Raw genomic sequence first — 86,129 nt, 5'->3', positions numbered from 1 at the left:
TAACGCCATTGCCGGTCAGATCAGCAATGACGACAGCGGCATCAGCCCCGGCATTCCAGTCTTCGTTGGCGATCAGGTTGTACGTGTTGACACTGGTGGAGCTGGTGCCATTCTTGTTCATGATGAGGTTGGCACCCAACCTGTCTGCAGCACTGAGAGTCAGTGTGAACGATGTGGCGGAGGTGATCTCGACATTGCTGGTGGTGGTGAGGTTATAGCTGGCACCACCTTCGCCTTGCAGGCTGAACTTGTTGGCGACGATGTCGTTGGTAGCGCCAGTCAAGCCTGTGAGGCCAGTTCCTGTCACGGTCAGCACGCCGGTGCTGGCGTTGTAGGTCGAGGAGGTGATGGTCGGGACCGGCACATTGGAGACAAGAAATACACCGGAAGTATCCGCAATATTTCCTCCGGTAACTACGCTATTCCAATCATCAGATGCTACCAGACTATATGTAGTTCCTGCAGTTGAACTAAAGCCATTCTTATTCAATAGTTGCGCGACGCCAAGCTGGTCGGCACCATTCAAATTGATATCAAAATGCTGGTCATCAATTAAATCTACATTTGAACTTGTGAGTGCATAAGCACCACCACCCTCGCCCAAAACCGTTAATCTCGAGACCGTAATATCATTATTTACACCTGGAGTCGCTACCAAATACATTCCACTCACACGGAGAATATGACTAGCCGCATTATACGTAACGCCAATAAGCCTTGGAGCAGTCACAGCAGAAACCGTCACCGCATTCCCAATTAAATCAGCGCCGGAAATCAAAGTCTGATCCCAGCCAGCAGTGGCAGAAAGATTAAATGCGGTGGCGTCAGCAGCAGTAGTACCGTTTTTATTAAGCAAACCATTGACTGCCAATTTGTCAGCCGCATTCAATGTAACAGCAAAACTTGTTGCGCTCGCAGCAGTAACGTTTGATGTTGTTAATGAATAAGACGCACCGCCCTGACCTATTAGCGATAACTTGGAGACATCAATAGTGTCACCACTGACCATATTCAAAGCAGACACGGTCAGAATGCCAGAGCTAGCGCTGTAAGTCGCATTGCGAATGCTCGTAATTGCGTTGGAAACAGTAATCTGGTTGGCAGTATCGGCAATGTCCCCGCCAGTAATTACGCTGTTCCAGTCGTCAGCAGCAGCAAGATTGTAGAAAGTAAAATCGGCTGATCCACTGCCATTCTTATTCAATAGTGCATCAACGGCAGCAATGTCTGCTCCTGCCAAAGTAAAACTGAAGCTGGTGTCGCTGATTATTTCTACATTATTGGTTGTCGACAAAGTTCTTGTTGCGCCGCCTTCACCCTTGATGGTCAGTTTGGATATGGTGATGTCATTCGTCGCGCCTATGGTTTTAACTAGTTCAGAACCTGTGACAGTAAATACATGTGTTGCGCCGTCGTATGTTGCTGAATTGATTCTAGGCGCGAGAATACTTGATACGGTGATGGCATTGCCGGTCAAATCAGCACTGGATGCGGTGGTCTGATTCCAGTTAGCTGCAGCAGCCAGATTAAAAACTGTCGCATCTACCGCAGATGTGCCGTTGTTGTTGAGAATGCCAGCGACGTTTATTTTATCGGCAGCGTTAAGAGTTACAAAAAATCCTGATGAAGTGACTGCGGTGGCACTAGTGGTGGTCAAATTGTACGAACCGCCCTGACCAGTGACAGTAATTTTGGTGACATCAATGCTGTCACCAAAATTGACATTGGCAGTTGACACAAAAAGGGAGGCAGCGCCAGCAGTGTAAGTTGCACTGAGAATACTAGGTGCAGCATTAGAAACGGTGACGCCGTTGCCGGTCAAATCCTGGATGTTGCCACCAGCGATGACGCTGTTCCAGTCATCGGCTGCGGCGATATTGTAGATGGTGCTACTGACAGCAGAAGTGCCATTTTTATTCAATAAGGCGTCGACTGCAGCAATGTCGGCACCAGCCAAAGTGAACGTGAAGCTGGTCGCGGAAGTGACTTCGACGTCGCCAGTAGTAAACAAAGTACGCGTCGCGCCGCCTTCGCCTGTGATGGTCAATGCCGAGATGGTCACATCGTTTGTTGCACCGATGGTCTTGACGAGGTTGGTGCCAGTAACGGTAAAGACGTGGGTCGTGCCGTCGTAGGTCGCAGAAGTGATCGTTGGTGCCGTGACGTTGGAGACGGTCACTGCGTTGCCTGTCAGGTCGGCCGGTGCACTCGTCATCCAGTTAGCCGCTGCTGCCACATTGAAAGTCGTGGTATCAACGGCGGTTGTACCGTTGTTGTTCAGGATGCCATTGACCTCCAGTTTATCTGCCGCATTGAGCCCAAAACTGATCGTCGTCGCGTTACTGGCGGTCACGCCAGGTGTAGCGGTCAGTGTATAAGAGCCAGCCTGACCGGTGAGCGACAGTTTGGTGACATCAACTGCACCACCATTAATGATATCCAAACCGGCAATTGTCAGCGTACCTGTGCTGGCATCATAAGCAGCGCTAGTGATAGATGCTGGTGGTACCGCTGAGGTAAATGACCAGGTCGCAGTGGAAGAAATACCGTTGAAGGTCTTGTTTGCGCCATCTTTAAAAGCACCGCTGTCAATCAGGACATAATATCCCGTGGTACCAGCAAAATTGGCGGCAGGATTGATCGTCACCTTGCTGTTGGCACCACCGGAGCCACTACTGAACGTCACCTTGCTGCTGTCTGTTGCTGAAATGGTTTCCAGTATCGCATTATCAGACTGACGATAGATGACGATATTTTTGGCTGCAACAGCAGTAACAGCCTGACCAAATTCTATGACCAGATCGTAATTGACAGGAACATCAACGACACCATTGGCGGGCGACACAATACCGCTGAAATTGAAGCTGCCGTTGTCGCTGGACTCATAAGCACCGATGTCGGTTGAGCCACCGCGGCCAAAACCACGGGCATCTATTACCGGTGCACCAGTCGATGTACCGGCGTTGATGGCGTTGCTCCCCGCCAGAATGGCAATGGTTTGTACCGCACCACCATTATTGGCCAGCGCACCCAGGGCAGTGCCCAGCGTTGTAATGGTGCCCGTCGTGGTATTGCTACCGCTGCCAGTAGTTCCTACCGTGCTGATGACTAAGTTATTGCTGCCCGCGAGAGTGCTCGCGTTGCCGATAAAAACATCGTCATCATCAGAAAGATTATTGGTACTGCTATTGTTGGCAATGATGGTATTTTTCAGCGTGACGGCACCACTATTTTGCGTTACATACACCCCCCCGCCACCAATTGCCGCGCCATTGCCACCGACAAAAGAGTTACCGACGATGGTTGAGTTCGTCAGTGTTTTCGCGCCGGCACCTGAGAGACTGATACCACCACCACCGCCGGCATTGTCACCAGTTTTACCTGCAGAGTTGCCTGCTATCGTCAGATTGGTGAGTGTCGCACTGGTACCGGCAGAAACGGAAATGCCGCCCCCATAACGACCATTGCTGGCAGCATTGCCACTGATGGTGGAATTCGAGATTGTGACATTCGCTGCATTGACATAGGCACCTCCACCATTACCAGATGAGTAGGTGGCAGTAGCCGTATTATTGGCAATGGTGGTATTGCTGATGCTGACAGACGCGCCCGCATCATAGAATACCAATCCAGCACCCTTGGTTGTTGAATTGTTATTCTTGATGGCAATGTGATCTATCGTCAATGAGCCTGAGTACATCATCGCGATCGCGCCAAACGCGCCACTGGCATTCGACAAGGTCATGCCAGAAATACTGAGTGCCGAAGTGTTGGACGCATTAGAACTGGCCACAGAGGTAAAAATTGGTGAGCTGTTGTTGCCACTGATGGTCAGCAGGGTTTCACCAGCGCCAACGATGGTCAGCGCATCACCGTTATTTGCGGAATCTACATTGATTGCACCAGAAGTCAGGGTCAGCGTCGCCGCACCACCGGCGAACAGGGCTGGATCAAAAACAATAGTATCAGCCGCCCCATCGCCAATAGTAGCAGCCACAGCAGCCCGTAAAGATCCCGCGCCAGTATCATTCAAGTTCGTGACCTTGATGGTGGCGAGGTCATACTGATAATGCTGGGCCGAGATTGCCGTGGTTTCTACTGCACCGCTATTGTATTCCAGTACCCAATCACCATGCGCCCCGGTGTCATTGGTCGATGCGGCGACATCTGTGCCAGTCACTTCGGCCAACTGATTCACAAAGTGGACACCGATATCACCTTTGGCGACATCGCAGCCATACAGCAAAATATCGGCCCCAGGTGCCATTGCCTTTTGTATGGTCGCCAGGCTGGACTGATAGTCCGCAAGGTTATACGAAGACAGCATGGTATTGCCGACTACCAGATAACCTTCGCCGCCATGCGAGACAATATGAACGGCAGTGATATCCGCCTTGCCTTGCAGCGCATCAGCCATTTGCTGGACGCCATTCTTGAGCGGATCAAGCGTAATGACTTCCGTGCCTGGTTTGAGCTTACCAATCAGGCTTTGCCAGTTTTGCAGCGTAGTGTCTACAAACACTACTTCATGTGCAGCGGTCAGGAGCGGAGCAGGAGCAATATTTGTTGCACTGGCGCTAGCTATTGCTGGCGTAGACTGTATATGCAGTATTGTGTCCGGTGTCAGGCTGTATGAAAAACTGGAAGATGAATTTGTATCGGAATTGGCAGTGTTGAGGGGATTGATTGGTGTCATCTTCAGTTTTCAATAGTATTCGGAACAAATTTGGCGGTAATTACATTGGCGCGGCTACCTGTCGTGTCTTTCCAGAACGATAGCTGGCTGTATTGCTGAAACAAATCGGGAGGCAGTATGGTGTCGCGGGTCTCGAAGCTGACTGCCGGCCTGACTTTGTGCAGACCCCGCATACCTAAGGGAGCATCAAACTCAGGCGCGTCATATTGGATATTCTGGAAATCATGCTCGAATGCTTCTGCTCCGATAAAGTCATAAATCAGAGGCAGCACTTTTTGCGGCGCTTGCGCCAGCAAGTCATAATCGATGAGCAGCATGGAGGCAGCGTGCTCGCTATAGAAGGCGCTCTTTAATGCAGCCCACGGGTAGCCCACCATGCGATTGCGCTGTGCCAGTGTCTCTACCCGGCTATACACAGTAGCGCGTTCGTTGTCGTCATTAAACAGGCGTGTTATTTCGTAAGGGTCTGCCGCATATTTGCGTTCTATGCTGTCCATTATCCAGGCGACATTGCGCACACAGGCAATTACTTTGGAGCCAGGAAACTGGTCCATTAGCATAGGCAAATGGGCAGTCCACATGCGATTGGTATCGAATACCACACTCTTTTCAGTATGCTCTGCATAGTAAGAATCAAACAAACCACGCACCAAACGCTTGCGTTCAGCCTTGGTAATGACGGGGCCAAATTCCGTACCGGCACCAAACTGATGCAGGATGCTGGTATACAAAGTACCGACAGGACTAGTCATTCCAGCATGAAAGCGTGGATTCTGCAGCAATAAGGCTGCCAGCAGGGTAGAGCCTGAACGCGGCAAACCAGAGATAAAATGATAAGTTGGTGTTGTCATTATTTAAAGCAAGTAAGACATAAAGTGGTGAGAATGAAGCTTCCCCAAAAACGGAGCAAGCTATTGAATAGTTGCTACACGACAGCGACGCACTAAGAACATTGAACTCTCTTGTTTTCTTACTCACCATTTGCTATGGTTTTAGAAAGTTCTTTGATGAAAAAAATAAACAAAGAGCAAGACACTACTCGAAAAATGCTAATTACTCACTAGTGCAGGCATGCAAAGAGTTAACTATGGTTAAACTTTTCTGTGATTTCCGTGGAGTAGTAGCCCTTTTGTTTCGCCCTTGCATATCGCATGATGGGTAAGTCGCCACTCAGAAAATAAACTTCAAGCTGAATTAAGCTTTCAAACTCAAGAATGAAATGCCACTTTGCTGGTGAAAAAAATCAGGGCCAGACACAGACAAATGAATCAGCAGTTTTGCGAATGCTGTTGCTCCACTCACCTTAATTAACTAAAAATTTTTAACATTTCATTACATAACTGCTTATATACAGACTCTCCATCAACCCAATCTAGAACTATCGATCATTGTTGCCACTTCCAATCCATGCATTAAATAATTAATTGTAATCAATCATCGTAAGAGCTTCGTAAGCAGTGTCTGCGGTCAGGAATTGGTTTGAGTTGGAATGACTTAAGTGAACTGGCAAAAAAAAACCCGCCAGTAAGGCGGGTATGTTGAAAATTATATTTTCTATTCCAGATCCAGCTTTATTGATTGGCTGCTACCTGCTTCTGATCAGACTCTCGGTTTGATCGTCTCCAGCCATTTTTTCATGCGATCAGCATCGGCCAGACGTGAATACTTGCCTTTGGAGTCAAGGAAGACCATGACAATATTGCGGCCTTCAATCATGGCTTGCATGACCAGGCACCTGCCCGCTTCCGCGATATAACCTGTCTTTTGCAAGCCAATTTCCCAGGCTGGATTAATGACCAGTTTGTTTGACGTGCCGTACTCCAATGGCTTGCCCCCAGGCGCAACAATGTATTTGGAGTCAGTCGAATACTGCCTTATCACCGGATGCTGATAGGCGGCGTTGACCAGCTTAACCAAATCACGCGCACTGGCGCGGTTTTGGCTGGAAAGGCCACTGGAATCAACATAATAAGTATCTGACATTCCTAATTGCTTGGCCTTGGTGTTCATGGCGGCGACAAATGCAGGCAAGCCACCAGGATAATTGCGGCCCAATGCCGAAGCGGCGCGGTTTTCCGAGCTCATCAGCGCGATGTGCAACATGTCCGAGCGCGATAGCTTCGCTCCTATTTTCAAGCGTGAACTGGTATTTTTTTCCTTGTCGATATCATCATTGGTGACTTCAATCTGCTCGTCCATATCTTGATGAGCCTCGACGACAACCAGGCTGGTCATCAGTTTGGTAATCGAAGCAATCGGCAGAGAAACGTCGGAATTTTTTTCAAACAAGACTTTGGAGCTGTCCTGATCGACCACGTAGGCAACATTTGACTTCAACTCGAGCGGGTCTTGTGTATTCTTCAGACCTACAGTGTCACCGATGCTGGGCCTGTCCGGCACTTCGCGGACCTGAGCCACACGCTCGGCAATCACTTTACGTTTGCCATTTACCAAGACAGTACGCTTGGCCAGCTTGCCAGATGCCGTTTTGATGACAATTTTCTTGGGGGATGCCACATGCGACTTACCATGGACAGTTTGCTTTTTCGGGCTATGCTTATTTGCGTGATTGGCAGCCAACACACTAGCCATGGGCAAGAGCGCGATGAATGAAAAAACCACTGCATGTCGGGCAAATTTCACCATTAAGGACTCCAGATTAAATATGCCAAAAAGATAGTGCAGTGTAGCAAAATTCGGAAATTCCGCAAGGAAAATAAGGAGTTACGGATGCTTATTCATTCAGCGCCTTAAATAAATTTGCAAATATTTGTTAAATTATCGACCAAATTTACGCATCTCACGCCTGCACATAGCAAGTAAATTATTTACTCATCCAAAAAATTGACGAAGTCTGCCAGAGCAGCACGCTCTGTAACGAGAGTATTTTCAACTTTGCTGTGATCAGCGTACCCAAGCGACATGCCGCAAACCAGCATTTCGTTTGCTGGAAGTTGCAAGTGATCTGCGATGATTTTGTGAAACTGGGTAAACGCTGCTTGTGGGCAAGTATCGAGACCGCGACCACGTGCAGCCACCATAATGCTTTGTAAAAACATGCCATAGTCCAGCCAGGAGCCTTGTTCCATTACCCTGTCTATGGTGAATATCAGACCAACTGGTGCATTAAAGAAAGCGTAATTGCGGCCATGCTGGGCATGCATGCCAGCCTTGTTTTCACGTCCCAAACCCAGTAAGGCATACAAGTCCCAGCCCACCTTCCGACGGCGTTCAAGATAAGGTGTCACCCATTTGACAGGATAATAGTTATATTCTTGCTCATACCCACCCTGCCCCTCGCTATTATGGGCTGCCAGGATGGCATGTGACAGCGCATGCAACTTCGCTCCGGTCAGCACGTAAACTTTCCATGGCTGGGTGTTACTGCCCGATGGGGAGCGAGCCGCTACTTCGAGTATTTTCTGGATATCTTCACGGGCAACCAGCTTTGGCAAAAATGCACGGATAGAGCGGCGAGAAGTGATGGCATCATCCACCATCTGTTGAGTTGTCGATGTCGTCATGTGCTTAAACCTCTATGGTTTGCAATAACTGGCGCATGGCCACAGGAATGGCTGTCGGGCGACGATTCTCTCTATCCACATAGACGTGAACGAAATGACCTTGCGCGGCTGCCTTGTCTTCTCCATTTTTAAAGATTCCAACTTCATAGCGCACGCTGGAATTACCCAGCTTGCTGACACTGACCCCCGCTTCGATCACATCGGGGAATGCAACCGATGCGAGGTAATTACACTGTGTTTCAATCACCAGGCCAATGACAGGGCTATTTTCTATATCCAGCACGCCATTGATAATCAGGAACTGATTCACAACGGTGTCAAACCAACTGTAATACACAACATTATTGACATGCCCGTAAGCATCGTTATCCATCCAGCGTGTGGTAATTGCATGAAAATGCTTAAAGTCTTTTCTTTGCTTTGCCGCTATTGCCATCTTTTACTAGCCCTATGCTTTATTAAGAAAATGAACTGCCCAAGAGCAAACCTCAACATGAAAGTCTAACATAGACGGCTCACTTCATTTTCTGGTCATAATTGCCATACATAATTGCCCAAGGAAAAGTGTTTTTATTCATTTCTATTTTCCTGTTTGCGTATTTGTAACAATTATTTTTGAAACGCAAAATTATTATATTGCGACGCACAAGTTTGTCTTGACATCACTTGACGATCTAATAGAATATGACTTATTGCACCGCACAAATTCATGGTTCATTAATTAAGTTTAGCGCTGCAACTTCTCACTTAGCATTCGCCAGGTTTCTTGTATTTCACTTTCCTTTCTAGGAGATTTCCATGTTTACTGCACCTGAACAACTTTCCGCCGCAACCAAAGCCAATTTCGATGCACAACTCGCCTTGTTCACAAGCTTGACAGGCAAGGCATTTGAAGGCGTCGAAAAATTCATCGAATTGAATTTGAATGCCGCCAAGTCTTCACTGGAAGAAAGCTCTGCCGCGACCAAGCAATTGCTGGCAGCTAAAGATCCGCAAGAATTTTTCAACTTGTCTGCAGCACAGGCACAGCCTACTGCTGAGAAGGTATTGGCTTACAGCCGTCACTTGTCCAATATTGCCTCTAGTACACAAGCTGAGTTTACTCATGCAGCAGAAGCGCAAATTGCCGAAACCAATCGCAAGATTTTGTCTTTGATCGATGAAGTGTCCAAAAATGCCCCCGCTGGTTCCGAGCAATTTGTGTCTTTCTTCAAAACATCGATAGACAATGCGAATGCCAGCTATGATCACATCAGCAAATCCACCAAGCAAGCTGTAGAGGCACTGGAAGCCAATCTGAACAATGCCGTTTCAACTGCGACCAAAGCTGCCACACCAAAAATCGCCAAGAAGTAAGTAGCCGCTGGTGCTTCAATAGCGCCTTTCATGCTTACATCAAAGTCAAATAAACAAGGCCCCTGTTTAAAAAACCGGGGCCTTGTTCCTAATTGATGTGCTGACCAGCGTCATCCTCATCGCAACGTGCGCCTTCCTAGTACAGTAGACAAAAAAATACCTGCAATTACTTGCAGGTATTTGAAATGCCCTGGCACACGGATGCCGTGCAAAGGGCTTACCTTACTTCGTAAATCAGATTAGCCTTCGCCCAGGTAAGCAGCCTGGACTTTAGGATCATTCAACATGTCTTTCGCATTGCCGCTCATGGTGATGGCACCAGAATCCATGACATAGCCACGATGAGCTGCTTGCAAAGCCAGTTTGGCGTTTTGCTCAACCAGCAGGACGGTGATGCCCTGGGCTGAAACATTACGCACTACTTCAAAAATCTTTTCTACCATGATAGGAGACAAGCCCATGGATGGTTCATCCAGCAACAGCAGATTGGGATGACTCATCAGTGCGCGTGCCATGGCCAGCATCTGTTGCTCACCACCAGACAATGTACCGGCCAATTGAGAAGCACGTTCTTTCAGTCGAGGGAAAACCGTAAACCATTTTTCAATATCGGCATTGATACCTGCTTTATCATTGCGGATATAGGCACCCATCATCAGGTTTTCCAAAATCGTCATGCGGGTAAAAACACCACGACCTTCGGGCACCATAGCCAGATGGTTTTTCACCATCTCAAAGGAATTGACATTACTGATGGAAGCCCCAAGATAAACGATCTCGCCTTCCACTTTGCAAGCTGGCAGCGTGCCAGTGATGGCTTTGAGTGTCGTCGTCTTGCCAGCACCATTGGCACCAATCAGGGTGATCAGTTCACCCTTGTTGACTTCCAGGTCTATACCCTTAACGGCCTTGATGCCGCCGTAAGCAACTTTCAGATTGCTTATCTTTAATACGTTCTCAGCCATTAGTGACCACCTCCCAAATACGCTTCGATAACTGCCGGATTTTTTTGTATGTCTGCAGGCAAGCCTTCTGCAATTGGTTTGCCATAGTCCAGAACAGTCATCCTGTCACATAAGCCCATCATCAACTTGACGTCATGCTCAATGAGCAAAATTGTCTTGCCTTCAGCCTTGATCTTGACCAGCAACTCACGCAAGGCAAGTTTCTCGGTCGCGTTCATACCGGCAGCAGGCTCATCAAGTGCCAGCAATTTTGGATCAGTTGCCAGTGCGCGGGCAATTTCCAGGCGGCGTTGATCACCGTAGGACAGGAACTTGGACGTGCGGCTGGCAAACTGGCCTATGCCGACGAAATCCAGCAGTTCTTGTGCACGCTTGCGGATATCCGCTTCTTCTTTCCGAGCAGCCGGATGACGGAAGACCGCACCAAACACGCCTTGATGAGTACGGATATGGCGGCCGACCATGACATTTTCCAGTGCAGTCATTTCACCAAATAAACGGATGTTCTGGAAAGTCCTGGCTATCCCAGCTTTGGCCACTTCATGCGGTGCTGATGGCGAGTATGGCTTGCCATCGAGTTCAAAAGTACCCGTATCAGGCTGGTACAAACCAGTAATGACATTGAAAAAAGTTGTTTTACCTGCGCCGTTCGGGCCTATCAGGCCATAAATCTGGCCTTTCTTGATATTGATACCGACATTTGACAGCGCCTGCAAGCCACCAAAACGCTTATTCGCACCTTCGATTTTTAAGATAGTCTGTTCAGTCATCTTGATCTTCCTTAAGCTGCCGCTTCGTTATTCTTGGCCATACGATCTTCATGCTTCGGTGCGGGCCACAAGCCAGCAGGGCGATTAAGCATGATGGCAACCATGGCGAAGCCGTACAACAACTGACGCAAAACTTCAGCTTCAATCCAGACTTTACCAAAAACCAGGTTTTGCACTGGTTCAACCACATGACGCAATACTTCCGGCAATGCAGCCAGCAATACGGCACCAAGAATAACGCCAGGAATATGGCCAATCCCCCCCAGAACCACCATCGCCAGAATAACGATCGACTCCATCAGGGAGAAAGATTCTGGAGAAACAAAGCCCTGGAAGCTGGCAAACATGGCTCCGGAAACACCACCAAAAGAAGCACCCATGGAGAACGCAAGCAGTTTGACGTTACGGGTATTGATGCCCATGGCCTTTGCTGCAATTTCATCTTCACGTATTGCCACCCAGGCACGGCCCAGACGGGAATCCTGCAAGCGCAGGGAGACGATCACAATCGCGATACACAGGAACAGGAACAGGAAGTAATAGGCGTTTACCGAAGGCATGCTCATGCCGAGGAAATGCACGGTCGCATTCGACCCTTCTTCACCACCCAGCGATACACCAAAGATGCGGATATGGTCAATCATGTTGATCCCTTGAGGACCATTTGTAAAATTGATCGGCGCATTCATGTTGTTCATGAAAATACGGATAATTTCACCAAAACCCAGGGTCACGATCGCCAGATAATCACCACGCAGTTTCAATGTTGGTGCACCCAGCAAGGCGCCAAACAACCCTGCCACCGCTGCGGCAAGTGGCACGATCACCCAAACGGACAAGTGAATGCCGTTCTTAGTAATTTCAGGGCCGCAAACAGCAACCAGGAATTCACCAATAACCGGGTAATTATTGACAAAGGATTCCAGAATCACCGCAAACTGTTGCGAGCCAAAAATCGCTGCCAGATAAGCACCAACTGCATAGAAAGCGATATACCCCAGATCCAGCAGACCGGCGAAACCGACTACAATATTCAAACCAAGCGCCAGCATGATATACAAGAGCGCGAAGTCGATAATCCTGACCCAGGAATTACCAAAGTTTGCCGCCACGAACGGGAACAAGACCATGACTACACCCAGCACAGCAAAACTGGCATAGGCTTTAGTCGGATTAGCTTTTACATCAAATATGGTTGACATTGATTTTCTCCTTACGCACGGTCAGCAACACGCTCACCCATGATGCCGGATGGACGCAAGGTCAGTACGATAATCAAAACGACGAAAGCAAAGATATCCTGGTAGTGACTACCTAACACACCACCAGTCAGGTCACCGATATAACCGGCACCCAGACTTTCAATCAGACCCAGCACGATACCACCTACCATCGCGCCATAAATATTACCGATACCACCCAGCACCGCCGCCGAGAATGCTTTCAGGCCAGGTACGAAGCCCATGGCAAACTGTGCAGATGAATAGTTGGCTGCCCACATCACACCAGCGATGGCAGCCAGTGCAGCGCCAATCGCAAAGGTAGCGACAATCACCTTGTTGGAATCCACCCCCATCAAACCGGCGACACGTGGATTTTCAGCGGTAGCACGCATAGCACGACCCATCTTGGTTTTTTCCACCAGCAAGACCAGGCCAACCATCGCCAGCGTCGCCAGTACCAGCAAAACAATCTGGGTTTGGGAAATCACGGCTCCACCGATTTGCACAGGGACGAAGGACATCACGGAAGGGAAAGAGATAGGACTACGGCCCCAGATCATCATGGCAAAAGTCTGTACCAGAATGGACACACCAATCGCCGTAATCAGGGGAGCCAGACGCGGTGCATTCCGTAATCGTCGGTAAGCGACGCGTTCTATCAATAGGTTCACTGCAATACAGACCGGGATGGCCCCCATAATTGCAATGATGAGTTTGATGATGCCTGGCAAATCAGGCGCTACGACTTGCAATACTTTGATGATACTCAGGCCCGCCATCGCACCAACCATCAGTACGTCGCCATGCGCAAAGTTAATCAGATTGAGTACACCATAGACCATGGTGTAACCAAGTGCGACCAGCGCATACATGCTGCCCAGCACCAGACCATTAATTATTTGTTGGATAAAGGTATCCATATTTTGCTTCTCACTTTAAGAACGAAACGAATTTCTGAAAAAACCAGGAGATGGACTGTTTGCCATCTTGCCACCAGGTAGTACCAGGTAACAACAGGCATGTTCCAGCAAAAATCATTCCTGATAAGGAAAGCGGCACCCAGACTGGGTGCCGCCGGAATTCGAACGCGCGCTAGCCAAACAGGCGCGTCATCAAAGTAGAAGCAGTAATGGCGTAATTGATACACATAGTAGAACTCTCCTCAGCAACTTTTGGTAAAAGTTTTTGTAATATATTTTGACTTAAAGGTTATCCCAGTAAAGTCGGCGGGATTATACATAGTTTGTCTCTTCTTCCAGTGGTAAAAAAGCCACCGCAAGCTACGTACTTTCCACAAGTGCCGAATACCAGAATACACGTTTTGCCAAATCCGGCAAATACCGAACTTGATTGTGCCGCAATCTTAAACACGTATTTGCAAAATAAAATATCGAAAACAACAGCCAAAACAAATTTTTAATCAAATTCACTTACTTAAGAGAGCAACAAACGTCAAATCTTCGCTGCAGCAAGCCCCTTGGGCATGGGAAAAGTCACTGCCTCCTCCACACCGTCCAGCACCCTGATACTGCGCGCGCCCAGTTGACGCAAACAGCTGATGACCTCCTGCACCAGCACTTCCGGCGCGGAGGCACCGGCGGTAACGCCGATACGCAGACTGTTTTCCAACCATTCAGGTTTGATCTGACTGGCATTGTCGACCATATAGGCGGTCACACCTTTTTTTTCTGCCACTTCGCGCAAGCGATTGGAATTCGAACTATTCGGACTACCAACCACCAAGACCAGATCCACTTGTGGCGCCATGAACTTCACGGCCTCCTGACGATTGGTGGTAGCGTAACAAATATCTCCCTTTTTTGGTTCACTAATTGAAGGAAAGCGCGCTTTTAAAGCATCTATAATTTCTGCAGTGTCGTCAACCGACAATGTCGTCTGCGATACATAGGCCAGCATGTCAGCGTTTTTCACTTGCAGGCTGGCGACATCAGCGACTGTTTCAACGAGGTACATGCCCTCTTCTGCCTGCCCCATCGTGCCCTCTACCTCAGGATGACCATGGTGGCCTATCATAATGATTTCCCGCCCTTCCTTGCGCATCTTCGCCACCTCGATATGTACCTTGGTGACTAGCGGACAGGTCGCATCAAAAATTGTCAGGCCGCGTGCTTCGGCATCCTGACGTACGCCTTGTGAAACGCCATGTGCAGAAAATATCAAGGTATTGCCAGGCGGGACATCTTCCAGTTCTTCAATAAAGATCGCCCCCTTGGTTTTCAAGTCATTGACGACATAGGCATTGTGCACAATTTCATGTCTGACATAAATCGGTGCGCCAAACTGTTGCAGGGCGCGCTCGACTATTTCAATGGCACGGTCAACACCGGCGCAAAATCCGCGCGGTTGGGCTAGTAAGATTTCTTTGTCCATAAGCTCTGATTAAAGAATTCCGATAATTTTTGTTTCAAACAGCACGGTTTGTCCGGCCAAAGGATGATTAAAATCAAACAAGGCTGCCTCCTCATCCAGTGCACGCAAGATGCCGGCAAACTTGCCACCAGCAGGGGCAGCAAATTCGACCAGGTCGCCAATCACATATTGCTCGCCAAAAGCTGAGTTTTCTTTTAGTGTAGCCAGCGACACTCTTTGTATCAAATCGGGGTTGCGCGGACCAAAGGCTTTTTCAGGTATCAGTTCCTGAGTGGTATGCGAACCCTCTTCCAAGCCTAGCAAAGAAGCCTCCAGTTCGGGAGCCAGTTGCCCGGTACCCAGTTGCAAAGTTGCAGGGCGCTCTTTAAAGGTACTGAGTATATCTTCACCATCCAGTGTTGCAAGGCGATAATGCAGGGTCAGGTAAGCGTTTGGTGTCACAGTTGGGATAGCATTGGCAGACATAATATGATGCAGAGAGAAGAAGGCTGAGAATTTGATATTGTAAGCCAGCTTTAACTTATTAAGAGGCAAGGACAGCATTCTATGGAGAAAACTTAGATGGCAATCAACGAATGGCCGGAAGACCAGCGCCCGCGAGAGCGACTAATTAAATACGGGGCAAGTGCGCTCTCGGATGCAGAATTGCTGGCAGTCTTCTTACGCACTGGTGTCACAGGTAAAAGCGCCGTCGATCTGGGACGCGACATGATCAGTCGCTTTGGCTCTCTTTCTGGCCTGTTTGCTGCCAGCCTTAAGGATTTTTCTTCCTTGCATGGCTTAGGATCAGCCAAATATGCACAATTACACGCAGTGCTGGAGCTGGCCAAACGGGCGATTTCAGAAGAATTACAGGAAAACGCTTCATTGTCCTCACCTCAGGCTGTCAAAAACTACCTGCAACTGATGATAGGAAATAAACCGCATGAATCTTTTGCTATTTTGTACCTGGATATCAAGAACCGCCTGATCAAGTCAGAGGAATTGTTCCGTGGCACTCTGAATCACGCCAGCGTTTACCCTCGTGAGGTCGTCAAGTCTGCCTTGCATCAAAATGCTGCTGCCATCGTCCTGGCCCACAACCACCCGTCTGGCTCATGCGAGCCTAGTCAGGCTGATATCAGTCTCACACAGACTCTTAAGCAGGCTCTGGCATTGGTCGATGTGCGCGTGCTGGACCATTTTATTGTCGCCAATCCGAATGTGTATTCCTTCGCCGAGCATGGACTGATTTGAGTATTTTTCATCTCCATCATGACATTTTTTCAGCACAGTCCACATTCATTGTGCAGACCTGGCTTTGTTTGAACCAGCGGTATTTACCAGTGTTTACCGCTGTAGAAAGCATTAAAATTGAATTGTTAAATTAATTTTTTATAAAAGACACACTTGTTTTTCGCAAGTCGTTGATATTTCATGAGATTTTGTTTATACTTGCGTTTTTCCAATTTCGGAATCGTCTAAGGAGTTAAACATGGCACGTGTCTGCCAAGTGACTGGGAAGGGGCCAATGGTTGGCAACAACGTTTCCCACGCTAACAACAAAACAAAACGCCGCTTTTTGCCTAATCTGCAAAATCGTCGCTTTTTCGTAGAATCAGAAAACCGTTGGGTTTCTCTGCGCTTGTCCAATGCTGGTCTGCGCGTCATCGACAAAATTGGCATCGATGCCGTTTTGACTGACATGCGTGCTCGCGGCGAAAAAGTTTAAGCTAAACTATTGTTAGGAAAATATCATGGCTAAATCTGGTCGCGACAAAATCAAGCTGGAATCGACTGCTGGTACAGGTCACTTCTATACAACCTCCAAAAACAAGCGCACTATGCCTGAAAAAATGGAGATCATGAAGTTCGATCCTAAAGCACGTAAGCACGTCATCTACAAAGAAACCAAAATCAAGTAATTCAGATTTAAGTTTTGTAGAAATAAAAAACCCTGCCTTGCAGGGTTTTTTTGTTTCCACTGACCTCTCATGCAAGCCCTTGAATTCTATACCCTGGTATGCGAATCAATTGCACACATTTAGCCTGATCAAGTTCGCGCAGTAAAGCATACGTCAAACTGCGTAGGATCCGGCACCCACTTGACGCACCAGGTGACTATGGCTACAAAGCGCAATCGAAAACTATGCGCCGCAAAAAAAAACGGCGCATCAGCGCCGTTTTTGAGGAAGCGAATAAGCTTTAAGCGTAAGTACGCAGCCTGAGCGAAAACTCTCGCAGAGTTTGGATGCCTGATGCTTCAGCGCGCACACACCAGTCCTGCAATTGCTGAACCAGTTGTTCACGGCTGACGGTAGAACGCTCCCAGATCAGGCCCAGTTCCACACGCATGTCATGCATGGTCTTCAGGGCGCGGCTATGGGCCAGGACTTCTGATAACTGCTGCTGTTGCGGCGCTTCCAGCTTGTTCGGCTCACGTTGCAACAGCTTCTTGGTGGTCTTCAGCATGTGTGCTTCAAACATGGCTTTTTCACGCAGATTGGCAACCTCGTCGCGCCATGTGCGGCGCAGGGACTTGGCATATTTGGCCATAACGTCATAACGATTGGTGATGACAGCCTGCAGGGTTTCCAGATCGACGGCAGCCTTGATTTCCTTGAATTTGGGTTCTGGTGCCACTTTCTTGACCTTGGCCAAACCGACAATTTCCATACTGCGTATGTACAGCCAGCCTATATCAAACTCATACCATTTGGAGGAAAGCTTGGCCGAAGTACCGAAGGTATGGTGGTTGTTATGCAGCTCTTCGCCACCAATCAAGATACCAATCGGCAAAATATTGCGTGAAGCATCGGTACAGTCATAATTGCGATAACCCCAGTAGTGACCTATGCCATTGATAATGCCAGCAGCAGTAATAGGTATCCACGCCATTTGCACTGCCCAGACGGTAGCGCCAATCACGCCGAACAACATCAGGTCGATTATCAGCATCAGCGCCACGCCCTGCCAGCTAAAGCGGGTATAGACATTGCGCTCCATCCAGTCGTCAGGGGTACCATGGCCATATTTTTCCATGGTTTCCATGTTTTTGCATTCTGCACGGTACAGCTCGGCGCCTTCGAACAAGACTTTTTTGATACCGCGTGTCACCGGGCTATGCGGATCTTCTTCAGTTTCACATTTAGCATGGTGTTTGCGATGTATCGCCGCCCATTCCTTAGTCACCTGGCCTGTCGTCAGCCACAGCCAGAAACGGAAAAAATGACTGGGGATTGCATGCAACTCCAGGGCGCGATGTGCCTGACAGCGATGCAGGAAGATGGTCACACTGGCAATCGTGATATGTGTCACGACCATAGTGAAGATGAAGACCTGCCAGCCAGTGGCGCGGGTCAGGCCATTGGACAGAAAATCAACTACGGTATCGATAAAAGTGCTCAAAATGACATGTACTCCATTGTTATTGACGACATCTCGGTTGATTTCGCAAAACCGATATCAACTATAATCAGTATAGACATGGGACGGCATTGTACGCCGTTTTAGAATGTTTCCACCAATTTTAAAACTAAAATTATTGCCTGGCTTCAAGTTTCTTTGACTGGACTGTTAATTAAGGTCACAACCCTGTGCGCATAGGGTAAATTCACCTGTTGCTCCTGCAAAACCTGCCACAGAGCAAGATTAACGGCAGACATCACACTGGAGCGCCCGTTTTCCGGGTCGGCAATCCAGAAGCCTACCCGCAGATCAAATCCATCAGTTCCAAATTTCATCAAGTAAGCTGCGGGTGCCGGGTCTGCACAAACGCGATCTACCGTAGCTGCAGCTTCTCCCAGCAGAGGCAATATCATACTCAAATCAGCTTCATAGCCCACAGTCAAATCTGTCCACATTGCGACAGTTCGGTCGCTCAGTGAGTAATTCTGCACAGGGGTGGACACCAGCATTTCATTCGGGATGACCGCTTCGCCACCGTCCTGTCCCTGCAAAACCGTGTAGCGGGTATTGATTTGCGTTACCCGTCCACTGAATTTATCGACCGTAATCATGTCACCTATGGACATGCTGCGATCCAGCAGGATGATAAAACCCGACACATAGCTGCTGGTGATTTTTTGCAGACCAAAACCCAGGCCTACACCAAGAGCACCACCAAACACAGACAACACAGTCAAGTCCAGGCCTACCAGGGTCAGGCTGATAAGGATAGCCAGCAAAATCAGCACAGCCCTGCCGACACGAGACAATACCACTTTCAAAGAAGTATGTGCATTTGGCAAAAGCATCAGGCGGCTTTCCAGTGCCGCACTGGCCCACATAGCCACCACCAGAGTGATGACAACAGAAGCCACGGCCTGGAGTATGGTCAGTATGGATACTTTGTTTTTACCTATCGGCAAAACAACCTCATCCAGCGCAGTAAGCAATTCTTGCCCCAGACCTGTGAAATGCAAGACCACACCCATCCACACCAGACCGGCGAACAGTTTTTCAAATACAGCGAGGAAACTACCTATGGAGCCGTCGCGGGCGAAGGTCTGGCGAACGACATAAAAACCAAAGCGGATTAACGCCAGTGAACCGATAATCGGAAATAGCAAGGACAGCAAATGCGTATGCTGCCATTTACCTAAAATCATTTTTGCAATCAGAATAAAAATCAGGGACAGCGCGGGCGAGAGCACGCGGGTAAAACTTTCCACACCCAGCCTGACGACACCGGAATCAGTATCACTGGTGCTGACACTGCGCCTGAGCGCACGCGACAAGACCCATGCCAGGCTGAAACACAAGGCAACAGCCCCTATTTGCCAGTAAAAATCCGGCTGGCCTAAATCCTTCGATAAGTCAGACAATAAACTGGCAAGTAAGGGCGTACTCATAGGGGGTACTTATAGTGCGTACTCGAGGATAATGAAATGGAAGAACGTATTCAGCTTGGATCAGCGCCTGAATTAATCTTCTTCTGCTTCTGCAGCAACTTCTTCTGGAACAACTTTGGCTGGTGCTTTTTTGCGTTCCAATATCGCTGCAAAGAAACCATCAGTCTGATGCAGATGTGGATAAAGCTTCAGATAGTCACCCATTTCCAGATCCACTTTTTGCTCAGCCAACACCTGTGAAGCAGGCAACAGTATGTAGTCTGCATGTTCAGCCAGGAATGCCTGGACTATGCCTTCATTTTCTTCATCGAGAATACTGCAGGTCGCATACACCAGACGGCCACCTGGCTTCACCATACGTGCGGCACTGGCCAGGATGGATGCCTGCTTGACGTTTAACTCTGCCACGCCAGCCGGTGTCTGGCGCCATTTGACATCAGGATTACGGCGCAAGGTGCCCAGGCCGCTACAAGGTGCATCCACCAGCACGCGGTCAAGCTTGCCCGCCAGGCGTTTGATCTTGGCATCTTTTTCATGCGCAATAACAACCGGATGCACATTCGACAAACCACTGCGCGCCATGCGCGGCTTGAGTTTTGCCAGGCGTTTTTCAGAAATATCAAAAGCGTACAAACGGCCAGTGTTGCGCATCAACGCACCCAGTGCCAAAGTCTTGCCACCTGCACCGGCGCAGAAATCCGCTACCATTTCACCGCGCTTGGCACCCACCAGTTGCGCCAGCAACTGGCTGCCCTCATCCTGCACTTCTATCGTGCCATCCTTGAACAAAGGCAGATTCTGGATGGATGGTTTTTTGCGTACGCGCAAACCAGTGCTTGAATATGGCGTAGGCTCGGCAATAATCGGTGCCTGCGCCAGTGTCGTGATGACCGTATCGCGATCACCTTTGATGGTGTTGACGCGCAAATCCAGTGGTGCCGGCGTGTTCAGTGACATGGCCAGCGCCAGTGCATCGTCTTCACCAAAACGTTCCACCAACTTGGTCCACAACCATTCTGGCAGATTGGCCTTCATCATCAAAGGCAAGTGGGTGCGGTCAATTTCCATGACGCGTTGCAGCCAGGCGGTTTCATCTTCTGTCAAACCGCCGAGAGAATCCACGCCAACAGCATCCGCCAGACCCAACAAACTCAGGCGGCGCATAGGCGAACCTATGCCGGACTCAGAAAAATTGGTATACACCGATTTATTGCGCAGCAAGCCATAGACAGCCTCCGCAACTACACCACGTTCACGTGAACCCAGACGTGGGTGATCACGAAAATAACGCGACAAAGTGCCATCTGCCGGGCCGGTAAAACGCAAAATCTCACGTAATACTTCTTCGGTATTGACGAGTATGGCTGGAGGTAATCTCATGCTGCTTCCTTCTAATATGCTGATGTGGCCCGGACGGGCCTTGTTACTCTGTTTTACTATGTAGTACTGACACAAAACCGCCCAAGCGAGTTCGCTAATGCTGACTAAATAACTCTATTAATTACTGATATGGACACGGTTGCCATCTATACGCAATTTGCCTTCGACGAATTGCAATACGGCACGTGGATAAATCTGATGCTCTTGCTCAAGTACGCGGTGAGACAAAGTGTCTTCGGTATCATCATCCAATACTGGCACAACTGCCTGCGCGACGATGGGGCCATGATCCAGCTCTGCAGTGACAAAATGCACTGTCACGCCATGGACTTTGACGCCCGCATCAATTGCCTGCTGATGCGTTGCCAAACCGACAAAGCTGGGTAACAGGGATGGATGAATATTCAGCATCCTGCCCGCATAGTGTTCGACAAAACCTGCTGTCAGTATGCGCATGAAACCAGCTAAAACGACCAGATCAGGGGTAAATTCATCAATCTTTGCCTGCAAGGCAGCATCAAATGCCTCACGCGTGACAAATTGCTTGCTGACTACGATGGCCGTTGGAATACCACGACTGGCGGCATATTCCAGGCCGCCTGCATCGGCCCGGTTACTGATGACAGCCGCGATTTGCGCAGGCCATTGCTGCTTTGCAGCAGCTTCAACGATGGCTTGCATATTGCTGCCACGACCAGAAATGAGGATAACAATCTTTTTCATGGCGGCATTGTACCGCTGACAGGGGTCTAGCCCCAAATAAAAATGCCGGTAATTACTTACCGGCACGTATTATACAGGCTATTAAAATACTATTCGAAAGAGTAAAACACACGAAAAGCGACTTTTCTCTCTGCCCAGAAATCTGCGGCATCCCTAAAAACGTCCAGCAAATTTTCGCGCGCTTCCTTGTCAAATTTTTGCGTATTTGGCAATTGCTCAATCACAATAAGAAAGCCAGGCTGCGGGCCTGCTTTATAAATCATATCAGTCAGGCAATCTGACAATGCATCCAGATTACGGCACATAGGCCTGGGAAAACCGAAAGACAAGGCAATTTTGCCCAGCACTTGCTGTTTGGTGGCCGCTTCCAGGCAATAGGCATACAAAAAATGCTGACCCAGCCGGGACGCTTCTGCTTGCAGATCCGGCACACGGAAAGCACGGATGGATTGCACCACGTTAGGCGCTACCGTTGCCAACAATTCCATTTCTCCCTCAATTGCTGAGATCATATTTACTCTTTAATTCTGCGAAAACTCTCGTAATGGTCTTCGGTGTAATAGTATTCACCCGATGTCTGCGGGTCTGCTCCGGCAATGATGCGGCGCATGCCCCGATTACGGGCGCGCGGTGTTTTTACGGTGTATTCATGATAGTAACCGCGCTTTTTCTTTGGCAACCTGGACTCATAATTGCCGAACACCACACCATCCTTTTCATAAGGAAATGGCCCGCCTTGCTTAATCAACTTCAAGGTGGTTTGTGCTTCTTTAGGCAATTCGGCAACAGCAATCTGGCCCAGACCTTTAGTGTCTTTAGCAAAACTGCTTACAGCCAGAAAAGCAAGCGCCAGGAATACCAGCCATTTCTTGAAAAATGTTGGATTTATCATTATTTTGTCTATCAGCCCACGCTAAAACACGGCATAGATTAACGGTTTGTCGATGATGAATCAACCATTGTTGCAGATGTTACAATGTATATACACATGCTCGTTTCACGTTTCAGGCAAGGACTCCTGCAGCCGCTATTGCCTGGCAATCAGGCAGTTCGTATTGAGCAATCAACACCGAAGAAACGCAAGACATCGTCCATTCTGGCACGGGTATCGCGCCGCCCGAGAGCAATCAACTCCTTGGTATAGGTGGATTCAAACAAAAGATAGGAGGCCAGTGCTGAACCGCGTGCTTCGGTAGCTCCAATACCACCCAGCATTGTACGTACAGGCAGAGGCAGACTATTTGTATGACGGCTGGCGATTTCATCCAGCCTTTCAGAAGGCGCGATGACCAACAAATCCACTGGCCGCAAAGGAGTTTTTTCCAGCAGTTCTGGTGGCAACATGGACAGGGTCTTGTTGATGCGCATCAGTCTCTCAATATCCACTGCAAGACTATCGAGGAAGATACTGGACAAGGCATGGCCGGCAATTTGCGCCAGGCTGGGATAACGTGCAGTTTCAGTATTAATACTCGGCGGCTCAGTCAGACGACCCGCACCAACAATCAATACCTTTTGCGCCCCCAAGTGGATGGCCGGTGATATGGGCGCAAGCTGCCGCATGGACCCATCGCCGCAATATTCCATACGCCCGCCCCAGTTCAGCGGCACGGCGGGGAAGATAAAGGGAATGGCAGAGGACGCCAGCAAATGCTGGACACCGATAAAATCGCGCTGCGCCAGGCGCTGACTCCTGACCCAGGGCTCGACATCAGCCAGAGTCTGGTAAAAGGTCAGATGCTGACCAGCAGTGTAGGAAGATGCAGTGACCGCCAGTGCATGCAGGCTGCCATTGCTGAATGCAGCATCCAGGCTACCCAAGTCCAGCATACGGGTCAACAGCGCTTCGAGCGGGGAGTTATCGAGTAGTGAATTCGGCGGTGCTTTGCGCCACTTGTTCAACAGCCAGCCAAATGACCACAGTGTCAGCCAGCGCGCCCCGGTACGCATGACACCGAGCGAATCTGCCCGGTACACTTGCGCCGCCTCAAAGTTTTCCCATATGTGCAGCATGCGCCCGACTGCGTCAGCAAAATGATCAGCCCCACAGGCCAGCGAAGTGGCATTGATGGCCCCCGCCGAAGTACCGCAGATAATACCAAAAGGATTGCTGGCAGGATGCCAGCCAGACTCAACAAGGATAGCCGAGATTTCGTGAAGCACCCCAACCTGATAGGCCGCACGCGCCCCACCACCCGTCAAGATCAATCCTGTTCCAGCGTTATTACTCGTTTGTGTAGGCATAAAAAAAGGGCAAATCCAGATTTGCCCTAGTGTAGTAGCCCCCTAGCAATTTGTCATGCTGCACGGCACAGTGAAAAGTCCAGACTCGACAAATACAACAGCCATACTTAAACATACTGAATCGTAGTAGCTTTGTCTTCTCTACACACGACTGTCGCATGAAGCGTTGAGAAAGCGTAGCGAGCGACGCAAGTTTGAGTTAAGAAGCGCAACCGTACTTTAGTACGGTGAGCATCGCAGGCTCAAAATTGCGTCGCGCAGTAGCTTTATCAACGTTTCACTTGGGTTGCATGCGTATGGCTCCATCTAAACGGATGGTTTCACCATTCAACATCACATTTTCAATAATCGCCTTGGCCAGATTCGCATACTCACCCGGTTTACCGAGACGCGGAGGAAACGGAACCATTTTGCCCAAAGCATCCTGTACTTCTTGCGGCATGCCCAGCAACATCGGGGTTTCAAAGATGCCTGGAGCAATCGTCATGACGCGAATGCCGCTACGTGACAAATCACGTGCCATAGGCAGGGTCAAACCAACTACCGCTGCTTTGGAAGAAGCATAGGCAGCCTGGCCAATCTGGCCGTCATAGGCAGCAACAGATGCTGTGTTGATGATGACACCGCGCTCACCATGTTCAGCAGCTTCGGTCTTGCCCATCGCATCTGCTGCCAGACGGCACATATTGAAAGTGCCAATCAGGTTGATGTTGACCACGCGCTGGAATACGTCCAATGGATGCGGGCCGTCCTTGCCTACCGTCTTGATCGCCGGTGCAACACCGGCGCAATTCACCAGACCACGCAACGTACCCAGAGTAGCAGCGGCTTCAACGACAGCCTTGCCATCGGCCTCGGAAGTCACATCGCATTTGACAAACTTGCCACCCAACTCAGCCGCCAGTGCCTCACCGGCGTCTACCTGTACATCGGCCAGCACCACCTTGCCGCCGTTGGCAACGATCATTCTTGCAGTCGCCGCACCCAGGCCGGAAGCACCACCAGTAATAATAAATACATGATTTTGAATTTGCATGTTTGTCTCTCCAAGTTTAAAGATGAATCGGTCGTCAACACTAAATGCAGTTAGCGAATCACCGCTCAATGTCGGTTACGTTTACGTTAACGTCACATAACCCTATTGTAGCGAACAATTGTACAAAGCCAAAAGTAAAAAAAGTGGCAGCAATAATTGCCACCACTTTTCAAACCAGAGACCAAACCCTGCAAAAGCTATTACTTGCTGGCAGGTGTGGCTTCTTGCATTCCCGGTAACCCAGGCACTACCACAGGAGCAGATACTGAAGCGGACGCCGGTGCAGGTACCAACACCGGTACTGACGCTGATGCAGATGCCGCTGGTGTTGCCGATTGCACTACCGGCATCGTTGGCGTGACATGCTTGGCTGCTTCATTCGTGCCAACCGCAGGCAAGATAGGCACCAGCAGCAAGGCGACAATATTGATGATCTTAATCAGGGGATTAATAGCTGGGCCAGCCGTATCCTTGTAAGGATCACCAACAGTATCCCCGGTCACGGCAGCTTTGTGCGCTTCTGACCCCTTGCCACCGAAATGACCATCTTCTATATATTTCTTGGCATTGTCCCAGGCACCACCACCGGTAGTCATGGAGATAGCGACAAACAAACCAGTCACGATAGTGCCCATCAACAAGCCACCCAACGCAGCTGGCCCCAGCAACATGCCCACCAGAATAGGCACGATGACAGGCAACAGCGACGGAATGATCATTTCCTTGATGGCAGATGTCGTCAGCATGTCAACAGCCTTGTCATACTCAGGCTTGCCTGTGCCATCCATGATGCCCTTGATTTCCTTGAACTGGCGACGTACTTCCACCACCACGGCACCGGCAGCACGACCCACGGCCTCCATAGCCATGGCACCAAACAAGTAAGGAATCAGGCCACCGATAAACAGGCCGACGATAACTTGTGGATTCGACAAATCAAACGAAGTGCTCTTGCCGACAGAATCCAGCGCATGGGTGTAATCAGCAAACAACACCAGCGCAGCCAGACCGGCAGAGCCTATCGCATAGCCCTTGGTCACAGCCTTGGTTGTATTACCGACTGCATCCAGTGGATCAGTAATCGCACGCACTGAAGCAGGCATTTCTGACATTTCAGCAATCCCACCAGCATTGTCAGTGATAGGGCCATAGGCATCGAGCGCCACAATGATGCCCGCCATCGACAACATGGAAGTTGCAGCAATCGCGATGCCGTACAAACCGGCGAGTTGATAAGAAACGAGGATGGATGCACACACCGCAAGCACTGGCCAGGCAGTCGACTTCATCGACACGCCCAAACCGGCAATGATATTGGTACCGTGACCTGTGGTCGATGCCTGGGCCACGTGCTGTACCGGCTTGAAGTCTGTGCCTGTGTAATATTCAGTGATATACACCATCAGGCCGGTGAGGACGATACCCACCAGTGATGAGCCCATCATCTTCATGCGCATGGCTTCATCAGGCCAGACTTGCCAAGTGACGATGGCAAAACCGACCAGCGACAAGCCGGCTGCCCACCACAAACCTGTGTACAGGGCTGACATGATTTTCTTGCCCGGCTTGGCTTTCACCATGGAACAGCCGACGATGGAAGCCAGGATGGAAACAGCTCCCAGCAATAGGGGATAGACAATCGCGGCAGTGACATCACTGGTAATCACCAGCGCCCCCAGCAACATGGTAGCAATCAGGGTCACTACATAGGTTTCAAACAAATCCGCAGCCATACCGGCGCAGTCACCGACATTGTCACCAACATTGTCGGCAATCACGGCGGGGTTACGCGGATCATCTTCAGGAATACCGGCTTCCACCTTGCCAACCAGATCGGCACCAACGTCAGCGCCCTTGGTAAAGATGCCACCACCAAGACGGGCGAAGATGGAAATCAGCGAAGCGCCAAAGGCCAGGCCGATGAGGGGCTTGATCACGTCATGCTGTGTCAGCGTACCTCCAGCAGCATTGCATACCAATACCCAATAGAAGATAGTTACGCCCAGCAAACCAAGTCCGACCACCAGCATACCTGTGATGGCACCGCCACGGAAAGCCACGTCCAGCGCTTCATTCATGCCCTTGGTTGCAGCTTGCGCAGTTCTGACATTTGCTCTGACTGACACATTCATGCCGATGAAACCGCAGGCACCCGAGAGAACTGCACCGATCAGAAAACCGATGGCAGTGATCAAACCCAGGCCAGGGATTATAGCTACGACGATGAACAGCACCGCGCCAACGATGGCGATGGTGCGGTACTGTCGCGCCAGATAAGCGGCAGCGCCTTGCTGAATGGCGGTGGCAATTTCCTGCATACGCGCGTTACCGGCATCCTGTCTTAAGATCCAGCTACGCGAAATCAAACCATATAGTACGGCGATGACGCCACATGCGATGACAAACCAAAGACTTGCTGTCATGTTGACTCCTCCAATGTTATAGGCATGTCGGCCTTGTGGGCACATGCATTTTTTTAACGACAAAGTGAAACAACGACAATTCTTCATTTTCCAGACTCTGATGCCAGACCGCCTTGCATCAAATGACAAAAATGAATCCTGCACACTGCGAAACTTTTACGTAGCCCACATTTCTGGAGAAATCTGGCTGGGGCTAGCCATAAAAAAAAGCGGACAATGCAGTCCGCTTTTTACTTACTTATTCAGACAGCGCCGCAAATGCGCTATCGCGGATGGACTCTACCGGTCCGACACCAGCGATCTTGCGATATTTAGGTGCCCCTGGTTTGCCAGACTTGGCCCAGTCACCATAATAAGTCAACAGGATTTCAGTCTGTTCGTGATACACAGACAAACGCTTCTTGACGGTTTCTTCCTTGTCGTCAGGGCGTTGTACCAGCTCTTCGCCAGTCACATCATCCTTGCCTTCGACTTTTGGCGGATTGAATTTGACATGATAAGTACGGCCAGAACCAGGATGGACGCGGCGACCACTCATACGATCGACAATCGCTTCATCCGGCACATTGATTTCCAGTACATAGTCTATTGTGACGCCAGCATCCTTCATCGCATCTGCTTGTGGCGTTGTACGTGGGAAACCGTCGAACAAATAACCATTGGCACAATCTGGCTGTGTCAGCCGGTCTTTGACCAGACCGATGATGATGTCATCAGATACCAAACCACCGGTGTCCATGACTTTTTTTGCTTCCAGACCCAAAGCTGTGCCAGCGGCAATTGCAGCACGCAACATATCACCAGTAGAGATTTGCGGGATATTGTATTTTTCTTTGATGTAATTGGCTTGTGTACCTTTGCCGGCTCCCGGCGCTCCCAACAAAATAAGACGCATGTTAAATTTCCTAAGACGAGTTTGAATTTTTTGTGCCTGTATTATCAAAACATGACAGCCAGTGGTTTCATGGCAGGCACGGCTCTTTTTTTGCTTTTCTTATTTAGCTTGATAACACAGTTTCTTTTCACGAAACTTACCACAATTTTCGCATATCTTGATGCTTTGCCACGAAAACTTGGGGATTTGCCCGTTTTTTTATTTCTTATCCATAAAAAACTGCCGGACACGTTCCAGATCTTCTGCCGTATCAACTCCTGGCGCAGGGCTGGAGCCAGTAACATGAACTGCGATTGCATAGCCGTGCCACAAAACCCTTAATTGCTCCAGAGCCTCAATTTGTTCCAATGGAGAAACAGCGAGTTGCGGATATTTTTTTAAGAAATCGTTGCGGTAGGCATACAAACCGATATGACGCAAAGGCGCATAAGCGGGCGGAAACTGTTCGCGGCTGACGGTAAATCCATCCCTGTGCCAAGGTATGGTGGCGCGTGAAAAATACAGGGCGCGGCCATGTTTGTCCAATACCACCTTGACGACATTCGGATTAAAACCGTCTTCTACAGCATGGATAGGATGAGCAGCGGTCGCCATAGGCACATCTGCATTCACCAGTGCCGCTGTCGCAGCGATCAGGGTTGGATCTATCAGCGGCTCGTCACCTTGCACATTGACGACAACGGCATCGTCAGTCAGGTTCATGCTGGCGGCGACTTCGGCAATGCGGTCGGTACCGGATGGGTGATCGGCCCTCGTCATACATACTGGCACTCCGTGGGCCTTACAGGCTGCGACGATGTCGGTATGGTCAGTGGCTACCATGATGGCACTGGCACCAGACAATAAGGCCTGTTCCGCCGTGCGCACCACCATGGGCTTGCCGCCTATATCTGCCAGGGGTTTATTCGGTAAACGGCTGGAAGCCAGCCGGGCCGGGATAATGGCGATAAAACTCATAAAACGCTAAGCCTTAGGTCTGGCGTCGATTTCTTCATTGCTCAGCGCGCGAGCCTGATCTGCCCACATGATGGGGATATCATCGCGTATCTGGTAAGCCAGTTTATCGCCATAGCAAATCAATTCCTGACTGGCTTTTTGGTAGACCAATTGTCCTTTGCACAAAGGGCAAACCAACACATCAAGCAGACGTGCGTCCATGCTTTTTCTCCGAAATCATTTGTATCAGGGATGCGGCAAAAGCTGCATCGAGTTGAGCTTCGACTGGCACCACCCAGATGCGGGCATCGTCCAGTAAAGCCGGGATTTGCCTACATTTTACTGCATCCTTTTCGGTAATCAGAATGCAATCGACATCTACCCCCTTAAAACTCTGCACATCAAAGGCATGGTGATCAGGAAAAGCCAGGGTCTGACATTGCAAACCTTGTGTTGCCAACATAGTGAAAAACCGTTGTGGATTGCCTATGCCAGCCGCTGCCAGCAAACTTTGCCCCTGGAATTCAAGCAATGAACGCTGCTGCCTATCGTCATTCAGGCGATATGCCTGGCCTGCCTGCAAATGCATGCGCACAGTATCCGCAGGCAGCGAAGCTGGGAATGCCACTTCTTGCCCCGCCAGATTGCAGATAGTAAAGTCACGCCTTCTTCCTACAGGCTCACGCAAAGGCCCCGCTGGCAACAGCCAGCCATTACCAGCGCCGCGCTGATCAAACAGCACCAGTTCCACATCACGTCCCAAAGCGTAATGCTGCAAACCATCATCAGCAATGATGACATCCACTTCCGGGTTAGCCGCAAGCACACAGCGGGCCACTGCCACCCGGTCACGCCCGACAGCTACCGGGCATTGCGCCCTGGCTGCAATCAACACAGGCTCATCACCCACCTGCTGCGGCAGCGATGCGGCGTCGAGCAGGATCACACTATCAGCCTGCACGCCATAACCGCGGGAAATGACAGCAGGATGCCAGCCTGCATGCTGTAATTGCTGCACCAGCCAGATCACCAGCGGTGTCTTGCCAGTGCCGCCTATAAAGATATTACCAACGACTACAACTGGCACAGGCATTTGTGTCTGCGCTTTATAGCCCATCACAAACAATCCGAAACGGAAAGTGATGATAAGCTGGAATAGTTTGGACACTGGCCACAGCAGGCAAGCCAGCAACCCACGCTTTTGCCAGGCATTTAACAAGATTTTTTCTAATACTGCCCGCATGTCACTCTCTTGTCGCTCTCTTTTCGTTCTAAAAAAAGGAAACGGGGAGTTACACACTCCCCGCTTTTTGTCTGTCACTGTAACAGTACTCAGTTCACATTCCAGGCTGTCACTTTGCAGTAGCCTGCGCAGCAAATGTGACTTTGGCCATACCAGCAATACGCGCCGCTTCCAGCACATCAATCACGGATTGGTGACTGGTCGCACGGTCAGCGTTGATGATGATCACAGGATCCGGCTGCGCACCAGTCTTGCCAGCTTCCAGCGCGGCTGCCGCTTTTTTCAGGTCTTCTGCCAGTGTCAGGGTATCAAGGAAAGACACCGCTTGACTGTTGATCTTGTAGCGACCCTGGGCATCGATACCGATATCTATCTGATTCGGCTTGTCCTGGGCTTTTTCTGCATCTGCAGTTGGCAAGGTAATTTGCAATTCGGTGAAACGGCTATATGTCGTCGTCACCATCAGGAAAATCAGGATCACCAGCAAGACGTCGATAAACGGGATCAGGTTGATCTCTGGCTCTTCCCTGCCCCTTCCTTTACGAAAATTCATGACTACTTCCTGGCGCTGTGGACGACATCAACAAACTTGATAGCTTGCTGCTCCATATCGACAACGATGCTATCCACCAGAGCGCGGAAATGACGCCAGAACACCATCGCAGGCATGGCGATCATCAAACCAAAGCCCGTGTTATACAAGGCCACAGAAATACCATGCGCCAGTTGTGCCGGGTTGGCACCGGTCGCATTTTGCGAACCGAAAATTTCTATCATACCGACAACAGTACCAAACAAACCCATCAAAGGTGCCAGGGACGCAATCGTACCCAGGGTAGTCAGGAAACGTTCAAGTTCATGCGCCACTGCGCTACCAGCTTCTTCTATGGATTCTTTCATGACTTCACGCGGCGCATTCACATTGCGCAAACCAGCAGCCAATACTTTACCCAGTGGCGAATTGCCTGCCAGTTGCTCTATGACTTCTGGCTTGACTTTGCCAGCCTGATAAACACGGATGACTTCGTCAACCAGAGTGGGTGGCAAGATGCGGTTACGGCGCAAAGAAAGACTGCGTTCTATGATTAGTGTCAGCGCAATAACTGAGGCAATCAATAAAAAATAAATTGGCCAGCCTGCGGCTTGAATGATGGCGAACAAAATAACTCCTTGAAGGTTCCTAAATCCAAGCCCGCAATGTAGCGCGTTGTCTGCCTGTGGGCAAGAGCGCAACGCAAAAAACTAGGTACAAAATGTTTCAAGGCCCGATTTTCGGCGAAAGCACGCAGCGATTCACAAACAAAGTAATTCAGGATATTCACTGTTTTGCACAAAATCTGTGCGCAAGCTTGTGGATAAGTCCATCGAATATACGCAAGTCTATGATTTATTTAATTTTTTCATCCCTGCCAAAGATTTAGGCACAGCCATTTTGTGGATAAAACTGCATTTTCTTCATTTCTCCGCCGTCTTTTCTACACATAATTTGTGGACAAGTATGTGCAAAAGTCTTGCATACAATGACAAGCTACTGATTTTAAAGAAGATTATGGCGATGCAAAAATTTTAGGCAAGCAGGCAGTTTGAGGCTTTTTTGCACAAAATTTCATCAGAAAATTCTACAGAAAAAGAAACCCGTTGTTTTACACAAAATATGTGGACAAGATTGTGCATTACCGTAAATAAGCGGCATAAGTCACTGATTTTTAATAAATAAGTGGAACTGCCAGAAAAACAGGCAAATGCGCACTTTTGTGCTGCGATACATTTTTTCCACAGATAAATTATCTTTAAAATAATATTCAAAAACAAAAAAACCCTTGCATTCAGGCTTTTGCACAAAATATGTGGACAACTATGTGAAAAAGTATGGGGGATGTTACTAAGCCACTGATTTTATTAATTATTTTTTTCACGCCTAAAAAAGTGGCAAACCACACTTATTAACAATCACGGTTGGAGTTTTGCTTTTTTGATCATTTATTCTGTGAACTAGCGCTTATTCTGCACAAAATGTGTGGACAAGCTTGTGTAAAAGCGCAAAGAAAGATGCTAAGTATCTGATTTTAATAAGAATTACCCATATGCCATTATTTTAGGCAAAAGCGCGTAGCTTGTGGAAGACCAAAGTTTTCAACAGCTTAATCACAATTTCTGTGGATAAGTTTGTGCACAAGCTCCTAGATACACTGCAATGTCCTTGATTTGAAAGGGAATTTTCATTTTGCCTCATTCTTTTGCAAGTTGTTTTTTATTAAAAATCAAAGACTTAGATAGTAAACTTTCATTTCTTTTGACATATAAGAGGCAAAATGACATGCTGATGACCATTCCACGCTTCTGTGGACAGATTTTCCTCCGCCATGCTTTATGAATCCTGAATCGCCATATACCACTCCAGTAAACACGCCTCCCGTGATTACAGTTACGGCGCTGAACCAGGCCGTTGCTCAGCTTTTGGAGCGCAACCTGCCATTGACCTGGGTTTCTGGCGAGATTTCCAACTTTACCCGCGCCGCGTCTGGACATTGGTATTTCACCTTAAAAGATAGCGGTGCCCAGGTCAGGGCCGTGATGTTTCGTGGCCGCGCGCAATATGCTGACTTCCAGCCTAAAGAGGGAGACAAGGTAGAAGTACGTGCCCTGGTTACCCTGTATGCGCCGCGTGGTGACTATCAATTGAGTGTAGAAGCCATACGCCGAGCGGGCGTTGGCAACCTGTATGAAGCATTCTTGCGTTTGAAGGCACAATTAACGCAGGAAGGCTTGTTTGATCCAGAACGCAAGCGCCCCCTGCCTGCCTTTGTCAAAACAATAGGGATAGTCACCAGCCCGCAGGCAGCCGCCCTGCGCGACATTCTGATCGCCCTGCACAGACGTGCGCCGCATGTGCATATCATCCTCTATCCAACACCGGTACAGGGCGAAGGTGCGGGGATGAAAATTGCTCAGGCGATAGCCTCTGCCGCTGCCCGCGAAGAATGTGATGTCTTGCTGGTCTGCCGTGGTGGTGGCAGTATGGAAGACCTGTGGGCCTTTAATGAAGAAGTCGTGGCCCGTACTATCGTCAACTGCCCTATGCCTGTTATAGCTGGTATAGGCCATGAAACCGACTTTACTATCGCAGATTTTGCCGCCGACCTGCGAGCCGCCACCCCGACAGCAGCAGCAGAACTGGCCGCAGCACCGAGAGATGCCTGGCTACAGTTATTACAACGCCAGGTACAAATACTCAGCCGCTGCATGCACAGGCAACTGGATGACCAGGCCCAGACACTCGACTGGCAAAGCCGCCGCCTTCTCAGCCCCAAAGCGGCCATCGCGGCCAGGCGCCTGCAATTGGCAAGCCTGGCCCGCAATCTCAGCCACAGTGCCAGCCTGCCGATACTTCAGGCCAGACATGAACTGATGCAATTGACACAAAGCTGGCAAGCCCATAAACCGGATCTGGCCAAGCCAAGGCTATTGCTGGCCGACATGCAAAGACGCCTGCAACAAGCACGCAGACGCCACCAGGAAGGACGTCAGCAACAGTTATCTGCCTTGCGCGGTCAACTGGAGCTACTCAACCCTCAGCGCACGCTGGAACGTGGCTATGCCATCCTCAGCGACCACAAAGGCAAGGCCCTGCGCAATACGGCGGAACTCAAGCCGCAATCCCTGCTACAAGTCAGACTGGCATCCGGCACTGCTGAAGTTGGTATCAGCAGCGTACAAACCAAGCTGGATTGATTCGAATGCAAGCTGACTGCCATAAGTCTCTCATCATTTCTTGCATATATATCTAATTGCTCGTAATTTGCATCAGCCTTCGTGCAAGCTTTTGTACAACAGCTTACAATGCTGGTCTGGCTTTTCCGGATTGCCGGAAATGATAAACTCACGATAAAAGGACGCGATATGGAACATACCTTACCGGCACTGCCTTATGCACTGGATGCTTTGGCTCCACATATCTCCCAGGAGACTCTGGAATATCACTATGGCAAGCATCATCAAACCTATGTGACCAATCTGAACAACCTGATCAAGGGTACAGAATTTGAAAACTCCACACTGGAAGAAATCGTCAAGAAATCTTCTGGCGGCATTTTCAATAACTCAGCACAGATCTGGAACCACACTTTCTACTGGAATGGCCTGAAACCTAACGGCGGCGGCGTACCAAGCGGCAAACTGGCCGATGCCATCAATGCCAAATGGGGTTCTTTCGATGCATTCAAGGACGCGTTCACCAAGTCTTGCGTAGGTAACTTCGGTTCTTCATGGACATGGCTGGTCAAAAAGGCTGACGGCACACTGGATATCGTCAATACATCCAATGCAGCCACACCACTGACAACAGCGGACACACCATTGCTGACATGCGATCTGTGGGAACATGCTTACTACATCGACTACCGCAATGCACGTCCAAAATACCTGGAAGCATTCTGGGCACTGGTCAACTGGGAATTTGCGACAGCAAACCTGGGCTGAGCCAGCTTGTCTTGATGCAAGGCGCATCAAGACATGCACATCACAGATGAAAAAAACCTGCGCACGCATATGCACCGCAGGTTTTTTTTCATCCATCACTCAAGCTGTTTATGCGAAGATCATGGCTCAAATGAGCATCAGGAATTTCCCCCTATGCTCTACCGCCCTACTCTTTAAACAGCATGCAAACCAAAGCCTCTCCTCTATTACGCTTTCTCCCCGCCATCTTCATTTTTATATGGGCATCCGGTTATGTCGTTGCCAAATATGGACTGCCCTATGCTGAGCCATTGACTTTTTTATGCCTGCGCTATCTGGGTGTGATTATATTCATGTTGATACTTGCACTAAGCATGCGCGCACCCTGGCCTGAGCGCCGCTTCTGGCTGCCGATCGCCATCGCAGGTATCTTGATGCAAGCCATGTACCTGGGTGGCATCTGGTGCGCCGTCAAGCTCGGCATGCCAGCCGGTGTCGCCGCACTAATTGCCAATACCCAGCCTATCTTTACTGCTTTCCTCGGCCCCATCATCGGTGAGCGCATCTACGGCAAACAATGGGCTGGACTGGCATTGGGCATTTGTGGCGTGGCACTGGTGGTCGCCAATAAAATCTCTGTCATCGGTTTGTCTGTCAGCAGCGTAGCCCTGGCAGTCATGGCGTTGATTGCGATGACCATAGGTACGTTGTACCAGAAAAAAACCTGCCCCAGCTTTGATGTCAGGACTGGTCAAGTCATACAGTTTGCCGCGTCTTTACTGGTGACGCTGCCATTTGCACTTTCTTTGGAAACCCAGACCATCATCTGGACACCACAGTTCTTTGCCGCCATGGCATGGTCAGTATTTGTCCTGTCTGGTGTTGGCATCTCGGTGCTGTTTATCATGATACGGCATGGTGAAGCCACCAAGGTCACCAGCTATATGTATCTGGTTCCTGCCGTCACAGCTGCCATGGCCTGGCTGATGTTTGGCGAGAAGCTGACAATGACGGCGATTCTGGGAATGGTAATCGCGCTGGCAGGTGTGGCGCTCGTGGTGAGACCATCAAGATGAAACACAGGGATTGCGTCTATTGCCGCAATCCCTGTCCTTCTTGCATCATGCAGCTTCACGCCAGCGGCGCAAACGCACGGTCATATAAAACATCCCTGCTGCGGCCACAACACCCAGCCATAACTGCAGACTAAGCATCGTTTGCCAGGATACAGACAGCACCTTGCCGAAATCTACTCCGGCACCTGCAGGGCGGGTGAAGCTGGCAAGCGGGATATGCTCAAACTCTAACCATACACCTGGAAATACTCCCCCCAATGCACGTCCTACAATCAAATCACTGAACCACTTCATATCACTGTTTTGCCCCAGCAATAAATCCAGCATACCCACCAAAAACACCAAAAGCAATGGTATGCCAACCGCCCACAAAAATACCCTGGAATGCGCCCAACTGGACACCAGCATCAACCAGCCTATACTTGGCAAAGCCCATAAGATATACACTGGTAAGGTACCCAATAACTGCAAGGGTGCCAGATACAATTTTCCATTCAAGAACAGATCCTGAAATACATACACACCCTGGCTAGACAATCCAATGCCGACTATCATCAACATGACAAAAGACATGGCGATGGCACACATGATAAATATCACCGGGACGATCAGACTGGCGGTGATCAACTTGGACAATACCGTTTGAAAATCCGAGGCAGGCAAAGACTTCCAGAACAAAATACTACGATCCCTCCTGTCATCAAATAAAGCACCCAGACAGTAAAAGAAAATAATGATGCCCATTACTGCCAGCAAGGGTCCAGAGAAAAGCAAATACATGTTTGCCAATAGCTCACTGACTCTTGGAATGTCTTCTTTAAATTCTTCTACCCGTCCTAAAATTCGGGCACCAAATAATGCATTCCCTTTCAGGAAAGGCAAGATAAACACAAATATGATGGCGGCAGCCACACACAAGGGCGTCCACAGGAACATGCCCTTATGCTCCCAAAATTCACGCTTCAAAAGACTGATCATGGCTTTCATTTAGCGATTCCTTTCATGCTGGCGACAAACAAATCAGCCACGCCGGGTATGCGTGTTTCACCTAAATTGGCCAGCATCTCCTGCGCAACGCCATCGAACAGCATCACCACTTTGCCAAATACTGCCCGTTGATCCATAGGTTGCAATGCCAGGGCTTTTTCCATGTTTTCCGGTGCCACCATGACTTCGACAAAGCGCTCGGCCATTTGCTCCATGCTGGTTTCCAGCACGATTTTTCCATCATCAATAAAAATCACGTCACTGAGAATATGTTCAACTTCTTCTACCTGATGCGTAGTGATGATGATGGTTTTGTTTTCATCAAAATAATCTTCCAGCAGATTTTGATAGAACTGTTTGCGGTACAGAATATCCAGACCCAGGGTAGGTTCATCAAGCACCAGCAGTTTCGCATCAATGGCCATGATCAACGCCAGATGCAATTGTGCTATCATGCCCTTGGACATGGACTTGACCTTCATGTCTGGCGTCAGCTTGGTATTGGCAAGGTATTTCTCAGCTTTGGCACGGTTGAATTTGGGGTGTACTCCTGCAATGAAATCCATCGCCTGCTTCACCTTGATCCAGCGCGGCAAAATGGCGACATCGGCGATAAAGCAGACCTCGTTCATCAACGCATCTCGCTGGGTACGCGGGTCCAGGCCTAACACCTGCATCTCGCCATCAAAATTGCCCAGACCCAGTATCGCTTTGAGGGTGGTGGTTTTACCCGAGCCATTCGGTCCTATCAAACCTACTATACGACCAGGAGCAATCTCGAAGCTGACGTCGTCAAGTACCCGTTGTTTGCCATATTGTTTGCTGATGCTACGGGCGGAAATTACGCTGCTGGTTACGGTATCGGTGACGCTACTCATTTGTCTCCCCCTGTCGTCATCAGACCCGGCAATTGCTGCACATCCAACCCCAGCCTGCGTATGCGCTCCAGCATGGCTGGCCATTCTTCTTCAATAAAACGCTGACGTTCATTCGCCAGCAATTTATCGAGTGCTGATTCGGTCATATACATGCCTACACCTCTCCGTTTTTCGACGAGTTCTTCATCTACCAATTCCTGATAGGCTTTCAATACCGTGATCGGATTGAGTTGATACTCAGCCGCCACCTGTCTGACTGAGGGCAAGGCATCGCCTGGCTTTAACAAGCCATCCAGCATCATGCCCAGCACCCTCTGTTTCAACTGCCGATAGATCGGCGTCTGATCATTCCAGTTAACACTCATGCTTGCACCTTCCTGTGAATACCCTGGACAGCGAGATTGATACTTTTATAGCGCCATCACTCAAGTAAATTAGTGTTGTAGTTAACTATAGCACCAACTCAATATTTTTTGCGCAAGTTTTTTGTGGCGCATGACAAGAAAAAGTTGGCATGGCACACTTGGCAATCTTTTCTTTCCATGATGGATAGCACTTATGCACCGCCTGATCTCTACTTTTAGCCTGCTCCCTCTCCTATTCATTTCCACAGTGACACTTGCCGATTGTGATGAAGCAAGCAAGCACGAATTAAAAACCGCTAAATCTGTTGGCTGGAAGTTGGACGATGATGGCAAGCGCCAGAATCTGGCGCTCTCTGCGGCAGACTGTCTGGGCGTGGCGGATGGAGAATTGCGTGATGAACTGGCCTTCGAGGGACTGTCAGCCTGGATGCGGGCCGAGAAGCTGACCCTATCCACATTGACAAGTTTGCGCATAAAAATGCTGAATGCAGTGCAGGCACCTGCTGATGAAGCTACCAGTTTCCTGCGGCCGTTTGCGATTTTGACGTTGGCTGAACTGGTACGGGTGGACAGAAAAAAATCTTATCTGAGTGCAGAAGAGAGAGTCGATATCGTCAATGCAGGTAGCCATTATCTGACCAACCTGCGCGACTATCGCGGTTTTGATCCTAAAGATGGCTGGCGTCACGGCATTGCCCATAGCGCCGACCTGATACTGCAACTGGCGATGAACCCGGCCATAGAGAAACCCCAGCATGAAACCATGCTGGCAGCCATCACGTCGCAGATTGCGCCCTCAACACATTTCTACCAGTATGGTGAAGGAGTGAGGCTGATGACAGCCGTGTTTTACCTGGCGCGAACGCCCAGTTTCAACAAGCGCGACTGGGATCTATGGTTCAACAAACTCATGGACAACAGTATACAACCCGGCCCCTACACCCAGGCCAGGCTGGCACAAAGACATAATGTGAGCGCCTTTTTGCTACCGCTGTATTTTTCAGTCCGGGAAAGCACGGACCCGACAATCAAAGAGAATTTCTTGCCTGCGCTGAGAGAAGCCTTACGCAAGGTCAATTGAAGGCTGAATTATGTCAGTACCCATAATGCGGCACTGCGTGCATGGATAGCCGTTGTATCAAACAGCGGCACGCCCGCATCATCCTGTCCGACCAACAAGCTGATCTCGGTGCAGCCCAGAATGATCGCTTGCGCCCCGCTATCTTTCAGGCTTGCCATGATGCGGCGATAGTGCTGGCGTGATGTGGAGTTGATCTTGCCTAGGCACAGCTCTTCATAAATGACCTGGTGAATAATGTCGCGGTCAGCCAGCTCTGGCACCAACACCTGCAAACCATGTTTGCTATGCAAACGCTCGCGGTAAAAATCCTGCTCCATGGTAAAGCGCGTGCCCAGCAATCCCACTTTGTCATAGCCAGCATCCTTGATGGCTTGGGCAGTAGGGTCAGCGATATGAAACAAGGGGATCGCTACGGCGGCCTCAATAACATGTGCCAGCTTGTGCATGGTATTCGTACAAAGCACCAGGAAATCTGCACCCGCCAGTTCCAATGATCGGGCTGCTTGCGCGAGGATGACACCGGCAGCTTCCCAGTCGCCAGCGTGTTGCAGTCTTTCTATCTCGTGAAAATCTACGCTGTACAGGATGATTTTTGCAGAATGCAGGCCACCCAGCTTTTCCTTGATGGTTTCATTGATTTGCTTGTAATAAGGGATAGTTGATTCCCAGCTCATGCCACCTATCATGCCTATGGTTTTCATTGCAACTCCATGCGTAAATTAAAAGCCGCTGTTCTGGCCTGAGGATAGAATACTTCTATAATAAGCAGAGAGCATTTTCCAGGCTATCAAGAAATTTCAGCGGAGAGCTTTTGTAATGAGCATGGATCTTATCGATACCATCGATATAAAGTGGGGAAGACTGGAATTATTACCAGCCCTGCCTTACAGCATCAGTAGCACATCGTTCCATGCAAGTCTCGGTCTGGCATTTGCACGTCAGAAAGGTGTGCATGCCATTGGTAGCGATGTCCGCCATGACTTTGATGCCTGGCCGGGTGACTTCGCCATCAGCAGCGCTGGATTGCCGATGTTTTCAGAATCTGCGCATGGCGGTGAATACCTGTTAATGCATATCACCGAGCCTGATCTGTTAACAGACTTTCAAGCCTCTTCGCCACGAAAAATATTTCATGGTGACAAACTAGCAGTCATGCTGGCCTGGCAAATACGCTCGCTGCTCTTGCAGAGCTATCCTGACCCTCTGCTTTTGGAAGAAAAAGCCAGCCTGTTTTTACAACAAGGGTTGACTCTCCATAACACCAGGACAACTGCCCGCAGCCAATACTCCAAAGACAAAAATGTACACGCGCAAATATTGGACTACATAGAAGATCAACTTGATACCGCCTTGAATCTGGAAGTCATGGCTGCCATGGCCAATATGTCGCTCCTGCGTTTCTTGCGCAGCTTTGCACATGCCACAGGTTCAACTCCACATACTTATATCACCGAGCGCAGATTGCAAAAGGCACGGGCATTGCTCGGTAATAGCAATTTATCCATAGTTGATATCGCCGCAGATTGTGGTTTTGCTCATCAATCACACATGGGCAGTGCCTTCAAATCCAGAATGGGACTCAGCCCTCAGCAATACCGCAAACTATCTGCCTGAAGATTATTTCTGCAAAAAAACTAAGCGATCTTCGCTTAAATACGTCAAAAGCAAATTTTCTACCGAATTTCATAGAATTTGTTTTCCTATGGAACTGTCTTCAACGGCATTTGTCTATGGAAATTGCGTTAATTCCGGCGATAGCTTGCTAACATCGACATTTGCACATCACCTCTTGATCAATCCCATACCTGCTAATTAAACTAAAACCAAGGTTTTCATCATGTCTCCGAAAATTCTCACCGTCAGTATTGCGCTCGCTTTCAGCGGGGCGGCCAACTTGCTCTTTCCTCAAGAAACTGCTCATGCCGCACCTGCTGTTGCAAGTATCGCCAAAATCAAGCCAGCAGACCTGACACTGGAACAGGTATATCGCGCCAAAGGCTATGCAGGCCAGGCAGCCCGTCATATACATTTCAGCAAGGATGGCCGTTATCTGGCCTATACCTGGAACCCGTTCGGTGAAAATGGCTTTGATCTCTATGTGCATGACACGCTGACTGGTGAAACCAAGCGCATTACTTCACCTGCCCTGATGAAGACTTTTGACGCACCGGAAGACTGGGAGCGCTTCAATAAAAAAGCCAAACAAAAAGAAAAAGAAGAAGCTGAACGCCAGGCCAAGGCAGAAGCACATGCAGCCTATCTGCGCGGTGAAAAAGTCAATTTGATGCAGTGGGAAGAAGCAGCACTGGAAGAAGTGAAACGTGAACTGGCCGAGAAAAAAGCCAAGGACGCTGCCAAGAAAGCGGAACTTGATGCTGAAGCAGCCAGGGAAAAAGCCGCTGCTGCTGCCGCGAAAACAGGCGCAGCCAGCGTAGCTAAAAACGACAGCGACAAGAAGGACGAGAAGAAAGACGCAAAAGACGACAACAAGACCAAGGAAATCTGGGAACTGCGTGACGAGCTCAAAAAGAAACTGGAAAAAGAAAAACTCAAGCCAAGCGATTTGTATCCCGGTGTTGATGCCATAGTCTGGGCAAATAAAAAGAATGAACTGATCTTCCAGTACCGTGGTGACTTATTCCGCCTGAATGCGGTTGACGGCAAGATAGAACGCCTGACACAGACTGACAAAACCGAACGCATCGTCGCCTATCAGGCAGATGACAATGGCTATATCTACATGGATGAAAAGCGTCTTTTCAACGCCAGCTTCAGCAGCAGCGCCATCCGCCAGTTGAACCGCGAACTGATACATCCTGACGATGCCGATAAAAAATACCGCATCGCCAACACAGTGTTGAGTGAAGACAAGCAATGGATGGCAATTTCCGCCGAAGCACCGGATGCCAAACCAGAAGGTGGCAAGCCAACTCCGCCTGCTGAGCGCCAAGTCGAGATCATGAATTACAGCGAACGCTTCGCCACTGCAAAAAAAGTGAATCGCGAAGTGTCAGATGACAAGCGCAAGATACCCGCTACTGCTTTGTATATACGCCGTGTTGGCGATGCCTCTGCACGCCAGCCACAACCAGTCTTTACCAATGACGGAGGCGATGTGTGGTTTGAAATGAGCCCTGTCAGTTGGGCCAAGGATGGTAGTCGCTATACCTTCTCTACCTGGGAACGTGAAAAAGACTTGTTGCGCATCTATGTAGGCAAGGCAGAAGAAGGTGCCAAACCACAAATGGTATTGGAAAGACGCGGCAATGTCGGTCATGAAGTTGTAAACGTACTGGCGCCCCGCTTTACACCCGACAGCAAGCAATTGATCGCCGTACTCGATGAACAAGGTTATCGCCAGCCCTATTTGATTGATGTCAGCAATGGCAGTGCAAAACCTTTGCTCAAAGGTGATTTTGAAGCCCACAACATCATAGGCTTTAGCGAAGACAGCAAATCCATGTTCGTGCTCGCCAACAAGGATGATTTCGCTGCAATGAATGCCTACAAGGTCGACCTGGCAACTGGCGACATGAAGGCCATTGGACAGCCTGGTGATTTTCATCGCGCCAGCGCGGTCACAGAAAGCGGTGACAAACTGGCCAGCATGGCAGGACAATGGTCAAACCGTCCTGAGTTGAAACTGGTGGATATTGCCAACACCAAATCCACCACACTGACGCAAAGCCATGACCCGCAATGGAATGCGATAGACCTGCAGCGTCCTGAACGTTTCAGCTACACCAATCGCCATGGCGACAAGATACAGGCTTATGTCTTCAAACCAGCCAACCTGAGTTCATCCGACCGCCGCCCTGCCATCGTCTACACCTATGGCGGCCCCTTGAATGACAGGCATATTGTCGAGACAGACAGCTTCCAGCAAACTGCCTACATGTTCGGTATGTATATGGCTGCCAAGCACGGCTATGTCACCGTAGCAGTGGATCCGCGTGGCCATTCCAATTATGGCCGCAAGTTTAGTGGTGCCAATTGGGAACAGGTAGGTAAACCACAGACGGAAGACCTCGAAGACCTGACCAAATACATGCAAAAAAACCTGGGCGTTGATGGCAAGCGCATAGGTTTGACAGGCTGGAGTTTTGGCGGCTTCCAGACCCAGTACACCATGTACACCAGCCCGGATACTTTTGCCGCTGGCATCGCAGGTGCTGGCCCGACGGAGTGGGAAAACTATAATAGCTGGTATAGCGGCCGTACCATAGGCAAGACCGAGCGCAGCAAGCCAAACTTGCGTAAATACTCGCTCCTGCCTTTAACGGCGGGCTTGAAAAAGCCGCTGTTGCTGGTGCATGGCATGCAAGACCCGAATGTGCTGTACCAGGATACGGTAAATGTTTATCGTTCATTGCTGGAAAACGGCAAGGAAACCCTGGTCGACCTTTTCCTGGATCCTGATGGCGAACATGCCATGGGTGGTGTGGTCAAAGCAAAGACCTGGCACAAGAAATATGAAGCATACTTCTTGCAGCACCTGGGCAAGGCAAAATAAATGGACTAAGTAACAAAATGCGGCTGAGGAAGGTTTCTCAGCCGTTTTATTGACACTCGGAAAAATTGATCTAAAATCAAGTGGTAATGCCTGCGTGTGATTACCGTGGCTCAGCCTTATCCAGATTCATATAATACCGTCTTGACCAATACTCATCTTTCTCATAAAAGAAATGACGCAGACTTTACTACCCCTGCTTTTACTTTTTTCACTTGCGGCTGTCAGCAGCAGCGCAAATGCGATGAACGAAAAGGACGCCTACAGGAATCTCATGTACTTCCAGACGGCCAAAAGCGAAAGTGAATATTGCGAAAATAAATTGCATGTACAAGCAATTTCACAGCAAACAAAATGGCGCAATCAACATGCTGCGATACTGTCCCGCTCCATCAGCACATTAGAACAGCACTTCATCAATGATAAAGGTACATCGACAAAGGATCTGCCTGCTGCCATCGCTGCTGTCTGGAAAAAACTTGAAGAAGTGGATAAACGTGAGCTTGGAGACACACGCACTTACAAAACCTGCATCAAATTTCCAGAGTCACTGAAGTTTTATGAGGCACAGCTGGTCAAATAAGGAAAAAACAATATTGACGCAATTATCGGCAATATCGTTTTAAAAATACCGTAGACTATGTTGACTGTCATGCCGATAATGACAACTATTCCTTATTTCAGGCACGCACCACCCTCAGGAGCAACACATGAAAAGCAGCACCAGCCAATACCTGTACTCAGTATTTAGGCAGGTTTCACAAGAATTTCGCCAAATTGGGCAAAAATTCGGCATGCGCTTGCTGCGCACGCCTTTGCCAAAAATACTGATCATTTGTATCGCCCTGGCTCTGTTCATCACCATTATTCCTTTGGTGATTACCTTGTTTGTAGTATTTGTCCTCATCAAGCTATTGCTTGGTGTTGCAACGATGGGGGCTGGCCAAAACCGTGGTAATCCCCCGCAAAATCAATATGTGGAACGAATCGACAAGTGAGCTTATGAGCTTAATCCAGGGCATGTAGCCTGAAAAATTGCCATATAGACTCATTCAAATTGATTTGCTGAGAAGTTTTCCCTATCGGCAGGCCAATATTGAATGAGTCTGCGCCTGCCCAGGTATGGCCTCCTTCTTGTATTGTCAGCAGCATTGTCTTGTGCCTGGCATGGGCTTGATCTTCCACAGTTTCCAGTATGCTGACTTCACTTATATCGGCAGTGTCTACCACTGGCTTGCGTGACCTCGTGGCAGTATCTGGAATTTGATTATGCTTGCGCCAGTAATGAAAAGTATCTTTGGCAGATAAATAGCTATCCTTTTTGCCTTCAAACAAGACGACCTTGTCAGCAGTGCCGTGGGTGAGCATAACCCCAATTTTTTTCTTGTCATTATGATGTTGCATTACCGGTTCAGGCAGAGTAGCTCCTACCGCCGCGATGGCTGCAAACCTGTGCGCCAGTTCTACCGCGATCCGATAACAAAAGAAACCTCCGCGTGATAATCCTGTTGCATACACTTTGCCAGTGTCAGTGCGATACTCTTTCTGGATATGCTGTAAAAGTGCGTCAACAAAGCCGATATCGTCACTACCCTCTTTATAGCTCATGCCAAAGCCGACATTCCAGTCTTGCTTGATACCTTGCGGATAGACGACGATAAAGCCATGCTTGTCTGCGGTCTTGTTCATTTGCGTGTACAACATCTGCTCTGCCATCGTCATACCGCCACCATGAAAATTGAAGACGACAGGAAATTTCCTGTTGATATCCTCATGATAAGCCGGCGGAATGTAGACGATATACCTTCTTTTTTCTTCTTTATGCTGCAAGGATTTCACTTGGGCATGCGCGGAAAAAGTCAGTGCAAGCAGCAATATAAAACTCAGTATTTTTTTCATTTTTGACCTTCACCTGTAGACAAATTTTAATTACCAAGACCTGCAGTCTGGCTCAGAGAAGGTGAAATCAAAGTGAAATTGCCAGCCTTTTTTATATATTCAGCGCCCAGGTATTGCCGGCTGGGGAATGATTTCCACTTGAAAGCTATCTACTGATTGTTCAAAGCGAATTTCCCAACCCAAGGCACTAGTGATTCTCTCCATCAGGTTACGTCCATGACCAAAGCCTGCAGTATGACTATGTCTGTCAGATCTGATTGCATTGCTGAGTATGAGCTTGGGATGTTCAAAGAACACGTGTATGGCGGCTTGCCCATCGCCATGCGTCATGGCATTGTTGAACAGGTTATTGAGCAGCAGTCCAATCAAATGCTGGTTGCCCAGCACTAGCCATTGCGCGGGTAAATCCAGCGTCACTTCATGACGCTTGGCAGGCGTACTGTAGTGTACAAAGAGCAGACTTTGTTCTATGCATGCAATCAAGTCTAGCTTGATGGGCAGCATGTTTTCCGCCCTGGCCAAGGCCAGCAAAATGTCCAAGGTGTGCATTAAATCATCGACAGATTGTCGTGCCACCAGAGCATCTTCCTCAGCGAGAACACGTCCCTGGCCAGCAAGCAACAGATTATTGAGAATAGTAATGGGCGTACGCAACTCATGACTTAAGTCACGAGTGAAATTGGTTTCACGCAAAAGCGCAGTGTGCCTTGCATGCAGGCTGTCTTCCAGCTTTTTGGCCAGGAAGCCGATTTCATCTCTGCGCTGGCTTGCTTTAAAGCTCGGTATCTCTTTTGCCGGTGTCGAACTCACTTCCTCAGCCAGTTGTTGCAAGGGTAAGGCAATGCGCCGCACCAAAAAATAAGCCAGAAGCAGGGCTGCAACCAGCATCAGCAGTGCGACTGTCAACATCAGACCTGCCACTCTTGCCGACAAATGGCTGACCACCAAAAATGGACTTACTTCAGCGAGCAAATACACTTCCTGTGCAGAACCAAGTTGTAGCCTTAGCACATGATAATGTTTACCATCCTTGCCAAAAATCTCCAGTTTCCTGCCACCTGTTACGTGCAATTCTCTTACTTCTTGTCTAACGGCTGCTGGCATGGCATCGACGGAAGTATACAATTGCATGAAATCCATGTCTGGCCTGGGCAATGTCTCATGACTGCTGCTCCTGATGATCACTTTGGCTTGTTGCGCCAGGATACTCTCCAGCACCATGTCTTCTGTGACATAGGCAAGCAAGAGCGCAATCAGGGTATAGGCGATGCAAATCAGGGCCGTGAAACTGCCCAGTATCATGAACAAGCGGCGCTGGATACTGTCAGTCATTCTCATCGAGTTGTAATTGATAGCCTATCTGGTGTATGGTAGCCAACATCTTGCGGCCACTCACCCCTTCCAATTGCTTGCGCAGGCTGTATATATGTGACTTCAGCGCATCACTCTCTGGGATGGCATCACCCCAGATAGCCTGCAACAACACGGAGCGGGACACTGCGCGCGGGTATTGCTGTACCAGCATCAATAGAATTTTGAAGCCGATTTGCGTCAAACCCAGTGCCTGCCCCTGGTAACTGGCCTGCATTTCACGTGGCAACAATAACAGCGGCCCCAGATTGATTTGCTTGTTGATGTGTAACTGCTGACGACGGGCCAATGCCTGGCAACGCAAAGCCAGTTCACGCAAATCGAAAGGTTTGGTCAGGTAATCATCAGCGCCACCTGCAAAACCGCTTGCCTTGTCTTCAAACGCGTCTCGCGCAGTCAGCATCAGCACAGGCATATTGCAAACAGCAGTCGCTTTCATCTGACGACAAACTTCCAGGCCATCCATGTCGGGTAAATTCAAATCCAGTAAAACTACGTCATAAACATTTTCCTGAGCCAGATGGACTGCCAATTTCCCCTCATGCGCAAAATCACATGACCATGACAAGCCCTCAAGGAAAGCCGTGACCTGCCGTGCTATCGTCAGATTGTCTTCAACAACGAGGATTTTCAGCTTTTTTAGCTCTGTATGCATGAAGTGAAGTACCCAGTTCCCATCTTTAAGCGATAGGCTGGACTATATCGTCTCGATAGTCAGGGCACAATAACAAGTTGTAAGTTAGCCCATGACATGCAAACTTAAACCAGGGAAATCATCTGCCAGTTTCTCTTTCAACAAGCTCGGTGTCACCCCCGTCCAGCGTTTGAAAGAGCGACGGAAATTATTCGCGTCATGAAACCCCAGATGGTGAGCGACGGCTTCATTGTCATATTGGAGGCTCTGGAATAAGTAGAGAGCAACATGGGTGCGCACCTGATCAAGCTCTGCCTGGAAATGCGTACCCTGTCTGGCAAGATAACGTTTCATGCTGGCCGGGCTGACGCCAAATGCCGCTGCCAGTTGTTCCAGACTGGGGCTGCAACGTATATGGGCCAACAGATAATCGTAGACAGCATTCAGCAGACTAGGTGTTTCATCCATCAACAAGGCTTCTTGCCTGGCTTGTTGCAGGGCGACGTTTGCCGCCAGTGCATTACCACGTGGCCAGGGCATATCCAGATATTCCGAGGCGATCAGCATGGCATCCAGATGGCAATTAAAACGCAGCTCCCCGCCCAGATGTACTTCATGTTGCTCGGTATGACGGGCAGCACTGCGGTTGAAGCAAAACCGCCATGGCAAGCGCCTGCCACTCAGCCAGCGGCACATGGCAACTACCGCTGTCATATGCATTTCCACAATGGCTGGACGCAAGCTCGGTGCGCCATAACTGTCCATCCAGTACAAAATACTGTAATCCTGTCCTGCACTATATCGGGGTTTGAGCAAAGGACACAAACGAGTGGCATGCATGCACAAAATATCCAGCGCCTGACGCAAGTTTTGCGCCTGTAATAATGCGTGACTGACGCTGCCAAAATGTCCTGGCAACATTTGCTGACCAAGCATGAAACTACTGTCTGCACTACGCAATGCTTGCAAGGCATTGCCCAGTAGTTGCAGGTATTGCTGCGGGCTGATGCGGCATAGACCCTGGGTGATATGTTCGGCTATCAAATCGCTGCCCCGCAGGATCAGGTCATCATCAAGTTCGCGGTCACGCGCATAGGACAATATCTGGGCAGCATGATACTCCGCTGGCAGGCAGGTATCGGCTGCCTGATGAAAACGCATTACAGTGCTCCCGCTGGCAATGGCGGCTCGACACTGGCATGTGCACTGCTCTCAAGCGCTCGGCTCAGTCTGGACAGCAGGGTATCAGGCACGTCATCTGCCATGGTGCAGGCATGGCGCATGCTGATTTCCAGCGTCTGCTCTTGCGCGCAATACCGCATCTGCCTGACCATATGGCATAGATGCACAGCCAGTGCCTGCGCCTCTTCCAGGCTGCGGTCATGCAAGACCAGAGCAAATCTGTCTCCGGCATAGCGGCAAAGCACATCCTTATTGTGCAGGTTCAGCAAGAGCATATGACTGACTGCCAGCAAGACCTTATCGCCTTCATGCTGGCCATATTGACGATTGATAAGATGAAACTGATCTATGTCCAGCAACACCAGAGCACAAGGCAAGCCTGGATGATTGTCCATCTCTAGCTTGATTTGCAGGCGCAAATAATCGGCATTGCTGAGTTGGGTCACACGATCAAAAGCACGGTGATCGCGAAACAGGCGTTCACGTTTTTGCAAGTGCTCATTGAGTGCAAACTGTTCTTCACGCCAGTAATACATGCCAGCCGTGACGATCAGCATACCGGTAAATACCAGCATGGATTCCAGTAGGTGAGCCCAAATATCTTCCTTGGGAATAACAAAGAATTCATCCAGGCAATCCGCCCATGAACCCAGCATGATGGCGGCCAGGCCAAAGGCGAACAAGCGCGTCAGCAGCCCTCTGGGGCGGCTACTGAGCATGAGCAGCAGCCACAGTCCAGCCATCATCGCAGTACCACCCTCTCCAACGATGTCCATCCACTTCCATCTAATCAAGGGCTTGGGCGTGCCCATATAGGCATATAAAAAAATAAAGGCACACAGTGCCAGGCAGGCAGAGATAATGAAATTTCTATGCAGGCGCAACATGGAATTTTTTAACATTGCATTCACATCCAAAGGTCAGGTCGCGCGAGACTAATTGACGTGCGTGACAAGAAGATGACATGGGTGTTTTTTGATATGGCCTATGGATGGAAAACAACGGGGGTGCAAACGGCTCATTTTTTCACCGGCTTATGTTAAAAACACAAAAGACCTCTCAACACAGAGACACATAGAAAAGCAAGAGAGAGGAAAAATTCTTTGCCAAAATGGATGAATTCGTCTTGAGTATCCTCTTTCCTTTCTCTGTGCCTCTGTGGCGAGCTTTTTGGTCTGTTTTTCAAAAAACCAGTTATCAGCTATTTATCGCCAAACGCAAAAGTCATTTCAGCTCATATCCTCGTCATTCATCTCATTATTCCTGTGCAAGAGCAAATCCGGCTCCCATCTGTCACAGAACCGACATATACCTCCCCTAGAATCCGCCCACTCTTTTGCCATTCACTACCTGCGGAAATCGTATCCATGAAAACCCTGAAGAAAAAACCTATCCCTCAACTCTCCATTATCATGCTGGGCATTTCGGCCATGCTGAGTGCCCATGCCCAAGGCCCTAATGTGACCGTCAGTGATGCCAGTACTGTCACAATCACCGGTCAGCGCACCAGCTTGCGCAAGGCACTGGAAATGCAGGAAAAAGCTGACAATATCGTCAGCGTAGTCAGCAGCGATGACATCGGCGGCTTGCCGGATAAAAATGCGGCTGAAGCACTGGCCCGCCTGCCGGGCATCGCCGTCCAGCGTGACCAGGGTGAAGGCCGCTATATCTCGGTGCGCGGCCTCGGTGCTGATCTCAACGGTGTGAGCATCAACGGTGCTCTGGTGCCATCCCCCGAAGCCAGCCGTCGTGCTGTGGCCCTGGATGTCTTGCCAGCCGGGATGATACGTTCTCTGGAAGTGACCAAGACCTTGCGCCCGGAACAGGATGCCAGTTCACTCGGTGGTGCAGTCGAGGTCAAAAGCTTGACCGCCTTTGATTTGCCGGGCAAATTCCTGACATTGAATACTGGTGCCAGCTATGACCAGGTCACAGGCAAAACCAGCCCGAATGCTGGTCTCTTGTGGGCGGACCGCTTTGCTGGCGGCAAGCTGGGTATCGCTGCAGGTATCAGCGCAGAGAAACGCAGTTTTGGCTCGGATAATGCAGAAACCGGTGGTGCCTGGGAAAACGGCAAGCTGGGCGGATTTGAACTTCGCGATTACCTGCCCGTGCGTGAACGTCATGCCTACGCCCTGAATCTTGATTACAAGCCTACAAGCACACAAACTTATTTCCTGCACGGCTTCCTGAGTGATTTCAGCGATGACGAAGTACGCGACCGCATCACCCTGGGTAATTTTTCCAGCGGTACTCTGGCCGAAGGTACAAGCACTACTGCCAGGGCCGAGCGCCGTATCCGTCAGCGTAAATACACCCAGACCATCAGCTCTCTTGTGCTGGGTACTGAACAGAAATTCCAGGACTGGAAACTCGATCTGTCAGCAGCTTCCAGCCGCGCCAGCGAAGATACGCCAGAAGCCTTGAACGATGGCCGCTTCCGTGGCAATGCCAATTTTGCTGGAGTTGGTTTTGTTGATAGTGAAGTGCCAAGGATCATAGGCCCGGCCACTCTGTACGATCCCGCCAATTACAGCCTCAATGCCATCAGCATCCAACAGCGGTTTTCCAAAGATACCGAGCAACACATCAAAGTTGATCTTGCGCGCAAATTTCACTTCGAGCAGTTTGAATCCAATCTGAAATTCGGCGCCAAGGCCAGCCGCCGTGAAAAAACCAATGACACCAATCAATGGACATACAACAGCAGCAAAACCAGCAGTGGTAATTATTGGGGTCCGGGTTCCACCTCCATGACTAGCTTTGTGCAAAATCAGGCTCTCGATTATCCACTGGGTAATATTGGTACAGCCATCAGCGCTGATCTGGTCCGCGCCCGCGTCGCAGGTCTGGACAGGAATGCTGCTCGCCTGACGCTGGAATCTGCTATCAATGACTACAAGATCAACGAAAATATCGATGCCGCCTATCTGCAGAACAGTTTTGATACCGATGCCTTGCACATACTGGCTGGCGCCCGGGTAGAACGCACACAGTTTGACGCTGCTGGTACAAAAGTGACCGGCGGCACCAGCCTGCAGGCCATCAATCGCCAGCGCAGTTATTCAGACTGGCTGCCATCCCTGCATCTGCGTTATGACCTGGATAAAAAAACCAGTGTGCGTGCTGCATGGACAAATGCGGTCGTGCGCGCCAACTTCAGCCAGTTGGCACCAGGCATCAATCTCACCAGTACCACTGAAGCTGTCATCGGCAACCCGGACCTAAAACCGCTGAAAGCCAGCAATCTTGATTTCGGTGTAGAAAAAATACTGGACCATGATGGCAGCGTGTCGGCTTACCTGTTCAATAAGGATATCAAAAACTTCACTTACACCACCAATCTGGCCGGATCTGGCGCATGGCAAGGCTATACCAGTGCTGTCTCTTATGCGAATGGTGATAGCGCCAACGTCAAAGGCATAGAACTGTCTTATTCACAGCCACTGCGCATGTTGCCAGCCCCCTGGAAATATCTGATCGTAGGCGCTAATGCCAGCTTCACCCGCTCCAGTGCCGACATAGCGCGCTATGACACAGCTCTGGGCAAGTTCCGCAGCCGTTCCATCAATCTGCCAGGCCAGTCTGACCAGGTCATGAATCTGATGCTGGGCTATGAACACGGCCGCGTCAGCACGCGCCTGGCAGTCAACTATAAATCTCCTTATCTGCTGGAACTGGGAACGGATATTTTACGCGCTGATCAGGACCGTATTGTTGATGCCCAAAAGCAGCTGGATTTTTCTCTGGCATATCAGATCAACAAACGCTTCCAGCTGATCTTTGAAGCGGCAAACCTGAACAATGAAAAATACTATGTCTATCAGGGATCGCACCAATACAATGCCCAATATGAACAGTATGGCCGCACTTATAAAATCAGCTTGAAAGCCAGTGTATTCTGATGAAATTGAAAATGATGAAAACAAAATATCTGATATCCAGCCTGGCTTTTCTGGCAGCTTTTTCCTGCAGTGCGTCCGCTTCGGCAGCCAGCCTGCCACCCGCCGTCGCCGGTCGCGCGCAGGAAATTGTCGCGCTGCCAGATGGTGGCTGGCTCCTGCTCGACAAACAAGGTCTGCGCCTGCTTGACGCCGCTGGCAAGGAACGCAGCAAAGTCAGCCTGCGAGCAAAGCACCTGGATGCACGCCCTCATGCAGATGGTATGCTGGCGGTATTCATGGATGCCGACACACAAAAAACCTATGCCTATGTGGCGGATGTAAAAACCGGGAAAATGCGTTTACAGACCAGCATGGCATCGCCAGATTTTTCACTGGAAAGCCTGTGTCTGTATCGCGATGCACAGCAGCTGGATCATGTCTTCCTGATCGGCAAGGAAGGCCAGAGCGAGCAATGGGTCATGCATAATGACAGTGCGCAGCTGGTGCGCAAGCTGGCCCTGCCTCCACATAGCAAGCATTGCCGTGTTGATGACCAAAGCCGGACACTTTACCTGAACGCGCCTGATAGCGGTGTATGGGCATTTACCGCAGAAGCAGAAACTTCAGCCAAACTAAAACCTGTCGCCATGGCTGCCCCGTTTGGAAAATTGCAAGGTGGAGCCTCAGCCATCAGTGCAGCGCCAGGCGGCGTGGCAGTGCTGGATGCCAAGGGCAGAAAGCTGCATCTGTATCGCCAGAAAGAGGGACAGCATTTCCAGCCTGCCCAGGTCGTGAACCTGCCATACAGCGCAGCAAATATCCAGGTGCAGACAGCCAACGGCAAGCTTGACATGCTGCTACTCGATGAGCAGGCAAAGACCTGGCGCGGCAGCAGCACAGCCTGGATGCATACCGCAGCAAGCCCAGAGGTTACCGTCATAGAACCGGCGGTACAGACCAATACAGTCGCCCGCTATGGCGATGCTGCCGATGATCCAGCCATCTGGGTGCATCCGCAAGATGCCACATTGTCGCGTGTACTGGGCACCAACAAGAAGCAAGGCTTACTGGTGTATGACATGCAAGGCAAGCAAACCCAATTACTGGAAAGCGGTCGCCTCAACAACGTTGACGTCCGCCAAAACATCAAATGGGGCCAGCAAAGTTTTGATATCGCCATGGCGACCCAGCGTGATGAAAACAGCCTGGTGTTATACGTCATCAATGGTCAGGGGCAAGTGTCAGAGGCAGCACGCTTTGCCACCAAACTGGACAAAATCTATGGCTTTTGTTTGTACCAGCCACGCACTGGTGGCCTCGAAGCTTTTGTGAATGACAAGGATGGCACTTTTCAGCAATTCCGCATTACGCACAATGAGCAAGGCTTCAGCAGCAGCCTGGTGCGCAACTTCAAACTGGGCAGCCAACCAGAAGCTTGTGTGGCAGACGACAAGACTGACCGTCTCTTCATCGGTGAAGAAAAACGCGGCGTCTGGGTTACATCAGCCAAAGCCGATCAACCTGCAGATATGCAGATGGTCATGCCTGTAGGTAAACAACTGGTCGCCGATGTCGAAGGTCTGTCCATTTATTTTGGTGAAAAGGCAAATTACTTGCTGGTGTCCAGCCAGGGTGACAACAGTTACCTGGTGCTGGAGACGCAAGCACCGTATCGCCTGCGCGGCAAATTCCGCATAGGTTTGAATCTGGCCAAGGGCATAGATGGCACATCAGAAACAGATGGACTTGATGTCAGCGCCGTTAATTTTGGCGGCGAGTTTGCCAACGGCATGCTGGTGGTACAGGATGGCTACAAGCGCCTGCCAGATGGTACGCAAAACTTCAAGTACATAGCCTGGAAGGCTATCGCCAAGGCCTTCAAGCTGGATTAGCGCGCGCTTCCAAAGCGCAGTATCGATATCGCAATTAAAGTTCACATAGCAAGGACCTGCCTCTTTTCCAAAGGCGCAGGTCTTTTCTATTTCCGCTAGCATTTCAGCAATCTGTCTCAGCAATCGTGCGGCCGCAATTGGTTTGACGGCATCGTTAACGTAGGCGGATGTCAGCTGCATGAATTCCATGCGGGTAGTGGCAATCACACCATTATTTTCGAAGCGGGCTTTGCGAGTGAGTTGACCGTGTGGCACAAGATGACACTCGCCTTGCAAGGCCAACGCCCGGCAATATGGCAAATAGCTGTCTGGGGTTTAAGTGAAATGCGCTTTCCTGAAACCTGTCCTGCCATAGCTGCCCTGCTAAGTGACCCAGATGGCGCACTTGGCGATATCGGCGAAACTCGCTGGCTGGATGCTATGTTGCACTTGTTGAAGGATGACGATCCGCGAGTAAGATCAAGCGTTGCCCATGCCCTGGGCGATTTGCAAGAGAAAGCCAGCATTCCCGCACTAACATCTATATTGAATGATGCTGACAAGAGAGTGGTGTAACAAGTCCAGTGGACGCTAATGGAAATGAATTGAATACGATCTGCAAATCCCAAACCGAGCGGCAATCGTCTTGCGCAAACTTGCCATGAGTACAAAACAATGACAATTTATCGACATCTCCATGAATATGTCCAAGGCATCAGCATCTATGCTGATAGAACGACAAAACAATTAGTGAGACGATAAATTGAACGCCCGACAACTCATACTTACAGGCAGTATCTGCCTGATTAGCAGCCTGCTGCTGGCCTGCGGCGGTGCTAGTAGTACTCTTAATACTCAAGCCCCACAAGTTGCAGGCCCAACTTTGCGTGGCACGGCAGCGGCTGGCCTGGCCATTGTTGGCGCAATTGTCAATGTCAAATGCCGATCAGGCAACGGTGCCACGAAGACAGCGATCGACGGCACGTTTGAAATTTCCCTACCAGCGGGCAGCTCTTTACCCTGCGTACTGGAAACCACCAATCCCGGCAATTCAAGAACACTGCATGCCATTGCCACCAGTGACGGCACCATCAATCTGACACCCCTGACGGAAATGCTCTCCACCAGACTAATGCTGGCTGACATGAATAAGGTATTTGCCAATCCGGACTTCGATACCATCAGCAAGACAGCGACTGCAGGCAATATCAAAGCGGCGCAAGCCGATGTCAGTGCCGTATTGAGTGGCTTGCTCGATACCAGCAGCCTCAGCGACTTTTTAAGCCGCCCCCTGAAAGCAGCCACCACAGCAAACCCCGGCGCTGGAGATACACAAGACAAAATGCTGGATACCTTGAACCTCGCGCTGGCCAACAATCTGTATCAACCTTTGTTGAATATGCTGACCAAAACCACGCCCGGCATCATGGCATTTGGCCGCCACGGTTGCGTAGTGATGGGAGAGGATGGGAAATCTTTATCTTGCAGCGGCCCAGGCTTGTGGGAAACCGCTGCCAGAATCGATGTTTTCCCGGCGGCACTGATACTAGAACCAGCTGGCAAGCAAGTGATCACGGCAAAAATCGATTATCTGCAAAACGTCGAATACATTCGCCAGCCGGTCAAATGGCAAGTTGTGGAAGCAGACGGTGGCAGCATCAGCAGCAATGGTGAGTACACCGCCCCCAGCAAGGCTGGCATTTATCATGTACGGGCACAAAGAGAAGACTTCCCTACCCTTAGTGCAACGGCACTGGTGATCGTCAATACTACCTCACCCGGCTTTGTTCCGACCCTGAGTGTAGCGCACCACATCGTCAACGTCATGCCGGGTGGAAACATTGCACTAAAAGCAGATATCAACTATCCGCCCAATGTCGAGTACTTACGCGAGCCAGTCAGCTGGAGCATCGTCGAAGCTGGCGCTGGAGAAATCAGCCTGCAAGGCGTCTATACTGCACCGACAAAAAGCGGGGTTTACCATGCCAAAGTACAAAGAGATGATTTTCCGTCTATATACGCAGTGGTGGAAATTTTGGTAAATTACCCCCCTGATTAAAACTTGCATCATTTCTCTTAGCGCGTATGCTATTGGCAGACTGAGAATGATTGCAAAATAAAGTTAAATTTAAAGTTGCTTTTGAGAATTTTTTGACTATCATGAAGGCAGTCGATCATTCCTCATGGCAACTTTTAGTATGATGTATTAGCCACAACATGCGAGTTCATGTAGCAAACAGGCCAATGAGTGGAGGGATCGCCAGATGATTACCGGGAGAAAGTCATGGACAGGTTGGAAATTTTTAAAAGCATAGCCGCGGAAGTCAATCGTGGGGATATCGTCTTCCCTACCAATGTGGAAGCTTCGCTAAAACTACAGCGTATCCTTGATGATCCTGATTGCCATATCGATACGGCAGCCAAACTCATCATGGCCGACCCGCTGCTTTCTGCACGCACCGTGGCAATTGCCAACTCAGCCGCCTACCGCCGCTCCACCAATGAAATCACGCATGTCAGGCTGGCAGTTAACCGCCTGGGTTTTCGCACCCTGAAAGCTATGTTGGCTGCTGTCATCGTACGCCAGCTCAATAGCAAGGTCACAGACCCGGTCTTGAAAGCCAAGGCTGACAGACTATGGGAGCACTCTGCCCACGTATCTTCCCTGGCGCAGGTGATTGCCAAACAAGTGACCAGGGTTGATCCTGAAACCGCCATGTTTGCGGGTATCGTGCATGAGATAGGTGGTTTTTACCTGATTTCGCGTGCAGAAGAATTCCCTGGCTTGCTTGATGGCGAACCAGAAATCTGGATCGAATATGGTGAGCGCATGATAGGCCGAGGCATCATGCGCCAGTTGAATATACCTGAGAGTGTCATGAACGCGGTGGAAGCCATGTGGCACGGCGTTTGCGCCTTCCCGCCAGAGTCCCTTGGTGACACCCTGATCCTGGCAAATGATATCGCGCCGGTATTGTCACCCCTGCACGATGTAGACAGGGAATACAATAAACGCTTTGCCCGTCGCCTGAATTTTGACACTGAGGACAGCAGCTTCCAGATCATCATGGAAGAGCAGGAAGAGCAAATTGATACGCTCGCCACTGCCCTGATGATGTAAAAAAACTGCCCCAGCCAGCTGCCGCATCTGGCTGGAGCATCCGTCCCAGACAATACTCAAATAGTAATTCGCCACCCCTTTTTGTTCATCGCAAAAGTCAGGGCAGCAAATACCAAAGTAAAGGCAGCGGCATAGGCGAAGGATGAAAAATTTTCGCCAAATTGCCTGACCAGCATTGGTGCAAATACTTGTTGGTAAATCGCATTATCCCACCCAGTCCAGGCCAATACACAAGTCGCCAGCCAGGCTCCGGCATAAGCAGCTATCGCGTTCACGCCAAAACTTTTTCCTATGGCTGGCCAGCACTGCTTGTCTATCAACAAGTGCATGCCCAACAAAAGCAAGATCGCCCAGGCACTGGTCCAGCAAACAAAGGATGGTGTCCACAATTGCTTGTTGAAGGGCAGATAAGCCGACCAGATCAGCGCCAGCAAGATCAAGCCGGCAGCACCTGCCAGCATTTGCTTCAACTGACCATCCCGCATGGCCCTGCCCGCCCAGACACCGAAGATGACACTGACCATGGCCATCAGGGTTGACAGCAAACCTTCAGGCTCTTGTGCCAGACCGGTTTGTACATCATAGCTATAGGCCAGCTTGCCCAGCACTGCCGTATCTATCTTGTCCACCAGGTTCAGGTGCGGCTCATAAGAGCCACTCCATACCAGCAAGGCCCAATAAGCCAGCATGGCAGCAAGGCAAACCATGACCTGGCTGGACAATTGCCGCACATGAATAATCAGGCAGGCAACCACCGCATAGCAAATGCCTATGCGCTGCAAGACGCCCATAAGGCGGAAGTGGCGGCCATCAATCAATGCCCAGGCAATCAAATGCAAGACCACGCCCAGCAGGAACATGCGCAGGCTGCGCCAGAGTATGCTCTTGCGCACCGCAGCCACATCCATGCCCTTGCCTAATTGTGCATCAAGCGACATCGCCAAAGAAGCACCGAGTATGAACAGGAAAAATGGAAAAATAAAATCCGCAGGCGTGCAACCATGCCATGCGGCATGTTCCAGCCAGGGGAAGACATGCGACCAGTCACCAGCATTATTGACAAAAAGCATGGCGGCGACCGTTAAGCCTCGCATGGCATCCAATGCTGCGTAACGTTTTACTGTAGACATATCCAAGTTCTCCCTAGTGCACTGAGACCAGTGCAGAAATACCAATTTATGCCTGCTACATCACCCGACCAAAGAAAAAGCCTGGAACCGGGTCACACGCAGGATAATACCAGTGTTAAAATCTGACAAAGTGGTATTGAATCTGGTCTTGTATATTAAAGCTATGAAAAAAAACCTATTTCCATAGTAAAAATATCGAAAATTCACAGACAAGCCGCCTACAATTACAGACCAATTTCAAGTGATCCACATCTTACTGGCACTTAAGTGGCATTGCAAATATAAAACCAGTTGACCGGCAATTTTGTGGCTAGTATGTTTGTAGCGCTGGCAAGGAAATACAAAACAAATAAACCGAGAACACGGGTTTCAAGAAAATTAATCTGTAGAGACAAGTCCATGAGCATAGAAAAAACCAATACACCCCATCCCATGCGCTGGGTGCCCAGCCTGTACCTTGCATCCGGCCTGCCGTTCTACGCCGTCGCCCTGATCGCTGGCCTGATGTATAAAAGCATGGGTGTACAAAACGACCAGATTGCTCACTGGACAGGTCTGCTTGGCTTGGCCTGGGTCTTCAAATCATTGTGGAGTCCTTTCCTTGAGGCTGCTGGCAGCAAGAAAATGCTGGTCATCATATTCCAACTGATTGGTGGCGCGGCATTGGGCCTGGTGGCACTGTCACTTCAGTTGCCAGCCTATTTTGCAATCAGCATTGCCTTGTTCGGCGTCGTGGCGTTTTCCTCAGCGACGCATGACATCGCCGCCGATGGCTTGTATATGGCCAGCCTCAGCAACAGACTGCAAGCCAAGTATGCAGGCTGGCAAGGTGCATTTTTTAATGGAGCAAAATTTATTTCCCTGGGTGGCCTGGTGTATCTGGCTGGTTACCTGGAAAAAACCTTGCCTCCCGCTCAAGCATGGACCATTATTTTTGCCATCATGGGTGTCCTGCTATTCAGTCTGGGCCTCTATAACAGCTGGGCATTGCCTGGTGAAAAAAATGCTGCACCTAAAGCCTCCATGCATAGCATCTTCGTCACCTTGCAAGATGTGATTATTGATTTTTTCAAAAAACCCGGCATCTGGCTGGCCATCGTTTTCATTATCCTGTTCCGCGCTGCGGAAGGGCAAATACAAACCATAGGCCCACTATTCCTGCGTGAAGCCAAGAACCTGGGCGGACTGGGTCTGACTACCGATCAAGTCGGAACCGCTTACGGCATAGCGGGTACGATTGCGTTTTTGTGTGGCAGCATACTGGGTGGGTATTTTGCTTCATGGCTGGGCTTGAAGCGTGCCCTGCCTTGGCTGATCCTGGCCATGAATACTCCCAACCTGGCCTTCTTCTTCCTCAGCAGCAGTTTGCCCGAGAGCATGACAATCATCACTGCCGCGCTGGCATTTGAGATGTTTGGTTATGGCTTTGGCTTCGTTGGTCTGATCCTGTTTATCATGCAAGTGGTTGCCCCCGGCAAATACCAGACCGCCCACTATGCGCTGGGTACAGGTGTCATGCAACTGGGCTTTGTATTTTTCAAAACCATCAGTGGCGACATACAAATTGCCCTGGGTTACAAGAATTTCTTTTTGTGGGTCTTGCTCAGCGCCATCCCTGTACTGGTCATGACACGCTTTGTCTCCTTTGGTGACAGTGCCAATCATGGCAAGGAAACAGCAACCAAAGATACGCCCGATGGCCTGGTGAAAACTGCCGACGCCTGATTGACCTCTCGAAGGGCCTCTTAAAATCGTGTGGGCCATGCTCACACCAAGCCCGTCAGTTTTGCGAGATTCAGGAAACAACACCCGTGCAAGTTAGCGTCATTTCAACTTGACTCCCACATTAAAAAGGATGGTAATTATGACCATGCGCAGCAACGCATGAGCATCATTACTATCCAACATGGGAGACTTCTCTTGCATACGACCACAACAAAACGCTTGCGCCAATTGACTGCCATCAGCCTCTTGCTGATCAGCGGCACACTGCTGGCACAAAACACGGGCATTACCCGCACCATCGTCACCAAGGCTGATTCATCCATCCCAGGCAAGGAAGATGTGATTGCCCGGGTAGAAATTGCTGCGGGTGCCGTGGTGGGCTGGCATACGCATCCTGGAGATGAAATCAGCTATGTCATGGAAGGCGAAGCAGAACTGCTGGTCGCCAACCAGGCTGCGCGCAAGGTCAAAGCTGGGGAAGGTTTTGTCATCCCCGCCGGTGTCGTCCATAGCGCAAAAAACAATGGCAGCGTGCCCATCAAGCTGGTGGGTGTCTACGTGGTAGACAAGGACAAACCCCTGGCGAGCCCCGCCTCTGCACCATAACTGGCTAAAGCACTGTACTGTCCTGCCACCCGGCAGGACGGGTTTAATACTCCTCCGTCATTCAAGCCCCGAAAACCGTCATCAGTCGCAAACCTGCGCTAGGCCGCTTGTTGAAAACAGCACTTACCGCTATCTTGGCTACATGAAAACCGCCACCCCAAACAAGCCACACTGGCCCGCACTGCCAAGACCACGACAAATTGTCGTGGTGCTCATTATCAGTGTATTGATCGCCTGGGTGACCACACCTATATTTCAGTCACCTTTCTGGCTGGTGCTCAGGCGCACGACTTTCATTGCCATGGTCATGCTGCTGGCGTTTACAGTGTCCGGCACCTGGCGTTTGCAATGGATGCCACGCTGGATACCGCGCTGGCTGGTGCAAGTGCTGGCCATCTGCTTCCTGGCACCGTTTGCCAGTCTGGCTGCCTATGTGGCGATAGCAGGCAATTTCATGAACTTCATCAAGGCGAATAATCTCTTGTCCGGTTTTGCAACCAGCACGATTTTTGCGATATTTTTTGGCTCCATCGTCGCCGTCGTTGCCATCAATCGCGAAGGCAAGCAACGTGAACGTGCAGACCGCCTGCAACTGGAGTTAGAAAAAAATGCTCTGGAACGTGAAGTGCTGGACGCCCGCCTGCGCCTGCTGCAGGCCCAGATAGAACCACACTTCCTGTTCAATACTTTGGCGAATGTGCAAGCCCTGGTTGAAGTGGGCTCGGAGAATGCAGCTCCAGTCTTGCGTCACCTGATTGCCTATCTGCGCGCAGCCATGCCGCGCCTGAATGACGCTGATGCAACGCTGGAAAATGAAATGCAACTGGTCAGTGCTTATCTTGAAATCATGCATATGCGCATGCCCGACCGTTTGCAATTTGAACTCAAACTGGCACCTGAGCTAAATAGCTTGCGCTTCCCGGCGATGGCCTTGTTAACCCTGGTCGAAAACGCAGTGCGCCATGGCATAGACCCCGGCACTGAAAGTGGGCATATAGAAGTTGGCGGCAGACAGGATGCCAGCAGCGGCATGGTGACGCTATGGGTTACAGATACCGGCATCGGCATGGCAGAAACCGCCGTTCCCGGCACTGGCCTGGCAAATGTCAGGGCCAGGCTACAAGCATACTTCGGCAAGGATGCCAGTGTCGATTTGCATGAGCAGACTCCACATGGTTTGCGAGTTGAATTAATTTTCCATCCGGGGGCCAAGGCATGAACGCAATTTCCAAGCAAGTCACCGCATTGATCGCCGATGATGAACCTCTGTTGAGAGAGCATCTGCGCACTAACCTGGCACGGCTATGGCCAGAACTGCGCATCGTCGATGAGGCACGCAATGGCCGTGAAGCGGTGGAAATGTTCGACATCCACCAGCCAGATATTGTTTTCCTGGATGTGCACATGCCAGGTTTGAATGGCATAGAAACCGCCAGGTCCATTGCACGCAGGGCGCACATCGTCTTCTTTACCGCGTATGAACAATATGCAGTACAGGCATTTGAACAAGGCGCTGTTGATTACCTCGTCAAGCCCATCATAGAAGCACGTCTGGCAGACACCATCGCACGTCTGCAACAACGGCTGAAGCAAGCGAATGACCTGGGGGCCAGCTATGATGCCCTGCTTGACCGCATGGCCACAGACATGCGCCAGCGCACCCCAAAGGCGAATTACCTGCAATGGATAAAAGCATCGGTAGGCAATAGCGTGCGCCTGATCCCGGTAGAACAAATAGCCTTCCTGCGCTCGGACGATAAATATACACTGGTCGCCTGGGATGGTGGCGATGCTCTGATACGCAAGAGCATACGTGAACTCAGCGATGAACTCGATCCTGACCGCTTCGCCCAAACCCACCGCTCTGTCATCGTCAATCTGCATTATGTCAGTGAAGTCACACGCGGCATGAATGAAACTGCTGAACTGCATATACGTGGCCGTCCCGATGTATTGCCAGTCAGCCGCAGCTACCTGCATCTTTTCCGGCAGATGTAGCACCGTACTGCCCCCCTTAAACAAGCAGCATTAAAAAGCAATCCAGTCTTTGCAGGCAAGCTCACGCCTGTACGGCAGGATCAGACACGACCATTCATTTCAGTAAAAGGAGTTTTCAAATGACCCAAGATACCGCTTACGAAACTGTCAATCTATACCCGGCAGAGAACGCACTTCATAAGTCTAAAAGACTGGATGGACTAGCGAAGACCAGCCTTAAGTATGCTGCAATGCTGTGGTTTTCAGTCGCCATCATAGGCCAGCTATTATTCGTCTACTACATCCTGGGTTTCTATGTCCTGTCTGCAATGAAAGGAAATCTCGCCGCATGGAGTAACGTGCTGCCACACGGCTATATCAAGGGAGACAGTGCAGGCAACTTTGCCATCATCACCCATATTTTTCTGGCAGCCAGCATCACCCTGGCGGGCATACTGCAATTGATACCGCAAGTTCGCGCGCGAGCGCCCAAATTCCATCGCTGGAACGGACGCATCTATTTATCCAGCCTCATCATTGCCGCCACGACTGGTTTGTACATGGTCTGGTTCCGCAATGGTGTGGGTGACTTTACCCAGCATCTGGGTATCAGCCTGAATGCAGTATTAATCCTTCTCTGCGCAGCCATGGCCTTGCGCCATGCTCTGGCACGCCAGTTCACCCAGCACCGCCGCTGGGCATTGCGTCTGTTCCTGGTGGCGAATGGTGTATGGTTCTTCCGCATAGGTTTGATGTTCTGGATAGCCATCAATCAGGGACCTGCAGGTTTTAATCCCAAGACTTTCGAAGGGCCATTCCTCAGCTTCATCTCCTTTGCCAATTCATTGATACCGCTAATCGTCTGCGAATTGTATTTGCGTGCGCAAGACAGCAAAAACAAAGCTGTTCACTTCAGCATGGCCGGGACCTTGCTGGTCCTGAGTGCAGCCAGCGGCATGGGTATCTTTGTAGCATTTATGGGCATGTGGTTGCCGCGCCTTTAAACCAGGCTCGCCAATACCGAAGGGGGCAAGATGCCCCCTTTTCTTAACTATTTAAAGAATATCAAAACCCTTGCAGCACCACTTTGCCCTGCGCCTTGCCACTCTCTATCAGCGCATGCGCCTTGCGCAAGTTTGCCGCATTGATCTTGCCAAAATTCGCATTCACAGTTGTACGCACTTTGCCTGCATCCACCAGTGCCGCCACTTGTGCCAGCAGCTTGCCTTGTTCGTCCATATCGACCGTCTTGAACATCGAGCGGGTGAACATCATTTCCCAGTGCAGAGAAATAGATTTACCTTTCAACTGCATCAAGTCCAGAGCTACCATGTCGTCAATCACGGCCAGCTTGCCTTGAGGCTTCAGGCTGGCGATGATTTCTATATAGTGCTGCGCCGTCTGCGTCAGGCCAGCGACGATATCGACTTCATTGATGCCTATGGCTTTCAATTCAGCACTCAAAGGTTTCGAGTGATCGATCACAGCATGCGCGCCCAGATCCAGGCACCACTGACGTGTCTCGGCACGTGAAGCGGTAGCAATCACACGCAATTGCGTCAATTGGCGCGCCAGTTGTATGAGGATGGAGCCCACACCACCGGCGCCACCTATCACCAGCAAGGTCTGGCCTGCACCACCGTTCTTGGCGACGCCCAGGCGTTCAAACAGCAATTCGTAGGCAGTAATCGTGGTCAGAGGTAAAGCGGCAGCCTGTGCATCATCCAGCGTAGTGGGTGCCTTGGCGACAATGCGTTCATCCACCGCATGCAATTCACTGTTTGCACCTGGGCGGTCTATCGCGCCAGCATAGTAAACACGGTCACCCGCTTTGAAATTGCTGACTGCCGCTCCGACTTCTTCAACGATGCCCACCGCATCCCAGCCCAGCACATTCAACTGGCCTTCAGCGGGTGCGCGGCCCAGCCTGACCTTGGTATCTACAGGATTGACGGAGATGGCATTTACGCGCACCAGCAGGTCACGCTCTTCCAGCGCCGGTTTTGGCAATTCCACATCTTCCAGTGATGCGGTGTTATCGATAGGCAAAGAATGGCGGTAAGCGATGGCTTTCATGTTAAGTCCTTGAGTGATTAAGTATCGTGTCCAGAAACATTTCCAGATCAGTGCAGGCATTGTAGAATCTGAAGCACGAATTGATAAGACCGATAAATAACTATCACTTTCAAATGAAAATTGAAAATCTCAGCGACCTGCATGTACTCGTGCAAACCGCACGCTGCGGCTCACTCTCAGGCGCAGCCAGCGTCCTGGGCATGACACCCGCAGCCGCCAGCGCCACCCTCAAGCGGCTGGAAACTCAGTTGGGAACCCGCCTGTTCGAGCGATCTACCCGCGCCCTGCGCATCACTGCGCAAGGACAAATCCTGCTCGACTATGCGCAAAGGGCATTTGATTTGCTCGATGAAGGTGAATCCCAGGTATCAGAAGCCCGCACCGCCCTGGTCGGCACGATACGCGTCGCCGCCCCGTCCGACCTGACCCGCACCACCCTGCTACCCTGGCTGGACGAATTCCTGGCCCTGCACCCCGGCGTGCAACTGACACTGAATGTCGGTGACCGACCTCTGGACGTAGTGCGCGATGAAGTCGATGTAGCAATAAGATATGGCACCCTGACCGACTCACGCCTGGTCGCCAGGGTACTGGCACAAAGCCGCCCCATACTCTGTGCTGCCCCTAGTTATCTGGCACGCCACCCCGCCCCGCAAACACCGCAAGACCTGGCCCACCACAATTGCCTGCTGTTCGAACGCAGCAGCCGCCTGCACAAAACCTGGCGCTTTGGGCAAAACGGCAAATGGAAAGAAGTCAGAGTCAAAGGCGACCGCAGCGCCGACGACGCCTCCCTGGCCCGCATGTGGGCGATAGCAGGCGCAGGCATCATTTTCAAATCATTGATTGATGTCAGGCAGGAACTGGAGGATGGCAGTTTGGTGGCGCTGCTGATGGCCTGGGAGACGGAGGCTTATCCCTTGCATGCATTGCTGCCCAGTGGGCGTTTTATACCAAACCGGGTGCGGGCGCTGGTGGAGTTTTTGGGGTCAAAATTCGTAGCTATCTCTAACTAGCAAACTCAAATGTTCACAACAGCAAAATAGTCAGTCGAGACCACACAATCATCGAAAATTGTTTTCGCACTAAAACTACCTTTTATTTTGTTTTTCTTCCAAAGGAATGGCCTCAACGACACCTAGTTCAATCAATTTTGAAACGATGTAGTCTAATTCAGCACCAAGCTTGTTATTTGCCAACGCTTCAAAATTAATTTCATCGATTATCTTTTTAACAATCACGCACCAACGTTGACCGATTGCTTGATCAAACCAAAATGGTCGGAAATTTGCGTAATTTTCCAGCCAAGTTTTACCAGCGACGACCAGTAACTCAAGATGCTCTGTTTGAGGAGCAACCTCCAGTAAATTAAGTAATTGAATTGCGCTAAACAAAGATGGGCCAGCTTGAACTAAAATCTTTAGACAAGGAAAAAATGGTTCAAGACGCGGAATAGCCTTGGGAAGCAGGTAAGCTCCTCCGCTAGTAGAAAAGTGGTAGTCATTGAAGTATAGAGAAGCAATTGCAGGGCCAATGTGCATTTCTACAGACGATTTTTTACTGCCGCTCAAATACTGCCAACCACTACTAGCAATAAGGCGGGTGGCTAAGGTAGCTCTGATATCAACTGCAACGATAAACGTATTTTTTTCATTCGAAAAATATAGTTCATCTATGCTACGCAAAAATACAGGAACCAGATCAAAGAAATGTTTATCCGGAAGCGATGTAATTGGAATTAACACTGCAGTCGAAATTTCTTCAAATGGAAGTTTTTCTATGCAGCGACTTATCAAAGGAAAAAATACATTATTCCAATTATGGGAAACTTCATCAAGTTCATCATTCAAATCTAGTCCTGCTCCATTTACATGGAACGTCCAAGACATATACTTCTGCACGATATCCGGTAGCCATAGTCGTGTTTTGAGATCAGACGAATCAGAAAACTGTTTGAGCCATAACGCCGCCGCACTGCAATCGACGTGCAAGGTTATGTTCGTGGCAAAATTCAAATCTCCATCTTCATCATAGAAATTCTCAACAACTAGATCAGTATACAATTTTCTTTTGTGCAGTTTCTTGAGTGGAAAAACAGGCCATTGTGGCTCTGCCTCAACACCTTCGAGCCAAGAAATTTCAGCATCTACAATGGCATTTACATTATTCCTACGTAGTGTTTCTATTGTAAGTTCATCGAGTTCCGATAGTTCGTGTGTTTTCGATGGAATGACGCATGCTTTGAATGCACAACGAAGCAATGCGCAAGGAATTTTATAATCTATCTGTTCAAGATCATTCGCAGCATAAGCTAAAGCATGTGCCGCAGCGTGGTTTCCACTAGCAGCCACTTCAAGCACAGTGCGTAGATCTTCTATTTTATTACTCTTACAGAAAAAATAAATCAATCCAAGATAAGCGATTGCTGTAGGATTAAAACGTAAGCCTCCGCGCAATTGACGAGAGAAATCTTGATCTTGATTTTTCAACGTGTCTTTGCAAAAATGATGCGCCCATTCGCCAAACTCTGCAAAAACAATTTCATTGTCGTCTTGCATAATCATCATTGCAGCTATAGTCCTCGCCTCAGCGTTCAAACTTTGCATAGTATTATCGCCACCGCTTTCTTTACCTTCAATACCTTTAGCCCAATGAAATGCCGCCAAACGCTGACTAGATGATAGAGTAGTTCCATTTTCAACAGCAAGACACAAGGAAATCTGCATACTGAAATCGACGTCCGCCTCATTACTTTCATTTCTCAAAGACTGAAAATGAAGTTCTTCCACTAAGGGTGATATGTATTGATGTCCTTTCACAACGCCATTTTCATGAGCAATCTGAATCTCATGCCAATTCCGAATGTCAGCCAAATTTAGTGCATGTTGCGCCATAAATTTAGGATTACCTAGATCAGCTTGAGGCCCATATTGACCCAACCTGATCACCGCATTGCCTATCATCCTTGTTAATGCATCACACTGACTGGGTGATGCGTTCAATACATATCCTCCAATTAGGCTTTCTAAAGAAGCCTTTCTTGAAGTTTTTTGTTTAAGCTTTGCCCAACTGACCGAACTATGGCGCTCCAGGCGACTTCCTCTAAGTGAAACAAAATCATGAACTTCGAGCAAATCACTTGAATGGCGCGTATGGTCAAGACAAAGCAATTCTGGACATGCCATAAATGGCATTACTACATCCAAAGATTTTGGCCAATGAGAAATGATGATGTCTATCGCGACTAAAAGATAACATGCAGGAGAATCAGATGGTCCCAACACATCCTCAAGCACCACATCAAAAACTTCTCCGGCATCAATCCGGAGATGCGCCCAAGCCTCTAAAGCCATTAATGCAGAGGTAACGCAATAATAATTGCAACTGCGCGACCATTGATAACTTTGTGGCCAAGGGAAGCGGCGCTGAGTACTAGGAAACTCCAAAATAACAGCAGGTATAGTCCCCGAAGGCGGTATGTGCAAACTTTCAATTGCAGTGTTCACCAAGCCATGCACCAACGCCAATCCATCTACGGGAGATTGAGTTAAAAGAGATAAGAAAGGTGCGTGTAATGGCGAGGGAGGTAAAAAATCGTTGTCTAGAAATGTATATGGTCGTTCACGACCGTATGCATTTCCATACTTTCGATCTGCTCGCGTCTCAAGCAATGCCTGCATCGTCAATTTCGCCAATTCTGCCGGAGCCGCAGCGGCAAGAGGATCGCATATTTTCAGAATGTGTCTTACCAATTCTTCATTATGCTTGGTTCCTGCAACAGCTGTAAGATACTCTTCTGCAAGCTGTGGTACGCATCTCGAACACATTACAAATCCACTGCGTAAAGCATACTTTAGTGAAAGTACTTCTGCATCATTGAGTCCCTGAAGAAAAACAGGTCCCTTACTTTTTTGCACTACAACGTCATGCGGCTCCATTAACCTTAACCAACGATAAAGACATTGCGCTGTCAGAGGCGTTAATGGTGTCAAGCCTAGCGTCCCAAAGGAGTAGGCATTATACAATTCAACAATCTCCGGGATTGCTTCTGCTGGTGGTTCACAACCATAACTTAGCAGCCAAACAATCAAATTCTGACTACCAGGACCGCGAGGAACGTTGAAGTGCTGAGGTAGATTGTCAGTGGATATGCCTTCGGCAGATAATTCAATGGAAGCAGGAACGAACTCAACTGCCAACACGGAACGAATAAGTTCACGAAGTAAAGCTGACCTATTTTTTGACAATTCCGGGGTAACTCGTCTTAAGATTACTAATGCAGCCTCAGAGCGAACCAATGCAAAAAGAGCAGTGCGTCTCCATGACAAATGCGCCCTAGCCGGGCTTAATAGCCCTATCAGCCGATACCAAGCAGTGGCATCATTTGCGCGTTCAATTGCCATACGTGCTGCAAGCTCAACGCCACGAGCCAGCCTGACCTGGATTGGACGTTCCAACGGTAATGAATCAATTAATTCAACATTCCCATTTATTAAATTCGCAATAGCCCAATCTCTGAAAACATCATGTTGAAAAGCAACACGGTCAAACGACAAATCACGGAGTGTGCCACTGGTAATCAATGTGTTGATAGCCTGTGATGGTTGAGTTCGAACATCCAGAAATTCTGATCGAATTAACGATTGCCCGGCAATATCTTTGAGCAATCGAGCCCTATCGCGAAAACCATTATCTTTTGTTCCATCAGCAGTAACCCACCAATTTACAGCCATATCAATTTCAGTACTGGGTAAGTTATCGCTATTGTTTTGAGCAACCAAGCGCGCTAGTCGAAACAAATTTCTTGTGACCTGTCTTGCTGGATGATCAGGACTCAACAAAGAGTTGAGTTTTGGATCTTGAATTTTCAACTGCTCTATCTCAGCCTCGCTAAGATCATTGATTTCAATTGGTTTTGCTCTCCCTAAGCGATTCAAAATATCACTTGGCAACCAACTGGGTTCATCAATACCAAATTCAAATCGTGCAGTTGCGACAATTGAGACGCCGGGAACATCAGCCGCAGTCCTGACAAGATCGACGACGGTTACCCTTTCTTCATCGCTAAAAAAATCTAGATTATCTATAAAAAGAATTGATCCACCATCGTTTGCCAACTCTATCAGCAAGTCCCTAGCGGTTCCGTCAAAATTCAGCTGCGCCCTCATTGCTTGCCAACCTCGAAGGACACAACGGCCTGGACTCAAGACAATGACGTCAGCTTCACTCGCAAGCTGCTCTGCAAACTGCCTTAGTACTCCAGACTTTCCAACTCCCCCATCACCACGTATTTCAACATAACGTCCTTGATCAAGCGCATCGTGAATTGCTGAAATTCGCTCTTGCCGTCGGAGAACAACATGCCCCACCTGAATAATTATGTCATCTAAAGCCAAGCGAGACGCATCTGATAGCGCTAAGCGAGCACTGATATGGCGATTTTCTCCACGGAACCGGAAGCCGTTTGCTGACAAGACAGCAAGCAGAGTTTCTCGCGTATGCTCTCCCCCGCTTTTGGCAACGAAAATCGCCTGCTCAACTAAATTTGACCAAAGCGCTCCTACATGAGAAATATCTTGGGGATGTAAAATACGTGCCACACGCTCTTGAGCCAATTCGACTGAAGCAGATCCTGATGCAGTAAAATCAAACGTCAATATTTGCAATCTCCGCAACAACTGCCAAACAACTTCATCTCCAACTTCACCTTCTTCTTTCAAGTGAGCTCTAAATATCTCAACGAAATTGCGCATATCCTCATTCGCTGCACCTTTAAGATTAATTTGATGCATAAAACTTTGCGCATCATCTCTTCCTCTGGCCAACATCAAGACATCTTGAATTGAACCGTCGATTTTTCGTGAGCCTTTAGATGTAGCAATGGCAAGTTCATGACGGCTTGCAAAAAAACCTTCGGTTCTTGAGGTTCTAACAATTTGCCCAACCACCTTGCGGAAGATAGGATCGGTTCGAGTAAATGTAATTGAACGTTTGACTTGTATTTCGATTACAACTTTATTGCCAGAAAGATCATATGCGTGAACAATTACGTCATCCAATTCAAATCCAAAATTGGCTTGTTGCATCGCTATTCGTTCAATTTTGGTTCCAGGCAAACCACGAGGCGGTGCGTCGCCTATCATACATAGAAGATAAAATGCTCCCACTTGTCCTTCGAAATGACTACCAGCGGGGCCGCTAGCTAAGGGACTCGAGGAAATTTGATTAGTATTGGTCATGCTTGATCCACATACATTGTTCATTGCAGTTGTTGGTTTTTATCGAGCCACATCTCTTCAAGTCATTCACTGATGTTCGGTTGGGATTGGAAAGTGGCAACCTATTGCAGCTACTCAATCAATTGGCATCTCCAGACTTCCACTATGAACCTGTTTTCATCAAGTGCCATCCACAACGATATGTTTAGGCTTGTGTAATTCCCGAGGAACGAGATCAATAGGTACATCACAGTGATGATAGTTAAGAGTGCCTCCGAATGATCCTTTTCATTGTCAGCAATTTCGCTCGTAGCGACGTAAAACAATTCTTTCAAAACATCGCAAGCCATCTGAAGTTACTATAAGATTAACCTCGGTCGTAGCGTTATGTAAATTCAAATTTCAGAAATTGCACAAAAATACGCGTTCCCCCTGTAACTTCAGCCCTCACCTTAAACCATACTTGAGAAGGAAAACATCACATGTCCGAAGAAGAAAAAGTCAAAGGCCCGGCCTCTTATTTCCCATCAATAGAAAAGAAGTACGGCAAGCCCATCCAGCACTGGTTGGACTTGGTTCAGCAAAACAAAGGTTTAAAGCACATGGAAATCGTGAACAAGCTCAAGGCTGAACATGAAATGGGCCATGGTCACGCCAATGCCATCGTTGCTTATGCTTTGAGTGATGGTAAGAAGTAGTCTGTCGCTTGTGTTGACAGGATTGTTGTCATTGTCCTGGGAATTATTCTACAAAAATAATTCCCGTCACCAACATGGTATTACTGGCCTAAAGCGACGCCATTGCGGTCAAACACATGACACCTCTGCCCCGGCAGTTGTATACAAAGATCAGCTCCTGCATACAGGTCTGAAGTATCTGCTGGCAGTTTGATAGCAAACAGATTTTCTTCACCCGCCAGTATTGCATACACGATGGCGGCATCCCCCAGATGTTCAACAAAGCTGATGCAGACTTCGAGCTGGTTGCTGTGCTCCGTGCTTTGTGATGCCAGCAGGATATGCTCTGCCCTGATGCCAAGACTGACTTCGTCCCCTGTCTGCAAATTGCTGGTACCAAGCTGGACGTTGATATGTGTGCCCGCGGCCAGTTGCAGTTCTGCCTCATTACCAAGATTGCGCAATACCTTTGCCTTGACGATGTTCATCTTCGGTGAACCGAGGAAGCCTGCAACGAAGAGGTTGGCGGGTTTGTCGTAGAGTTCCAGTGGTGCGCCTACCTGTTCTATCTTGCCGCCATTGAATACGGCTATGCGCTGGCCCAGGGTCATGGCTTCTACCTGGTCGTGCGTCACGTAGATCATGGTAGCGGCAAGTTCTCTGTGCAGCTTGCTGAGTTCTATGCGCATTTGTACGCGCAGGCTGGCGTCGAGATTGGATAGTGGCTCGTCAAACAGGAACAGGCCGGGCTTGCGCACGATGGCGCGGCCTATGGCGACGCGCTGGCGCTGGCCGCCGGACAGGTCACGCGGCTTGCGCTGCAGCAGGTGGGTCATTTGCAGGATGCTGGCGGCGTGTTGTACTGCGCTGTCTATCTCGGCCTTGCTCATGCTGGTGAGGCTGAGGCTGAAGGCCATGTTTTCATACACTGTCATGTGCGGGTACAGGGCATATGACTGGAACACCATGGCCAGGCCGCGTTTGGCGGGCGGGATATCGTTCGCCAGTTGATTGTCTATGTGCAGTTCACCGGCACTGATATCTTCAAGGCCAGCAATCATGCGCAAGAGCGTGGATTTGCCGCAGCCTGAGGGGCCAACAAAAACCATGAATTCACCATTGCGCACATGCAGGTCTATGCCTTGCAAAACCTGGTTATTGCCATAGGATTTGCTGATCCGCTGCAGTCTGACTTCGGCCATTCCTTGTGTTCCTTATGCAGCAGCGGTAGAGAAACCAGCAACTGGTATCTGACCGCTGGCGACCACTTCTGCGGCAAACCACGCACGTGCAGCATCTATCGCTGGTGGAGCAAAGCCGTAGGTAATCAATGCGGGGGCCTGAATGTCCAGCATTTGAAACGGGTTCCACAAGACCAGGTGCAGGTCTGGCTTCCAGGTATCGCGTACCTGTTTGCTATAGCGTATGCGCACAGTAGATGCCAGCACGACGAAGCGGCCATCATCTGGTAAGGCACTCCAGTCAAAAGTGTCAGCATTGGCAAAGGTGACCGTCTCTACATCATACAAACTCGCCAGCATGGCGCTGACTTTTGCGGCAGGTATGCCAGCTTCCGAAACACCATCACTGACAACGTCGGCGCTGATGACGAGGCGCAGCTTGCTGCCTCTGACGGGCGGTTGTGCATTGCCCTGGGTAGTCAGGCCGCGCTTCCAGGCGCTGGACATGAGGATGCGGTCTGCCATGTCGGTCTGGTAGGCTGTATCTATGCAGGGATAGGTCTTGGTCAGGTCTGCCATGCGTTGCAGTTTTTGCTGTACTTCTGCGAGAGATATCTGGCCTGAGAAAATCACTTCGGTCAGGGCATTCAGGGTTTCCAGTTGCGTCTCTGTGGTGCCTAGCGCCATGACCATGTCGGCACCGGCCAGCAAGGCACGCACTGCGGCATTGCCGACGCCATAGCGGCCTGCTATTGCATGCATGTCCATGCCGTCGGTGATGACGACGCCCTGGTAATTCCATTGGTCACGCAGCAAGCCCGTCAGGATGGGCCTGGACATGGTGGCAGGATTTTCTGCATCCAGTGCGGGGTAGACGATATGCGCCGTCATCATGGCAGGTGCATTGCGGCTGACTGCGATCTGGAAAGGTGCCAGTTCCAACGCTTGCAATTCTTCCAGGCTCTTGTTCACGGTAGGCAGATCGCGGTGGGAATCAACATTGGTGTCGCCATGACCAGGGAAATGCTTGACACAGCAAGCCACACCTTCAGCCAGGCTGCCATCCATCCAGGCCAGTGCCAGTTCACTGGCGCGCTTGGGATCAGAGCCAAACGAGCGTTCAGAGATGACGGGATTATCGACATTGTTATTCAGATCCAGCACGGGCGCAAAATTCCAGTTAAAGCCCAGGGCCTTTACACCGCGCGCAACAGCAGCGCCCACCTGGCGGCATAGCTCGGGATCATCGCTGGCCCCCAGCGACATTGCCGCCGGGGGCTGCGGTACCCAGGTGGAGCGCACTACTGCGCCCCCTTCCTGATCGATGCCAATCAGCGCCCCCTCCCCCAAGATAAGGCGCAGATCAGCCGTCAGTTTTTTCAGCTGGATTTCGTCAACCATGTTTTGCCTGAACAGGCAAATGCCACGGATATGATTGTCTTTTAAAAATTGTGCCGATGTCTCATCCAGGCTGGTGATGGGCATGCGTATCATCACCAGTTGCCCGGCCAGGCGGCGTGCTTCTTCTCGCGTCATCGTTTGTTGGTTATTTTTGTCTTGCGTCATTTCACTGCTCCATCCATGCCGCGCATAAAAAAGCGCTGGGTAAATAAAAAAGCGACCAATATCGGTGCAACTGTCAAAATGGTTCCTGCCGCGATGACGCGGGTGCTACTGCCATAAGTGCCGCGCAAATACAGCACACCGGCAGACAAGGGAAAGTCTTCTGGCTTGCTGATGACGATGGATGGCCAGATGTATTCATTCCACGCTTCCACCGCAGTCAATATGCCCACCGTTGCCAGCCATGGCGTAATCAATGGCAAGACAATGCGGTAAAAGATGATCCATTCACTGGCACCGTCTACCCTTGCAGCATCCAGCAAGTCTTGCGGTACTTCATCAAAAGCCTGCTTCAGCAAGAGTATCGAGACTGCTGTCACGATATTTGGCAAGACCACGGCAGTGTAAGTATTCACCAAGGATATCTTCGTCATGGTGATGAAGTTGACCAGAAAATTGACTTCAGATGGCAAGATCATGGTCGCCAGTATCACACCCATGATGAGCTTGCTGCCGCTGAACTGCATGCGTGACAGAGGATAAGCGGCGAGTGAACACACGACCAGTTTGCCCAATACGGTCGCCAGAGTGATCAGCAAAGAATTCTTGTAAAAAGCGAGGATGGGGATGACGCGGAAAGCCTCGACAAAATTATCTAGCGAAATACCACGCGGCCAGAATGTGGGCGGGAATTCAAACAGATTACCTTCTGTCGACATCGCCACCACCAGCGTCCACCAGAAGGGGAAAATGCAGATGATGGCAATCAGGCTTAGCAAGCCATATTGTGAAGCCGTGCGCAGGAATTTTTTGATGTTCATGCTCATTCCCTGTGCCCAGGTTTAAGCCAGCGCAGGCAAATGAAGGCGATCGCCATGCAGCAGAGGGAGACAACAAAACTCGCAGCCAGGCCGCGTGGCAGCTTCAAATGTTTCAGGCCTTGATCATAGGCATAATACAGCGCCGTGAAGGTGGAATTCATGGGGCCACCTTGCGTAAGCACGTCAACTTCCTGATAGGCTTTCAAAGCCGCCAAGACTGACATGATGCTGCAGACCAGTATCGTCGGCTTCAGCATGGGCACGGTGATGCGCCAGAAACGTTGCCAGCGATTGGCTCCATCCAGTATTGCTGCTTCCTGCATCTCGGCGGGCAGTGACTGCAAGGCAGCCAGATACATCACCATATACCAGCCCAGACCACGCCAGAAAGACACAAACATAACAGCGAACAAGGCAAGCGCGTCATCCGACAACCAGCCCAGTGGCGCAGCAATGATATGCAATTGCAGCAGCACATAATTTAGTGTGCCCTGCTCATGGAACATAAAGCCCCACATGATGCCGACGACAGACACCGTCGTCACCACTGGCACATAATAAGCAGCGCGAAACCAGCGTATGCCTGGCAATTGATTATTCACCAGCACCGCCAGCGATATCGCACCCAATTGCGTAAAGGGCACGACCAACAAAAACAATAGCGAATTCTTTAGTCCTGTCAAAAACATGTCATTCGCAAACAGGGCACGATAATTGGCGAAGCCTACCCAATGCACTTCGCGTATCAGGCTGAAATCTGTAAAGCTCAGGTAAGAGCCATACATGACGGGCCAGAAGGAGAACATCAGCAGCAATAGCAAGGCAGGAGCCAGGAAGGCATAGGCAAGCAGGTTGCGCTTGTTTGTCACAACGGGCGCGACAGAGTCAAGCAACTTGCTCATGGCAGCTTCACACCTTGCAACTTGCGATTCCAGATGCCTACCGCTTCATCCAAGGCTTCTTGTATATCACGGCGGCCAGTAACACCTGCTTCTACGGCCTTGACCAAAAAACGGCGCAATTCATCATAATCGTCTATGCCGCTGACATACAGGCTGCGGGCAGAATTCATGGAATTTGCGGCCACGGCCAATGCCTGTTCTGATGCGCCGGCGTTGGGTAATATTTTCTTGAAATAGGGATTTGCCAGCGCCTGTTTGGTGGTGGGCATCACACCTGCCATCCTTGCAAAAGCCAGTTGATTGGCATCGCTGGTCAGGTAGCGGGCAAAGGCGGCAACTTCAGGAATATCTTTTTTCTTCACGCCTTTGGGTATGGCGAAATGGAACATCCAGCCACCGTCGTTAATCCCAGTCGGACCTGGCGGCACAGGAAAGATACCGGTTTGCGCATAAATTTCTGGTGCATCAGTTTGTATGCGCTTGATGGCTGTCGGCGCACTGACCATGACACCGAGACGGCCACCGAGATAGGCATCTACTACTGCGGGAAAATTGTCTTCTGCAAACAATTTGTCTTTGAGAAAACCGCCAGCCTTATAGGTGGCAGCAAGTTTTTTAACCAGCATCACATGAGCGGGGGAATTGAATACCGCCTTTCCATCGCGTATTAAATCCAAGCCCTGTTGCATGAAAAAACCATCGATCTTGCCGAGCGCAGGCGCATAACCAGGCTTGCCGGTTTTGAGAGAAATCATGACAGCCTGGGTCAGCAATTCATCCATGCTGCGTGGTGCCTGGACTATGCCTGCCGCAGCCAGTATCTTGCGGTTATAGGCGATTACGTTAACGTTGCTGTAATGTGGGAAACCATAGACCTTGCCCTTAAAACGCAAATCAGCCAGTGCGGCATCGGTGTAGTCATTGGTGCCACCCGGTGCGGCCAATAATGTATCGACGGGCTCAAGCAAACCATCTCGCGCCATTTCTTCTGCCCAGGGCACACTCAAATTTACCAGTGCTGGTGGCGTACCTGCAGCGATGGCCGTGATCAGCTTTAATTGCAGAATATCCCAGGGGAAATCCACCCATTCGAGCTTGATGCCGGGGTGTTGTGCTTCGTAATTTTTGACGAGTTCCTGAAAATAGGGAATGAATTTTGGCTTCAGGCTCATGGTCCAGAACTCGATCTTCTGGACGGCGAAGGCGTTGCCATGCAAGCCAAAACTCAATAGCAGCACGCTCAAGACCAAGCGCAATTCCGGCATCGAAATCTGCTTTTTACATATACTCCCCAATATTTTTAAGCAATCTCGCATTTTAATCATACCAATCTTGCTATTTATAAAAATACTGGGGGTAGTATCTATTTTCTAAGTTTTTAAAAAATAGCCTGCTGCTGTAGCTGCGTCAATTTGTTTTGGTGACTTTGCTCAAATGCCTTGGCTTGTCCGGGTCCAGACCACGGGCAATCGACAGGTTTGCTGCCATCATGTAGAACGCTTGTATCGCCACAACTGGATCGAGATCCGGTGTCGCCGCAACTGGCAAAGTCAGGTTACGTTCCTTGACATCTTCTGGTGCAGCCAGCAAGACATTCGCGCCACGGCCACGCATTTCCTCTGCCAGGGCAATCAGGCCAGCTTGTGCTGGGCCACGGGTTGCGAATATCAATAATGGATAACCATCATGTATCAGGGCCATGGGGCCATGTTTGATTTCTGCACCGCTGAAGGCTTCTGCCTGGATGACGGATGTTTCTTTGAATTTAAGTGCAGACTCCAGTGCCACCGGAAAGCTGATACCACGGCCCACCACCATGATGCGTGATGCAGGTTGCAAGACTTCTATCGCTGGCGACCAGTCGAGTTTGGTGGCCGCGTGCAGGGATTCTGGCAATTGCTCTATCGCTGCCAAAAATTCTGCATCGTTTTGCCAGTGACCTGCCAGGCGCGCACCTGCAACCAGCGAAGTAATAAAGCTCTTGGTGGCAGCAACACTCAGTTCCGGGCCTGCGTGCAGTGGCATGGTCCATTCTGCGCTTTGAGCCAGAGGCGATGCTGCATCGTTGACGAGGGCCACAGTAGTCGCGCCACCTTCGCGGAAATAACGGATAGGCTCAACCACATCAGGGCTTTGACCAGACTGTGAAATCGCAATCGCCAATGCATCTTTGGCTGCCAGTGGTGCCTTGTTCAGTGTCACCAAAGACATAGGCAGGGAAGCAACGATGCGCCCTACCCTGGCCATGATCAGATAGGCTGCATAATTGGCGGCATGGTCCGAGCTACCACGGGCAACCGTGACGACGGATGTTGGTGGCTTGGCACGCAAGTGAGCGCCTAGCTCGGCATAACGTGCACCTTCATGTTTGAGTTGTTCGGCTACAAAATCAGCGGAAGAACTGGCTTCCTTAAGCATCTGTGAGGTCAATCTTTTCTCCTTCTACATAAACAGCGATGAGGTTGAGCTGGCGATCCAGTACAACCAGGTCTGCGTAACTGCCAGCCTGCAGGCGGCCACGCTCATTCAATCCCAGATAATCGGCTGCGTAAGTAGAAACACGCTTCGATGCATCTTCCAGGTCAAGTCCTATGCTGACCAGATTGCGCAAGGCTTGATCCATGGTCAGGGTGCTGCCTGCCAGCGTGCCGTCTTCAAGACGTACACCGCCCAGGCATTTATGTACGACCTGGCGGCCCAGCATGTATTGGCCATCAGGCATGCCGGAAGCTGCAGTAGAGTCAGTAACGCAATACAGATGCGGTATCGCACGCATGGCGGCTTTGATGGCGCCAGGGTGGACATGCAACAAGTCAGGAATAATTTCAGAAAACTGCGCATGCGCCAGCGCTGCGCCGACCATGCCGGGCGCACGGTGATCAAGGCGTGACATGGCGTTGTATAAGTGGGTAAAACCAGTTGCACCATTTTCCAGTGCGGCCTTGCCCTCTTCGTAAGTACCGAGGGTATGGCCTATCTGCACCTGCATGCCGATGGCTGTCAGCTCGCGCACCAGTTGCAAATGGCCGTCCATTTCAGGCGCTACAGTGATCAATCTGATCGGCGCTATCGCATCAAGATGGCGTACCTGTTCCAGCGAGCCGGTATGAGCAAAGGCAGGCTGTGCGCCCAGCTTGCCCGGATTGATATACGGGCCTTCCAGATGCACACCCAATATACGTGCGCCACCACTACTACGCTTGTCCACTTCTGGCTTGATGCCCTGCAAGGCCAATTCAAGATCGGCCAGTGGTGCTGTCATCGTAGTTGCCAGCATGCTGGTGGTACCATGCCTTGCATGTTTGCGGGCGATGATCCTAACTGCATCACCCGCCTCCATGGTGTCTTTACCGCCTGCACCATGCACATGCAAGTCGACAAAACCTGGCAAGATGTAAGCTGCTGACCCAGCATCAACGGCACTCATGTCTGCAGCGATAGACTGAATCCTCTCGTCGAAAGCCAAAGTCCCGTATACCCAGCCTTGCGGTGTCAGTATTTGCCCCTGTACTTGTAGCTGCAGGCTCATCTGAACAACTCCGCCACAAAGTCATAATAATCACTACGGCAATAAGAGTGTGAGAGTTCTATCGCGGCACCATTTGGCAAATACGCTACGCGGGTAATGAACAACATGGCCGCGCCCTGTTTGATGTCTGCCAGACGGGCTTGCTCGGCAGTTGCATTCACAGCGCGAATATGCTGCAAGGCGCGCGCTGGTGAGAGATTATGTGATTCCAGATAACCATACAAACTGTCACTGACCAGCTTGGGGTTAGGCATATACACGGCTGGGATAGTTGAGCTTTCTATCGCCATAACGACATTGTCGGCCGTACGCAAACGCTTCAGACGCGATACCACGGTATTGGGTGACAGGCCCAGAGACAAAATCTCTTCAGGTGAAGCGATTCCTGTTTCGCGTGACAACCAGCGTGAGCCTGGAGCAAAACCACGGTTACGCAATTCTTCACTGAAGTTGGTGAGGCGCGACAGTGGTTGCTCTATCTTGGGCGTGATGTAAGTGCCAGAGCCATGCTTGCGTGTCAGCATGCCGCGCTCGCACAGCATGTCTATCGCCTTGCGCGCGGTGACGCGTGAAATTTCAAGGGTTTCTGACATCATACGTTCGGATGGCAAGGCTTCATCCGGCTGCCACAATCCACTATGTATGCCATTCGCGAGTTTGTTCGCCAATTGCAGATACAAGGGGGTAGAACTTTCTGTATCAGGTTTGAAGTCTATCAATTGTGCCAGCATGTCTGTCTTTCTTTTAATATACTTATATGGCTTGTAAATGCTGTTGTATCAGTATCAATGCCCCAGTTGCCGAATCGGCCTTGGGCATCTGTATTCTTTCTTTTAATTCGGCAGGCAAATACACCGCTACTGCTGCTGCCAGCCCACCGCACAAGGCGATCGGCAATTCATTTTTCGGGTCCAGCGCCCTGGCCATGATGGCGACTTCTGTACCAGCTTCCAGCATGATTTCGCGAGCCACCTCGACTTCAGGCGCAAAACGAATAACCAGCGGTGCCAGCTCGGCATAACGGGTTTGGTTGGCTTGTGCCAGCCAGGCAAACACGGCGTCTTTATCACCGCCACAATGCGTCAGCACAGCACTGGCAAAAGGGTTGCTCACAGCACGGCCATCCAGCACGCGCTGCAAATGATTGACGGCACGCATACCCAGCCAGGCGCCACTGGCCTCATCACTGACTGGAAAACCCCAGCCACCCACTTCACGACGCTGGCCGCTTGGCAGCAAAACTTCGCCGACACTACCAGTGCCCAAAGCAATGATAGCGCCAGGCTTGCCATTGAGTGCCCCCAGCAAAGTGGTATAGGCATCAGTTTCAGCGCAGACAGCACCAAAACCAGGGTTGAGGGCCACGAACTCTCTGGCCCAGTGAATATTATGCACACCAGCCAGGCCACAGCCCACTGCGATATCAGCCAGGGCAGGCATATCCAGATTGGCATCTGCAAAGGCTTGCTGAGTGGCAAGCAAGATAGCCTGCCAGGCCTTGTCGCGGCCATGCGCCAGACCAGATGGGCCTGCACTACCACGGCCCAACTCAATGCCGCTAGCATCAGACAACACCACTCGCGTGCCAGTGCCACCACCATCAGCACCAATATGATAAGTACAAGCATGGGTCATCGAGGAATGCCCTGCGGTCTTTAACACATCAGTTTCAGACAGATTTTCTGCTTGTTTATTCATTGATAAGTAAATAATTGAGTAAGGTTGAACCAGACCAGATTCTGTACTTCTGCTACTATTTCAAGTCTCACTGTAAGTTTTTTCACTAGTGGATGTCAATAGGTATTTAAGTGGTATCATCAAATATAATTTGAGCCTGTCTTTTTCTATCACACTCTACGGTAACGACAGAGACGAAACATGCTCATAGTCCCGCCCCGGGCACTACAAGCTTTATGGCAACTTGTATTAAGCCCGCGGCTGCATGTTTACTTCAAGAACTGTTCGTTGCCTACCATACCAATCTTGGTCACGCCAAGACGCTGCGCCGCTGCCATGACAGCCGCCACAGATTTGTAAGGAACGACAGCTACCGGGCGCAAATGCACTTCTGGCTGGTCAGGTTGCGCTGCCGCTTCTGCCAGCTTGGCATCCAGTTCGCTTGGATTCACTGCTGCACCATTCCATGTCACTGTTCCATCGAAATCCACGTCAATATTCACGACGACAGGTTCCTTCGGCTGCACTGGCGACGGCCCTTGCGGCATATTCAGATTCACCGCATGATTCTGGATAGGAATCGTGATAATCAACATGATGATCAACACCAGCATGACGTCAATCAAAGGCGTCATGTTCATTTCTATCATTACTTCTGGATCAGCAGACGCGCTGCCGGAACCAATTTGCATACCCATAATGCTTCCTTTTTAGGGGCTGGCGAGAAAATCGCCCTGACTGCGTTGCAGCTTCTCGCCGTGCTATTCGCACTGTCTTCGTCGCTACGCCTTGTCAGGACAATTTTTCGCCAGCCCTGTTTAGTCATTCAAAACACTAATTCCGCGCTGGCGGTTCAATAACGAAGCCGACCTTGGCGATACCTGCACGCTGGGCTGTCAAAATGCTCTTGCCGACAAACTCATAACGGGCATTCTGGTCGCCACGGATATGCAACTCCGGTTGCGGGATCTTGACTGCTTCTACCTTGAGTCGTTCAAACAGGGCATCTGTGCTGCCTAGCGGCTTGGTACTGCCGTTCCAGTACAGATCACCATCCTTGTTGATCGACAAGGTGATGTTTTCCGGTTTGGTTTTGTAAATCTGGTTGTGCTCTGCCGGCAGCTTGAGCTTAATCGTGTCCGTAATCACCGGCGTTGTGATCAGGAAGATGATCAGCAAAACCAGCATGACGTCTACCAGCGGGGTGGTGTTGATGGTGCTGTTGACTTCGTCTTCGCCATCACCATCATTGCCAATTGCCATTGCCATAATGTGTTCTCTTTCGATGTTACGCTTTAACCCTTAAGACCTCTCAACACAGAGAAAGGAAAGACTTCTTGCAAGAAGTCTTCGTTCCGCAGGCGAGTGGCATGCCACTCGAATTCCCTGCTACACCACAGAGGTGACACAGAGAAAACAAGAGATAAACCTCTTCGTATTCGCATGCATCCATTCTGATCTGCTCTCTGCTTTTCTCTGTGCCTCTGTGCCTCTGTGCCTTTTTTGGTTAAGGGTCTTTGGGTCTTTGGATCTTTGGGTTTTTAAGCTATATAAAGTGGCCATGTGAAATGCTGAGGAAGCGTAGCGAGCGGCGCTAGTTTTAGTTAAGAAGCGCAGTCGTACTTCGGTACGACGAGCATCGCAGACTAAAAATCGCGTCGCGCAGTAGCTTCATCAGCATTTCACTTCTTGCCCATGGTACCGGACAGAACAACAGAGTGCAGGTCAGCGGAGAAAGCGCGGACTTCTTCCATGGCGCTCTTGTTGCGGCGTACCAGGAAGTTGTAACCCAGAACAGCAGGAACAGCCACAGCCAGACCAATCGCGGTCATGATCAGCGCTTCACCAACAGGGCCCGCTACTTTGTCGATTGATGCCTGACCGGACATACCGATGGCTGTCAGCGCATGGTAGATACCCCATACTGTACCGAACAGACCAACGAACGGTGCTGTGGAACCAACTGTTGCCAGGAATGCCAGGCCGTCTTGCAGGCGGCTTTGGACTTTTTCCACAGCGCGCTGGATGGACATGGATACCCAGGTGTTCAAATCGATTTGTTCCAGCAAAGCGCCTTCATGGTGTTCTGTGGCTTTGATGCCAGAGTCAGCGATGAAGCGGAATGGGCTGCCTTCTTTCAGGGAAGCGGCACCGGCTTGTACGGAGGCTGCTTTCCAGAATTTGGTACGGGCATCTGTTGCCTGGCCGGACAGTTTGACCTGGTCGATGATTTTGGTGATGAGGATGTACCAGCTGCCCATGGACATGATGACCATGATGATGAGTGTGCCTTTGGCAACGAAGTCACCTGTTTTCCAGAGGGCGTCGAGGCCGTATGGATTTTCTATCACTTCTTTGGCTGCTGCTGGGGCAGCTGCGGGAGCGCCAGCATCGGCGGGGGCAGCTGGAGCGGCGGCAGCTTCAGCAGCAGGAGCGGCTGGAGCAGAGGCGGCAGCAGAAGCTGGACCTTGAGCGGAGGCAGGAGCGACGGCAACGGCGGCTGTCAAAGCCAGGAGTGTTGCAGCCAGGAATGCGGAGAAACGGGTTTTCATTGAGGTGCTTCCTTTAAACAGTATATTGAATTACTTACACGTATAACAAATGACTTAGATTTGAATAAGACCAAAAATCTTCACCACAGAGACACAGAGAAAGGCAAGAGGAAAAGCACACAAGCTGCATATTGATACCGCATTGCTATTACTCTTATTTGATGTTCTCTGTGTTCCCTCTGTGTCTCTGTGCCTCTGTGTTGAGAGGTCTTGAGTTTCAGCCTTCAAATTTGTTCAGCTTTTTGATGAAGTGGATGTCTTGTTTATCTGCGCCACCTCTATTATTCGAGTTTCCAGACATACTGGACTTTGGTCCATGTCTGTTGTGGTTTGCCATCCACGGTACCTGGTTTGTTTTTGCAGGAACCTGACATCAATTGGGACTTCACTGCATTATCGAGACCACGGAAGCCACTGGATTTGTCGATCTTGACATCGGCTACCGAGCCATCTGCTCCGATGAGGACGGATAATTGCACAGTACCAGTTTCTTCGTTACGCAGCGATGCACGCGGATATTCCGGTTTGCAACCACCCACGTTGAAGTCGATCACGCCAGGTACTGTGACAGGACCTGTAGGCTTGGTATCTGCCACAGGAGCAGGAGGTGCCTGGGTCTTGGCGAATGTCGGATTCTCTGGCTTGACATTCGATACGGCGGCGATCGTCGGCTGCTGTTGTACCGGTTGTTGTACCTGGACTTCCGGTGGCGGAATGAACGGTGGCGGTGGGGCCAGCAGTTTTGGTGGCGGCGGTGGCGGCGTATCTGGCGGTGGTGGCGGTGGTTTCACCTCCTCTACCAGCTTGACTTCTGCTGGCTTGATCACCACTTCCATGGCCTTGCGAGCCAATCCTGATACCAGTGCATATACCACCAGTAAGTGAAATGCGATTACCAGCCCTATACCTATAAACTTCTTCCCCGGCTCTTGCTGGCGATTTGAAAAATCCATTACTGCTCCTGTCATTTTATTTTTTTAAACCGGACACTCGCGCCAACACCACGCCAGCATAACTTTATAAAATCCCATCCGGGTTCAAGCGCTCCATTCCATGAGTAAAGCGGGCAAAGCAACAGGACTCTGGTCTGCCTTTTCAACAGAGAGTCCAATTGAATGCTAATTCACAGAAAGTCCCATTTGATTCCAAGCCATTATTAAAAGATGACCTGCTTCCAGCTTACTGTAGAGTCCTTAAAACTGGTTGTCAAGCGGTATCTATGTGGTATTAAATAAATTTCGCGCGTATCAAGACCTTGTATAATTTCGCACACGCTTACACCTCTTTGTGGCGGCTTCAGGTAAGCGTCGCTTTTCGTGTTTTTTACAACTGGTCTTATCTGGATTTTTTCTTCTGTAGCACACAAATTCCAGTTCATTGAATGCGCTTTTCCTGTCCAGAATAATAAGTACATTCACTAGTGTCCCAACGTTTTCACATCAGGGGTTCGTAAGTCAATGATTTGTTTGCACAAATTGATGTTTTTATCTGGTCTCGATTTGAACGTCGAGGTGCAGAATTGGAGCTTTTTGCGAATATCC

The 86,129-nt window shown here is 49.9% G+C and carries 75 protein-coding genes; 24 read left to right on the top strand and 51 right to left on the bottom strand.

Going from position 1 to position 86,129, the window contains the following annotated elements:
- The 5 genes from H8L47_RS25945 to H8L47_RS25925 form a co-directional block, all read right to left on the bottom strand.
- On the bottom strand, positions 1 to 4,696 hold a 4,696-nt coding region (locus H8L47_RS25945; RefSeq protein WP_186956665.1), incomplete at its 3' end, for a DUF4347 domain-containing protein.
- 2 nt (positions 4,697 to 4,698) lie between these two features.
- A complete protein-coding gene (locus H8L47_RS25940) occupies positions 4,699 to 5,547 on the bottom strand; it encodes a sulfotransferase (RefSeq protein ID WP_186956663.1) in 849 nt (282 codons plus the stop codon).
- A 748-nt stretch (positions 5,548 to 6,295) separates the two neighbouring features.
- A complete protein-coding gene (gene pbpG, locus H8L47_RS25935; RefSeq protein WP_186956662.1) occupies positions 6,296 to 7,342 on the bottom strand; it encodes a D-alanyl-D-alanine endopeptidase in 1,047 nt (348 codons plus the stop codon).
- Positions 7,343 to 7,524: 182 nt separating this feature from the next.
- Entirely contained in the window at positions 7,525 to 8,220 is a 696-nt protein-coding gene (locus tag H8L47_RS25930) for a nitroreductase (protein ID WP_186956661.1), read from the bottom strand.
- Between the two features lie 4 nt (positions 8,221 to 8,224).
- The gene (locus H8L47_RS25925) at positions 8,225 to 8,656 is read right to left on the bottom strand and encodes an acyl-CoA thioesterase (RefSeq protein WP_186956659.1); all 432 of its coding nucleotides are present in this window, start codon (positions 8,654 to 8,656) and stop codon (positions 8,225 to 8,227) included.
- 362 nt (positions 8,657 to 9,018) lie between these two features.
- On the opposite strand from H8L47_RS25925, the gene H8L47_RS25920 reads away from it, so the two are divergent.
- Positions 9,019 to 9,576 carry a phasin family protein gene (locus tag H8L47_RS25920; protein ID WP_186956658.1) on the top strand — a complete coding sequence of 186 codons (558 nt, stop codon included), beginning with the start codon at positions 9,019 to 9,021 and terminating at the stop codon, positions 9,574 to 9,576.
- A 239-nt stretch (positions 9,577 to 9,815) separates the two neighbouring features.
- Here the strand turns inward: H8L47_RS25920 and H8L47_RS25915 are convergent, their stop codons facing one another.
- The 6 genes from H8L47_RS25915 to H8L47_RS25890 form a co-directional block, all read right to left on the bottom strand.
- Positions 9,816 to 10,541: an ABC transporter ATP-binding protein gene (locus H8L47_RS25915; RefSeq protein ID WP_186956656.1), complete on the bottom strand. Its 726-nt coding sequence runs from the start codon at positions 10,539 to 10,541 to the stop codon at positions 9,816 to 9,818.
- Positions 10,541 to 11,311, bottom strand: a complete 771-nt coding sequence (locus tag H8L47_RS25910) for an ABC transporter ATP-binding protein (RefSeq protein ID WP_186956654.1) — start codon at positions 11,309 to 11,311, stop codon at positions 10,541 to 10,543. Before H8L47_RS25910 ends, H8L47_RS25915 begins: the two co-directional genes overlap by 1 nt.
- 11 nt (positions 11,312 to 11,322) lie before the next feature.
- A complete protein-coding gene (locus H8L47_RS25905; RefSeq protein ID WP_186956653.1) occupies positions 11,323 to 12,513 on the bottom strand; it encodes an ABC transporter permease subunit in 1,191 nt (396 codons plus the stop codon).
- Positions 12,514 to 12,524: 11 nt separating this feature from the next.
- Entirely contained in the window at positions 12,525 to 13,454 is a 930-nt protein-coding gene (locus tag H8L47_RS25900; protein ID WP_186956651.1) for a branched-chain amino acid ABC transporter permease, read from the bottom strand.
- A gap of 532 nt (positions 13,455 to 13,986) precedes the next feature.
- Positions 13,987 to 14,925 carry a 4-hydroxy-3-methylbut-2-enyl diphosphate reductase gene (ispH, locus tag H8L47_RS25895; RefSeq protein ID WP_186956649.1) on the bottom strand — a complete coding sequence of 313 codons (939 nt, stop codon included), beginning with the start codon at positions 14,923 to 14,925 and terminating at the stop codon, positions 13,987 to 13,989.
- Between the two features lie 9 nt (positions 14,926 to 14,934).
- On the bottom strand, positions 14,935 to 15,390 hold the full coding sequence (locus H8L47_RS25890) for an FKBP-type peptidyl-prolyl cis-trans isomerase (RefSeq protein ID WP_186956648.1): 456 nt from the start codon (positions 15,388 to 15,390) through the stop codon (positions 14,935 to 14,937).
- A gap of 96 nt (positions 15,391 to 15,486) precedes the next feature.
- Between H8L47_RS25890 and radC the strand changes: the two genes are divergently transcribed.
- The 3 genes from radC to rpmG all read left to right on the top strand — a co-directional run bounded on the left by radC (position 15,487) and on the right by rpmG (position 16,829).
- Positions 15,487 to 16,161, top strand: a complete 675-nt coding sequence (gene radC, locus H8L47_RS25885) for a RadC family protein (protein WP_186956646.1) — start codon at positions 15,487 to 15,489, stop codon at positions 16,159 to 16,161.
- 238 nt (positions 16,162 to 16,399) lie between these two features.
- Positions 16,400 to 16,636 (top strand): 50S ribosomal protein L28, encoded by a 237-nt coding sequence (gene rpmB / locus H8L47_RS25880; RefSeq protein WP_110257749.1) that lies wholly within the window; start codon positions 16,400 to 16,402, stop codon positions 16,634 to 16,636.
- Positions 16,637 to 16,661: 25 nt separating this feature from the next.
- The gene (gene rpmG, locus H8L47_RS25875; RefSeq protein WP_110257750.1) at positions 16,662 to 16,829 is read left to right on the top strand and encodes a 50S ribosomal protein L33; all 168 of its coding nucleotides are present in this window, start codon (positions 16,662 to 16,664) and stop codon (positions 16,827 to 16,829) included.
- A 280-nt stretch (positions 16,830 to 17,109) separates the two neighbouring features.
- Here rpmG and H8L47_RS25870 read toward each other — a convergent pair whose 3' ends face one another.
- From H8L47_RS25870 to H8L47_RS25800, 15 genes are all read right to left on the bottom strand, one after another.
- The gene (locus H8L47_RS25870) at positions 17,110 to 18,312 is read right to left on the bottom strand and encodes a DesA family fatty acid desaturase (RefSeq protein WP_186956644.1); all 1,203 of its coding nucleotides are present in this window, start codon (positions 18,310 to 18,312) and stop codon (positions 17,110 to 17,112) included.
- Positions 18,313 to 18,458: 146 nt separating this feature from the next.
- Positions 18,459 to 19,757: a mechanosensitive ion channel family protein gene (locus H8L47_RS25865; RefSeq protein WP_186956642.1), complete on the bottom strand. Its 1,299-nt coding sequence runs from the start codon at positions 19,755 to 19,757 to the stop codon at positions 18,459 to 18,461.
- A gap of 72 nt (positions 19,758 to 19,829) precedes the next feature.
- Positions 19,830 to 21,137: an RsmB/NOP family class I SAM-dependent RNA methyltransferase gene (locus H8L47_RS25860; protein ID WP_186956640.1), complete on the bottom strand. Its 1,308-nt coding sequence runs from the start codon at positions 21,135 to 21,137 to the stop codon at positions 19,830 to 19,832.
- 117 nt (positions 21,138 to 21,254) lie between these two features.
- Positions 21,255 to 21,860, bottom strand: a complete 606-nt coding sequence (gene purN, locus H8L47_RS25855) for a phosphoribosylglycinamide formyltransferase (protein WP_186956634.1) — start codon at positions 21,858 to 21,860, stop codon at positions 21,255 to 21,257.
- Between the two features lie 89 nt (positions 21,861 to 21,949).
- The gene (locus H8L47_RS25850; RefSeq protein WP_186956673.1) at positions 21,950 to 22,348 is read right to left on the bottom strand and encodes a barstar family protein; all 399 of its coding nucleotides are present in this window, start codon (positions 22,346 to 22,348) and stop codon (positions 21,950 to 21,952) included.
- Positions 22,349 to 22,374: 26 nt separating this feature from the next.
- Entirely contained in the window at positions 22,375 to 22,749 is a 375-nt protein-coding gene (locus H8L47_RS25845) for a ribonuclease domain-containing protein (RefSeq protein WP_408057749.1), read from the bottom strand.
- 152 nt (positions 22,750 to 22,901) lie between these two features.
- Positions 22,902 to 24,104, bottom strand: coding sequence for a patatin-like phospholipase family protein (locus tag H8L47_RS25840; RefSeq protein WP_186956630.1), 1,203 nt, complete (start codon positions 24,102 to 24,104; stop codon positions 22,902 to 22,904).
- Between the two features lie 277 nt (positions 24,105 to 24,381).
- On the bottom strand, positions 24,382 to 25,140 hold the full coding sequence (locus H8L47_RS25835; protein ID WP_186956628.1) for a 3-hydroxyacyl-CoA dehydrogenase: 759 nt from the start codon (positions 25,138 to 25,140) through the stop codon (positions 24,382 to 24,384).
- Between the two features lie 200 nt (positions 25,141 to 25,340).
- The gene (locus tag H8L47_RS25830; RefSeq protein WP_186956626.1) at positions 25,341 to 27,563 is read right to left on the bottom strand and encodes a sodium-translocating pyrophosphatase; all 2,223 of its coding nucleotides are present in this window, start codon (positions 27,561 to 27,563) and stop codon (positions 25,341 to 25,343) included.
- A gap of 238 nt (positions 27,564 to 27,801) precedes the next feature.
- A complete protein-coding gene (adk, locus tag H8L47_RS25825; protein WP_186956624.1) occupies positions 27,802 to 28,458 on the bottom strand; it encodes an adenylate kinase in 657 nt (218 codons plus the stop codon).
- Between the two features lie 198 nt (positions 28,459 to 28,656).
- On the bottom strand, positions 28,657 to 29,415 hold the full coding sequence (gene kdsB, locus H8L47_RS25820; RefSeq protein WP_186956622.1) for a 3-deoxy-manno-octulosonate cytidylyltransferase: 759 nt from the start codon (positions 29,413 to 29,415) through the stop codon (positions 28,657 to 28,659).
- Positions 29,416 to 29,421: 6 nt separating this feature from the next.
- A complete protein-coding gene (locus H8L47_RS25815; protein ID WP_186956620.1) occupies positions 29,422 to 29,616 on the bottom strand; it encodes a Trm112 family protein in 195 nt (64 codons plus the stop codon).
- Complete coding sequence (gene lpxK / locus H8L47_RS25810) at positions 29,597 to 30,637, bottom strand: tetraacyldisaccharide 4'-kinase (RefSeq protein ID WP_186956619.1); 1,041 nt, start codon at positions 30,635 to 30,637, stop codon at positions 29,597 to 29,599. The genes H8L47_RS25815 and lpxK overlap by 20 nt, the downstream gene beginning before the upstream one ends.
- 109 nt (positions 30,638 to 30,746) lie before the next feature.
- A complete protein-coding gene (locus H8L47_RS25805) occupies positions 30,747 to 31,190 on the bottom strand; it encodes an ExbD/TolR family protein (protein ID WP_186956617.1) in 444 nt (147 codons plus the stop codon).
- Positions 31,191 to 31,192: 2 nt separating this feature from the next.
- On the bottom strand, positions 31,193 to 31,798 hold the full coding sequence (locus tag H8L47_RS25800) for a MotA/TolQ/ExbB proton channel family protein (protein WP_186956615.1): 606 nt from the start codon (positions 31,796 to 31,798) through the stop codon (positions 31,193 to 31,195).
- 1,209 nt (positions 31,799 to 33,007) lie between these two features.
- Between H8L47_RS25800 and xseA the strand changes: the two genes are divergently transcribed.
- The 3 genes from xseA to H8L47_RS25785 all read left to right on the top strand — a co-directional run bounded on the left by xseA (position 33,008) and on the right by H8L47_RS25785 (position 36,171).
- Positions 33,008 to 34,369, top strand: coding sequence for an exodeoxyribonuclease VII large subunit (gene xseA, locus H8L47_RS25795; protein WP_186956613.1), 1,362 nt, complete (start codon positions 33,008 to 33,010; stop codon positions 34,367 to 34,369).
- Between the two features lie 168 nt (positions 34,370 to 34,537).
- Positions 34,538 to 35,116: a superoxide dismutase [Fe] gene (gene sodB, locus H8L47_RS25790; RefSeq protein ID WP_186956611.1), complete on the top strand. Its 579-nt coding sequence runs from the start codon at positions 34,538 to 34,540 to the stop codon at positions 35,114 to 35,116.
- 182 nt (positions 35,117 to 35,298) lie between these two features.
- Positions 35,299 to 36,171, top strand: a complete 873-nt coding sequence (locus tag H8L47_RS25785; protein ID WP_186956610.1) for a DMT family transporter — start codon at positions 35,299 to 35,301, stop codon at positions 36,169 to 36,171.
- Positions 36,172 to 36,216: 45 nt separating this feature from the next.
- Here the strand turns inward: H8L47_RS25785 and H8L47_RS25780 are convergent, their stop codons facing one another.
- The 3 genes from H8L47_RS25780 to H8L47_RS25770 are packed head-to-tail and all read right to left on the bottom strand — an operon-like array spanning position 36,217 to position 38,401.
- Positions 36,217 to 37,158: a hypothetical protein gene (locus tag H8L47_RS25780; protein WP_186956608.1), complete on the bottom strand. Its 942-nt coding sequence runs from the start codon at positions 37,156 to 37,158 to the stop codon at positions 36,217 to 36,219.
- Complete coding sequence (locus H8L47_RS25775) at positions 37,155 to 38,036, bottom strand: ABC transporter ATP-binding protein (RefSeq protein ID WP_186956606.1); 882 nt, start codon at positions 38,034 to 38,036, stop codon at positions 37,155 to 37,157. The genes H8L47_RS25780 and H8L47_RS25775 overlap by 4 nt, the downstream gene beginning before the upstream one ends.
- Entirely contained in the window at positions 38,033 to 38,401 is a 369-nt protein-coding gene (locus tag H8L47_RS25770; RefSeq protein WP_186956605.1) for a GntR family transcriptional regulator, read from the bottom strand. Before H8L47_RS25770 ends, H8L47_RS25775 begins: the two co-directional genes overlap by 4 nt.
- Positions 38,402 to 38,594: 193 nt before the next feature.
- Between H8L47_RS25770 and H8L47_RS25765 the strand changes: the two genes are divergently transcribed.
- Positions 38,595 to 39,482 carry a DUF2785 domain-containing protein gene (locus H8L47_RS25765; protein WP_186956603.1) on the top strand — a complete coding sequence of 296 codons (888 nt, stop codon included), beginning with the start codon at positions 38,595 to 38,597 and terminating at the stop codon, positions 39,480 to 39,482.
- A gap of 8 nt (positions 39,483 to 39,490) precedes the next feature.
- On the opposite strand, the gene H8L47_RS25760 is transcribed toward H8L47_RS25765, so the two are convergent.
- A complete protein-coding gene (locus tag H8L47_RS25760; protein ID WP_186956602.1) occupies positions 39,491 to 40,183 on the bottom strand; it encodes an aspartate/glutamate racemase family protein in 693 nt (230 codons plus the stop codon).
- Between the two features lie 115 nt (positions 40,184 to 40,298).
- Here H8L47_RS25760 and H8L47_RS25755 point away from each other — a divergent pair, with 115 nt between their 5' ends.
- The 4 genes from H8L47_RS25755 to H8L47_RS25740 all read left to right on the top strand — a co-directional run bounded on the left by H8L47_RS25755 (position 40,299) and on the right by H8L47_RS25740 (position 44,990).
- The gene (locus tag H8L47_RS25755; protein WP_186956601.1) at positions 40,299 to 41,096 is read left to right on the top strand and encodes an AraC family transcriptional regulator; all 798 of its coding nucleotides are present in this window, start codon (positions 40,299 to 40,301) and stop codon (positions 41,094 to 41,096) included.
- A gap of 223 nt (positions 41,097 to 41,319) precedes the next feature.
- Positions 41,320 to 43,995: a S9 family peptidase gene (locus tag H8L47_RS25750; protein WP_186956600.1), complete on the top strand. Its 2,676-nt coding sequence runs from the start codon at positions 41,320 to 41,322 to the stop codon at positions 43,993 to 43,995.
- A 241-nt stretch (positions 43,996 to 44,236) separates the two neighbouring features.
- Positions 44,237 to 44,575 carry a hypothetical protein gene (locus tag H8L47_RS25745; RefSeq protein WP_186956599.1) on the top strand — a complete coding sequence of 113 codons (339 nt, stop codon included), beginning with the start codon at positions 44,237 to 44,239 and terminating at the stop codon, positions 44,573 to 44,575.
- A 127-nt stretch (positions 44,576 to 44,702) separates the two neighbouring features.
- Complete coding sequence (locus H8L47_RS25740; protein WP_186956598.1) at positions 44,703 to 44,990, top strand: hypothetical protein; 288 nt, start codon at positions 44,703 to 44,705, stop codon at positions 44,988 to 44,990.
- A gap of 10 nt (positions 44,991 to 45,000) precedes the next feature.
- On the opposite strand, the gene H8L47_RS25735 is transcribed toward H8L47_RS25740, so the two are convergent.
- The 5 genes from H8L47_RS25735 to H8L47_RS25715 form a co-directional block, all read right to left on the bottom strand.
- The gene (locus H8L47_RS25735; protein ID WP_186956596.1) at positions 45,001 to 45,891 is read right to left on the bottom strand and encodes an alpha/beta hydrolase family esterase; all 891 of its coding nucleotides are present in this window, start codon (positions 45,889 to 45,891) and stop codon (positions 45,001 to 45,003) included.
- 99 nt (positions 45,892 to 45,990) lie between these two features.
- On the bottom strand, positions 45,991 to 47,223 hold the full coding sequence (locus H8L47_RS25730; protein ID WP_186956594.1) for a sensor histidine kinase: 1,233 nt from the start codon (positions 47,221 to 47,223) through the stop codon (positions 45,991 to 45,993).
- Positions 47,216 to 47,917 (bottom strand): response regulator transcription factor, encoded by a 702-nt coding sequence (locus tag H8L47_RS25725; RefSeq protein ID WP_186956593.1) that lies wholly within the window; start codon positions 47,915 to 47,917, stop codon positions 47,216 to 47,218. Before H8L47_RS25725 ends, H8L47_RS25730 begins: the two co-directional genes overlap by 8 nt.
- Before the next feature lie 84 nt (positions 47,918 to 48,001).
- Positions 48,002 to 49,057 (bottom strand): AraC family transcriptional regulator, encoded by a 1,056-nt coding sequence (locus H8L47_RS25720; RefSeq protein WP_186956591.1) that lies wholly within the window; start codon positions 49,055 to 49,057, stop codon positions 48,002 to 48,004.
- On the bottom strand, positions 49,057 to 49,980 hold the full coding sequence (locus H8L47_RS25715) for a GGDEF domain-containing protein (RefSeq protein WP_230413914.1): 924 nt from the start codon (positions 49,978 to 49,980) through the stop codon (positions 49,057 to 49,059). The genes H8L47_RS25720 and H8L47_RS25715 overlap by 1 nt, the downstream gene beginning before the upstream one ends.
- 465 nt (positions 49,981 to 50,445) lie before the next feature.
- Here H8L47_RS25715 and H8L47_RS25710 point away from each other — a divergent pair, with 465 nt between their 5' ends.
- From H8L47_RS25710 to H8L47_RS25690, 5 genes are all read left to right on the top strand, one after another.
- Positions 50,446 to 52,983 carry a TonB-dependent receptor gene (locus H8L47_RS25710; RefSeq protein WP_186956589.1) on the top strand — a complete coding sequence of 846 codons (2,538 nt, stop codon included), beginning with the start codon at positions 50,446 to 50,448 and terminating at the stop codon, positions 52,981 to 52,983.
- 11 nt (positions 52,984 to 52,994) lie between these two features.
- Positions 52,995 to 54,854: a phytase gene (locus H8L47_RS25705; RefSeq protein ID WP_186956587.1), complete on the top strand. Its 1,860-nt coding sequence runs from the start codon at positions 52,995 to 52,997 to the stop codon at positions 54,852 to 54,854.
- A 258-nt stretch (positions 54,855 to 55,112) separates the two neighbouring features.
- Positions 55,113 to 55,409, top strand: a complete 297-nt coding sequence (locus tag H8L47_RS25700; RefSeq protein ID WP_222616688.1) for a HEAT repeat domain-containing protein — start codon at positions 55,113 to 55,115, stop codon at positions 55,407 to 55,409.
- 187 nt (positions 55,410 to 55,596) lie between these two features.
- On the top strand, positions 55,597 to 56,892 hold the full coding sequence (locus tag H8L47_RS25695) for a hypothetical protein (protein ID WP_186956583.1): 1,296 nt from the start codon (positions 55,597 to 55,599) through the stop codon (positions 56,890 to 56,892).
- A gap of 225 nt (positions 56,893 to 57,117) precedes the next feature.
- Positions 57,118 to 57,954, top strand: a complete 837-nt coding sequence (locus H8L47_RS25690) for an HDOD domain-containing protein (RefSeq protein ID WP_186956581.1) — start codon at positions 57,118 to 57,120, stop codon at positions 57,952 to 57,954.
- A gap of 56 nt (positions 57,955 to 58,010) precedes the next feature.
- On the opposite strand, the gene H8L47_RS25685 is transcribed toward H8L47_RS25690, so the two are convergent.
- Positions 58,011 to 59,084 (bottom strand): acyltransferase family protein, encoded by a 1,074-nt coding sequence (locus H8L47_RS25685; protein WP_186956580.1) that lies wholly within the window; start codon positions 59,082 to 59,084, stop codon positions 58,011 to 58,013.
- Between the two features lie 399 nt (positions 59,085 to 59,483).
- On the opposite strand from H8L47_RS25685, the gene H8L47_RS25680 reads away from it, so the two are divergent.
- From H8L47_RS25680 to H8L47_RS25660, 5 genes are all read left to right on the top strand, one after another.
- A complete protein-coding gene (locus H8L47_RS25680) occupies positions 59,484 to 60,809 on the top strand; it encodes an MFS transporter (protein ID WP_186956578.1) in 1,326 nt (441 codons plus the stop codon).
- Between the two features lie 195 nt (positions 60,810 to 61,004).
- Positions 61,005 to 61,415 (top strand): cupin domain-containing protein, encoded by a 411-nt coding sequence (locus H8L47_RS25675; protein ID WP_230413913.1) that lies wholly within the window; start codon positions 61,005 to 61,007, stop codon positions 61,413 to 61,415.
- 142 nt (positions 61,416 to 61,557) lie between these two features.
- Positions 61,558 to 62,634, top strand: a complete 1,077-nt coding sequence (locus tag H8L47_RS25670; RefSeq protein WP_186956575.1) for a sensor histidine kinase — start codon at positions 61,558 to 61,560, stop codon at positions 62,632 to 62,634.
- On the top strand, positions 62,631 to 63,413 hold the full coding sequence (locus tag H8L47_RS25665; RefSeq protein ID WP_186956573.1) for a LytR/AlgR family response regulator transcription factor: 783 nt from the start codon (positions 62,631 to 62,633) through the stop codon (positions 63,411 to 63,413). Before H8L47_RS25670 ends, H8L47_RS25665 begins: the two co-directional genes overlap by 4 nt.
- 119 nt (positions 63,414 to 63,532) lie before the next feature.
- Positions 63,533 to 64,396, top strand: a complete 864-nt coding sequence (locus H8L47_RS25660) for a DUF2306 domain-containing protein (RefSeq protein ID WP_186956571.1) — start codon at positions 63,533 to 63,535, stop codon at positions 64,394 to 64,396.
- A 61-nt stretch (positions 64,397 to 64,457) separates the two neighbouring features.
- Here H8L47_RS25660 and H8L47_RS25655 read toward each other — a convergent pair whose 3' ends face one another.
- The gene (locus H8L47_RS25655; RefSeq protein WP_186956570.1) at positions 64,458 to 65,468 is read right to left on the bottom strand and encodes a zinc-binding alcohol dehydrogenase family protein; all 1,011 of its coding nucleotides are present in this window, start codon (positions 65,466 to 65,468) and stop codon (positions 64,458 to 64,460) included.
- A gap of 113 nt (positions 65,469 to 65,581) precedes the next feature.
- Between H8L47_RS25655 and H8L47_RS25650 the strand changes: the two genes are divergently transcribed.
- Positions 65,582 to 66,484 (top strand): LysR family transcriptional regulator, encoded by a 903-nt coding sequence (locus H8L47_RS25650; protein WP_186956568.1) that lies wholly within the window; start codon positions 65,582 to 65,584, stop codon positions 66,482 to 66,484.
- A 75-nt stretch (positions 66,485 to 66,559) separates the two neighbouring features.
- On the opposite strand, the gene H8L47_RS25645 is transcribed toward H8L47_RS25650, so the two are convergent.
- On the bottom strand, positions 66,560 to 71,707 hold the full coding sequence (locus H8L47_RS25645) for an ATP-binding protein (RefSeq protein WP_186956567.1): 5,148 nt from the start codon (positions 71,705 to 71,707) through the stop codon (positions 66,560 to 66,562).
- A 461-nt stretch (positions 71,708 to 72,168) separates the two neighbouring features.
- On the opposite strand from H8L47_RS25645, the gene H8L47_RS25640 reads away from it, so the two are divergent.
- The gene (locus tag H8L47_RS25640) at positions 72,169 to 72,384 is read left to right on the top strand and encodes a DUF4287 domain-containing protein (RefSeq protein ID WP_186956565.1); all 216 of its coding nucleotides are present in this window, start codon (positions 72,169 to 72,171) and stop codon (positions 72,382 to 72,384) included.
- A gap of 80 nt (positions 72,385 to 72,464) precedes the next feature.
- Here the strand turns inward: H8L47_RS25640 and H8L47_RS25635 are convergent, their stop codons facing one another.
- The 13 genes from H8L47_RS25635 to H8L47_RS25575 all read right to left on the bottom strand — a co-directional run bounded on the left by H8L47_RS25635 (position 72,465) and on the right by H8L47_RS25575 (position 85,541).
- A complete protein-coding gene (locus H8L47_RS25635) occupies positions 72,465 to 73,565 on the bottom strand; it encodes an ABC transporter ATP-binding protein (protein ID WP_186956563.1) in 1,101 nt (366 codons plus the stop codon).
- A gap of 12 nt (positions 73,566 to 73,577) precedes the next feature.
- A complete protein-coding gene (gene nagZ, locus H8L47_RS25630) occupies positions 73,578 to 75,110 on the bottom strand; it encodes a beta-N-acetylhexosaminidase (protein ID WP_230413912.1) in 1,533 nt (510 codons plus the stop codon).
- A complete protein-coding gene (locus tag H8L47_RS25625; protein WP_186956561.1) occupies positions 75,107 to 75,928 on the bottom strand; it encodes a carbohydrate ABC transporter permease in 822 nt (273 codons plus the stop codon). Before H8L47_RS25625 ends, nagZ begins: the two co-directional genes overlap by 4 nt.
- Before the next feature lie 2 nt (positions 75,929 to 75,930).
- Positions 75,931 to 76,830 carry a carbohydrate ABC transporter permease gene (locus tag H8L47_RS25620; protein ID WP_186956559.1) on the bottom strand — a complete coding sequence of 300 codons (900 nt, stop codon included), beginning with the start codon at positions 76,828 to 76,830 and terminating at the stop codon, positions 75,931 to 75,933.
- Positions 76,827 to 78,095: an ABC transporter substrate-binding protein gene (locus H8L47_RS25615; RefSeq protein WP_186956557.1), complete on the bottom strand. Its 1,269-nt coding sequence runs from the start codon at positions 78,093 to 78,095 to the stop codon at positions 76,827 to 76,829. The genes H8L47_RS25620 and H8L47_RS25615 overlap by 4 nt, the downstream gene beginning before the upstream one ends.
- A gap of 142 nt (positions 78,096 to 78,237) precedes the next feature.
- A complete protein-coding gene (locus tag H8L47_RS25610; protein ID WP_186956668.1) occupies positions 78,238 to 79,248 on the bottom strand; it encodes an SIS domain-containing protein in 1,011 nt (336 codons plus the stop codon).
- On the bottom strand, positions 79,241 to 80,359 hold the full coding sequence (gene nagA, locus H8L47_RS25605; RefSeq protein ID WP_186956555.1) for an N-acetylglucosamine-6-phosphate deacetylase: 1,119 nt from the start codon (positions 80,357 to 80,359) through the stop codon (positions 79,241 to 79,243). The genes H8L47_RS25610 and nagA overlap by 8 nt, the downstream gene beginning before the upstream one ends.
- Positions 80,356 to 81,090 carry a GntR family transcriptional regulator gene (locus H8L47_RS25600; protein ID WP_186956554.1) on the bottom strand — a complete coding sequence of 245 codons (735 nt, stop codon included), beginning with the start codon at positions 81,088 to 81,090 and terminating at the stop codon, positions 80,356 to 80,358. The genes nagA and H8L47_RS25600 overlap by 4 nt, the downstream gene beginning before the upstream one ends.
- 22 nt (positions 81,091 to 81,112) lie before the next feature.
- Positions 81,113 to 82,057, bottom strand: coding sequence for a BadF/BadG/BcrA/BcrD ATPase family protein (locus H8L47_RS25595; protein WP_329605496.1), 945 nt, complete (start codon positions 82,055 to 82,057; stop codon positions 81,113 to 81,115).
- Positions 82,058 to 82,305: 248 nt separating this feature from the next.
- Complete coding sequence (locus tag H8L47_RS25590; protein WP_186956552.1) at positions 82,306 to 82,734, bottom strand: ExbD/TolR family protein; 429 nt, start codon at positions 82,732 to 82,734, stop codon at positions 82,306 to 82,308.
- Between the two features lie 136 nt (positions 82,735 to 82,870).
- Positions 82,871 to 83,305 (bottom strand): ExbD/TolR family protein, encoded by a 435-nt coding sequence (locus tag H8L47_RS25585; protein WP_186956550.1) that lies wholly within the window; start codon positions 83,303 to 83,305, stop codon positions 82,871 to 82,873.
- A gap of 413 nt (positions 83,306 to 83,718) precedes the next feature.
- Positions 83,719 to 84,588, bottom strand: a complete 870-nt coding sequence (locus tag H8L47_RS25580) for a MotA/TolQ/ExbB proton channel family protein (RefSeq protein ID WP_186956549.1) — start codon at positions 84,586 to 84,588, stop codon at positions 83,719 to 83,721.
- A 281-nt stretch (positions 84,589 to 84,869) separates the two neighbouring features.
- Positions 84,870 to 85,541 carry an energy transducer TonB gene (locus H8L47_RS25575; RefSeq protein WP_186956547.1) on the bottom strand — a complete coding sequence of 224 codons (672 nt, stop codon included), beginning with the start codon at positions 85,539 to 85,541 and terminating at the stop codon, positions 84,870 to 84,872.
- Between the last annotated feature and the right edge of the window lie 588 nt (positions 85,542 to 86,129).

The organism is Undibacterium umbellatum (assembly GCF_014284125.1).
Lineage (GTDB): Bacteria > Pseudomonadota > Gammaproteobacteria > Burkholderiales > Burkholderiaceae_D > Undibacterium > Undibacterium umbellatum.
Note: the sequence above shows the minus strand (reverse complement) of the source record. Positions and strands in the feature narration are given on the sequence as shown.

Coding starts and splice junctions, on each gene's coding strand:
- H8L47_RS25940 (WP_186956663.1), bottom strand. CDS start 5,547: ATGACAACACCAACTTATCATTTTATCTCTGGTTTGCCGCGTTCAGGC.
- pbpG (WP_186956662.1), bottom strand. CDS start 7,342: ATGGTGAAATTTGCCCGACATGCAGTGGTTTTTTCATTCATCGCGCTC.
- H8L47_RS25930 (WP_186956661.1), bottom strand. CDS start 8,220: ATGACGACATCGACAACTCAACAGATGGTGGATGATGCCATCACTTCT.
- H8L47_RS25925 (WP_186956659.1), bottom strand. CDS start 8,656: ATGGCAATAGCGGCAAAGCAAAGAAAAGACTTTAAGCATTTTCATGCA.
- H8L47_RS25920 (WP_186956658.1), top strand. CDS start 9,019: ATGTTTACTGCACCTGAACAACTTTCCGCCGCAACCAAAGCCAATTTC.
- H8L47_RS25915 (WP_186956656.1), bottom strand. CDS start 10,541: ATGGCTGAGAACGTATTAAAGATAAGCAATCTGAAAGTTGCTTACGGC.
- H8L47_RS25910 (WP_186956654.1), bottom strand. CDS start 11,311: ATGACTGAACAGACTATCTTAAAAATCGAAGGTGCGAATAAGCGTTTT.
- H8L47_RS25905 (WP_186956653.1), bottom strand. CDS start 12,513: ATGTCAACCATATTTGATGTAAAAGCTAATCCGACTAAAGCCTATGCC.
- H8L47_RS25900 (WP_186956651.1), bottom strand. CDS start 13,454: ATGGATACCTTTATCCAACAAATAATTAATGGTCTGGTGCTGGGCAGC.
- ispH (WP_186956649.1), bottom strand. CDS start 14,925: ATGGACAAAGAAATCTTACTAGCCCAACCGCGCGGATTTTGCGCCGGT.
- H8L47_RS25890 (WP_186956648.1), bottom strand. CDS start 15,390: ATGTCTGCCAATGCTATCCCAACTGTGACACCAAACGCTTACCTGACC.
- radC (WP_186956646.1), top strand. CDS start 15,487: ATGGCAATCAACGAATGGCCGGAAGACCAGCGCCCGCGAGAGCGACTA.
- rpmB (WP_110257749.1), top strand. CDS start 16,400: ATGGCACGTGTCTGCCAAGTGACTGGGAAGGGGCCAATGGTTGGCAAC.
- rpmG (WP_110257750.1), top strand. CDS start 16,662: ATGGCTAAATCTGGTCGCGACAAAATCAAGCTGGAATCGACTGCTGGT.
- H8L47_RS25865 (WP_186956642.1), bottom strand. CDS start 19,757: ATGAGTACGCCCTTACTTGCCAGTTTATTGTCTGACTTATCGAAGGAT.
- H8L47_RS25860 (WP_186956640.1), bottom strand. CDS start 21,137: ATGAGATTACCTCCAGCCATACTCGTCAATACCGAAGAAGTATTACGT.
- purN (WP_186956634.1), bottom strand. CDS start 21,860: ATGAAAAAGATTGTTATCCTCATTTCTGGTCGTGGCAGCAATATGCAA.
- H8L47_RS25850 (WP_186956673.1), bottom strand. CDS start 22,348: ATGGAATTGTTGGCAACGGTAGCGCCTAACGTGGTGCAATCCATCCGT.
- H8L47_RS25840 (WP_186956630.1), bottom strand. CDS start 24,104: ATGCCTACACAAACGAGTAATAACGCTGGAACAGGATTGATCTTGACG.
- H8L47_RS25835 (WP_186956628.1), bottom strand. CDS start 25,140: ATGCAAATTCAAAATCATGTATTTATTATTACTGGTGGTGCTTCCGGC.
- H8L47_RS25830 (WP_186956626.1), bottom strand. CDS start 27,563: ATGACAGCAAGTCTTTGGTTTGTCATCGCATGTGGCGTCATCGCCGTA.
- adk (WP_186956624.1), bottom strand. CDS start 28,458: ATGCGTCTTATTTTGTTGGGAGCGCCGGGAGCCGGCAAAGGTACACAA.
- kdsB (WP_186956622.1), bottom strand. CDS start 29,415: ATGAGTTTTATCGCCATTATCCCGGCCCGGCTGGCTTCCAGCCGTTTA.
- H8L47_RS25815 (WP_186956620.1), bottom strand. CDS start 29,616: ATGGACGCACGTCTGCTTGATGTGTTGGTTTGCCCTTTGTGCAAAGGA.
- lpxK (WP_186956619.1), bottom strand. CDS start 30,637: ATGCGGGCAGTATTAGAAAAAATCTTGTTAAATGCCTGGCAAAAGCGT.
- H8L47_RS25805 (WP_186956617.1), bottom strand. CDS start 31,190: ATGAATTTTCGTAAAGGAAGGGGCAGGGAAGAGCCAGAGATCAACCTG.
- xseA (WP_186956613.1), top strand. CDS start 33,008: ATGAATCCTGAATCGCCATATACCACTCCAGTAAACACGCCTCCCGTG.
- sodB (WP_186956611.1), top strand. CDS start 34,538: ATGGAACATACCTTACCGGCACTGCCTTATGCACTGGATGCTTTGGCT.
- H8L47_RS25785 (WP_186956610.1), top strand. CDS start 35,299: ATGCAAACCAAAGCCTCTCCTCTATTACGCTTTCTCCCCGCCATCTTC.
- H8L47_RS25780 (WP_186956608.1), bottom strand. CDS start 37,158: ATGAAAGCCATGATCAGTCTTTTGAAGCGTGAATTTTGGGAGCATAAG.
- H8L47_RS25775 (WP_186956606.1), bottom strand. CDS start 38,036: ATGAGTAGCGTCACCGATACCGTAACCAGCAGCGTAATTTCCGCCCGT.
- H8L47_RS25770 (WP_186956605.1), bottom strand. CDS start 38,401: ATGAGTGTTAACTGGAATGATCAGACGCCGATCTATCGGCAGTTGAAA.
- H8L47_RS25765 (WP_186956603.1), top strand. CDS start 38,595: ATGCACCGCCTGATCTCTACTTTTAGCCTGCTCCCTCTCCTATTCATT.
- H8L47_RS25760 (WP_186956602.1), bottom strand. CDS start 40,183: ATGAAAACCATAGGCATGATAGGTGGCATGAGCTGGGAATCAACTATC.
- H8L47_RS25755 (WP_186956601.1), top strand. CDS start 40,299: ATGAGCATGGATCTTATCGATACCATCGATATAAAGTGGGGAAGACTG.
- H8L47_RS25750 (WP_186956600.1), top strand. CDS start 41,320: ATGTCTCCGAAAATTCTCACCGTCAGTATTGCGCTCGCTTTCAGCGGG.
- H8L47_RS25745 (WP_186956599.1), top strand. CDS start 44,237: ATGAACGAAAAGGACGCCTACAGGAATCTCATGTACTTCCAGACGGCC.
- H8L47_RS25740 (WP_186956598.1), top strand. CDS start 44,703: ATGAAAAGCAGCACCAGCCAATACCTGTACTCAGTATTTAGGCAGGTT.
- H8L47_RS25735 (WP_186956596.1), bottom strand. CDS start 45,891: ATGAAAAAAATACTGAGTTTTATATTGCTGCTTGCACTGACTTTTTCC.
- H8L47_RS25730 (WP_186956594.1), bottom strand. CDS start 47,223: ATGACTGACAGTATCCAGCGCCGCTTGTTCATGATACTGGGCAGTTTC.
- H8L47_RS25725 (WP_186956593.1), bottom strand. CDS start 47,917: ATGCATACAGAGCTAAAAAAGCTGAAAATCCTCGTTGTTGAAGACAAT.
- H8L47_RS25720 (WP_186956591.1), bottom strand. CDS start 49,057: ATGCGTTTTCATCAGGCAGCCGATACCTGCCTGCCAGCGGAGTATCAT.
- H8L47_RS25715 (WP_230413914.1), bottom strand. CDS start 49,980: ATGTTAAAAAATTCCATGTTGCGCCTGCATAGAAATTTCATTATCTCT.
- H8L47_RS25710 (WP_186956589.1), top strand. CDS start 50,446: ATGAAAACCCTGAAGAAAAAACCTATCCCTCAACTCTCCATTATCATG.
- H8L47_RS25705 (WP_186956587.1), top strand. CDS start 52,995: ATGATGAAAACAAAATATCTGATATCCAGCCTGGCTTTTCTGGCAGCT.
- H8L47_RS25700 (WP_222616688.1), top strand. CDS start 55,113: ATGACACTCGCCTTGCAAGGCCAACGCCCGGCAATATGGCAAATAGCT.
- H8L47_RS25690 (WP_186956581.1), top strand. CDS start 57,118: ATGGACAGGTTGGAAATTTTTAAAAGCATAGCCGCGGAAGTCAATCGT.
- H8L47_RS25685 (WP_186956580.1), bottom strand. CDS start 59,084: ATGTCTACAGTAAAACGTTACGCAGCATTGGATGCCATGCGAGGCTTA.
- H8L47_RS25680 (WP_186956578.1), top strand. CDS start 59,484: ATGAGCATAGAAAAAACCAATACACCCCATCCCATGCGCTGGGTGCCC.
- H8L47_RS25670 (WP_186956575.1), top strand. CDS start 61,558: ATGAAAACCGCCACCCCAAACAAGCCACACTGGCCCGCACTGCCAAGA.
- H8L47_RS25665 (WP_186956573.1), top strand. CDS start 62,631: ATGAACGCAATTTCCAAGCAAGTCACCGCATTGATCGCCGATGATGAA.
- H8L47_RS25660 (WP_186956571.1), top strand. CDS start 63,533: ATGACCCAAGATACCGCTTACGAAACTGTCAATCTATACCCGGCAGAG.
- H8L47_RS25655 (WP_186956570.1), bottom strand. CDS start 65,468: ATGAAAGCCATCGCTTACCGCCATTCTTTGCCTATCGATAACACCGCA.
- H8L47_RS25650 (WP_186956568.1), top strand. CDS start 65,582: ATGAAAATTGAAAATCTCAGCGACCTGCATGTACTCGTGCAAACCGCA.
- H8L47_RS25645 (WP_186956567.1), bottom strand. CDS start 71,707: ATGACCAATACTAATCAAATTTCCTCGAGTCCCTTAGCTAGCGGCCCC.
- H8L47_RS25640 (WP_186956565.1), top strand. CDS start 72,169: ATGTCCGAAGAAGAAAAAGTCAAAGGCCCGGCCTCTTATTTCCCATCA.
- H8L47_RS25635 (WP_186956563.1), bottom strand. CDS start 73,565: ATGGCCGAAGTCAGACTGCAGCGGATCAGCAAATCCTATGGCAATAAC.
- nagZ (WP_230413912.1), bottom strand. CDS start 75,110: ATGACGCAAGACAAAAATAACCAACAAACGATGACGCGAGAAGAAGCA.
- H8L47_RS25625 (WP_186956561.1), bottom strand. CDS start 75,928: ATGAACATCAAAAAATTCCTGCGCACGGCTTCACAATATGGCTTGCTA.
- H8L47_RS25620 (WP_186956559.1), bottom strand. CDS start 76,830: ATGAGCAAGTTGCTTGACTCTGTCGCGCCCGTTGTGACAAACAAGCGC.
- H8L47_RS25615 (WP_186956557.1), bottom strand. CDS start 78,095: ATGCCGGAATTGCGCTTGGTCTTGAGCGTGCTGCTATTGAGTTTTGGC.
- H8L47_RS25610 (WP_186956668.1), bottom strand. CDS start 79,248: ATGCTTAAGGAAGCCAGTTCTTCCGCTGATTTTGTAGCCGAACAACTC.
- nagA (WP_186956555.1), bottom strand. CDS start 80,359: ATGAGCCTGCAGCTACAAGTACAGGGGCAAATACTGACACCGCAAGGC.
- H8L47_RS25600 (WP_186956554.1), bottom strand. CDS start 81,090: ATGCTGGCACAATTGATAGACTTCAAACCTGATACAGAAAGTTCTACC.
- H8L47_RS25595 (WP_329605496.1), bottom strand. CDS start 82,057: ATGAATAAACAAGCAGAAAATCTGTCTGAAACTGATGTGTTAAAGACC.
- H8L47_RS25590 (WP_186956552.1), bottom strand. CDS start 82,734: ATGGGTATGCAAATTGGTTCCGGCAGCGCGTCTGCTGATCCAGAAGTA.
- H8L47_RS25585 (WP_186956550.1), bottom strand. CDS start 83,305: ATGGCAATGGCAATTGGCAATGATGGTGATGGCGAAGACGAAGTCAAC.
- H8L47_RS25580 (WP_186956549.1), bottom strand. CDS start 84,588: ATGAAAACCCGTTTCTCCGCATTCCTGGCTGCAACACTCCTGGCTTTG.
- H8L47_RS25575 (WP_186956547.1), bottom strand. CDS start 85,541: ATGGATTTTTCAAATCGCCAGCAAGAGCCGGGGAAGAAGTTTATAGGT.